Here is a 112,907-nt window from a genome sequence, read left to right as displayed (position 1 = left end):
TTCACTCAGTCACTTATGAACAAGCTTTAAACAAAGCTCTAGCATGGTTGTCGGAAAATGATTTCCGGGCAGAAATTCCAAAGTTAGCAAAATTCGGAAAAAGAATAGGTGAACCTATAGGAATGCAAACGTCCGACAGAAAAACCGGCTATCGTGTTGAACATGACACAAAAAGTGGCGCACATATCAACGTGTGGACCCATAAAAAAATGGTCCGCATTTTACATTTGAAGGAAGCGAAAAAATGGTCATTCAGCTAACTAAAAGGTTCGCAAAAAAATGAGCTACCTTGACGACGAGATAAATGAATATTTTAAAAAAAACAATATAAAAATCATTACCCTATCAAAAATCAAGCATGACCTAATGGTAGAAAAAATGAGTCAGAGCATTCCATTCTCCGTGACTAACATAGCATGGAGCTTATTAAAAAATAGTACTTATCTGGGTGTAGCAACATCAAAAACATCAATGGATGCACTTGTAGAAGAAATCAAACTCACCACAGAATCTGACGTCATTATCATAGGTGACGCCACTGATGATGCCTATTCAATAGGCATCAAACATCTCTCCCAAGCACTTGAGGTATTTTCGACTATTCCGCAACATACATACATAACTCAAGAAAGTTTGGATTGGATAGCAGGCATATCCTTTGAAGGTTACATATATTTTTCCAAGCTCTAACCTTCCAAATAAACCTTCTTATAAACAGGCATATCCCGGTGACATTCAGGTAGATGATAGGGTCGACGAACTTGGCCTTTGACGATTATATATTTACGCCTGTGAGCTACCGCAAAAATACAAGAACATACCGACAAAGCGTACCTGGCGCATGAATTCGGCGAGTATCTGAACCTAGGAAAAGCTAAGAAAATTCCCGATCCCATGTCCAACTTATACTTCGTTCAACCTTTAATAACGACTGCCCATCCTGAAGAGCAACCGGGCCCTCACCCCCACGCCACCACCAACAACCCCACCCCCAACACCAGACACAACGGCGAATAAAAATACGTATCCCACCTCGCAAACCTCGACCCACCGACCTTCTTGAAGAACCCCACCAACTCCGAATCACCAATCGCACGGGCAAACATCAGTACGGCAATCGCGCTGATGCCCCACTGCAACGCCCCGTGGGACACCGCCGAGAAGTACAACCCGGCGCGCAGGCACACCAACAGCGCAATGGCCACCAACCCCATCGCCACCAGGAACGTGCCCAATGCCGAGGGCTTGAATGCAGGTCTGGGTCCGTTGGCGAATTCGCCGGGCAGTTGGGGAATGGCGGCCTGGAAGCCGAGTTTGCCGCCGGCGGCCCAGTACAGGTGGACCATGCTGATGCAGGTAAAAACCCCGACAATCCATCGTGCGACAACAAAGCTCATGGCTGGCTCTCCCTGAAAAGGTGCGAAACAGGATAGTCGCCCTGAGATTTTTTGCAGGCATTTCGTCGGCGGCTGATGGTAAAGTGCCGCCCCATGAAACTTGCCCGTGCCGACCGCTCGCTCATTGCCTGGACGCTCTACTGCTGCGTCCTGTTCAATGTGTTCGCCTGCAGTATCGGGCATGGGCAGATGGTCGGGATGCAGCTCAATGGCATCGGCGGCCAGTTCTGTACGGTGGACCCGCGTACCCAGGCGCCCAAGCCGTCCAATTCGACTGAAGAGAATTTACCGACGCTGTCCAAGGCGTTTGGTTGCCCGCTGTGTTCCACCGGCGGCATGGGCCCGGCGCTGAGTTCCAGCCTGAATGTGGCGGTGTTGCCTCAGCCCCATGCACCACCGCCTGCCATTGTCCTGGCTGCCGACATCCCTGCCCGCTTCACCTGGCCTGCGGCCAATCCGCGCGCGCCGCCTGCCTTCGCCTGATGCCTTCGCTTTCCGATCTGCACTGAGCACCGTTTCCGCAAGGAAGTACGGGCGCCTGTGCGTTGTTTTCAAGCCAAGTTTTTCAGGATTCAACCATGAAACATCTACCCCTGTTGGCAGGCCTGTTCGGCTGCCTGCCTGTCTGCGCCTGGGCCCTTGAGCTGGCCCCGACCACCATCGATGGCGAGCAAGCCGCCGAACCCGGCCTGGCCCTGGATCAATCCAGCGGCGTGGCGTCGCGGTTGGGCTTGAGCGTGCGGGAAACCCCGGCGTCGGTGGCCATCGCCAATCGCAATGACATCGAGCGCCATGGCGCCAAGACCTTCCGCGACGCGGCCAACACCTTGCCCGGCGTCAACGCCAGCGCCCCGCCGGGGTTTGGCGGGTTTGTCTCCTATCGCGGTTTTACCAGCAGCCAGATCACCCAGATGTTCAACGGCATCAATGTCGCCACCGGTCTGGCCCGCCCCGTGGATGCGTGGATCTATGACCGGGTGGAACTGGTGGGCGGCCCCTCCTCGCTGATCAACGGCGCAGGCTCCGTGGGCGGCTCGCTCAACTACGTGACCAAGCTGGCCACCCGCGAGGAACAAGCCGCCGAAGGCCAGCTCACCTACGGCACCTACGACACCGCCGGCATAGCCTTCGGCGTCAACCATGCCCTGACCGAACCCGGCGCCGAGGTGCAGCATTACGCCCGCCTGGATGTGAGCCGCAACACCAACCACAGCTACATCGACCGAGACCAGCGCGACGCGTGGAGCCTGGCGTTTTCGCTGCTCAGCGACCTCACGCCCAACCTGTCCCACACCCTGGCGCTGGAATACCAGGATGAGCATGAAGACAGCCCCTACTGGGGCACGCCGGTGCTCAACCCCAAGGCCGGCGAGTTGAAGATCGACAAACACAACCGCTTCAACAACTACAACGTCGCCGACGGGCGCTACGAACAGCGCACCCTCTGGGCGCGCTCGATCATCGACTACCGCCTCAACGACAGCACCACCCTGAAAAACACCCTTTACCACTTGGACAGCCAACGCGATTACCGCAACCTTGAAACCTATCAGTACAACGCGAACAACACGGCAGTAAACCGGTCGACCGCCTATCAGGTGCGCCATCAGGGCGAACAGAACGGCAACCAGTTCGAGCTGCGCCACGACGATAAACTCTTCGGCCTGTCGACCACCTGGTCCGGCGGCTTCGAGTACAAGGTCAACAGCACCACCAACACTCCGTGGAATGTGCCAGGCAATAGCACGGTAGACCCGAACAACTTCGACCCCGGACATTTCTTTGACCTCCCGCGAACCCGGGAGAGCTTCGGCAAGGACAAGACCAATGCAGTCACCACCAAGGCGTTGTTCGTGGAGAATCGCCTGGGTCTTACCGATAAATTGTCGCTGCTGACCGGGCTGCGTTATGACGCCATCGACCTGAATGTAACCAACCACCGTGCGATTACCGCAACCAACCCACGCCACTTCAAACGTAGCTGGGAGCCGGTGACCGGCCGTGTGGGCCTGACCTACCAGTTCATCCCGACGGCCAATGTGTATGTGCAATACAGCACCGCCGCCGAGCAACCGAATACCACCACGCAAGTGTTTGATGTCTCGACGGGCAAGCAGTGGGAAGTGGGCAGCAAGTTCGACTACCTGGACGGCCGTGGTTCGGCCACCGTTGCCGCGTACAAGATCGAGCGCAAGGACTTTGCCGTCACCGACCCGCAGGATCCCACCAACAGCATTCCGGTCGGTGCACAGTCATCCAAGGGGATCGAATTGGCCAGCTCGCTGCGCATCACGCCAAGGTTGCTGGCGGAAGGCAACTTCGCCTGGGTGGATGCCGAATACGATGACTTCAACGAGAAAATCGCCAGTGGCGCGGTGGTCTCGCGCAAGGGCAACACGCCAACCAACGTGCCCAAGCGCGTGGGGAATCTGTGGCTGACCTATGATTTTGCCGAGGACTGGCAAGGGGGCGTGGACGCCCGATATGTAGCCGAGGTGTATGCGGACAACGCCAACACCCAGACAGTGCCGGCCTACACGCTGTTCGGAACGTTCCTGCGCTATAAGGTGGACTCACACACCTCGGTGACGGGCCGGGTGCGCAACTTGACGAATGAGGTGTATGCCGAGTTTGCCCATGTGTCGCCGGCGTATTACTTGGGCTCACCACGAACCTTTGAGTTGGCGGTACAGACCCGGTTCTGATCCTGGAATGCAACTAAATGTGGGAGGGGGCTTGCTCCCGATAGCGGTGAATCAGTCGACCATGCCGTGACTGATACGCTGCAATCGGGAGCAAGCTCCCTCCCACCCTTGATTTGCATTGAACTGAAAGATCCGTGGTTATTTCAGGCTCGCCTCAACCTTTTGCGCCACATCCTCAGTCAACCAAGCCTTCCACACTTCGGGATGCTCCTTGAGAAACACCTGGGCCACCTCCCGTGGTGCCGTGTGGTTTTCGCTCATGGTCGCTAACGCCTTGTTCAACGGTTCAATCGGAAACTCGACTTTCTCGAAGAACTGCGCAATCTGCGGATGATCTTTCTGGAACGGCGTCGACACCCCGATACTCAACTTCGACGCCAACGACCGGGTAGGCTTCGGATCAGGGTTATCCGCATCCGTGAGAGTCTTCCATGCCTCGGCATCAAACGGCGGCTCTTCCAGCTGGATCAACTTGTAACGCCCCATCAGCGGCGTCGGCGACCAATAATAGAACAGCACCGGCTTGCCACGGCGGATCGACGAGGCGATTTCGGCATCCAGTGCCGCGCCCGAACCACTGCGGAAGTTCACGTAGCTGTCGTCCAGGCCGTAAGCCTTGAGCTTCTGTTTGTTGACCACTTCCGAGGTCCAGCCGATGGGGCTGTTGAGAAAGCGCCCCTTGCCGGGGGACTCCGGGTCCTTGAACACGTCCTTGTAGCGCGCCAGGTCCTTCACGCTCTTGAGGTCCGGCGCCAGGGGCTTGATGCCTTTGGCGGGGTCACCCTTGACCACGTATTCCGGCACCCACCAGCCTTCGGTCGCGCCTTTGACCGTGTCACCCAGGCCCACCACTTTGCCTTCGGCCTCGGCCTTGACCCACACCGGGCTGCGGCCGGCCCACTCTTCGCCAATCACCTGGATGTCGTTCTTTGCCAGGGCGGTTTCCAGGGTGATGGTGGTGCCGGGCAAGGTATCGGTGGGCAGGTCGTAGCCCTTCTCGACAATCACCCGCAACACTTCGGTGATCAGGCTGCCGCTTTCCCAATTCAGGTCGGCAAAATGTACCGGCGCCTCGGCGGCGCTTACCGGCAACGTGGCCACTGACAGCCCCAGGCTCGTCAGCGACGCAGCCAACAGCGTTCTCAATCCTTTCATGCCTTCGCACCTCGCGATATCGCAGCTAGTGGCGGACGGCTTTGCTGCGTATGCGCGAAGCCTCTGAATAGTTAAGTCAACTCAACTGTAGTAGAGGTTCCGGGAGATAACGGGTGTTCGCGGTTTTTACTGATTATTCACTGGCCTTGAAGGTGACCAGTTCACCCTTGCGCCATTTGGCCGCCTTGCCGGTCACGGCCTTCAGGGTTTTGGTCAGGCCTTCCTGCAATTGCTCGTTGGCGGCAAATACCAGCATCACGCTGTGGCCCTCCTTGAACACAATGCCCTGGCCTTCGGCCGAAGACACAAAGGCGTAGTCGCCCAGGCCATAGACCGTCAACTTGATATCGCGGAACTTCAATTCGAACTTGCCGCCCTCACGACTGGGCAATACCGCTGCGCGAAAATGGTCGCCGACCTTGAGCTCAAGGCGGGGCTTGTCATCCACCACCATCGCCGCCTCGGTATCGATTTCGGCGATGTAGATGCCTTCCGGCGTCTGCTCGGTGATGTAGACAAAACGGGATTGGAACTGTTTGACCAACTTTGCGCGCAAATCACCCAGCACGAATAACGCGTGCATATCCAGATTACTGACTGCCAAGGAAACGCCCCCACATGGAAAAGAGCGCTGTCCGCCAGAGCGGGCAGCACAAAAAACGGCCATCACGGCACGATCACACAACTCATTCTTTGAAAAAAACTGAAGAAAATCCCGCTGTCGAGCCGAAAGACCCGTACAGACATGCGCGATGGACCTTGTGCAAGGTCATCAGGCGCCACAGGAGATCACAGGTTCAACGGCCCGAGAATACGGGTCGACCAACTTCAGAGAATAACCCGATTAAAAATGCAGTTTTCCGACATGCCTACACAAATCAACACGCTGTCATGGAACCGGACGCACATCGCTGACGACAATACTAAAACAGCAGCACGGATCAAAACCACTCAAAACGTTGCAATCAAGTCATCCCGCTAGATCGAAAAGGAGCAGGCCATGCAACGAACACCCTACGGCGCTATGTCTTCGCAAACCCGTTCATCCTGTCAGGACGAGGCTCAATACTACCGCTTGAACAGCTTCGGGGGGTACCCGGATTCGATTCTTTACCAAGTCGTACCTGCCGGCCGGAACTTCTTCCACGTGCGCGAAGTGCTCAGTGGCCGCATCAAAGGCTTTCGCAGCGACCATGTCAAGGCCTGTGAACTGGCCAGAAAACTCGAAGACATGTTGCACGCCCACCCCGGAGCAATCGTTTCGTCCGCCCGGTAACTTTACTGCGCCGCCGACCCGCAACAACTGCCATACTGGCTCGTCCACTGAAGTTTGCGCCCACTCGGGCCAGGTTTCTCCAGTGCAGTTATCTCCAAGGGAAGGCTCTACGTGACGGAATTTGATATCGGCGAATTTTTCATCCATGGCGACGCAAGGGAAGTAGACGGTGAGTTTCAAGCAGTGATCGTGATGCGGGCCAAGCCACCGCTGACCACTGTGACCACGCACCAAGTAGAAAAAGACCGCTGGTTCAAAACTGTCGACGCTGCTGCCATTGCTGCAAAGGACGCCGCCAGGGCGTTAAAGACCGCTGTGGATGCCGGAGCCCTGAATTCCTGAACATTCGATAGAACTCCGCTGCGCTCCAACCCTCCCATGCATAACGACCACCCTGCATGGAGAACGAAATGGACGCGCCAATCCCCACCCTTGAAACCCTGTTTGAACAATTGGGCCTGGATTCAACCCCGGAGGCCATCGACGCGTTTATCGTCGCCCATCCGCTGCCCGAAGATGTGAAGCTGATCGATGCGCCGTTCTGGTCCACACAACAGGCCAGCTTTCTCAAGGAAGAACTGCGTGACGACGCCGAATGGGCGATTGCGGTGGATGAGCTGAACCAACGCCTGCATCAACCGCACTAAGCAGCCTTCAATGCAGGCTGTCTGACTGCTCCAGCCGCAACAGCGCCTGCCAGGCAGCCCTGCACTCCTCCGCCTCATCGCGACTGGCGAACGCCGTGCCGCGCTGCTCACCGTTGAGCAATACCACCCAACAGGCCTTCTGACCCGTTGCCCGCAAGGCTTGCGGTACACCACTGCCAATCATCACGGCGACATCGACTTTGTTTTGCATGGAGCTTCTCCGCAGCATTAGTTAGCTGGCTAACAATGTTGGCCATGCTACGGTTTTCCTCACGTTGGAAAAAGCTATCCCCGGAATAGCTCCCTTGCATAAACCGCAATAATCCTAATGCCCCTCTCTCGCGGCCTCGGGCTTGTAACCCAGGCGCAGACCGCCCCAATGACGGCCCTTGACCATGATCGGCACCGACAGATCGTGCATCAGCTCACCGGTGTCGCGGGTGTAGGTTTGCAGCAACACCGCCTGCTGATGGCTGCCGCAGCGGATTCCGGTACGGTCGTCGAACTTTCGCTTGGTACGATTCTGCACGGCGTCCACCTGCGCATCGCCGGTCAGGGCCTGGGAAAATGCCTTGTTGTGCGTCGGCACATAGCCCTGGGGCGTACAGGCAATGGCGAACACCAGCCCTTCGTGACGCGGCAACAGCGCCTCCTGGATCGCCGGCAATACCTGGTCGGTATAGCCGTCGAAGCGGGTGTGGTATTTGCTCGGGCTGGTGTTGGCGATCGGCGTGTAGCTGCGGTCGAACAGGTCATCCAGGCTGATGCGGTTCTGCTGCACATCGGCTTCAAATTGCGCGGCAATCCGGCTGGCGCCTTCGCGAGCCAGGTCATAGATGCGCTGGTGGTAGTCATCCAGCCCGACTTCCGCCAGGCGCTCGCTGATGGTTTCGGCCTGGCCTTCCATTTGTACAGCCGCGTCGGCCAATTGGCGGGTTTGCTGATCGCTGACGGCCAGGTCACTGCGCATCTGCTCCACGGCATGGAACAGGCTGTCGAGTTGGGTGCGGTTGGTGTCGGTGCCCTGGGCGATTTCATTGACCTGGCCTTCTACATCCGCCGCCAGGCTGGCGATATTTTGCAGCTGTTCGCCCGCGTGTTCCACCTGTTCGACACCGGTGTGCAGGTCCGCCGAGAGCTGGCGAATCTGCTCCACCACCTGGGCAGTGCGTTGCTGGATATCCGCCACCATCACACCGACTTCATCGGTGGCCGTGGCGGTACGCCCGGCCAACCCACGCACTTCATCCGCCACCACGGCAAACCCGCGACCATGCTCACCGGCCCGCGCCGCTTCAATCGCCGCGTTCAGCGCCAGCAGGTTGGTCTGGCTGGCGATGGACTGGATCACCAGGGTCACCCGCTGGATTTCCTCACTGCGCTGGCTCAAGGCTTCAATCAACTCACGGCTGGCATTGGCACGCTGGCTGAGCTGGTGCATGCAGCTGATCGACTGGGCCAGCACTTCACGGCCTTCGGTACTGCGCTGATGGGCCTGGCTCGCGGCGCTCAATGCCTCACGGCTGAGCTGGGAGGTGACTTTTTCGGTGCCGATCATCACCTCGGCACTGCTGACGATCTGCTTGGCCGCACTTAATTGCGACTGCAGCCGCGCCGCCAGTTGCTTGACCGAATAGGCCACGCCGGCGGCAGAGAGTGCGTTATGGCTGGTGGTATAGGACAGGTCGCGGGTCAACTCGCCAATGGCATCGGCGGCGTCGGAAGCTGCAACAACCGGCGTGCGATTTTTCAGGCGAGGCAGCCAGATCACCAGCACGGCCAGTGGCAGGCAAAGGTAGAGCGGCAAGTTGGCGAACACGAGGCCCAGCAGTACCAGCACCAGGGCGGTGCTCTGCAACAGCGGCGTGAGCCAGCCGGGCAGCCCGCGTACCACCGGTTGCGGTGACACGGCTGCGCCCATCAGAGATCCGTCTCCAGCCATCTTCGTTACCCCACTGCTTGTCATTATTGTCGCTGCATTAAACGCCACTATCGGGCCATTATCCATGGGCCTTTAGTGGGGTAGCTTGCAGCAGATCAATAGACGGGGCGTAACGGGCCTTGCCCTGGGGAACCGCGTGGCGGCCCCCCAGCTTCACCGCATCAGGCTTGGCGCTGGTGCTTGTCGATCTGCTCGTGGCGCTCTTGCGCTTCGATGCAGTACTTGGTGGTGGGGCTGATCAGCAGGCGCTTGAGGCCGATAGGCTCGCCGCTGTCATCACACCAGCCAAAGGAATCTTCCTTGATGCGCTCCAGAGCACGCTCAAGCTGCGGCAGCATGCGCTGGTCGCGGTCAATGGCGTTGACCAGCCAGGTACGCTCTTCTTCCACGGAAGCGGCGTCGGCCGGGTCGGCCGGGGTGTCCAGGCTTTCAATGGCGATACGGTTCTGTTCAATGCGCTCGTGGTGTTCCACTTTCATGTCTTGCAGCAACTTCTCGAAAAAAGCGTGCTGTTCGGCATTCATGTAGTCATCCGCCGGCATGGCCAGCAACTTTTCCTTTGTCATTGATTTCTCTATAAAAAATACGTGCATTAAGGCGAATAAGGGAGCGTTCCGGAAGGCCTCTGCAGGTCTCGGAAAGGCGCCGTCCATTTCAAGCGCCACCCGGCACTCAATTTACGAGGGGCGGCAGTCTAAGGCCGACTTGAGGGCGCAGCAACTGAAATGACAGGCATTTTTTCCCGGATAACCCCAAAAGGCACCAGGACGGGCTTGGCGAATGGTTATCGGAGTGCGTTTATAGCAAGAAATTCAGTGTTGTGGAGCTATATAGAAGACAAACGGTTAGCACACGTCAGCGATAGACCCCATGTGGGAGCGGGCTTGCTCGCGAATGCCGTCTGCCAGTCAACACATCTTTGACTGATACACCGCTTTCGCGAGCAAGCCCGCTCCCACACTTTGTCCCGTGTTCGACAGGGTATTGAATCAGCGTTTGAGCTTGCGCTTATTGCGATACTGGTCAATCACCACCGCCACCACAATGATCAGGCCCTTGATGATGTCCTGGATATACGCATCCACCCCGACAAAGGTAAACCCGCTGGCCATCACGCCGAGGATCAGTGCGCCGATCACCGTGCCGGTAATGCGCCCTACCCCGCCCGCCAGGCTAGTACCGCCAATGACCGCAGCGGCAATCGCATCCAGTTCATAGGACATGCCCATGCCCGCCTGCCCGGTCGCAGCACGTGCCGAAGCCACTACGCCGGCCAGGCCTGCGAGCAAACCGGCGATGCTGTAGACAATGATCAGGTGCCGCTTGACGTTGATCCCCGAGGTGCGCGCCGCCTGCATGTTGCCACCGATGGCGTAGGTGTACTTGCCGTACTTGGTGTAGCGCAGGGCGATATGGAAGATCACCGCCACCACCAGGAAGATGATCACCGGCATCGCGCCATGGCCGATGGCCGTGTACGAGTCCGAGAGCATGCTCACCGGCTGGCCTTCGGTGTAGTAACGCGCCAGGCCACGGGCCGAAACCATCATGCCCAGGGTGGCAATGAACGGCGGGATGCCGGTGACAGCAATGATGCTGCCGTTGATCGCCCCCGCCAACAGCCCCACGCCCAGCCCCATCGCCACCGGAATCCACACCGGCAAGTCGGTCAGGCTGGGGAACACCGCCCGGGAAAAGTCGGAAGTCTGCGCCAAACTGGCGGCAATCATCGCCGACAGCGCCAGCACCGAGCCTGAAGACAGGTCGATACCCGTGGTGATGATCACCTGGGTCACACCGATCGCCAGCAGGCCGATGATCGACACTTGCAGGATCATCAGCACCAGGCGCTGGGAGTTCATCAGGAAGCTCTGGTCGCGTACGATCCAGCCGAACAATTCAAACACCAGGCCAATGCCGATCAGCACCAGGAAGATGCTCAGCTCGGTGGGCATGCGTCGGCGACTTTTGGTTGGCACCGTCGCAGGTTTGTTATCCGTTATTGCGTTCATAGCCCATCACCTTTTTATTCTGTACGTCAGTGGACTGCGGTCATCCCGGAGGCCAACTGCATGACTTTTTCCTGGGTCGCATCGCTGCGGTCCAGGGTGCCCATCAATTCGCCCTCGTGCATCACCATGACCCGGTCGCTCATGCCCAGCACTTCGGGCAACTCGGAAGAAATCATGATCACCGCCATGCCTTCACTGGCGAGGAACGAGATCAAGCGGTAGATCTCGGCCTTGGCGCCCACGTCGATGCCCCGGGTCGGTTCATCAAGGATCAGCAGGCGCGGGTTGGTCATCAGCCAGCGTGCGAGCAAGGCCTTCTGCTGGTTGCCGCCGGACAAGGTGTCGATGCACTGCTCAAGGGAGGGGGTTTTCACCCGCAGCTTCTTGCACATGTCTTCGCACAGCGCCCGCAGGGCTTTCTGCTGGATAAAGCCGTTGCCGGTGTAGTGCGGCAGTACCGCCATCTCCATGTTTTCCAGCACCGACAGGCACGGGAACAGGCCACTGAGCTTGCGGTCCTCGGTCAACAGGGCGAAGCCTTTCTCGATGGCCATGTGCGGGTCGGTAATGCGCACCGCCTTGCCATCCAGGGTGATCTGGCCACTGCTGCTGGGGGTGATGCCGAAAATGGTTTCGGCCACGTTGGTGCGGCCCGAGCCCATCAATCCGGCGATGCCGAGGATCTCGCCGGCATGCAGGTCGAAGGACACGTCCTTGAACACGCCGTCCAGGCTCAGGTCGCGCACCGACAGCAGCAGATCGCCGATGGGTGTCTCGCGCACCGGAAACAACTGGCTCAGCTCCCGGCCGACCATCATCGAGATCAGGCTGTCGCTGTTCATGCTGTCGGCGCGCTGCAGGCCGATGTACTGGCCGTCGCGGAACACCGCCACTTCATCGGCGATGGCGAACACTTCGTTCATTTTATGCGTGATGTAGACGATGCCTTTGCCCTGGGCCTTGAGGTCGGCAATGATCGAAAACAGGTGGGCCACCTCCTTATCGGTAATGGCCGAGGTCGGCTCATCCATGATCAGGATGTCGGAGTCGTAGGACACGGCCTTGGCAATCTCGACCATCTGCCGCTCGGCGATGCTCAGATTGCCCACATGCTCCTCGGGGTCCAGGTTGATGCGCAGGCGTGCCAGCAATTCTGCCGTGCAGCGGTGCATTTCGCGGTGGTTGACCATGTGCAGGCTGTTGAGCTGCTCGCGGCCGATCCAGATGTTCTCGGCGATGCTCATGTGCGGCATCAGGTTGAGTTCCTGGTGGATCATCGCGATCCCGGCCTTCTGGGCCGCCAAGGGGGTTTCAAACACAATCGGCTTGCCACGCAGGCGAATCACGCCGGCGTCAGGCTGGTAGATGCCGGCGATGATCTTCATCAGCGTCGACTTGCCCGCACCGTTCTCGCCCATCAGCGCCAGCACCGTGCCAGGGCGCACGCGCAACTGCACGTCGGCCAGGGCCACGACGCCGGGAAAGCCTTTGCTGATGTTGACGATTTCCAGCAGGTAGGGTTCATCCAGCGGCAGCGGCTGGATACCGGGAGGCTGCGAGACAGCGGCTTGAGCGAGCATAGGGAGGTACTCCATCGGCAAGGCGGGCACGACCGCCCTGCCGGCTTATTGTTGTTATGTAGGGACTACTTGAAGTCTTTGACGTTGTCCGGGGTGATCAGCTTGAACGGGATCACCACGTTCTGCTCGATGGGCTCGTTCCTGGCCATCTTGCGCGCGGTCTCCACCGACTTGTCCGCCTGGCCCTTGGCATCCTGGAAGGCCGACACGGTCATGTCGCCCTTGGTGATCGCGTTCAAGCCGTCTGGCGTGCCGTCGACACCGGCGATCAACACGCCCTTCTTGCCCGCCGATTTAAGTGCCATGGACGCGCCGATGGCCATCTCATCGTTGTTGGCCAACACCGCGTTGAATTCACGGCCCTGGGTCAGCCAGTCGTTGACCAGGGTCATGCCCTTGTCACGCAGCCAGATCCCGGTCTGTTCCTGCTCGATCTTGATGCCTGGGTATTGGGTCAGGACTTCCTTGACCCCCTTGGTGCGGTTGGTGGTGGAGTTGTTCGCCAGGTCGCCCAGCAGGATCACGATATTGCCCTTGCCGCCGAGTTTTTCTGCGATGTACTGCATCTGCAACTTGCCGGCCTCCACGTCGTCGGAGGTCACCGCCGCCACGCCCGGCGCCAGGGTCGGGCTGTCAGGACGGCGGTTGACGAACACCAGCGGGATTTTCGCCGCGGTGGCGGCCTTGATGATGTTGGCGGTCGAGGCGGTATCCACCGGGTTGACGATGATCGCGTCGACTTTCTGGCTGATAAAGTTCTCGACCTGGCTCAACTGCTTGACCACGTCGGCACGGGCATCTTCGAACTGCAACTGCACGCCGTCACCCTTGGGGTAGGACTTGGCTTGCTTGTCCATGTCTTCGCGCAGGTAGGTGAGGAAGGTGTCATCGAAGGCGGACATACTCACGCCTATCTTGAGATCGGCAGCCGCGGCAACACCGCTGGCGAGCAGCATGGACAAGGCCAGCGCGGTAAAACGGATCGGGGTCTTCATGAACGGTCTGTCTCCACTTTCTTGTTGGTTTTCTGGACGTTGCGTTTATCAGAGCTCGGCAGGCAGCCGGACGACCGGCGCGCCGGGAATGCAGCAGACGAGTGCGCCTTGGTTTTCGACGCACAGCACATTGAGGAAGGAGAAGTAGAACGGCCGGGCGCGGGGCAGGCCGCGTGGCGTAGGGGCAGGGCGTAAAACTCGCAGTACAGCGTTGAAGATTTTCATCTGACGGTACCTGGTTGTTTTTGATCTTGTTTTTGTTGAGTCGTGCGGATCGAGTCCGAACGTACTTTATGCAACCTGGAAAAGACTTTATTGGAAAATAATTTCCATATCAACATGTTTTAGAATTTTATTCTATTTTTGTTGAAACCACCTGCTGGCGCTCGGCGCTCAGGCGTGCGGCGTCCAATATACGAGTGGTTTCCAGCGCATCATAGGCGTCCACCGGCAGCGGTCCCTGCCCTTGCACGGCCAGTTGCAACTGGCGATAGAACTGCGTCCAGCAGCCTTTCTCCGACGGCACTCGCTCGCGTTCCGCGCCTTGCTCGAACCAGCCCCAGCGTCGGTGTTCCTCTGCCCCCCAATGCTCGCCTTCGGTTTTCGGCGACTTGCCGGCCATCAACGCTTCTTCCTGACCGTCCAGGCCGTCGACGGTGTAGCAACCGGCGGTGCCGCTGACTCTGAAACGCGGGGCCTGGCAGTTCTGCAAGGCATTGCCCCACAAGTGCGAGATGACGCCGCTGGCATGGGTCAGGGAGACAAAAAAGCCGTGGTCCACCGTGGGGTGTTCGGCGGTGTAGTGCAGTTGGGCGAACACCCGGTCTACCGGGCCGAACAGTTGCAGGGCCTGATCGACCAGGTGGCTGCCCAGGTCGCGCAACCAGCCGCCACCGCTGGCGTTGCCTACGGCTTGCGGGCTATAGCGTTCCACGCGGGATTCGAAACGGGTGATTCTGCCCAGGGCGCCGGCGTCGATCAGTTTGCGCAGGGTCAGGTAGTCCGAGTCCCAGCGCCGGTTCTGGTAGACGCTGAGCAGCGAGCCCTGGCGTTCGGCGGCTGTAATCAATGCCTGGGCCTGTTCGGCGTTGGCGGCGAAGGGTTTGTCGCTGACCACGGCTACGCCGTGCTCGATGGCCTCAAGCACCAGCGCCGGGCGACCTTTCAAAGTGGTGGAGATGACCAAGGCATCGACGCCGGCTTCGACGATCTGGCCGATGGAGTCGAAGGCCTTGAGGCCTGGGTGGTCGGTTGCCAGTTGTTGGCGGCGTTCCGTAGACCGGGTGACCACGCCGACAAATGTGGCACCGGCCAATGTTGCAATCAGCGGCGCATGAAAGAAGCGCCCTCCGTGGCCGTAGCCGACTAGTCCGATTCGCATACCTACACTCCTTGCTTGAAGTGAAAACCCGATTCAACTGTGGGAGGGGGCTTGCCCCCGATTACAGTGTGTCAGTCAATAAATATCTATCTGATCCACCGCCATCGGGGGCAAGCCCCCTCCCACATTTTTGACAGTATTTCTTCAGTGATTCAGCCGTAGAAACGCGGGCGATCCGGCAAGCTCACCTTCACAATCTGCTCACTGCCCTGCGCTTCAATACACGCATCCGCTGCCACCGCCGCGGCAAAGCCATCCCACGCCGACGGCCCACCGACCTGCCCGGCGCGCACACTGTCGATGAACGCCTGCAACTCCACGTCATACGCGCCGATAAACCGATCCTTCCAGTCCATCAGGATCGCGTTGGACAGCTTCGCGCCACTGCGCATCTGCACCTGGGAAGGCTCCGGCAACTTGGCGATGCCGGTCTCCCCCACCACTTCGCACTGGATGTCGTAGCCGTACTGGCAGTTCACAAACACTTCCACATCGATGCGCGTGCCCTTGGCGGTTTCCAGCAGCACGATCTGCGGGTCACGCAGGTGGGCCAGGGCCTTGCTGGATTTGCGCGGGAACACCACCTGCACCGACACGTAGTCATCGTTGAGCAGCCAACGCAACACATCCAGCTCGTGGATCAGGGTGTCGGTGATCGCCATGTCGGTCTTGTAGTTCTCGCCCACCGTGGGGTTGCGGTGCGCGCAATGCAGCATCAGCGGTTCGCCGATCTGGCCGCTGTCGATCACGGCCTTGAGGGCGCGATAGCCTTCGTCGTATGGGCGCATGAAGCCGACCTGCACCAGGCGCTTGCCGTAGGCCACTTCGGCGTCAACGATCTTGCGGCAGCCCTCGGCGGTGACCGCCAGGGGTTTTTCGCAGAACACTGGTTTGCCGGCGGCGATGGCGGCGAGCACGAACGCTTCGTGGCTCGGCCCCCAGGACGTCACCAGCACGGCCTCGACCTGGGGCGAGTTGATCAACGCATGGCCGTCGGCGTACACCTCGGCGTCCAGCTTCAAATCGGCGACGACCTTGGCGGCCTGCTCCAGGTTGATGTCAGTCACCGCCACCACCTGGCTGTTGAGCAAAGTCTGGCTGCAACGACGGATATGGTCCCGGCCGATAGCGCCTGTACCGATGACACCTAGCTTCAAAGACATACAAACACTCCTCTTGTTATTAGTACTGCCGGGCCTTCGCCAGGTGTTCATTGAGTTTTTTCGCGGCGGCATTCGTGCGTTCGCTGGTGGACACTTGCGCCACACCCACCCGCCACCACGACAGGTAGCCGTGGACCATGGTCTTGGGCAGCACCTTGATATCGATCAGCGTCGACACCGTTTGCGTGCGCGCATCGGCCAGCGCCGCTTCGAGTTGCTCCACCGTGCTGACTTTGTAGGTCTTGCAGCCATAGGCGGCCGCGCTCATGGCGAAGTCTACCGGCACCAGGCCGCCGTCAAGCTTGCCGCTCTCGGGGTTGCGGTAGCGGAATTCAGTGCCGAAGCTGTCCATGCCATTGCCGATCTGCAGGTTGTTGATGCAGCCGAACGCCATGTTGTCGAGCAGCACCACGTTGATCTTGCGCCGCTCCTGGATCGAGGTGGCCAGCTCCGAGTGCAGCATCATGTAGGAGCCATCGCCGACCAGGGCGTACACCTCTTTAGTCGGCTCGGCGAGTTTCACGCCGAGCGCCGCGTTGATCTCGTAGCCCATGCACGAGTAGCCGTATTCGACGTGGTAGGTGTTGACGCCCTTGCTGCGCCACGCGCGTTGCAGGTCGCCGGGCAGGCTGCCGGCGGCGGCGACGATGATCGCGTCGTCGGCCAGGGTCTGGTTGAGCACGCCCAGTACGCGGCTCTGAGTCAGGCACGAGCCGGTCAGCTCGATGAATTCACGCAGCACGCCACGGTCAAGACGGTCGTCGACCTCGGGCACAAACCCGTCGCCGTCGTATTCCACCTGGTGCACACGCTCCACTTCGGCGTCCAACTGCGCCTTGGCCTCGACGACCTGCCCGCCCCAGCCAGAGCGGTAATCGCCGAGGGCATCGGCCAATGCTTCAAGGGCGACCTGCGCGTCGGCCAGCACTTGCACGCCGTCGAGCTTCAAGGCATCGCAGGGGCTGATGTTGAGGTTGAGGAACTTCACCTCCGGGTGCTTGAACAGCGATTTTGACGAGGTGGTGAAATCGGTGTAACGCGTGCCCACACCAATGATCAGGTCGGCCTCGGGCGCCAGCAGGTTGGCCGCCAGGCAGCCGGTTTCGCCAATACCGCCCACGTTCAGCGGATGGCTGGAGACCACGGCGCTCTTGCCCGCCTGGGTTTCGGCGAAAGGAATATCAAAGCGCTCGGCAAAGGCTTGCAGCGCGGCATTCGCGCCGGAGTACTTCACCCCGCCACCGCAGATGATCAGCGGCTTGCGCTTGCCCCGGAAGGCGGCCAGTGCATCGCCGACCATCGCGCTGGTCGCCGGGCGCCGTTCGATACGGTGCACACGTTTTTGCAGGAAGTAATCCGGATAATCCCAGGCCTCGGCCTGCACATCCTGGGGCAATGCCAGGGTCACCGCGCCGGTTTCGGCCGGGTCGGTAAGCACGCGCATGGCGTGGATCGCAGCAGTCATCAACTGCTCGGGGCGGTTGATGCGGTCCCAGTATTTGCTGACCGAGCGGAAGGCATCGTTGGTGCTGATGCTCAAGTCGTGGAACTGCTCGATCTGTTGCAGCACCGGGTCAGGCTGGCGGCTGGCGTACACATCGCCGGGCAGCAGCAACAACGGGATACGGTTGGCCGTGGCGGTCGCGGCGGCGGTGAGCATGTTGGCCGCCCCTGGACCTACAGAGGCGGTGCACGCGTAGATCTTGCGGCGCAGGTGCTGCTTGGCGAAACCAATTGCCGCATGGGCCATGCCCTGCTCGTTGCGGCCTTGGTGCACCATCAGGTCGCCGCTGTCCTGCTCCAGGGCCTGGCCCAGGCCCAGCACGTTGCCGTGACCGAAGATAGTGAACACCCCGGCGACGAACTTGCTCTGCACGCCATCGACTTCGATGTATTGGTTGTCCAGGAACTTCACCAGGGCCTGGGCCATGGTCAGTCGGGTTGTGGTCATGTCGCGCCCCTTATCGTTTCTGCAGGTGGGCGATGCTTGCGCCCAAGGCCTGCTGGATATCCGCCAGCCCGTGCACGCTCTCGGCAAACGGCTCGAACGACAGGTAGCCGCTGTAGCCGGTGCTGAGCAAGGTGTCGATCTGCGCCGCGTTACCGAGGATGTCGCCCTCGCCCACCAGCACACGGTGGCCGTCGCGAATCGAACTCAGCGGCGCCTCGGTATCTTCGACGCCGGAGATATGCACCAGGCCGGTCAACTCCGGGAAGAACTCATGTTCGCTGGCCAGGTGATGATGGAAGGTGTCGTGCACCAGGCGGAACACATCCAGGCCGCCGATGGACTTGATCGAGTCCACCGCCACACGCTTGCGCCGCAGCGCACACTCTTCAAAGCCCAGGGGTTCGATAAACCCGAGGATGCCGTACTCACGCAGGATCGGCGCCAGCTCACTCAAGGCCGTGCGCAAACCGGCCGCACGCTGGGCCTCGTTGCGTGTGTCGCCCGGCTCGTTGAGCGGGCACATCACCAGGCCCTGGGCGCCGCACTCGCGGGCGTAGATCGCCATCTTGATCGCCTGGGCACGGCGCTCGTCGTTCCACACATCAAAGGGGTACAGCGCGTTGATCGACAACACCGTGATGCCCTGCACCGCGCACAACTCGCGCACGCGGCTGGCCGGGGTGCCGAACTCGATCTGCTTGTCCGCCAGGTCATTGCGCAGCTCGATGGCATCGCACTTGAGTGCCGCGGCCAACTGGATGAAGTCCGGCAGGGACAGGTTAGGCGCGACCATGCGGTTAAGGGCGAAACGTAGAGGCGACTTCATTGTTGTTGTTCTCCGTCCAGAACCGCTGATTAGAGGTCCAGCAGCCAGCTGTGCTGCGGGTCGTTATGGAAATGCCAGGCACGCTTGGGGCCGGCCATCACGTTCAGGTAATAGGACTCGTAGCCATACGGCACACTGACCGGGTGATAGCCCTTGGGCACGACAACCAGGTCGCTGTTTTCCACGGCCATGGCCTGGTCGATGCTGCGGTCGTCGGTGTAGACGCGTTGGAACACAAAGCCTTGGGGCGGGTTGATCTGGTGGTAGTAGGTCTCTTCGAGGAAGCTCTGGTGCGGCAAATCATCGGTGTCGTGTTTGTGCGGCGGGTAGCTCGACGAATGCCCGGACGGCGTGCGCACCTCCACCACCAGCAGCGAATGGGCCGGCTCGCTGTCGGGCAGGATGTCGCACACATAGCGGGTGTTGGCACCTTTGCCGCGCACGCTACGCTTGCAGGCTTGCGGGCGGATCAGGCGCGGTTCGTAGCCTTCGGCGCCGGGCGCGGCGCAGACCGCAATCTGCACATCGCTCAAGGCGGTGACCTGGGCGTTGGTGCCCGGCGGCAGGTAAGCGGCGAACGGTGATTTGTCTTCAAACACCGACTGGCGATCGCCCAGATTCTGCCAGTTGAAGCCTTCACCTTCGATGTTCACGCGGCCACTGAGTAACACCAGGCACAGCTCCTGGTCACCGGCGCTGACCGGCAGGGTTTCGCCCAGGCTCAGGCGGTAGGCGGCGAACCCCACGTACTCCAGGCGCCCGGCCTCCAGGGCGACCATGGTCTGGCCGCGTTTGCTGCTTTTGACCAACAGGCTCATTGTCCGGTCCTCTCATTCAGAAGCGCACGCAAGGTGTCATAGCCTTTTTTCGCATAGATATAGCTGGGCGCCACGGCCGGGTCCTGCTCGGCTTCCACCACCAGCCAACCTTCATAGTGGGTGGCCAGCAGCACATCGAGCAGTTCAGCGAAGTCGATATCGCCATCGCCGGGCACGGTGAAGGTGCCGTTGACGATGCAGTCGGGAAAACTCCACATCTGGTTGCGCGCCAGTTGCACCACCGGTTTGCGCACGTCCTTGAAATGCACGTGGCAGACACGGTCGATGTGCTTGCGCAGTACCTCGATGGGCTCGCCGCCGCCCATGTAGCAATGGCCCGAATCGAACAGCAGGCCGACTTCGGGGCCGGTGCGGCGCATCAACTGGTCGATGTCTTGCGGGGATTCGACATAGGCGCCCATGTGGTGGTGATACGCCAGGCGCACGCCCTGGGACAGGGTGAAGCGCGCCAGTTCGGTGAGTTTGTCGGCGTAGTCCTGCCAGGCCTGTTCGCTGTGGAAACGTGGGCGTTCAATCAAGCGGATACGCGAGCCCTGGATCGAGTCGGCCACCTCGCCGTACACCAGTACGGTGGCGCCGTTCTGTTTGAGCAACTCGACATGGCCGGCGATGGCCGCGATTTCTTCCGCCACCGAGCGTCGGGCCAGGCGGCTGGAGTACCAGCCGGAGACCAGCGCCAGGTCATACGGGCGCAACACGTCGCCGACGCCCTTGGCGTCCTTGGGGAATTTGCCGTTGAGCTCGAAGCCTTCGTAGCCGATTTCCTTGCCTTCGCTGAGGGCGGTGCTCAGGGGCGTTTCACCGCCCAGGGCCGGCAGGTCGTCGTTGCTCCAGGAGATCGGGTTGATGCCAATTCGGATTGCGGGCATGGCTGCACCTTTATTATTTTCAGGTATCACTGAGATCTGCTTTTTGCTGTATGTGGGAGGGGGCTTGCCCCGATAGCTGAATGTCAGACACCACTGCTGTCACTGAACAACCGCAATCGGGGGCAAGCCCCCTCCCACATTGGATTGCATTTCAAATCAAGAACTGGGCTTAGCCTCGGGAACTGCGCCAGGCGTTGATCAACTGTTCGAAGGTGGCCTGCACCTGCTGGATCAGGGTTTCATCGTCGATCTCCCCCGCCATCCACGCCCGGCTCGGCTCCTGGAAGATCGTGCGGCCCACCGCAAAACCCCGGCACGTAGTGCTCAGGCGGGCCTGCTGGAAGCCATCGGCGAGGCATTCGGCCGAGGCGTTCAGGCCCAGCAGCACCACGCCTCGGCAGTACGGGTCGCGCTCCTGGATCAGGGCGTCGAGCTTCTGCCAGTCCTCGGCCGACTGCGCTTCGATCTTCCACCACGCCGGGTAGATGCCCAGGTTGTACAGGCGCTTGAGGCTGCGATAGAGCACGTCCGGGTAGGTGGACGGGTGGTCCTTGGGCGGGATGACTTCCAGCAGCAGTTCATGCCCGCTGACAATCGACGCCTCGTACACCGCTTTCAGTTGCGCTTCCTGTTCCAGGCGCAGCAGCGGTTCGTCGTCCGGGTGGAATTGCACCAGGCACTTGATGATCTGTTCCTGGGGCCAGGCGATCAGGTTGCTGCCCACCGAACGGCCATGCTCGAACGCCAGCGGCCGCGAGTTCTGCACTTCCACCGGGCGCGCGATCCACCAGCCACGACCGCTGGCGGCGTTGAGTGCGTCCTGGCCGAAGCGCTGGTCGGCGAGCAGGCCGACATCGGCCTCTACGCCTTGTTCGGCGAGCTTTTGCTCGACGCGTTCGATGGCCTGGATAAACAGTTGCTTGGCCTCGCTGATGCGCGCCAGGTCCTGGCCGCCCTTCTGCGCCAGGTCCACCAGTTGCCAGCGATGGTCGAAGGCAAACACGAACAGCTGCTTCCAGCGTTTGCGCGGTACCGTCACGCGGTGCAGGCGTTGCAGGGTCACGTCCTGGTCCGGACGGGTAATCGGCACCGGGCTGTTGAACAGGTATTCCAGCTCCGCCGGCGTCGGCATCGCCGGTGCGCAGGCGTGGCGCGAAACCACCAGGCCACCGCAGGCATTGGCCAATTGGCTGCAACGCTCGTCGCTGGCATCGTTGAGCCAGCCGCTGAGGAAGCCCGACATGAACGCATCGCCGGCCCCCAGCACGTTAAGCACTTCCACGCGCACGCCGGGGTAGATGGCGCCGTCTTCCAAGCGTGCGGGGATGGCGCCGTGGATGACCGTGCAGCCTTGCGGACCAAGTTTGACCACCAGGGTCGCCGGGGTCAGTTCACGCACCTTGCGCAAGGCGGCGAGCAAATCTTCACTGCCGCCCGCGATGAGGAATTCTTCTTCGGTGCCGACGATCAGGTCGAAGCGCGGCAGGATCTTCTGCACGTGCTGGCTGACATTCTGGTCGGCAACAAAACGGGTTTCGCCGTCGGCCTTGCCCGCCAGGCCCCACAGCACCGGGCGGTAGTCGATATCCAGCACACGCTTGACGTTGTGTCTGGCCGCGTAATCCAGCGCCTGGATGCTGGCCTTGTACACGCCGTCGGTGGAGAAATGCGTGCCGGTGATCAGCAGGGCTTTACTGGATGCGATAAAGGCTTCGTTGACGTCTTCGGCACGCAGGGCCATGTCGGCGCAGTTTTCGCGGTAGAACACCAGGGGGAAGGTTTCACGGTCCTTGAGGCCGAGCAACACCAGGGCGGTGAGGCGTTCCGGGTCGACCTTGATGCCGCTGACATCGCAGCCTTCGCGGGCCAGGGACTCCACCAGGAAGCGGCCCATGTGGTCGTCGCCGACCCGGCTCAACATCGCCGACTTGAGCCCGAGCCTGGCGGTGCCGAAGGCGATGTTGGCGGAGGACCCGCCGAGGTACTTGGCGAAGCTGGACACGTCCTCAAGCCGCGCACCGACTTGCTGTGCATAGAGGTCGACGCCCAGGCGCCCGAGGCAAATCAGATCCAATTGACGCCCACTGGCAAAACGAGTCTGGCCCATGCTGGCTCCTGTTATTTTTATCAGCCTGCGTTGTGCCGCCGTGGGGGCGGCAAACGCTCTTGGTGGGAGCAGACTAGAACGTCCGGCGGCGTCAATCAATATTTATTCCAGATATTTTTTCATTGGAATATTTTTTCCATTAAGCTCGCACAGGAGCGCTCCCACCACAGTGCATCGTTTCAGCAGGCCACGCCGGCCGTGATGCCGGGGTATTTTTTTGCGCCTACCCTGTAGACTTGCGCCACCCATCAGCGCAACAGACGAAAACGCCAGAAGGATTGCCCATGTCCCGCACCGATCCCGAGACCACCCTGGAAGACTCTATCGCCAGCCCTCCGATCAATGCCGAGCGCCTGTTGCAGCTGATCACCGACGAATACGAGAGCCTGCCGCGCCAGCTCAAGCGCATCGCCAGCTACATGAGCCAGCAGAGCGACCGGATCATGGTCGACCGCATCAGCGACATCGCCCGTGAATGCGAAGTGCACCCGTCGGCCATCGTGCGTTTCTCGCAGCGTTTCGGGTTCAGTGGGTTCAGCGAGATGCAGGCGCTGTTCCGCGAGGCCTACACCCACAAGACCACGCCGGTGCAGAACTACCAGCAACGCATCCGCAGCATGATCGCCAACAAGTCGCAGAAAGCCAGCGGCGGCGACCTGGCGCGCGAATGCGTCAACGCGACCTTGTCCGGCATCGAGCGTCTGGGGCTGGAGCTGGACGATGCCGCGTTCGACAAAGCCGTGGACCTGGTGGTAAATGCCGACAATATCTACGTAGTCGGCGTGCGCCGCTCTTTTGCGGTGGCCGATTACCTGGTCTACAACCTGCAGCACACCAACAAGCGCATCCACCTGATCTCGGGCCTGGGCGGCAGCTATCGCGAGCAGATGCGCAGCGTGCGCGCCAATGACCTGGTGATCGCCATCAGTTTCACGCCCTACGGCAAAGAGACCCAGCACTGCCTGCGCATCGCCCAGCACCACCAGGCCAAGACGCTGATCATCACCGACAGCAACCTGTCGCCCCTGGCCAAGCGGGCTAACGCGGTGCTGTTGGTGAATGAAGGCTCGTCGTTCGCCTTCCGCTCGTTGAGTGCCACCTTGTGCCTGTGCCAGGCGTTGTTTATTGCGGTGGCGTACCGGTTGGAGTTGAAGGTGGATGAGATTCACGAGCAGGTCGGGTTCGACGACTGAACCTGCCGGCGTTGGAGATCCCTTGTGGGAGGGAGCTTGCTCCCGATAGCGGTGTGTCAGTCACTGGATTTGTGCCTGATCCTGCGCCATCGGGGCAAGCCCCCTCCCACATGTTTATCGGCGGCGCATCAGGTAGTAGGCTGCGGGAATGACGAACAGCGATAGCAACGGCGCCGTCAGCATCCCGCCAATCATCGGTGCAGCAATCCGGCTCATCACCTCACTGCCGGTGCCGCTGCCCAGCAAAATCGGCAGTAACCCGGCAATGATCACCGCCACCGTCATCGCCTTGGGCCGTACCCGCAGCACCGCACCTTCGGTGATGGCCGCCAGTAGATTGCCATCCTTGCGCTCGGCCCAGGCGTTCTTCAGGTACAGCAGCATGATCACGCCGAACTCCGCCGACACCCCCGCCAGCGCAATAAAACCCACGCCCGTGGCGACCGACAGGTTGAAGCCCAACCAGTAGAGCAGCCACACGCCGCCGGTCAACGCGAACGGCAAGGTCGCGAGGATCAGCAGCGCCTCCCCCACCCGGCGAAAGGTCAGGTACAGCAGCACAAAAATGATCAGCAAGGTGGCCGGCACCACCAGCTTCAGACGTTGATTGGCGCGTTCGAGGAACTCGAACTGCCCCGAATAACTGAGGCTCATCCCCGGTTGCAGCTGCACCTGCTGGTTGATCGCCGCACGCAGGTCCTTGACCACCGAAGCCAGGTCACGATCACGCACGTCGATGTAGACCCAACCGGAAGGCCGCGCGTTTTCACTCTTGAGCATCGGCGGGCCATCGTTGACCTTGATCCTGGCCACCGTGCCCAGGGTGATCTGGCTGCCCTGCGGCGTGTACACCGGCAGGTTGCGCAGCGCTTCCACCGAGTCGCGCCATTCCTTCGGGTAACGCAGGCTGATGGGGAAACGCGCCAGGCCTTCCACGGTTTCGCCAATGGTTTCACCACCCACCGCGCCCGACACGATGGACTGCACGTCGCTGATGTTCAGCCCGTATTGCGCAGCGGCGGCACGGTCGATGTCGACGTCGATGTAGCGCCCGCCGGTCAAGCGCTCGGCCAACGCCGAACTTACGCCCGGCACAGTCTTGGCGACCTTCTCCACAGCCTGGGTCACCGCATCGATCTGCATCAGGCTGGTGCCCGCGACCTTCACGCCAATCGGGCTCTTGACCCCGGTGGCCAACATGTCGATACGGTTGCGGATCGGTGGGATCCAGATATTGGTCAGGCCCGGCACCTGCACCACGCGGTCCAGCTCCTTGACCAGTCTGTCCGGGGTCATGCCGGGACGCCATTGGTCCCTGGGCTTGAACTCGATGGTGGTCTCGAACATCTCCAGCGGCGCCGGGTCGGTGGCGGTTTCGGCGCGGCCGGCCTTGCCGAACACGTGGGCGACTTCGGGCAGCGTCTTGATCAGCCGGTCGGTGCGTTGCAGCAGTTCACCCGCTGTCTGTGTCGACAAACCCGGCAGCGCCGAAGGCATGTACAACAAGTCGCCCTCATCCAGCGGCGGCAGAAATTCACCGCCCAGTTTCGAGATCGGCCACAGCGCGCTCGCCACCATCAACAGCGCCACCAGCAAGGTCATCCGTGGCCAACGCAGCACCGCCTCCAGCGCCGGCTGGTAGAGCTTGATCAGGCCGCGATTGAGCGGGTTGCGTTGCTCGTCGGGTATGCGCCCGCGAATCCAGTAGCCCATCAGCACCGGGATCAAGGTCACCGACAACCCGGCGGCGGCCGCCATGGCGTAGGTCTTGGTGTAGGCCAGCGGCCCGAACAGACGGCCTTCCTGGGCCTGCAAGGTGAACACCGGAATAAACGACAGCGTAATGATCAGCAGGCAGAAAAACAGCGCCGGGCCGACCTCGACCGCCGCGTCCGTCATCACCTTCCAATGCGCATCGCCCTTTAGTTCCCGGCCCGGGTTGGCGTGGTGCCACGCTTCAATTTTCTTGTGGGCATTTTCGATCATCACCACCGCCGCATCGACCATTGCGCCAATGGCAATCGCGATACCGCCCAGGGACATGATATTGGCGTTGATGCCCTGGAAACGCATGACGATAAACGCGATCAATACGCCCACCGGCAACGAGATGATCGCCACCAGGGACGAGCGCAGGTGCCACAGGAAAACCCCGCACACCAGCGCCACCACCAGGAACTCTTCCAACAGTTTATGGCTGAGGTTGTCCACGGCGCGGTCGATCAGCTTGCTGCGGTCGTAGGTGGTGACGATTTCCACACCCGGCGGCAGGCTGCCTTTCAACTGTTCCAGCTTGGTCTTGACCGCGGCGATGGCTTCCCGCGCATTCTTGCCGCTGCGCAGGATCACCACGCCGCCGACCGCTTCGCCCTCGCCGTCCAGCTCACTGATGCCCCGGCGCAGGTCCGGTCCCAGCTGGATGTTCGCCACATCGCCGAGGGTGACCGGCACATGGTTGGCGTCGAGGCGCAGCGGGATGGCGCGGAAGTCGACCAGGCTTTTCAGATACCCGGAGGCACGCACCACGTACTCGGACTCGCCCAGGTTCAGCACCGAGCCACCGGCCTCCTGGTTGGCGTTGTCGATCGCGTCTTTCACTTGCGCCTGGGTAATGCCGCGACTGGCCAGGGCCAGCGGGTCGAGCTGAACCTGGTATTGCTTGACCTGGCCGCCGATGGTAGCGACCTCCGCCACGTTCGGCAGGGTCTTGAGTTCGAACTTGAGGAACCAGTCCTGCAACGCACGCAATTGCGCCAGGTCGTGCTGGCCGGTGCGGTCCACCAACGCGTACTGGTAGATCCAGCCCACGCCGGTGGCGTCCGGGCCCAATGACGGTTTAGCCGATGCCGGCAGCCGCGCCTGCAACTGGCTGAGGTATTCCAGCACCCGCGAGCGGGCCCAGTACAGGTCGGTGCCTTCGTCGAACAACACGTACACGTAGCTGTCGCCGAAGAACGAAAAACCGCGCACGGTCTTGGCCCCCGGCACCGAGAGCATGGTGGTGGTCATGGGGTACGTGACCTGGTTCTCGACGATCTGCGGCGCCTGGCCCGGGTACGGCGTGCGGATGATCACCTGTACATCCGAGAGGTCCGGCAAGGCGTCGACCGGCGTGTTCTGCACCGACCACACCCCCCACGCGGTGATGAACAAGGTGGCGAGCAGCACCAGGAAACGGTTGGCCACCGACCAGCGAATCAACAGAGCGATCATGGCTGGGCTCCCGGCTGCAGGTTCATCGCCGCTTCAGCAGCGGTGGCGGTGATGCCCTTGAGACTGGCCTCGGAGTCGAGCAGGAACTGCCCGGACGCGACCACCTGCTGGCCTTCCTGCAGGCCGCTGAGGATCACCGTGTGGTCCTGGTTTTCCACCCCGGCTTCGACCTCGACCGGACGATAGTGCCCACCCTCCTCGGCCAGCATCACCAGCACCCGTTTGCCGGTGCGGATCAACGCTTCGCTGGGCACCTGCAACAGCGCTTGCCCGCTGGTCTGCGCCAGGCTGACCTGGGCGGTCATGCCCGGGCGCAGGGCGCCGTCGGGGTTGGGCAGCTCGACCCGCACTTGCACGGTACGGCTGTCCATGGCGGTGGCCGGCAAGATCGCGCTGACCGTGCCGTCGAGCATCCTGCCCGGCAAGCCGACGAAGCGGCTCTGCACCCTTTGCCCCACTTTCAACGTTGCCCCCTGGGCTTCGGGTACCGCGACCTGCAACCACACCGGGTCCAGGCCGTTGAACCGCGCCAGGGTCTGCCCCGGCGCCACGGTCATGCCTTCGCGCACGTCGAGGGTTTGCAGCGCGCCGCTGATCGGGCTGGTCACCGTCAAGACCGACTGCACCTGGCCGCTGCGCTCCATCTGCGCAATCAACCCCGCCGGCATCCCGCTCAGGCGCAGGCGTTGGCGGGCAGCGTCGATCAAGCCGCGCTCGCCGCTGCGCCGCAGGGCGAGGAACTCTTCCTGGGCGGCCGCCCACTCGGGTATCAGCAGGTCCACCAACGGCGCACCGGCCTTGAGCACATCCCCCGGCGCCCGTGCGTAGACCCGCTCGACAAACCCCGCCGCCCGCGCCTGCACCACCGCCACATCGCGCTCGTTGAAGCCCAGGATGCCCGACAGATTCAGGCTGGACGTCAGCACGCCACGGCTCACACTCGCCAGGCGCACACCGACGTTCTGCGCCAGACCCGGGTCAATCTGCACCGCTGGCGTGGCTGCCGCCCCCGCACCGTCGGCGTAGCGCGGCACCAGTTGCATGTCCATGAACGGCGACTTGCCAGGCTTATCGAACTTTTGTTGCGGGAACATCGGGTCGTACCAGTACAGCGCCTGCTTGTCGGCGTTGACGGGCATTGCGGGTGCGCCGGGCTGCCACTGCGCCAACCCGTAGCCCGCGCCCAGGCCCAACAGCAATACAGCGGCCACGATTCGATTATTCATTGACGGGTTCCCCATAGGCGAAATACAGCTGCGCACCGACCAGGGCGCGTTGCTCGATGGCATCGATCTGTTTGAAACGGGCTTCGACCAGTTCACGGCGCGCGTTGACCAGCGTCATCAAGTCGCCTTTGCCGGCGCGATAGCCGGCCAGGCTCAAGCTGACTTTTTCCTCGGCCAGCGGCACCAGGCTGTCCTGGCTGCGCTGCACCGCGCGGTCCAGGCGTTGGTAGTCGGCCAAGTCGTCATCGAGCATCTGGATATGCTCACGGGTCGCGGCTGCGCGCTCGGCGTCGAGCTGGTCCAGCTCGGCCTGTTTGGCGGCAATGCCGGGGTTCTGTCGACGGCCGGGGAAGATCGGCAGGTCAAAGGTGAACTGCACGTTGACCATGTCACCGAACTCACGGCTGCGGTGCCCGTAGTCGACCTCCCAACTCCAGTCAGAGGTCTTTTGCGCCTTGGCTTCCTGCAACCGCGCCTGCGCTTCACGGGTACGTGGCACGTAGGCTTGCAGTGCCGGGTGCTGGTGCAGGTTGTGGTTCAGGCTATGGGGGTCGAAGGTCCAGTTGGGCAGTTGCCCGCTGGGGGCTTCGTTGGCGGCCGCGCCGATCCAGCGCTTGAGCGCGGCGCGGGCCTGGACGCGTTGCTGGGTCAGCTCATCGTCGCGCCCGGCCAGCTCGGCGGCTTCCTGCTTGGGGATGACGGCGTCGGCGGCCTGGCCACGGCCGCCGGCCAACTGCGCACGCACGGTGTCCTGCAGCAGGCGGTTCTGTTGGTAGAAGTCCTTGAACAAGGCTTGCTTGCGCGCGACCGCATACGCACGAATCCACGCCTGGGCCGTGGCCTGGCGCACGTTCAGGCGCTCGATGCGCCCTTCGGCGGCCGCTCGTTCGACGGTTGCATCGGCCAGCTCGACCCGGGCCTTGCGCTTGTCGCGGCTGGGCACTTGTTGCTGGATGCCGATCATCTGTTGCGTCATCTCGTCGCCATACAACGTGCCGCGATTGGGCCCGCCGATAGGAAAGTTCTGCAGGCCGACCACCAGCTTCGGGTCGGGCAACTCACCCGCCGGGATCGCCGCCTGGGTGGCGGCCTGCAACTTGGCCGACTCGGCCAGCAGCGACGGTGCATTGTTTTGCGCCAGGCGCAGGGCGTCATCCAGGGTCAGCGCACTCGCCAACGCCGGCCACGCCAGCACGCCCACCACCAGGGCGCGCATGTAGGAGGCATTCATGTTGAAAATTCCTGTTCCGTTGCGCTGTGCGCCGCGTCAGGCGGCTCACAGCAAAACCATCCCGGTCAGGGGATGCGTCTTGAGGTGCAACAGAGATCAGGAACGGGGTGGGCGCCAGACGCCGGACGGCGTGCGATCGGGGATAAAATCGGAAGCGGTGCCGACGAGCAGCGGATGGGCCGGGGTCAAGGGGGCCTTGAGCAGCGGCAGGGAGAATTGCAGCACGCCACCGGTCTTGCATTCCTGACCGGGTTTACAGGCCTTGCCATGATCCGCGCCGTCCTGGCAGCAGTCAGGCGACATGTCGGTCATCATCGGCATGTCCGACATCTTCATCGGGCAGGGCTCGGTACTCGACGGCACACCCGCCATCCCGGTCAGGGGAAGCGTGAGGCTCAACAGCAGGACCAGGACTAAACGAAGAAGGCGGCTCATGGGGCGCGAGTCTAGCCAAGCGCGGGTTAAGCCGCTATTAACCATTGCGTGAGAAGTCGGCCGTGATAGCGGATCTGTGCCAGGGTCTGCGCGGTGTAGCCGATGATCACCACCGGCGGCAAGCTCACGCAGTGGCAGAACTTGCCCAGCGGCTGCAGGATCAGCCCGGATTCGGCGGCGCGAGCACAGAAGCCCCCTTCCTCCCTACCCGCAGGCAACCACAATACAAAATGCAGGCCGGCCTGCTAGCCGCTGACCGCACAGTGCCCGCCCAGACATTCGAGCAATGCATCGCGGCGGGCCTGATACGCCTGGCGCGACGCACGCAAGTTCCGCACGAAGGCGCCACTGCGCAGGAACTCCGCCAACCCCACCTGATCGGTGGCGCCCACCGAATGCCCGGTGAGTTGCAGGGTGCGCAACAGTGCACGGCGCAACACCTTGGGCACCACCATGAAGCCCACGCGCAAACCGGGAAAAAGGTTCTTGTTGAAGCTGCCGCAGTAGATCACCCGGTCGCCGGAGTCCAGGGACTTGAGGGCTGCCAGCGGCGCCGTGTTGTAGTTGTATTCGCTGTCGTAATCGTCCTCGCCCCCCCAGGCATCGGCACGGGCCGCCCAGTCCAGCAACGCCAGGCGCCGCGAGACTGACAGCGTCACGCCCATGGCCGCACCGGTGCTGGGCAGCCTGCTGCTGCCGTTCATCAACTGGCGGGGTTTGTTCGTACTGCTCGGGGTGATCGGCGCGCTGCTGTGCCTGGTGGTGTATCGCCGCCTGCCGGAAACCCGCCCGCCGGAAGTTGCCGCCGCACCACCAAGCGGCCTGCTGCGCATCTATGGTCAGTTACTGCGGCACTGTTACTTCCTGCGTTATTCCCTCGCGATCGGCTGTGTGTACAGCACGTACTTTCCATTTATCGGTGAATCATCGGCGTTGCTGCAACGGGGCTTTCATCTGACTGCCACCGATTATGCCCTGGTGCTCGCCGCCACGATCAGCGGCTACATGATCGGCGCGAACCTGTTTCGACGGCTGGTAACACGCTTCGAGCCGGACAGCTTGATCAGTGCCGGGATAGTCGTGAACGTGCTGGGCAGTGGCGCGCTTGCGCTGGCGACGGCCACGCTACCAGGGGAATGGCTGGCGATTGTGCTGCCGATGGTGGTGATCATGGTGTCGGTGGGGATGGTAATTCCGGCGTGCCAGTTGTCAGCGCTACTGCCCTATGGCGCGATGGCGGCGACGGCGTCGGGGCTGTTCTTTTTTACTCAGATGTTCCTGACGGCGCTGAGCAGTTGGGCAACCGGATGGTTGTCGGATGGCACATCCAAGCCATTGGTGATCATGACCGCCCTGGCCAGTGGACTCCTGGTCGTGGTTGGCGGGTACTGTGCACACCCGCCAGAACTGTGTGTGAGCCCATCAGACCCACCATTTGAACCTACTGCTTGATATCGAACACAACATTGACACGGAAAGGCACCTCCTGATTCTTCTGCACCATGCAGTCAAGACTACCTACGGCATGACCGCTGTTAGGAAGAGAGCTGAAACTCAACGACCCACTAATGGCACGCGCGGTCCCAAAGGTGTCCCACTTCGCGAAAAGGGCCGTGGCTTCTCGGTTGCTTCCTAAACTGTAGTTCAGGGCTGTCTGGTCTACATCCAGCAAGATGGCAACATAGTTCTGAATTCCGAACTCGCCGTACTGCCTGCCAATGATTTCAAAGTAGTTCTTGATGATGCCACCGCCATCGACTGTTCTGAGGCTGACAACTGCCGCATCAAAGTTCGAGTTTGGCAAAGGACCTCCCACTATGTCGCCTCTCATATAGCCTGTCCCCTTGACCGGGAGCGGCCGTACCGCTACTGGCTGGGTAATAAAGTCCGTCAGCTCGATCTGGCCCTGGCTGACGCTGACTTGATGGCTGCCGTTTTCTCCCGAGAAGTTGAACGTTCCCGTCAACTTGTCGTTCGAGTCCAGTGAAACAGTGAGCGTGCCACTGACAGCCGTGTACGGCGTGACACCACCACGCTCACGAGCCCAATAAATGCCCAGAGCAGTAACGCCAAGCACGAAGGCGTGCGGCCCACTGCCCGGACTGAGGTCCGGTATACGAAAATTGAAACCGTTGAAATCATTGACCGTGGAGCCCAATCTTTGCGTTGCGGCAATGTGTATATATCCGCCTGATCGGTACATCAGCATTTCACCGGGATCGCCAATAAACGGTTGGTTCGGTGGAATGACTTGGGGGTTGACGACAGTTGCCGTCAATGTGCCGGTTGTCTGGTTCATGACCGTGCTCCTCACTGAGTGTGGACCTGGACCAAACTAGGCACTTTCAGAGTCGGGCGATACTGTCAAACATGACAGGTATAAGCCTTGTGCCCGCAAGACAACAAAAAGCCGCACCTGTAAAAACAGGCGCGGCCTTGAAGATCCTTAGCGAGGATCAGTGCATGAAGATCGCAATCAGGATGATCACCGGGATAGGCACACCGAGGAACCAGAGCAGTAATGAGCGCATGTTGTTCTCCTTGAATTGATTAACGAACGAAGTGTTCGGTTTCGACATACACCACCGCATCGCGGCGGCGACCGCCGAAGGTGGCGGCGAGGCTGGCGAAGAACGCACCGATCAACAGCGCGACAAAGGTCCACAGCGAGGTATACGCAGCCACTTTGGCGGCGGTTTCCGCGGCTTGCTTGGCTTTGAGCTTGGCGTCTTCCACCGCTTTGCGGGCATCGCCGTAGACTTTGTCGATGCGCGCTTCGGCATCCGCCTGGCTGAGGTTGGTGCGCTGGCTGATCAACTGGGCCAGGTAGGCACGGTCTTCAGGCGCAAGCTGGCCGTCGTTGCTCAGGGTGCGGGTGAAGATGCGCGCCACCACGCCATGGGCGGCGTCATCACTGACGGCGACCGGGCGATCGTCACGGAACAGGCTGTCGACGTAATAATCGAAGTCGCCGCTGTTGGCGCCCTTGGCGGCACTGCCGGCGGCTTGGGTAATACCGCTGGCCGCGCCGGCTGCAACGCTGGCACCGGCTTTCACACCGCCGCTGACCACACTGCTGACGGAACCGACCACCAATACGGCAGTCACCAGTGTGGCAACAGCCCAAGCCAGGAAGCCATGGGCGGTGTCGCGGAAGTACACCTCATCACCGTGCATATTGGCCCACTTCACACGCAACCGACCGGCGATGTAGCCACCCAGGCCGGATGCAACGATCTGGGTAAAGGCCAGCCAGACAATCGTGGAAATGCCCAGCCCCTTGGCACTGATACCGCTGTCGGCCCACGGCGACACCGCCGAAAAGCCCAGGCCGAAGCCCAGCAGCACCAGGATCAGCGACAGCGCAGCCGCGGCGGCCGCCCCGGCAAAAATCGCTCCCCAGGAAACCCCGGAGAGCGCGCTCGACTCTTGCAGCGTGGATGAGGATGTGATCATTGTTGTTTTGCTCCAAGGCAGAAAAATAGTGTTACAAGTCTCAAAAGGGACAGTGCAGGCACCATGCCAGCCGAAGCAGAAAATAATATTCTTATATTTCAACGACTTAAGAAAATTGAACTAACCTGATCCATGCAACTTGCAAGAAATGACCTGTTGAGGCGGGCGTTATGCATTCCCCGGCCCGGCGATGAAATCGGTGTCAGTTTTGCCAACATGAAGTTTTATTTAGGAAGCATTCAGCCGTTTCTTGGCAAAATGCCCCCACTTCTGTAGGAGCCGGCTCGCCGGCGATTGCGGTCTTCCAGTGTGAAAGGTAATCCCATGACCCGAATTTTGACCATCGAGGATGACGCCGTAACGGCCCGCGAGATTGTCGCCGAGCTGAGTAGCCATGGACTGGATGTAGATTGGGTAGACAACGGCCGCGAAGGCCTGGTCCGCGCCGTGAGCGGCGATTACGACCTGATCACCCTCGACCGCATGCTGCCGGAACTCGATGGCCTGGCCATCGTGACGACCCTGCGCACCATCGGCGTCTCCACGCCGATCCTGATGATCAGCGCCCTCTCCGATGTCGACGAACGTGTGCGCGGCCTGCGTGCCGGCGGTGATGACTACCTCACCAAACCGTTCGCCTCGGATGAAATGGCCGCCCGCGTAGAGGTGTTGCTGCGACGCAAAAGTACAGTCAAGGAATTCGAAACCGCCCTGCGCGTGGCCGACCTGGAGCTGAACCTGATCAGCCGCGAAGCCAGCCGCGCCGATCAACCCCTGAGCCTGCTGCCCACCGAGTACAAATTGCTGGAGTTCCTGATGCGCAACACCGGGCAGATCCTGTCGCGGATGATGATCTTCGAAGAAGTCTGGGGCTACCACTTCGACCCCGGCACCAACCTGATCGACGTGCACATCGGCCGTCTGCGCAAAAAGATCGACCCACCGGGCCTCACGCCGCTGATCCGCACGGTAAGGGGTTCCGGTTATGTCATTGCTGAACCCCTCTAAAGGCTGGCGCTCCTCCAGCAGCCGCCTGCTGGCGCTGTACAGCTCGCTGTTCGTGGCCTGGAGCTGCATCCTGATGGGGGTGCTGTATTACGAGGTGTCCGGTTACCTGGGCGACCTGTCGCGCCACTCCCTGATGCAGCGCCAGCACCTGTTCCAACGCTTCGACGGCGAGGAACTGGTGGAGGCCCTGACCACCAGCATGACCTTCGACATGAAGGGCGTGGATGCCTACGGCCTGTTCGATGAACAATTCCGCCCCTTGAGCGGGCCGATTCGTGCGGTGCCGCCGGACCTGCCCCTGGACGGCAAGATCCACGCCCTGGCCAATTGTGTCGAGTCCGACGACCCCAAATTGCCCAAAGACAGCTGCGACGCCGTAGCCACCCACACCGAAGACGGCCGTTGGCTGGTGCTGGTGCGGGCCAACGGCTCGCTGTTCGGCGTGACCCGGATCATCTGGCATGCCCTGCTCTGGGCGCTGTCGCTGACGATTATTCCCGGCGCGGCCGGTTGGCATTTATTGCGCCGCCGCCCATTGCGGCGCATCCGTGGGATCCAGGCCAGCGCCGAAGCCATCGTCGCCGGCGACCTCACCCACCGCCTGCCGCTGTCCAACCGGCGCGACGAACTGGACATGCTCGCAGCCATCGTCAACGCCATGCTCGACCGCATCGAGAAGCTGATGAACGAGGTCAAGGGTGTTTGCGACAACATCGCCCACGACCTGCGCACCCCGCTGACCCGCCTGCGTGCGCAGCTGTATCGCATCAAGCAGGAGGCAGAGGCCGAGTCCGACTACGCGGTGAAACTCGACGACGCGATTGCCGAAACCGACACCCTGATGGCGCGCTTTCGCGGGCTGTTGCGTATCTCCGAGCTGGAAGACCATCAGCGCCGTTCCGGCTTCCTGATCATGGACCCGTTGCCGCTACTGCGCGAGTTGCACGACTTCTACCTGCCCCTGGCTGAAGAAGGTGAATTGCAACTGAAGCTCGAAACCCCGGAGTCCCTGCCATGGATCACCGGCGACCGTGCCCTGTTGTTCGAAGCCCTGGCGAACCTGCTGAGCAATTCGATCAAGTTCTCCCCGCCCGGCGGCACGGTGATTCTGCGCGGGGTCAATGATGCCGGCAGCACGCGCATTGAAGTGCACGACTCCGGGCCGGGTATACCGGCAGCGGAGCGGGATGCGGTGTTCCAGCGCTTCTATCGCGTGGATGAGAGCGACCAGCAAGGTGGGTTCGGGTTGGGCCTGTCGATTGTGGCGGCGATCATCAACTTGCATGGCTTCAAGCTGGACGTGGGGACGAGTGAGCAAGGCGGTGCCAGATTAGTTCTGGAGTGCCGCCAGCAACTGATGCCCGAGGCCTGAGACCACCGGCGTCCAAATGTGGGAGGGGGCTTGCCCCCGATTGCAGTGTGTCAGTCACCCTACATATTGACTGAACCACCGCCATCGGGGGCAAGCCCCCTCCCACATTGGACTGGATCAGGCCGGGAAGTTGGCGCGCAGGGCATCAAGACCACCGCTGTAGACTCCGGCAAACAGCTCCTCCACCGCCGCATCCGTAGTCCCTGCCACTGGTGTGAACACACCGGACCAGGTCACTTTCGCCGACGCTTCGCCCAACGCCTCGACCTGCAACGTCGCCAGGTACGCACTCACCGGAAACGGCGACTGCTCGATGGTGTAGCTGTAGGTACGCCCGACGTGATCAAAGCGCTGCAAACGCTCGACGATCACTGCGCCGTCCGCCGTTTGCAGGTGACGCACGCGGCCGCCATCGCCCGCCTCGCTTTTGACAATCAACGGCAACCAGTCCGGCAGGCTGTTGAAGCCGCCGATCAATAGCCAGACCTGATCGGCCGACACCGGGATTTCAATCACAGAAGACGCTGTTGCCACGATAAATACTCCAGAAAATGAAAAACAATTCAGATCGCCATGCTGTCGACCACACCACCGTCGACCCGCAATGCAGCCCCTGTAGTCGCGGAAGAAAGCGGTGAAGCAATGTACGCCACCAGGTTGGCGACTTCATCCACATTCGCCGCCCGCTGGATGATCGATGTCGGCCGCGCATTGCGCACAAACACATCCGCCTCATCCCGTGCGCTGCGCCCGGATTTTTGTGTGGCGTCCTTGAGCATCTGCTCAAGGCCGTCGGTAAAGGTCGGGCCGGGCAGCACGGCGTTCACCGTCACTCCCGTGCCCGCCAGGCGCTTGGCCAGGCCATGGGACACCGCCAGATTGGCGCTTTTGGTCACACCGTAATTGATCATGTCCGCCGGGGTGGCCACGCCGGATTCCGACGACACGAAGATCACCCGTCCCCAGCCCTGCCCGACCATGCCCGGCACATAATGCCGCGCCAGGCGTACACCGGAGATCACATTGACCTCATAGAAACGCGTCCATTCGCTGTCCGGGGCATCGAAAAAATCCACATCGTTGAAGATACCCAGGTTGTTGACCAGGATGTCGGCACGCGGTTCGGCGGCGAAGAGTTTCTCTGCGCCCTCTGCGGTGCCAAGGTCAGCCACCAGCCCACGCAGGTCTGCGCCTGGAACAGCCTGACGGATGCTCGCCAGTGCATCGTCGACCTTGCCGGCTTCACGCCCGATCACCACCACAGTGGCGCCGGAGGCTGCAAGCGCCTGGCTGATGCCCAGGCCTATGCCGGCGGTGCTGCCGCTGACAATCGCTACTTTGCCGCTTACATCGATTTTCATGGTGAGAACTCCTGAAGTTAAAGCGGCAGGGAGGCAAGGTCCGACATCAGTCGGGCATCGCGCAGGGCCTGCCAGAAGGCTGCCGGAATCTGTTCAGACAACGCCGCAACGTCTTCGGCAATCCGCACCGGACGACTGGCACCGGGAATCACCAAAGGTGCAAAGGATCGCTGTGGCCGTTGAGCTGATTCTAGACTGCGTAGATCTTCAGGAAGGTGCTGACCAAGCCCACAGTCTGATCACCCCATCAGTTCCTTCAACCGAAACCACATCATCCCCAACGCCAACAACGGTGACCGTAACGCCTTCCCCCCCGGGAAGGTCATATGCGGCACCTGGCTGAAAATATCCAGGCCGGCACTGTGACCGGCGTGAATCCCCTCGGCCAGCAACCTTGCGCACCAGTGCGTCACGTTCAGCCCATGCCCGGAATAGCCCTGGGCATAAAACACATTAGGGTACTGCTTCAAGCGCCCCACCTGCGGAAAGCGGTTGGCGGTAATACCTATCTTGCCGCCCCACTGAAACTCAATGGCGGCATGGGCCAGTTGCGGGAACACCTTGAGCATTTTCGGCTGCATGTAAGCGGCGATGTCCAGCGGATCGCGGCCGGAGTAATGACAGGCGCCGCCGAATAGCAGGCGGCGGTCAGCGGACAATCGGTAGTAATCCAGGCCGACTTTCTGGTCGCACAGCGCAAGGTTCTGCGGGATCAACTGGTTGGCCACATCTTCCGACAACGGCTCGCTGGCGATGATGTAGCTGCCCGCCGGGAGCACCTTGCCGCTCAGGCGCGGTTCCAGTTCCTCCAGATGGGCATTGCAGGCCAGCACCAGGTGGTCGGCGCGTACCGTACCGCCTGAGCAGCGCACTTGCACCGTGTCGCCGTGAATGAGTTCAAGCACCTCAGTATGCTCGAAGATCCGCACTCCGAGAGACTCGGCCAACTGCGCTTCACCCAGCACCAGATTCAACGGGTGAAGGTGCCCGGAACCCATGTCCACCAGGCCGCCGGCATACACCGACGAGCCCACCACTTGCTGCATATCCTGCGGACCCACCAGGCGGGTTTGGTGGGCATACCCCAGCGCTGCCAGGTGCGCCTGCTCGCCCTTGAACGCGGCGAACTGCGCCGGCGTGTTAGCCAACTCGCAAAAGCCCCAGCGCAAGTCGCAGTCAATCCCATGCTCGCGGATACGCTCGCCCACCAACGCCACAGAGTCGATACCCGCGCGCTCCAGGTAACGCACGCCCTCCTCGCCCACGTATTTGGCAAATCCCGACACGTCATGGCCGATACCGCGAATCAACTGCCCGCCGTTGCGACCGCTGGCGCCCCAGCCGATGCGCCGGGCCTCCAGCAGGATCACCGAGAGCCCGCGCTGGGCCAGTTCGATGGCGGTATTCACGCCAGTGAACCCGCCGCCGATCACGCACACATCGGCGGTCAGGTCGGTGCCCAATGCGGGGCGCTCCGTCAGGGCGTTGGCCGTGGCCCGGTAGTAGGACCGGGCGTGGTCAGTCGACTGCATCATTTGTTGGTCTTCACTTTGCTCCAGGCGCGGGTCATCAGGCGCATGGTCGCCGGGGTCGGCGTGGTGGAAATATAGAGTTTGTCGAGCACCGCCTGCGGCGGGTACACCTCGGGGTTGTTCACCAGTTCAGGGGCCATGAACGCCTTGGCCGCCGGGTTGGCATTGGCATAGCCCACCGAGGCGCTGACCTTGGCGATCACCTCAGGATCTAGCAGGTAATTGATAAACGCATGAGCTTCCTTGGGGTTGCTCGCATCGGCGGGAATCGCCAGCAGGTCGAACCACAGGTTGGAACCTTCCTTGGGAATCGAATAGGCGATGTTCACGCCGTTCTTGGCCTCCCTGGCGCGGTTGGCAGCCTGGAACACGTCGCCGGAATACCCGAACGCCACGCAGATATCACCGTTGGCCAGGTCCGAGATGTACTTGGACGAATGGAAGTAGGTGATGTACGGCCGCAGCGTCAGCAGCTTGGCCTCGGCCTGCTTGTAGTCCTCCGGGTTCTCGCTGCGCGGGTCCTTGCCCATGTAGTTGAGGATCGCCGGGAACAGCTCGTCCGCCGAATCGAGGAAGGCCACGCCGCACTGGTTGAGCTTCTTGATGTTCTCCGGTTCGAACAGCACCGCCCATGAGTCGATATGGTCGATGCCCAGCACCTGCTTGACCTTGTCGACGTTGTAACCGATGCCATTGGTGCCCCACAGGTACGGCACCGAGTGCGCGTTACCCGGGTCGTTTTTCTCCAGCAGCGCGAGCAGCTTGGGGTCGAGGTTCTTGAAGTTGGGCAATTGTGCGCGGTCGAGCTTGAGGAACGCACCGGCCTTCACTTGCCGCGCCAGGAAGTGGTTGGACGGCACCACCACGTCATAGCCGGTGCGCCCGGCGAGCAATTTGCCTTCCAGCGTTTCATTGGAGTCGAACACGTCGTAGATCGGCTTGATCCCCGTCTTGGCCTGGAAGTCGGCCAGGGTGGTCTCGCCGATGTAGTCGGTCCAGTTATAAATACTGACTGTCGGCGCCGCCTGGCCGGTAGCGCTGAACGCGGCCACCAGGGCCAGTGGGAGAAGCTGTTTTACAAGACGCATATCGACACCCCTTTATTGGTTTTTTAGACGCTCAACAGCAGGAACTCACGCTCCCAGGAACTGATCACCCGCTTGAAGTTCTCGTGCTCGGCGCGTTTGACCGCGACGTAGCCGCGCACGAATTTATCGCCCAGGTACTGCTTGACCGTGTCGCAGTCCTCCATGCGTGCCAACGCATCTTCGAGGGTGAACGGCAGGCGCAGGTTGCGCCGCTCGTAGGCACGGCCTTCCACCGGTGCACTGGGTTCGATCTGCTCGACCATGCCCAGGTAGCCACACAGCAGACTAGCCGCAATCGCCAGGTACGGATTGGCATCGGCGCCGGGCAGGCGGTTCTCCACGCGCATGGCGTCGGGGCTCGAGGTGGGCACGCGCAGGCCGACGGTGCGGTTTTCTTCGCCCCACTCGACGTTGACCGGCGCCGAGGTGTCCGGCAGGAAGCGGCGAAACGAGTTCACGTTGGGCGCGAACATCGGCAGCAGCTTGGGGATGTACTTCTGCAGGCCGCCGATATGGTGCAGGAACAACTGGCTCTTGTTGCCCTCTGCATCGACGAACACCGGTTTGCCGGTAGCGATCTCCACCACGCTCTGGTGCAGGTGCATGGCGCTGCCCGGCTCGTCGGCCACCGGCTTGGCCATGAAGGTCGCGGCCACGTTGTGCTTGAGCGCGGCCTCGCGCAGGGTGCGCTTGAACACGGTGATCTGGTCGGCCAGGTCGAGGGCGTCGCCATGGCGGAAGTTGATTTCCATCTGCGCCGGGCCGTCTTCGTGGATCAGCGTATCAAGGTCCAGACCCTGGGCTTCGCACCAGTCGTAGACGTCCTCGAACAGCGGGTCGAATTCGTTGGCGGCGTCGATGGAGAACGACTGCCGCCCGGTCTCGGCGCGGCCGGAGCGGCCCACCGGGGTTTTCAGCGGCAAGTCCGGGTCTTCGCAGCGCTGGGTCAGGTAGAACTCCATTTCCGGCGCGACAATCGGCTGCCAGCCCTTGTCGGTGTAGAGCTGCAGGACTTTCTTCAGCACATTGCGTGGCGACAGCTCGATGGGGTTGCCCAGTTTGTCGAAGGTGTCGTGGATCACGATTGCGGTGGGCTCGATGGCCCACGGCACCACATAAGTGGCGTGTGAGACCGGGCGACAGACCATGTCGATGTCGGCGGGGTCGAGCAGGTCGTAGTAGATCTCGTCGTCGACAAAGTCCCCGGTTACCGTTTGCAGCAGCACACTTTCCGGCAGGCGCATGCCTCGCTCATGCAGGAACTTGTTAGTGGGCGCAATCTTGCCGCGGGCGATGCCAGTCAAATCACTGATCACGCATTCGACTTCGGTAATCTTGTGTTCTTTCAGCCAGGCGGACAGCTGATCGAAGGGGGCGTTCATAAGGACCTCGGCATGGGTTGGGTGCATGCACCGGCTTGTACTCCTGGCGCATTGAGGTCTATCTTGAGGCCGCCGCACCCCGGCATCTATCCACTTTGCACGCACCACAACGCACCAATAGAGTGCGCCCAGGCTCCCCATGACACAGGCAACCGCTTTGCGCGTACAGGCCTTCACCACCGGTGATGTGGCCGCTCAATGCAGTGCGACACCCGGCTGGGTGCAGCAGTACCAGCAGATGTCCCCGGGGCATTTCGCCGGGCACATCCGTTACCTCGACCTGCAAGGCGTGGAGGTGTACGAAGAGTGCATGAACACCCGCGTCGAGCAGCACTTCAACGCGCCCGCCGGCTCCCTGGCGTTCTGTTTCGACGGCAGCGACAACGCGCTGTACCTGCTCAATGGCGAAAGCCGTAACACCTGGATCACCCCGGAAAACTACCTTGAAGTGGCGGTGGTGTTCGGCCCGCAGTTTGTGCAGCGCCATGGGTTGGAGGTGGCGAAGCTGGAAGGTTTGTTCATGGCGCCGCTGACCGGCCAGCAGAACGCGTTGTTCGCCCGCTGGCTGAGTGGCACGCTGACACGCCTGTCCACGGTCAGCGACCCCGCCGCGCTCATCCAGCAATTGCTCGACGATTGCCTGTTCATCCTCGACAACGCCTGCGTGTGCCTGGACCGCAGTTCCTTGCAGCGCCGCAACGAAGAACGCCGGCTGATGGCACGCATCGGCGAATGGGCGGCGGACGCGCCGGACGAGACCGTCAACCTGCTGGAACTGGCGCAGATCGCCGGGGTGCCGTTGCGCCAATTGCAGCAAGGGTTCAAGACCTACACCGGGATGAGCCCGGCGCAGTGGTTGCGCTTGCGCAGATTGAATGGGGCGCGGCGGGAGCTGCTGAGTTCAGCCGGGAGCACCGTGGCCGAGGTGGCGATGAACTGGTCGTTCTGGCACTTGGGGCGGTTTTCCAACAGTTATCGTGCGTTGTTCAAAGAACTGCCGAGCGAGACCCTGAAGCGTTCCGTTTGAAATCCAATCCAAATGGTGGGAGGGGGCTTGCCCCCGATTGCAGTGTTTCAGTCGCCACAAAGATTGACTGAACCACCGCTATCGGGGGCAAGCCCCCTCCCACAGTTGATTGCATTTCAAGGTTGGGATTTGAGGAAGGCGGCCATCAGTTGGTTGACCCGCTCCGCCGCCTCCAACTGCACCATATGCCCCTGCCCCGGCAATATTTCCATTTGGGCGTCCAACCCCTCGGCATGCCGGGCCGGGATGATTGCATCATCACTGCCCCAGATCACCAGGCTCGGCTGTCGGCCCACGCCATGACGTAAGTCCAGCGTCTGCCGTCCGCCCTCGAACAACGCGGTATTGAGCTGCTGCAGCGCCTTGTCCACCCCTTCCAGGCGCTTGAACTTGAGCATGTCCTCCAGCATCTGCCGCGTCACCAGCGCCGGGTCGCTGAACAGTTGGGTCAATTGCGGCTTGAGCGCATTGCGGTTGTTGGCTTCGGTAAACCCTTGCAAGTAATCACCGTTGATATCCGGGCCGAGACCGGCGCTGGCGATCAGGGTCAATGAGGCAACACGCGCGGGCGCCTGGTCAGCCACGGTCAGTGCGACCAGTCCGCCCATGGAATGCCCGGCCAGGTGCACGCGGTCGAACTTGAGGTGATCGAGCAAGGCCAGCACCGCAAGGCTCAGTTCCTCGGCATCGCCGCTGCGCAGTTGCTTGCCCGACTCGCCATGCCCCGGCAGGTCCAGGGCGATCACCCGGCGCTCGACGGCCAATGCCGGTTGGTTGAACAGCCAGTTGTTCAGGTCGCCACCGAATCCGTGAATCAGCACCAACGGCGTCCCCCCCTCGCCCAGCTCGAGATAGCGCAACAGTCGCCCGTCTATCTCGACCTTCTGCGCACTCGGTCCCGACACTTCGGTTTCGGCACTGCTGGAGACAAAACCGGCATTGAAGCTTTCGATCACCGCGTCAATATCAGCGTCCGTGGCCTCGCCTTCGACGACAATCCCCAACAACGCGCCCACCGGTAAGGTCTCATCGCTCAGCGCCAGGACGCGGCGCAGCACGCCACTGAACGGCGCCTCTACACTGCTGGAGAGTTTGTCGGTCTCCACGTCCAGCACTTCCTCGCCCTTCTCCACCCGGTCGCCGGGTTGCTTGAGCCAGACATCGATGCGGCCCTCGGTCATCGACAGCCCCCACTTGGGCATGGTCAAGGTATGGATCATGCGGCGTTCCTCTTGTCGGCGATTCGCAGCACCGCGGCTTCGATCTTTGCGGCGTTGGGGATATACAGGTCTTCCAGCGCATCGGAGAACGGCACCGGCGTGTGCGGCGCGGTGACCATTTCGATTGGCGCGCGCAGGAAAGAAAAACCCTGCTGGGCGACCAGTGCACTGATATCGGTGGCAATCGAGCAGCGCGGGTTGGACTCGTCGATCACCACCAGGCGTCCGGTCTTTTCCACGCTTTCGAGGATGCTGTCTGCATCCAACGGACTGGTGGTGCGCAGGTCCAGCACTTCGCAATCGATGCCTTGTCGCGCCAGGCTGGTCGCGGCCTCCAGGGCGATGTGCAGCATGCGTCCGTACGTCACCAAGGTCACGTCCTTGCCTTCGCGGACAAAATTGGCTTCACCAAAGGGCACGGTGTACAGCTCTTCGGGCACCTCGCCTTGCAGGCTGTAGAGCATCTTGTGTTCGAGGAAGATCACCGGGTCGTTGTCGCGGATCGCCTGGATCAACATGCCCTTGGCGTCGTAGGGCGTGGCCGGGCACACCACCTTGAGGCCGGGAATGTGGGTCCACATCGAGGTGAGCATCTGCGAATGCTGGGCGGCCGCCCGCAGCCCGGCGCCGTACATGGCGCGCACCACCAGCGGCGTGGTGGTCTTGCCGCCGAACATGTAGCGGAACTTGGCGGCCTGGTTGAGCAACTGGTCGAGGCAGCAACCGATGAAGTCGACGAACATCAATTCGCACACTGGGCGCATGCCACGGGTGGCGGCGCCGACGGCCATGCCCACGTAGCCGACTTCGGACAGCGGCGCATCGAGCACGCGGTCGGGAAATTCCGGATACAGGCCCTTGGTCACGCCGAGCACCCCGCCCCAGGCGTCCTGTTCGCCAGGGGAACCGGTGCCGCCGGACACGTCCTGGCCGATGATGAACACGCTCTGGTCGCGGCGCATTTCCTGGGCCAGGGCTTCGTTGATTGCCTGCTGGTAGCTGATTTTGCGAGCCATATAGTTCTCTCCACGAATGTTGTTGTTATGAGTGGTAGGCGACGTAGACATCGCTGAGCAGGTCGGCGGCCTGGGGCTTGGGGTCGGACTTGGCGCGGCGCACGGCGTCGTCAATAAGCTGTGCGACCTCGCCATCGATGCGCTCGAATTGCGCCGCGTCCAGCCAGCCTTCGGCGCTGCAACGCTGGCGAAACAGCGTCAGGCAGTCAGCGTTTTCCCGCAGGTTTTTCACTTCATCGGGGCCACGATAGGTTTGCGCATCGCCTTCGAAATGGCCGTAGAAGCGGCTCAATTTCACTTCGACCAAGGTTGGCCCGTCGCCCGTGCGCGCACGCTCCACGGCAACACCAAGCGCGGCGTGCACGGCGAAGAAATCATTGCCATCGACGATCACCCCCGGCATGCCAAACCCCGCGGCACGCTCGGCGATGTCCTTGCACGCCACCGACCAACCGGAGCCGGTGGCCTCGGCATAGCCGTTGTTTTCCGCGACGAACAGGCACGGCAATTTCATGATCGAGGCCAGGTTCATCGCCTCGAACACCGCGCCCTCGTTGGAGCCGCCATCGCCAAAGAACGCCACGGCCACGCCCTGGCTGCCCTTGAGTCTGGCCGCCAGCGCCGCACCGGCGGCCAACGGCGCACCCGCGCCGACAATGCCGTTGGCGCCGAGCATGCCCTTCTCCTGGTCGGCAATGTGCATGGAGCCGCCTTTACCGCCACACACACCGGTTTTCTTGCCGTAGATCTCGGCCATCATGCCGAACACATCCACGCCCTTGGCGATGCAATGGCCGTGGCCACGGTGGTTGGAGGCAATGCAGTCTTCATCGTTGAGGTGGGCCATGACTCCGGCGGCGCTGGCTTCCTGACCGGCGTAGAGATGCACGAAACCGGGGATCTCGCCAGTGGCGAATTCCACGTGCAGGCGTTCTTCGAAATCACGGATGGTGCGCATCACGGTATAGGCATGCAGCAGTTGATCGGTGGACAGGTGAGTGGACATCTTGTTGTTCTCCAGGTTGTCTCGACACACAAAAGGCTGATCGTGGTCAGCTACAGGGCCTTCAGCACAGCCTGTGCCAAGGCCGTAAAAAACCTGGCATAACCTTGATCCAGAGCGGTTGTCGCAAGCAGGCCGGGGTCGCAGAATGAGACGCGGCATTGCAACTCGAAGGCGGCGTCTCAGCCGGTTTGAGACGCTGCGTCTCATGCCGGGCAGTTGGTCAGGCCGCGCTTGTCCCACCCGACGCATGCGCGCTTAATGGCGGGCATAACAACAAAGACCGAGAACCGGAGGCCTTATGCTCGCCGCGAACTCCAGGGAGCACGTCGACTGCGTCAGTCGCGTGGTCCGCAATGCCGACCGCCTGCCCCAGGCGCCGGTGCCGTCGCTGATCTTCGATTCGTGGCGGCGCTCCATGGAGCAACACCACCTAGACCCCGGCTCCCTGCAGGGGCCACGCATCCTCAGCGAACCCTTGCTCAAGGAATGCCGCGAACGCGCCGAACTGTTCATGCGCATTGCCGGCGAAGCCGTCGGGCAACTGCATCACCGTGTGCGCCAGGCCGACTACTGCGTGATGCTCACCGATGCCCAGGGCCAGACCATCGACCACCGCGTGGACGCCGCGATCCGCAGCGACTGCCGCAAGGCCGGCCTGTACCTCGGCACCTGCTGGTCGGAAGCCGAAGAAGGCACCTGCGGCGTGGCCACCGTGCTCACCAGTCAATCGGCGGTGACGGTGCACAAGCGCGACCACTTCCGTGCAGCCTTCATCGGCCTGACCTGCTCCGCCGCGCCGATCTTCGATCCCCAGGGCAACCTGCTGGGAGTAATGGACGCCTCGGCGCTCAAATCGCCGGATGACCGCCGCAGCCAGCACCTGATTCGCCAGTTGGTGGCGCAGAGTGCCGAGGCCATCGAGAACGCCTTCTTCATGCACAGCGCCCGCCAGCACTGGGTGTTACAAGCCCATAGCACGCCGGGTTATGTGGACAGCCAGCCTGACCTGCTGCTGGCCTGGGACCAGGACGGCCGCCTGCAGGCCTTGAACAGCAAGGCGCGCCAGGCCTTGCGCCGGCGCTTTGGCCAGGTGCCGGCGCACATTGGCGAGGTGTTCGACCTGAACGCCTTGCGCACCGTCACCGACCAGTCCACCCAGCAACTGCATTGGCTGGGAGAACCGGGTGCGCTGCACGTGCGGGTCAACGCGCCCCGACGCAAACAGGCGCGTGCGCCGCTGGTGCCTTTGGTGGATGCCCGTGTCGAAGAACACCTGCGCCTGGCCGTGCGGGTCAAGGACCGCAACCTGCCGGTACTGGTGCAAGGCGAAACCGGCGCCGGCAAGGAAGTCTTCGCCCGCCAACTGCACGAGCGCAGCGCCCGGCGCGGTGGGCCGTTCGTGGCGGTGAACTGCGCGGCGATTCCGGAAAACCTGATCGAGAGCGAGCTGTTCGGCTATGTGGCCGGCGCCTTTACCGGCGCCGCCAGCAAAGGCATGCCGGGGTTGCTGGTGCAGGCCGATGGCGGCACCGTGTTCCTCGATGAAATCGGCGACATGCCCCTGGCCTTGCAGACGCGCCTGCTGCGGGTGATGGCCGAAGGTGAAGTGGCACCGTTGGGCGCGGCGAAAACCCGCACCGTCGATATCCAGGTGATCTGCGCCAGTCACCGCGATTTATCGGTGTTGGTCAGTGAGGGACGCTTTCGCGAGGACCTGTACTTTCGCCTCGGCTGCGCGCGCTTCTGCCTGCCGCCGTTGCGCGAACGCACTGACAAACTGGCGCTGATCAACCGCTTGCTGGAACAGGAAGCGCGCAACAGCGGCATCACGGTGGGAATCGGCCAGGCTGCGCTGGAGTTGCTGTTGGGGTACGCGTGGCCGGGCAATGTGCGGCAACTGCGGCATGTGCTGGCGTATGCCTGTGCGGTGTGTGAGGGCGGGACGGTGCAGGTGGCGGATTTGCCGGTGGAAGTGCGTGGGGAACGGGTTGAAGCATTGACGGAAGATCGCGCGAGCCCTGAGCGCCAGGTGGTGCTGGATGCGCTGATTCGGCATCGCTGGAAGCCGATACCGACTGCGCAGGCGCTGGGGATCTCAAGGGCGACCCTGTACCGCCGCGTCAACCAACTGGGCATCGACATGCCGAACAAAACCCGCTGATACAACGGGGTCAACACTGTGGGAGGGGGCTTGCCCCCGATGGCGGTGGACCCGCTAATACTTCCAGTGGCTGACACACTGCTATCGGGGGCAAGCCCCCTCCCACATTGGACTGGGTACATCTGAGATGTCAGCGGTAGACAAGGCCACCATCGATCAGCGGCGATTGCCCGGTCATGTAGTCCGCATCCGGCCCGGCCAGGTACGCGACCAGCCCCGCCACATCCTCCGGCGTCTGCGCCCGGCCCAAGGCGATGCCATCCACGTACTTCTTATAGGTCGCACCGACTTCGGCGCCGGTGATCTCGGCCATGCGCTTGTCGATCTCGACCCACATATCGGTGCCCACCACGCCCGGACAGTAGGCGTTGACGGTAATCCCGGCGCTCGCCAACTCCTTGGCCGCCGCCTGGGTCAAGGCACGCACGGCAAACTTGGTGGCCGAGTACACCCCCAGCAGCGCAAAACCTTCATGGCCGGCGATGGAGCAGGCGTTGATGATCTTGCCCTTCTGCTTGAGCGCCTTGAATTTCTTGCCGGCGGCCTGGATGCCCCACAACACGCCCTGCACGTTGATGCCCAGGGTGCGCTCGACCTGCTCCGGGCTGACGTCCAACAGCGAATCGATCTGCGCCACACCGGCATTGTTGACGATGATGTGGAAGCCACCCAGGGTCAGGTGCGCATGCTCCACCGCCGCCACCACCTGTTCGCGCTTGGACACGTCAGCGACGAACACCGAGGCCTTGCGGCCCAGCGCGACGACTTCGGCGGCCACGGCTTCAAGCTTGGCGCCATTGATGTCCACCAGGGCGATATCGGCACCGTCCTGTGCCAGGCGCAGGGCGATGGCCCGGCCAATGCCCTGCCCGGCGCCGGTCACCAGCGCGACTTTTCCAGCAATACTCATGGCGTTCTCCTGCAATTGGATGAGGGAAGCCTTGTCTATCGCAGGTGCGCTGCGGGCTGTCGAGGTGCACATGGATTGGCATGCGGCCTGAGACGGGATGTCTCAAGGTGCGAATCATTCTTGTAAAAGTGCGCACTTATGCCTAGCTTATGCGCCCCCCCGCCCGCGCTTTAAGGCCCTGCCCCCATGGTTTTGCGTTTTCGTCCCGTCGTCACCTCACGTTTCGCCCTCGGTCTGCTGCTCAGCGGCGGCATCGGTCACAGCCTGGCGGCAGACCTTGAACTGCCGGCAGTGAAGGTCCAGGGCCAGGATGAATCCGGCTACCGCAGCGAAACCGCTTCGGTGGGCGGCTTCGATGAGGCACCGCTGCTCGACACCCCGGCCTCGATCACCGTGATCAACGCCGCACTGATCAAGGACCAGCAAGCGCGCCTGCTCAGTGAAGTGCTGCGCAACGATGCCTCGGTGGGCGACAGCTATGCGCCCATCGGCTACTACGAAAACTTCGTGGTGCGCGGCTTTTCGCTGAATGCGGCGAGCAGCTACAAGATCAACGGGCGCACCATCACCGGCGAGCAGAACGTCGCGCTGGAGAACAAGCAGCAGGTCGAAGTGCTCAAGGGCCTGGCCGGCCTGCAAAGCGGGATTTCCGAGCCCAGCGGCGTGATCAACTACGTGACCAAGCGCCCGGAAGATGTGCGCTCGGTGACCGTCTCCAGCGACGATCGTGGCAGCGGTTACGTCGCCACCGACGTCGGCGGCTGGTTCGGCAGCGAGCAACAATTCGGCCTGCGCGCCAACGTGGCCCACGAAGACCTCAACGCCTACGTGGAACACGCCAACGGCCAGCGCGATTTTGTGTCCCTGGCCTTCGACTGGAACATCAGCCCCGACGCCGTGTTGCAACTGGATGCCGAATACCAGAACAAGCAGCAACGCTCGGTGCCGGGCTACCAGTTGCTGGGCGGCACCGAGGTGCCACACGGTGCCTCGCCGAAGAAACTGCTGGGGCATCAGAGCGGGTCCAGACAGGTGGGCATTGATTCGCTGAACCTCAACGGCAAGTTTGAATACCGTTTCAGCGACCAGTGGAAAGGCAGTGTGAGTGCGGCGCGCAGCAAGGTGGTGATCGACGATTACAGCTCGTTTGCCTGGGGCTGCTATGGCTCGACTAGTTGCACCTCGAGCGTTCCGAACTACTTCAGCCCCGAGGGCAACTACGACGTCTACGACTACCGCAGCCCTGACGACACCCGCCGTGATGATGAAATTCAGGCGGCCATGACCGGACTGTTCGACACCGCCGGCCTGGGCCATGAACTGACCTTTGGCACCAGTGCGTTCCGCCGGGTGATCGACAAGCGCAAATCCGTCAATGAATACATCGGCACCACCAACATCGACGTGGACGCCCCTACGTTTACCCCGACTGACAAGCCGTTGAACGACAGCCACCGCAACCTCGACAGTCGCCAGTACGGCCTGTTCGTCACCGACCGCATCCGCCTCAACGAGCAATGGCAAACCATCCTCGGTGGCCGCGAAGTGCGCCTGGACGAAAAAGCCTTCGACAGCGTCACCGGCAACCAGGCCCGGCATACCCAGCAGTATGTGTTCCTGCCGCAGGCCTCATTGATCTACAAACCTGTCGAGAACATCTCGCTCTATACCAGCTACAGCAAAGGCCTGTCCCTGGGCGGCACCGCGCCGTGGTTCGCCAACAACGCCGACGAAACCCTCGCCCCTACCACCTCACGCCAAATCGAAGCCGGGGTGAAATACGACTGGCGCCGCATCAGCTTCGCCGCCGCCGTGTTCCAGACCCGCCAGGCCTACCAGTACGCCAAGCCGGATGGCACAGGCAAATTCGACTACGTGCAACAGGGCGAGCAAAAGAACACCGGGCTGGAATTGTCGGCCAACGGCTGGGCCACCGAACGCCTGCAGATCGCAACCAGCGTGGCGGCGATTCGTGCGCGGGTGACCGGCAGCGGCACGCCGGACTACGAAGGCCACCAGGCGATCAACGTGCCCAAGCTACGCGCCAGTGTGTATGCCGATTATGCGTTGCCGTGGGTGAACGGCCTGGCGGTACTGGGCGGTGTGCAATACAGCGCCAAGAAGTACGCCAATCGCAGCGGCAATGTGCAAGTGGGGGACTACGCGGTGGTGAATGTGGGCAGCCGCTACACCACCCGAGTGGACGGCTATGAAACGGTGTTCCGCCTGAGCGTCGACAACCTGTTCGACAAGCGCTACTGGCGCGACGCGGGCGAGTACATGGGCGATGACTACCTGTTCCAGGGCGCGCCATTGACGGCGCGCCTGAGTGCCTCGGTCAACTTCTGAGGCTTACTTCGGCATCTTGCGGAAACCCACGGCCAGGCGGTTCCAGCTGTTGATGGTGGCGATGGCCACGCTCAGGTCGACCTGTTCCTGGGGGCTGAACTCGGCGGCCAGTGCGTTGAAGTCTTCATCCGGTGCGTGGGTATGGCTGATCAGGGTCAGGCTTTCGGCCCAGGCCAGCGCCGCTCGTTCACGCGGGGTGAAGAATGGCGTTTCGCGCCAGGCCGACAAGGTGTACAGGCGGCGTTCGGTTTCGCCACCTTTACGGGCGTCGGCGGTGTGCATGTCGAGGCAGAAGGCACAGCCGTTGATCTGCGAGACGCGCAGGCGTATCAGTTCCAGCAACGGTAGTTCGATGGAGAGTTTGCCGACGGCGGCTTCCAGGGCGAGCATGGCTTTCATGGCGTCTGGGGAGGCGGTGTAGAAATCGGTACGGGGTTGCATGGTGATGTTCCAGGGCGGTGGGGATTGATGGCTAGGTTAGTCATCGGGCCTTGGGGGAGGAATAGCCAATTTGGGGTAAGAATGGGTGACCAATTTTTGTGAGTACATATCCGTTATTTAGGTAACGGCCGCTTATGGTTCCGCCCTTACGGCGGCTCACTTTGGAAAAGCCGGAATGCCGGCCCAGCCCAAAGTAAGCAAAGGGCTCTTGCCCCAACACTCGGCACCTCGCTTAGGCTCGGTGTGCCCGTAATCCGACAGGGATTTGGGGGGCCGCCTAAGATCAAAATCAAAAGCAGATCAAGAGCCAGAGCCAGAGCCAGAGCCAGAGCCAGAGCCAGAGCCAGAGCCAGAGCAAACCACCCTTCAACTGATACATGAAGATCAAACTGTGGGAGGGGGCTTGCCCCCGATGGCGGAGTGTCAGCCAACTCATCAGTGACTGACCCACTGCCATCGGGGGCAAGCCCCCTCCCACACTTTGACCGAGTACCGGCCATTCAATCCGGTCGGCTCTAACAGGCCGTTGAAAAATTCAGTCCTATCTCCCCCAACCCGCCAAGCTTGAGATTTTTCAGCCTCTCAAGCCTGGCGTCGACCTTTATCCCGCCTCAATCAGCGGGTGTTTTGCCAATTCCAGCGCAAATATTTGCCTGTGGACGATTTCTGGGCGTACCTCGCCTAAACATGCGACCCACGCCACCAGCCCGACAAGCTCCCCAAACGGATCAAGTTGTACACCGAAAAGCCCAGCAGCAACTGGGCGCTGAGCTTTTCGCGGCCGATCAGCTTGGTCTTGCGCAGACCACCCACGGTCTTTAGCCAGCCAAATCCTTCCTCGATTCTTTTTCGTATTTTCATGCTGATGCCGTAACCCGGATGACGGGTCGTACGGCCATCGATTGCGCTCTTGATGGCCTTCCTCGAGACATGCGGCGTCACCTTCAAATCACGCACCATTTGGACAAAAAATTTCTGGTCGTAGCTTTTGTCCGCGCCCACGGTGCTGCCAGGTTTGGCCGTGCGTTCAAGCATCTTCAAGGCTGCACCCACTTCGGCGTGTCCATTGAACTCGGTGCATTCCACATCCACGATCAACCCGTTACGGTTTTCCATCAGAGTGTGGGCCATATGGGCCAGGCGACTGCCATCGGCCGGACTCTTGCGGGCCAGCCGCGCTTGGGGATCGGTAGTCGATTGGTGAGTCTTGTTGCCGCGTTTCTCACCCTTGAAATCGAGATAGTTGTTGCGAGGGCCGTCCTCTGGAGGCTCATCGCCCGGCTTCTCGCCATCGTCTTTTTTGACGAAGGACTTATGCGAAGCCCAGGCATCGATCAGTGTGCCATCCACACTGAAATGCTCATCGCTGGCGTACTGCGACCATTGGGCCAGCGACTTGATGCGCTGGAAGAACAGGCGCGCAATATCCTGGTTAAACAGGCGGTCACGGTTTTGACTGAAGGTCGAGTGATCCCACACCCGTTCGTCCATCGACAGGCCGACGAACCAGCGAAAAAGCAGATTAAAATCGATCTGCTCGACCAATTGCCGCTCGGAACGCACGGTGTAGATCACCTGCAGCAATGAAGCCCGCAGTAGCCGCTCTGGTGGAATCGAGGCGCGTCCCAGCGAGGAATACAAAACCTCGAAATCAGAGTCCATCGACACCAGGATCGCATCAACCAGCTCGCGCAGCGGGCGTAGCGGGTGATCCTTGGGGATACGCTGCTCCAGCGTCGTGTAGCTGAACAGGTCGTTTTGCTTGAGATCGGGTCCACGCATCGGCTCGGTCTTCCGCTGACATTGAGGAACATGACTGGGAGTTTGCCAGAATCTAATTCAGTCCGGCCTTTTTCAACGGCCTGCTAAGGCCGCCGCGCTCCTGCTTTTGATCTGGGGCGCCCCGTCAAACACGCTGGCCGAACGCAGGCTTGAATCCGTGGGTAACCCGGCAGGACGCCGGGTTAGCCGCCCCGCGCCATGGATGGCGCGTGGCGGCGGCCCACGGATTGAAGCCGGAGTGAGGGCATGCCGAGCCTAGGCGAGGCACCGAGTGTTGGGGCGAAGCGTTTTTGGTTACTTTTTGCGCTCTTCAAAAAGTGACCCGCTGTAAGAGCGGAACCATAAGTAGCCGTTACCGAAGCAACGGATATGTACTCAGTCAAACCAGTCAAACCACCCGAGCCATATGCTCCCCAATCCTCCCCCTCAACCACCGCTCCGCTGGATCATTGTCATGCACCCCACTCCACACCATCGACAACTCCGCCGCATCAATCGCAAACGGCGGGTCCTGCGCCCGTAGCGACGTGCCCTCCGTCAACGCACACGCCGCATAATCCGGCACCGTCGCAATAATCTGCGTACCGGCAAGCAACGCCCGCAACCCACTGAACTGCGGCACCGCCAACACCACCCGGCGCGTACGACCAATGCGCGCCAGGTCCAGGTCGATGTTGCCGCTCAAGTCCCCCGAAAACGACACCATCGCATGGGGCCGTTCGCAGTAGTCGTCGAGGGTCAACGGTTCAACACCGTCATCCCCACGCAAGACCTTGCACGGAATATCCCGCAGCTTCTTGCGCTTGGCATTCGCCGGTAACTCCGTGGTGTAGCTCACCCCCACCGAAATCTCGCCGCTGGCCAGCAGCGATGACATCAAGAGGTAATTGGCCCGACGCACCACCACGACAATACCCGGCGCCTCTTCGCGCAATTGACTGAGCAGCGGCGGAAACAGACCGAATTCGGCATCGTCGGAGAGGCCAATGCGGAACACCGCACAACTGGTGGAAGGGTCGAAATCCTTGGCACGGCTGACCGCGCCGGAAATGGTGTCCATGGCCGGTTGCAACTCCTTGAGTATCGCCACGGCGCGTGGCGTGGGCTCCATGCCCCGCCCGTTGCGCAGCAGCAACGGGTCGTCGAACAGATCGCGCAAACGCCCCAATGCCGCACTCACCGCCGGTTGGCCCATGAAGAGTTTTTCGGCGACCCGGGTCAGGTTCTTCTCGAACATCAACGCCTCGAAAATCACCAACAGGTTCATGTCGACGCGGCGCAGGTCGTTGCGGTTCATGGTGATATCCAAACGGTTGGAAAGCTTACAGATAAACACGCAAAACACTGACCGGATTGCACGCCTGTGCTGTCTTTTCCGGGTCGGCACCTGGCGAAATTAACAACGATTAACTCGTCAGCCGGACGGTCCGGCAACAAGATTGGCCACGTCTACACTGCATCCATCCACCGGGAACGCTCCCATCGACTGCGGATATTTGTCATGGCCCGACTCGATCAATACCCCCCTCGCTTGTCCGCCACCGGTGGCCTGTGCCCACGGCGCGAACGCATCGCCAAACAGATGATCCTGGCCAACCTCGGCGAAAGCCTGGCCATTGCCGACCTCGCCCAGGCCTGTGCACTATCACGCAGCCATTTTTCCCGTGCGTTCAAGTGCACCACCGGGATATCGCCGCAGGAATGGATCCGCCAACAGCGCATCCAGCGGGCCAAGGAACTGATCGCCCAGTCATCCTTGAGCCTGACGCAAATCAGCCTGGAATGCGGCTTCTGCGACCAGGCGCATTTCTGTCATATGTTCACCCGTAGCGAAGGCGTCAACCCGATGACCTGGCGAAATCACCACTCTCGCTCTAAACCGCAAGTGATCGCGGCCTAGTGGTCCTGGCCTGCCTGGCCTATGCTGGCCCCTCACCCCGTTCCGAGCATGGCCCCCCCATGAACGACCTCAGCGACCAGGCCGTGCACTTCGGCCCCTACCGTATCCACCCGCGCCAGCGCCTGGTGCTGGAGGCAGGTCGCCCATTGCGCCTGGGGCGGCGTGCGGTGGATATCCTGCTGATCCTGCTGGAACAGGCCGGCAATGTGGTGAGCAAGCAGGAGCTGATCGCCCGCGTCTGGCCCAGGAGTGTGGTGGAAGACGGCAACCTGCGGGTGCATATGGCGGCGTTGCGCAAGGCATTGGGCGATGGCCAGGCCGGGCAGCGCTATATCGTGACCGTGGCCCAGCGTGGCTACAGTTTTGTTGCGCCACTGAGCATCGAGCCGATGACCCTGCCAACCGAAGGTGCCGCCCAACGCCCGTGCCACAATTTGCCGCTGCGCCGAACCCGCATGCTCGGCCGCCAGGCCCTGATCGACAGCCTGGTGCAGCAACTGCCCGAGCAACGCTTTATCACCCTGACCGGCGCCGGCGGCATCGGCAAGACCACAGTGGCCCTGCGGGTCGCGGAATTGCTGATCGGGCACTACCGCGACGGCATCCGCTTGCTGGACCTGGCGCCGCTGAGTGCGCCATCGATGATCCTGCCCAACCTCGCCGCCCTGCTCGACCTCACCCACGCCGAGCACGAACCCTTGCCCACGTTTGCGCGGCGCTTGCAGGAGCACCAGTTGCTGCTGGTGATCGACAATTGCGAGCACGTGCTCGACGACATTGCCCTGATCAGCGAAACCCTGCTGCGCCACGCGCCCCGCTTGCACATCCTGGCCACCAGCCGCGAGGCCTTGCGCGCCGAGGGCGAATACGTGCAGCGGCTGGAGCCCCTGGCCTGCCCACCCGCCACCGGCAACCGTGCCCAGGCGCTGGGCTACCCGGCCCTGCAATTGTTGATCGAGCGGGCCATGTTCCATCAGGACAGCTTTGAACTGAGCGAAGCCGAGCTGCCATTGGCGATTGATATCTGCCAGCGCCTGGACGGTATTCCCCTGGCCATCGAACTCGTGGCGGCGCAGATCGAGCGCTTCGGCCTGCCCGGACTGCTGGTGCAGATGGAAGACAACTTCCGCCTGCTCACCCGAGGCCGCCGCAGCGCCCTGCCCCGCCATCAGACCCTCCGCGCGACCCTGGACTGGAGCTTTGCGCTGCTGACCGCCTGCGAACAGATCTGCCTGCGTCGCCTGGCGGTATTTCGCGGCGGGTTCAGCCTGGCCAGCGCAGCGGCGGTGATTGCCGGGGAACAGATTGCACCGCACGAGGTGCTGCATTCGATCACGCAGCTGGTCGCCAAGTCCTTGCTCAATGTGGAAGCCGGTGATGACGAGATGGTCTACCGTCTGCTGGACATCACGCGTACCTATGCCCTGGAAAAACTCAGCGTCGCCCAGGAACTCGACGCTACCCGCCAGCGCCACGCCGAGCGCTGCCTGGCACTGATGAACCAGGCCCAGGACGATTGGGAGCTGATCGCCACCCAGACCTGGATCGACCGTTATGCGCCGCTGCGCGAAGACATCCGCGCCGCCCTCGACTGGTGCCTGGGCGACCAGGGTGCGCACCTGCTGGGCATTCGCCTGACGGTGAGTGCCATGCCGTTGTGGCAGGAGTTGTCGCTGCTGCGCGAACACGGCTTGTACGTGGGCAAGGCCCTGGCACGACTCGGGCAATCGAATGCCCCGAGCCAGCGCTTGAACATGGCCTTGCAACTGGCGCTGGGCAGTTATTCCTATCACACCCAGGGCGGCACGCCGCAGACCATTGAAGCGTTCAGTTGCGCGCGGCGCCTGGCGCAAGCCAGCAAGGACCTGGCCGGCCAGCTGCGTGCGGTGTCGGGGCACATGGCGGTGAACCTGTGCTGCGGCAACTACCGGGAGGCCTTGGCGCAGAGCCTGCACTTCGACCAGCTCGGCCCGTTGCTGGCCCTCAGTGCCCAGCGCCTGCGGGTGTTGGCGCAGCACTTCGCCGGTCACCAGGCCCTCGCGCAGCACAATGCCGAACAAGTGATCCAGCGCATGGCCCAGAGCGGCCACCTCAACCGGTTTACCCATGGCTTTGGCGTGCAGTACGACCAGAGCGTCGCCTCCTTGACCATCCTTGCGCGCATCCTGTGGCTGCGCGGTTATCCGGAGCGCGCATGGCGTACCGCGAGCCAGGCACTGGCGCTGGCCTTGCAGATCAACCATGGCACGTCGATCTGCTACACCCTGGCCCTGGCCGGGGTGGTCATCGCTCGCTATAACGGCGACAACGGCATGGCCCACGAGTACCAAGACCAGCTGCTGCAACAGGCGCAAAAACACTCGGTGCAGTTGTTTCACACCTGGGCGCGTTGTTATGAGGGCACGCTGCCCATCGCGGATGTGCAGGGGCTGGGCCTGGTCGAGGATATCCTGGTGACCTTCAATGCAATCGAGGTCAGTGACGCGGCCTTCGAGCGCGCCAGCAGTGGCGCAGCCGGCTGGTGCACCCCGGAAATCCTGCGGGTGCGCGCCGAAAGCCTGGCCGATAGCCGTGCCGCAGAAGCCCTGCTGCTGGAAGCCCTGGGCCTGGCGCACCAGCAAGGCGCACTGGCCTGGGAATTACGCTGTGCAACTTCATTGGCAAGTCTGTGGCAGACGCAAGGCCGCGTACAGGCGGCGCGCGACTTGCTGAGTTCGATCTACGCGCGCTTCACCGAAGGCTTTGCCACTCAGGACCTAGTCCGCGTACGCAGCCTGCTCGACGAGTTGCAGGACAAACGGCCGGCCTGAAAACGGCCCCAGGTAATGCCCGTAACCCTGCTGCAAACGCGCCACCTGCAACGGGTCGCGCAGTTGCGCCAGGGCGTAGCTGCGCACACAATTGAGCAGACGGTAACGGGGGTCTCCCGGCCCGGGTTCAACGGTCAGCAACGACGTGCCAACCAGGCGCCCAAGCAGGTAGCACAGGTCGGCGTGTTCCAACTCGGTACCGGCGACCAGTTCACTCAACGTGGGCAAGGTCACGGCCATTTTGAACAACCCCAATTGCAGGAATAGCCAGCGCTCCGGCAGGCTCAGGCGCTGGTAGGTCCAGTCCAGGGCTGCCGTCAGGGACTGGTGGTGTTCCACCGCGGTGCGCCGGCCTCGGGTCAGCACCTGCAAGCCTGCGCGCAACTGCTGCTGCAAACCGCGCACGCCCAGGGCATCGACTTGAGCGGCGGCCAATTCCAGGGCCAGCGGGATACCGTCCAGTCGCCGACAGATATCCCGCAGCGGCGCCAGGTCATGCAGGCGCAGCGCGAATCCTTGCTGGCTGGCACGTACCCGCGCCACAAATAACTGCACCGCCGGGTAAGCCATCGCCTGTTCGACACTGCCCTGGGCAGCCGGCGCCGGGATCGCCAGCCTGGGCACGCGCTGTACCCATTCACCGGGGACTTGCAGGCGTTCACGGCTGGTCACCAGTACGCTGACCTGAGGCGCGGTGTCGTGCAACACACGCACCAGGTGCCGGCAGGCGCCGAGCAACAGGTCAGCGCCGTCGAGCACCAGCAACAGTTGGCGCGAGGCCAATTGACGGCACAGCTCGCTGGCGTGGGTGCAGGGCTCCAGGTGCAGCACGGCGGCCAAGTCGCGCAGCATGGTAATCGGCGCCTCGACGGTAGCCAGGTCAACCCACCACACGCCGTCCCGGTAGCGCGGCAACACGCGCTCGGCCAACGCCAGGGCCAGGGTACTCTTGCCGACACCGGCGCATCCTGTAAGCGTCATCAGGTGTTGCCCGGACAGACGCCGAACCAGCACGCCCAACACCTCGTCACGGCCAATCACCGCACTGAGCCGCGCTGCCAGGTTGTGCTGCGGCAGCGTGGCCGGCAGCGCCCCCTGCACCGGGGCCGCGAAACAGTAACCACGCAGCGGGTCATTCAGAATGAACTGCTGCCCATCGAGCACGCGACGCAGTGCAGCGATATGCACCCTCAGGTTGTTTTCTTCCACCACACTGTTCGGCCAGACCCGCTCGATCAGGCTGGCTTTACTGATGAACTGCCCAGGCGCTTCGAGCAGCGCCGTGAGGATATCCAGCGCACGCCCACCCACAGGCACCGGCCAACCCGACTTGCTGACCAGCCGCTGCTGCCGGTGAAACACATAGGCGCCGAAGCGTACCGTGCCATCAGCGTCAATCGCCTGAGGATTGTTCATGTGTGCAATAGCGCTGAAACACCCGGCCTTGGGCGTTCGCGCATCCTTTTCCGTGGGCTTGACGCTATCTTGCCAGTTGGCGATGACAGGACAATGCTGGCACAGGGAGCGATACGGACATTCGGGTGCGCGAGACGGACATTCTGTCGTTAACTGAACTGTTGTCGGTATTGGGTCGGGTTGAGGCCCAGTTTTTCACTGAACAGAAAGCGCATATGCCGCACGCTGCCGAAGCCTGCGTGAAAAGCCACGGTCTTGAGCGGCAGGTCGGTGGTTTCCAGCAACTGCCGGGCGCGGTCGATGCGCGCGCCTTGCAGGAAGACCATGGGCGTCATCTGCACCTCCTTGGCGAACAGCCGCGCAAAATGGCGCGCGCTCATGCCAGCCAAATCGGCCATGGACTCGATGGTGAACGGTTGGTCCAGATGCGCCAGCACATGGTTCTGCACCCGGGTAATCGTGGTTTCCTGCGGTGCCACCGCCGCTGTCATCGGGCTGAACTGGGCCTGGCCGCCCTGGCGCTTCATCACCACCAGCAACACTTTGGCCACGTCCACGGCGACTTGCTTGCCATGGTCCTGCGCCACCACCGACAACGCCAAGTCGATGCCGGCGGTGACGCCACCCGAGGTGATCAAGCGTCCGTCCTGCAGGTAGATGCGATCCGTTTCGACCCTCGCCTTGGGGAACGCCTTGATCAGTCGCTCGGTGTAATGCCAGTGCGTGGTCACGCGGTGACCGTCCAGCAGCCCGGCATGCCCCAGCACGAAGGCACCGGTGCAGATCGAGCCGAAGCGCCGCGCACGCGGAGCTGCGGCCCTCAGCCACGGCAATAGCGCCGGGTGACATTCGTTATAGGCACCGGGGCCACCGGGCACCAGCAGCAGGTCGTAGGCATCCTGGGCCTGTTCCAGCAGCAGGTCCGTCTGTACCGTGACGCCATTGGAGGCGCGCAACGGACCGGGCTCCGTGCCGAGGGTGAGGATCTGGTAATGCGCTGCCGCCGGCAGGTAGCGGTTGGCAATGGAAAACACCTCGAGCGGCCCGGCCATATCGAGCAGCAGGAAGTCCGGGAACAGCGCCATGGCCACGGTTTTCATAGCAGGTAAGGTCCATCGGGAAGGAATACGGGGGGCATTATGACACGCTCGAAACTGTCAACCTGAACGAGACAGTTATTCAGTTTTCATCTTCTTAATGAATATTCCGGTAACCATTAACCTTCTTCTCAACGCAAGAGCCCTGCATGCCGCAGCCCGCTCTGACTTGAGGACAAGACCATGCTGACCCTTCGCAAAGCTTCCGAACGCGGTGCCGCCAATCACGGTTGGTTGAAGTCGTTCCACACTTTCTCGTTCGCCAACTACTGGAACCCGCAGGAACAGGGGTTTTCCGATCTGCTGGTGATCAACGATGACCGTGTCGCCGCCGGCAAAGGTTTCGGCCAGCACCCGCACCGCGACATGGAGATCTTCTCTTATGTGCTCGAAGGCGCCCTGGAACACAAGGACACCCTGGGCACCGGCTCGGTGATCCGCCCCGGCGATGTGCAACTGATGAGCGCCGGCAGCGGCGTGGCCCACAGCGAGTTCAACCACAGCCAGACCCGTGGCGTGCACTTCCTGCAAATCTGGATCGTGCCTGCCGTGGCCGGTGCCGAACCGCGCTACCAGCAGGAACACTTCAGCGAGGCCCAGAAACGTGGGCGCCTGCAGTTGATCATCTCGCCGGACGGTGCCGATGGCTCCCTCAGCGTGCGCCAGGACGCACGGGTGTATGCCGGGCTGTTCAACGGCGACGAGAGCGCAACCCTGGACCTGCCGCCCGATCGCCATGTGTACCTCCATGTGGCCCGGGGCAGCGTTGAAATCAACGGCCAGCGCTTGCAGGAAGGCGACGGCGCCCGGGTGCGGGATGAGCGGCAGATCCGCCTGAGCCAGGGCGAGGACGCCGAGGTGCTGGTGTTCGACCTGCGCCCGCAGGAGCTGCCGCAGATGCCATGACTGGCCCTGCGATGGCTCGCCCCCACGAGCCATCGCTGGCGTCGATAGTCACCATCAGCCCAATGAAGTTCTCTTAAAAAATGCAACGCGTAACATCAAACCCATACCCGGCAACACTTAAATCAAAACACTCGGAGCACACTCTCATGAAACGCCAAATCTTGCTTAGCCTCGCTTTCTCGGTACTCGCCGCCAATGCTTTTGCCCACCCGGTTGTGGCTGAAGGCGGTTCGGATCGCCTGATCGAAAGCCGCGTCGCCGAGGGTGGTGCTGACCGCCTGCAAGGCAACCGTCTTGCCGAAGGGGGTTCGGACCGCCTGCTGGAACGCCGTGTCGCTGAAGGTGGTGCTGACCGTCTGCAAGGTAACCGCGTTGCCGAAGGTGGCGCCGACCGTTTGCAGGAACGTGGCCTGGCCGAAGGCGGTGCCGACCGTCTGCAGGAACGTGGCCTCGCTGAAGGCGGTGCTGACCGCTTGCAGGAACGTGGCCTGGCCGAAGGTGGTGCTGATCGCCTGCAAGGCAACAACGCGTAATCCCGTGCTGTTTGCGGGAACCCCAAACCGGCCTGATCAGCCGGTTTTTTTTCGCCTGTGATTCATGCAGGTCACGGTCGATCCACAGCAACGTCTTGACGATCTGTTGCCGCGCCGCTGAATCAAACCGGACGGACCAGGAACTTCTTGCGATACGCCGCCGGCAACAGGCCTACCCGTTGCTGGAACAGGCGGCGGAATGAATTGCTGTCTTCGTAGCCCACCGCGTAGGTGATGCTTTCCAGGGTCATGCGAGTCGACTCCAGCATTTGCTTGGCCCGTTCCAGACGCAGGGTCTGCAGGTAGGCAATGGGCGTGAAGCCGGTAGCCTCCTTGAAGCGCCGCTTGAAATTGCGCACGCCAAAACCGAATTGCCGGGCCACCTCGTCAATCACCACGGGTTCGGCAAAGTGTTGTTCCAGCCAGTACTGCACCCGCAGGATCTCAGCGTCGCCATGGCTTTTGGGCAGCGACCACATGGCATACACCGATTGTTCGCTGCGTACGTTATCGATCAGCAGGTATCGGCCACAGGTATGAGCCAGTTCCGGCGAGCCGAAACGACGGATCAGGTGCAGCATCAAGTCCATCGCTGCAGTCGCCCCGCCGCTGGTGATTACACGGTTCTCTTCGCAGAGCAGCTGCGCGTCCTCCAGGCTCACGTCGGGGTAGCGTCGCCGGAACAACTCGGCAAACGCCCAGTGGGTCGTGGCGCGCAGCCCCTGGAGCACGCCGGATTCAGCCAATAGAAAAGCTGCGGTGCACATCGAAGCCAATACCGCACCACGTGCGTGCTGTTCGCGCAGCCAGGGCGCGTAGGCAGGAAAAGTCGGCAGGGCTTCCTTCAGCGTAAACAGAAAGCCCGGGATCAACACCAGGTCAGTCTGCACGATCTGCGCCAGCGCGTGATCAACCTGCAGGCGTTGACCACCCCAGGCCTCCACGGCGTGACCGTCCAGGGAAGCCACTGCGACTTCGAAAGGCGGAGAGTCGGCAAACAGGTTGGCGGCGCTGAGCATCTCCAGGGCCGTGGTGGCGCTGGCGGCAGAGCAGCGATCAGCCAGAAGCAAGGTGATGTGCATGATAAAAACCTGATTGCGTTTTTCGCATGTAATAAGTCATTTGTGCATCTACCTTAGCGGATTACACGCCCCTACAGTGCTGCCTTTGATCAACTGTCAGGTGCTTTGGATGAATCTGTGGTTTCGCTTGCTCTTCATGCTGTCCCGCCGCCCCTGGCGCAAACCTGTGCATGGCCTGGACACCACGGTGGTGCGCATGCGCGTGTGGCCGCTGGACCTGGACATCAACCGGCACGTCACCAATGGCCGGTACTTTTCCCTGGCGGACGTTGCCCGGATGGATTTCGTATTGCGCACCGGGGCCTTTCGCGTGGCATTGCGCAACAAGGCGCTGCCGATCGTCGGCGATACCTGGGGCAAATTCCGTCGCGAGTTGAAGCTGTTCGAAGAGTTTGAGGTGCACACACGCATGCTCGGCTGGGACCACAAGTGGAGCCTGATGGAGCACCGCTTCGTGAGCAACGGCCGGGTGGTCGGCGTGGTGGTGATGCGCGGGCTGTTCCGTTCAGCCAAGGGCACGCTGCCCCCGGGCGACTTTGTGAAGGAACTGGGCCTGGATGAGACCTCGCCACCGGTGCCGCAATGGCTCAGCGACTGGGCGAAAAGCTGCGATGACATGAGCGGGCAATTGCGGGGGGAGGAGCAGATTTGAATGCAGGCGCGTGGCGCGCGCCTCTGCCTTCCCTCCTTAGCGATGCAAGGGTTTCCCCGATTCAGCAAAAAAACCGTTTGGGCTAAAATACTTATCGCACATTAAGAGTTTGCACTAGCATATGTGTACGCCCGTGCAAAACCCCTCGCAATAACCGCGCACTACCCCATTCCTTTTTGAAAACAAAGTGGCGAATGTTAAAATTTGTCACGTTTTACCGTATTCAATTCGATTAGTATCTAAACGCTAGCAGCGATTGAACTGACGGCCTTGCATGCCGGAAAAGGGAGTAGGTGATGCATTTTTCCAACGTCCTCGCTATTGCACGGACTCCATCTAAATCGGAGGATTTTCGGGAGCTTATAGTTCGCACTGTAGCGGATGATTTGAAAGTCGATACACGTTACTACGAACAACTCGTTGACACCCAGGAAAGCCACGCAAGCTACCGCGCTATCATCATAGAAATCGACACCCCCGCGGCGAGTAATCAAACCCTGGACATAATAAGAAAAACCCGAAACAGCCACCCCAACTGCACCATATTTGTCGTCGTCACATTCGCCTCCAGTTTGAGCAAGACCAAATACTATCTGGCCGGCGCGGATTACTGCATCAAAGTGGCAGAGGCGTCCCCTGAAAAAAAGTTAAGCCTGTTCGATGCTTTTCTCAGTGAAGGTGAACGACTGAATCGTTGTGGCCTGGTGCTCGATCAGGATCGCATGTGCCTTTATGGTAACGGCAAGAAACTTGAAATATCCTTCGTCGAAATGAAAGTTCTGGAGGCGCTTATACAGTGCCGACTGCTCAGTCACAATGAAATTGCCGAAGTCATGGGCCTTAATACCAAATACTACGACTCGCGCGCCCTGGAAAAGTCCATCAGCCGACTGCGCAGTAAAATCAAGGCGCACTACGGTGACAACATTATTCAGAATATCCGGGGTTATGGGTACAAACTAAGCCGGGGAGTTATATGTGCCAGCCATTTTCAAACCGCCAAGGAACGACCTCATCGTGAATAGCGAAAAGGTAGCCCCTGCCGATGCTGTGGACTTCAGGCTTGCCAGGCAAGCCATCGTTGATCGCAGCCATGCACTTTGGGGCAGCGAAGTCAGTGTCGGCTCACTGCAGGATCACCAAGTACCCGACAGCGCCTACCACAAGGCGCTGCAACGTATCAGCGCAGCACACAAAGCCTCCAACTCCGTTGTCAGCCGCAAGTTCCTGCGGATCGATCAAGCTGCCTTGATGAACGAAGATCTCCACAAGAGCATTGTTCAGACCGCCCAGTCACTGGAAAAACGCAGACAGCCCTTTACGCTCAGTATTACCAATCCTCTGGATGCCCTGCCCGGCCCTGTCGAGCGCCGCGCGATGGTGCGTCAGTTGTATAAGTTAAAAGACCAGTGCGCTGTCACCCTGGCTTACAACAATTACAGACTCGATACAAAGCCGGCAGACCTGCTGATCGACCTCAAGCTTTACGACTACGTGAAAATGCCTTTTCCGGACTCCGCCCTGCGGCTGAGCCTGAATACGCGTTCCGGTCTGTTCGATCGGCTGTACGACCGCATGCTAGAGCTGATCAGTGCAGCCCGGGTGCGCTTCATCGCCGACACCGTGGAATTTGCCGACAGCGCCATGCTGGCTAAAAACCTGCCGTTCGAATACTTTCAGGGCGGTTACTACTCCCCTGCCGACTGCTTATAAAAACCGCACTTTCATACTAACGGTGGACACTATGAGCTCCCTCAAGAAACACGCCTTCACCCCCACTCTTGCGGCCATCGCGCTGCGAGACTTTACGCCCAATGCCGAATTGTTTAATTACGATTTGAATACATTCGCGCCAATAGAAACAGACCCTAAAATCCGTGAAAACAACCCTCGACACTGCAACTCCGACGACAACCGCCGCCTGACAACCTATGTCATTACCCACACACTTGGCTTACCCTCGCACTCTTTTAACGCTGTGCGACAAGAATCCAGACTACCCATGCCAACGGATCACGACAGCACGCCCAATAGCCCCACTCGGTCTGCGGAGATAAGTCCTGAGAGAACTCAACTTTACCCACAGGATTTCTGGCTACTGACACAACATGACCGCACCCTGGTCAAAGGCGGTTTACGTATTTCGCTGACAAGCATTGAATCGGCGTTGATTAAAAAGATGCTGCACCATGAAGAGCGTGTTGTCAGCAAAGAGGAGCTGATCCGTAATATCGGACGCGAACCTGATCTATATCGCGGGTTGGAAATGTGCCTGAGCCGGCTGCAAGAAAAGTTCAAGCGTGCCAACGATGGCGAACGCTTGTTTCGTGCGGTGAGAAACCGTGGTTATTGCCTTACACAAAAAATCAAGAAACCTCTGGAACTCACCCAGTCACGCCGTTAAAACAAAAAAAACAAGATCGGATACTTTGATATTCACCCTGCCTATTAATACACACTTTTACCTGCCCATTTATAACACACTCACACTAAGACGCCGCTGACCTTGTTATAAGTCGTCAGCCAATGCCTCCTGCCGTTCATTACTATCCGTGGGTACGCGACTGCGCGTGCCTATCTTTTAGTGCGGGAATTCCACACCACCTGCGTGGTCACCACCGGGAGCAGAACTATGCTGAATAACACTAGAATGCATCGCAACCTGACCCCCAAGGGGTTGACGTTCTGGGGTCAGTGGATGCTTGCCTCGGGTTTGGTCGTTGCACTGTTATTTATGTTGGTCGTGTTCAGGACCGGCCAACTTGAGTACAACTACCGTGTGCTCGCGGCGTTTACCATACTGGCTTCATTACCGGCGTACAGTCTGTGTGATGTCTACAGCAAGAAAGATGACTATGGCGTGGGCTTGGGACGGCTGTTCATGGGCTGGTTACTCACCGCTTTAATAGTGTTCGCGGTGGGTATCGCCTGCAATGCCACCTCATTGTTTCCACTGGACATCTTGTTGCTCTGGGCGGCGGTTAGTTACCCTCTGCTGGCCCTGTGTTATATCCCGCTGCACAGCCTGTCCCGGTATTACCATCGCCAACTTCACCAACGGCATAAATCACTGATAGTGGGCACCGGCAAGCTTGCCGTCGACCTGGCGAACACCCTGTCTCGCCAAAAGCGCTCACCGTTGGTGGGGCTCGTCGGCAGCCATGCCGAGGCCGCGCCGGATGCACAGGCGCAGATCCTTGGCGAGCTGCCGCAATTGCCGCAACTGATCCGCCAGCATGGCATTCGCCGCCTGTACATCACCCACTCGTTGCAGGACGCCACCCACATCGAGGCGTTGTACCTCAACCTGCTGGAGATCAGCGTGGATGTGATCTGGGTGCCCGACCTCAACAACATGCTGCTGCTCAACCATTGCGTCGCCGAAGTGGATGGGCTGCCAGCGATCTTCCTCAATGAAAGCCCGCTGACCAGCCACCCCACCGCCGCCCTGAGCAAAGCGTTGCTGGACAAGAGCATCGCGCTGCTGGCCATCCTGGTGCTGAGCCCGGTGCTCCTGGCGTTTGCCCTGCTGATCAAGCTCACCTCCCCCGGCCCGGTGATCTTCAAGCAGGACCGCCACGGCTGGAATGGCCAGGTGATCAAGGTGTGGAAGTTCCGCTCGATGCGCGTGCATGACGACCACGAGGTACGCCAGGCCAGCCGCAACGATTCGCGCATCACCCCGGTCGGCCGGTTTATCCGCCGCACCTCTATCGATGAATTGCCGCAATTGTTCAACGTGCTGCAAGGCCATATGGCCCTGGTCGGTCCACGCCCCCACGCCATCGCACACAACGACTATTACTCGGGCAAGATTCACGCGTACATGGCACGCCATCGCATCAAGCCCGGCATCACCGGGCTGGCGCAGATCAATGGATGCCGGGGTGAGACCGAGACACTGGAGAAGATGCAAAAACGCGTTGACATCGACCTGCGCTACATCAACACCTGGTCGTTGTGGCTGGATATCAAGATCCTGCTGAAGACACCGTTTACGCTGCTGTCCAAGGACATCTACTAACCCCCAATCCTGTAGGAGCGAGCTTGCTCGCGAAGAACTCATAGGCGCCGCGTCTATCCAGCTATCACGCGTTATCGTTGAGTTTCTTCGCGAGCAAGCTCGCTCCTACAGGCCTTACTCAGTGATCTTGTCGATATTCTTGTAAAACAATGCACTGTCGCGCCCATCGGTCATCGAATGCAGCGAATACGCGCGATTCAGGCGCGCGCCGCCATCGCGGGTCAGCGGTGCCCACACCAGGTTGGCGCGGCGCATCGTCGACAGGCTCATCAATTCATCAAACGGAATGGACAGGTAGAGGCCCTTGTCGAAGCTGCCTTCGCCAAACTCTTGCTTGGACACGTTGGTGCGAGTGATCCACGCACCAATCCGCACGCCATTGTTGAACTCCCGCGAAAGATCCAGCGTTGCACCCCAGTCCCGAGCCAGGTAGCGGCCGACACTCAAGGCCCCCTGCAGGTTGAATGGCAGGTCGGTATACCCGGTGATATGCCCGGTCACCGTGCGATAGTCGCGCAGGCTGAAATCCTGCTCGAAACCGCGCTGACGCACATAGTTCACATCGGCCCCCACCGCCCAGCCCTGGCCCATCGGCCGGTACAGCACTTCACTGCCCACACCGGCATACATCGATTCCAGCAAACCACCGTAGACCATGCCGTACAGGTCCTGGTCCAGGCGCTGCGCATGGTTTAGCTGAAAGGTCGGCAGGGTCACGTCGGCACTGGTCATGTACTTGCGCAGGTCGGTGCGTACCCGCGGCAAGCCCGTGGGCGCGTCGTAGGTGAACCCATCGTAGTTGTTCAGCAGGTTGACGCTGAGCAAACCACTCCACCAGGAGTTGCGGGTGAAGCGGTACTCGGCATCGAGGTCGGCGGAAACCTGGTAGAGCAGACCATCCGGCCCACCGACGTTCTGCTTGTAGCCCAGGCCCAGCCCATAGCTGAGGGGCTTGGGCGTTTGGGTGTAGAGCACGGTCTGCGTACGCTCGCTGGCACGATTGACCTCGACCTGGCGGTGCAGGTCCTGCAGGGCTTCGCGCTGGTTGACCACCTCGCGAAAGGTCTTGCGCGGCACGCTGGTTTCCTCGATCGGCATGGCATAGCGTTCGCTGACCAGGGTGAACCAGTCGATCTGGTCATTTACGCTGTTGTCCAGGATACGACTGGCGCGCCCCACCGCCTTGGCGCTGTAGAAATAGCGCTGCTGTTCGCCATACACCAGCAACTCCGGACCACGCTGGGTAATGCGTTGCACATTGTAGCCGGCGTTGTCGTGCAGGCGCTGCGACACGGCGGCCCAATCCACCTGGTCCGGCGGCGTGGTCGGTGCCTTCGCCGGCAATGGAGGAGCCGGTGGGTCATAGGTCTTGGCGGGTGCCTTGCGGCTGACAAAATTGGTGTGCAGGGTAATGCCGAACATCGCGGTATTGCCCCGCTCCCATGCGGCGCTTACGTCGACCGCATCGGCGAGCTTGTAGACCAGGCCCAGGTTGACCGGTGAAGCCTGGCGAAAGCTGTTGCTGCGTGGTTCATTTTTGTAGTCGTTGCCTTCCACTTCAAGCTTGAGGCTCAACGGCGCCCAGGGCGTCTGGTAGGCAATACCGCCAAACAGCGCGGGCCGGCCACGGAAATAGCCGTTGGAAAAACTGCCGGATCCTTCAGCGCTGGGACGCTCGTTGAATCGATCATCCAGCACGCCTAGCGGGTTGCCGAAGTCACCACGGCTGCCCAGGTAACCCCAGGCGATACCAGCGCTGAAATCCACATCGCCATACCGCTTGTTGGCCACCAGGTATTCACTGGAAAACAACCCGGTGCCACCCAGGTCCATGAACCCCAGCGCCACTTCCGGCAGCCAGTGGGTTTCCTGGTTCAAGCGCACCTTGGCGTCGACGGCCTTGTCCTTGTAACTCTGGCCGCCGCTGAATGACTCAGCGCCATAGGGCCGGTTGGTGATCGCGGTGTAGCGGAACGTGCCTTCCAGCCAGTCCAGTGGTTGCGCAGAAAAACTGTAGCGGCTGTAGGGCTCGGTGCGGTTGGCGTTCACGCTGAGTTCGCCGGCGGGCGCCATGCGGGCGGTAGGCGTCTGCAGCAGCCCCACGCCGCCGAAATCGCTTTGGGTGTAACGGGGATCACCATGCACGACGCCACAAGGCACCAGCAGCACGGCCGCAATACATAATTTCAAGGCGTGACCTCGGCCAGGGGTTGGGTGGCGAGAAACTCGGCCAGTTGCTGATTCAGGTCAGGGGTGGGCGCGCTCAGGTCGTCACTGCGGATCGGCACCAGCAGCGTGGCGCCGGGCGCTGGGGGGGCGCCCTCTTCGCGGTTCCAGGGCGCAATACCCAGGCGCGAGACCTTCCCGTCAGGCTGGATCACCCACAAATAATCAGCATCCGCCTCCACCAGTGGCGGGCATGCAGTGAGGTAATCGCGGGCTGCCCGCAGCGGCTCGAACGCCAGGCTGCACGCCGCAGCGACAGCCCCCACCACCCGCACCTGCGTGGGCCGTGGCGGGTACACCAGGCGATCGCCATCGCTGAGCGGCAGGTTCGGCGCAAAGCCGACTTCCACCGCCACCGGGTCCAGCACCGCCACCTGGCGGCCAGTGACCGGCAAGGCCTGCACCTGCTGATACAAGCGTTCGGCAACACGGGCCCGGCCTTCGCGTGCGTCAGCCCGCGCGGCCTGGTGCAGGGTTTGCAAATCAAACAGCACACCGGCCTTGAGCCGCGCCTGGCGTTCCAGCAAGGGTTGATGCAACCAGGCTGCTCCCAGCCAATAACCCTGGGCATCCGGTTGCGACGGAATGATCGCGTCGAGCAAACGTGCATCGGGTGGCAGCGCAATAGGCCCTGGGGTGCGTACCTGGCCGCTCACGGTCACGGCGGCCTGGCTCGTACTGACGCAACTCCAGGACAGCAGCAGCGCCGTGAGTATTCGACCGATCATCGGGCGTCCTTGCGAGTGGGTTGCAGCTGGGTGATGGTCAGGGTCAGGTCGGGCGTGAGGTGCTGTTCGCTCTGCACGATAAAGCCGTCGACGGGGTCGACCCAGTAGCGGTTGCGCGCCTGAAAACCGCTGGCCTCGACGTCTTCGTCCACCCGCAACAAGGCGTAGGGCGTGCCGAGGATCTCGACCGTTTCGATGCCCTTGCGGGTCATACGGCTGGTGAGCGTGATGCCCATGCGATAGCCGTCCACCCCATCGATCTGCCGCGTGCTGCGGTAGCCATCCGGCACACGGTGCAAGCCTTGCTGGAACGGCGACTGGCCCTGCCAGTGCGTGCCATTGAGGTCCACGCCCAGGCCGACCGTGCGCACCACCAGGCCGTTACGCACCAACAGCACCTGCTTGCCGGAAGCCACCCAGAACTGCAGGTCGCCACGCTGGCGAATCAGCGCCATCACCCCTTCGCTGGACACCGTGGTGACCTTGATCTGGGCAAACGGCACTGCGTCCACCTGGGCCTGGGTCAGCTCCAGCGGCGCCGGCCCAGCCACGGCCGCCTTGAAGGTATCGAGGGAGGCGGTCATCAGCGGATTGCAGCCCGCCAACAGCCACGCCAACCCCATGTAAGCAGCGAATTTATGAGTGTTCACGCAGGTTCCACCCTATCGGCTGCTGGCTTCGCTCAGGTTGTTCTGGGTGGACGCGCCGATGCCGACGATCGTGGCGGAAGGGATCAACTGGCTGATGAAGCGGTTCCAGCGCGTGATATTCGCCGGGCCGACAAACACCACATCCTGGGGCTGCACATCAAAGCGCGTGGCCAGGGCCATGGCCGAAGGGGACGCAGCTTCCAGCTGGAAAACTTTGGCCGGCTCGTTGGCGATGTTCTGCGCGCCGCGAATCACATAGATCGCGTCCGCGTTGGAGGTGTTCTGATTGACCCCACCCACCGAACCGAGCACGTCGGAGAGGTTCATGCTGCGGGTCTTGAAGGTCAGGGCGCGGGGCTGCATGACTTCGCCCATCACATAGATGCGCTTGCGGTCGTTGTAGGCCAGGTACAGCTGGTCGCCGTCCTTGAGGTAGATGTCGTTCAAGCGCGACTGCGCCAGGTTGAGCGTGTCGAGGTCCAGGGTGTAGCGCTTGCCGCCCCGGCTGAGCGTGAGGTTGGACAGGTCGGCATTGAGCGGGTCGATCCCGGCGGCGCCCATGGCTTCCATCACGTTCAACGGGATGGTGGTGATCGGCACCGGCCCGGCCTTGGCCACCGCGCCGGTGATCACCACGCGCTGGCTGGCGAAGCGCAGTACGCTGACGTCCACCTGGGGGCTGTCGATGTATTGGCGCAGCTTGTCGGTGATCTCACTGCGCAGCGCTTCAATGGATCGACCCTTGGCAACCAACTCACCCACGTAGGGGTAGAACAGGTTGCCCTCGGGGCTGACCAAGCGGCCGTTGGCGTCGATCTGTTGTTGCGGGCCGGACGGTGCCGTGAGTTCAGGGTGATCCCACACGGTGATATACAACGCGTCATTGGCGCCGATCAAATACGGGCCCGGCTTATAACTCAATAGTTCCGCGGGAATGGAATAAGGCACTTGGCTGGCCGCGTCCATGGCAAGTAACTTTGGTGTGATCGGAATCAAATCCACCCGGCTGTTTTGCGCGCCGCCACTTTCAGTCAACGCCGCCGTGTCCATGTATTGGCCCGGTGCGAACATGCAGCCCTGTAACAATGCAGCGGCCACGGCCGCCACAGAAAAAATACGCATCATAGTGCTCGGACACTCGCGATAAACGACAAGAAAAAAAGACTACTCGGGTGGGGAATCCAAGCAGTCTGAAAAGCGGAAGGTGGTGGATCAGTTGCCGGTGCCGGTGGTTCCGGTCGTACCGGTGGTCCCGGTGGTGGTGCCGCCGTTGGAACTGCCGCCGCTGTTGGACGCAGCCGCCACGCCGGCAACAATGGCGCTGGCGACCAGCAGAGTTTCCCCGACTGTCACCGAACCCGCGACCTTGGTACTGAGCCCCAACGGCAACTCGTCGGCCAACACCGTCGTACTCATGACACTGAGCACAATAACCGCCAGTGCTTTTCTCATAACAGACTCCTTATCGTCAGTGAGTAGCCGGGCCGATAGTGCCATCCAACTAAACAGCGCACCAGACGGGTAACTTCCAGGTGCATTAGTTGAAAATAACGTTTTACCGGCAAAGTGCCCGGCCCTCACTGCATTGCCGATGTTTGAAGTTATTCGGAACGTTATTAATTGTCGGAAACTTCAGGCCCTGCCGTACTTGTCTTCAAACCGGACAATGTCGTCTTCGCCCAGATAAGACCCCGACTGCACTTCGATCAACTCCAAAGGAATCACCCCAGGATTCTCCAGCGCATGCACCTGGCCGATGGGGATATAGGTCGACTGGTTTTCCGCGACCAGGTAGGTCTGCTCGCCATTGGTGACCCGGGCCGTGCCGCTGACCACGATCCAGTGTTCGGCGCGGTGGTGATGCATCTGCACCGACAATTTGGCTCCCGGCTTCACGGTGATGCGCTTGACCTGATACCGCGCGCCACTGTCCACCGAGTCATACATGCCCCACGGCCGATACACCTCGCGGTGGTTGAGGTGCTCATGCCGCCCGGCCTGCTTGAGCTGATCGACGATCCCCTTGACCTGCTGCACCTGGTCCTTATGGGCCACCAGCACGGCGTCCTTGGTCTCGACGATGATCAAGTCGTGCACCCCGACGGTGGCGACCAGGCGGCTGTCGGCGTGCACATAGCTATCGCGGGTATCGAGCAGCAACCCATCACCGCGCAGCACATTGCCGCCGGTGTCTTTTGCACTGGCCTCCCACAGGGCCGACCACGAGCCGATATCGCTCCAGCCGGCGTGCAACGGCACCATCACCGCGTCATCGGTTTTTTCCATCACAGCGTAGTCGATGGAGTCGTCCGGACATGTGGCGAAGGTTGCCGCATGCACGCGGGTGAACGGCAGGTCCTGGCTACCGCCCTCCAGCGCCACGCGGCAGGCTTCGAGCATGGCCGGCTGGAAGCGTTCGAGTTCTGCCAGGTAGCGGCTGGCGCGGAACATGAACATGCCGCTGTTCCAGGCGTAATCACCGCTCGCCACATACTGCGCGGCCGTGGCAGCGTCCGGCTTCTCGACAAAGCGCCTTACCCGGTACCCGCCCTCGCCCACCGCCGCACCCTGCTCGATGTAGCCGTAGCCGGTATGCGCGCAGGTCGGGGTGATGCCGAAGGTCACCAGCTTGCCAGCCCTGGCCAGGGGCAACGCCACTTCGAGGCTGGCATGGAACGCGGGCACATCTTCGATCAAATGGTCGGCGGCCAGCACCAGCAGGATCGGGTCCAGGCCCTCGGCAACCGCCTTGCACGCCGCCAGCGCGATGGCCGGCGCGGTGTTGCGCCCCACCGGCTCCAGCAGGATGCTCGCCTGCTCCATGCCGAGCTGGCGCAACTGCTCGGCCACCAGGAAACGATGCTGCTCGTTACAGATCAACTGCGGCAAGGCGACGTTGGCGCCCTCCAGGCGCTGGATGGTCTGCTGCAGCATCGACAGGTGCGCATCGGTCAGGCGCAGGAACTGCTTGGGGTTCAGTTGCCGCGACAGCGGCCACAGGCGCGACCCCGAACCGCCTGCCATGATCACGGGTAACAACATAAATGCATCCTCGAGGCAGAGCGTCAGAAATAGGCGCGGCTGTTTTCATGCACGCGCGGGCTGAAGCGCAGTTCATCCTGTGGCCACCAACGGTACTGCTGATGCTGCTCGGTGGGCAGCAAGAGAGTCTGCCCATCGTCCAGGTCCAGGCAATAGCCGAGCACCACATAGTGGGTGTCCGGCCCGCTGCCGGCGTTGGCGAACACGCTGTCATCGTAGAAGTGCTCGTACACGCCCAGCAGACGTGCATTGGCGCGTTCAAACGTGCGTCCCAGCTCCTCGCCGGTGATGCGCCGGAACGCGCTGTCGAGGCTTTCGTTCTTGCGGATACGCCCACCGGGCACGAACCAGAAACCAAAGGCTGGCCGGTTGACGCGCAAACCGAGCAAGACTTCGCCACGGCTGTTTCTCACCACCAGGTCAATCGCCACCAACGGCGTCGAAGCCACGACCGTTTGGAAGGTCGGTAAATCAAGCCACATACCCATCAAACCTGTGCCAGAAAACGTTGCAGAATGCGTTCCTTGTCGAGGAACTCCTTGGCGTAATTCAACGCCACCTCATTACGCGTCGGCATTGCCAGTGCCCGCTCGATACCCGTGCTCAGTGCCGTGACCGATTCCGGCTCGATCAACACCGCAATGCCCTGATGTTCCTCGCACAGGCGGCCGAGGGTGGTGTCGGGGTCGGCGGTGATGATTGCGTTGCCGCCCACGGCCAGAATATTGGTGAGCTTGGACGGCAACACCGCATCTGCCACGCCGCGCTTCTGGATCACCAGGTGCACGTCGGCCGAGGCCAGCAGCGCCGGCAAGTCCTCGTAGGCCTGCAACGGCGCGAACAGCACGTTGCGCAGCCCATCACGCTGTACACGTTCGAGCAGACGCGCCTTGCCGGTGCCCTGGCCGACGATCAGGAACACCCACTCCGTGCGCTGGGCATGGGCCTGGGCGGCATCGAGGATCAGCTCCAGGCCTTGCTTCTCGCCGAGGTTGCCGGAGTACAACAACACCTTGGTTCCCGGCGGCACGCCCAGGCGTTGCAGCAACGCGCGGTCGCGCGGCACATCGCGAAAGCGTGCGGTCTCCGACCAGTTCGGAAAGAACATCAACCGCTGGCTGGACACGCCCTTGCCCCGTGCCTTGTGGAGCATGCCGCTGGAAATCGTCGAGACCCGATCAAAGCGCCGCAGCAGCCAGCGCTCCACACCCAACGCCAGGCGCCGCAACAGCGAACCGCCGCCAATGCCCAGGCCGAGCATCGCATCCACTTCATAGTCCTGGACATGCAACACCGACCGCGCGCCAGTGAGCTTAGCCAACAGCAACGCCTGGGGCGCAGAGAACAGCGTGGGCACCACCAGCATCACCAGGTCCGGCTTCCAGCGCAGTTGCCCCAGCACCGCCACACACGAGCTGGCGGAAAAACTTATCAGGTGCAGCAGGCGCGTCATCGCCGTGGGCTGGCGCGGGACGTACAGCGGACAACGGATCACCGTCACGCCGGCATCCAGCTCGGTGCGAAAACGCCACGGCGAATAGCCCTCGCCCACCTGCCACTGCGGGTAATACGGCGGCGCCGTGATCACGCGGACCTGATGACCTTGCGCCGCCAGCCAGCGCGCCTGTTCACCGCTGTACTTGCCGATACCGGTCAGCTCCGGGCTGTAATTGATGCCGTACAAAAGCACTTTCATCACTGGCCCCGAGGCTGTTCGAGCGCCGCGAGATAGGCGTTGTAGGCGTCACGCAAGCCCTCCTCCAGCGGCACGTAGGCTTCCCAGCCAAGGGCGTTGATACGGCTGACATCGAGCAACTTGCGCGGCGCACCGTCGGGTTTGCCGGTGTCGAAACGCAGGCGCCCCTGGAAGCCGGTGACCCGCACTAGCGCCTCGGCCAACTCGGCGATGGTGCAATCCACGCCGGTGCCGACGTTCAGGTGCGAGCGCATCGGCTGGGTCTGTTCGCGGTAGCGCGCCGCATCGAGTTCCATCACATGCACGCTGGCCGCCGCCATGTCGTCCACGTGCAAGAATTCCCGTCGCGGTCGGCCACTGCCCCAGATCACCACCTCGTCATCGCCGCGCTGGGTCGCTTCGTGGAAGCGCCGTAACAAGGCGGCGATCACATGGCTGTTTTGCGGATGGTAGTTATCGCCCGGCCCATACAGGTTGGTCGGCATCACACTGCGGTAATCGCGGCCGTGCTGGCGGTTGTAGCTTTCGCACAGCTTGATCCCGGCGATTTTGGCCACGGCGTAGGGCTCGTTGGTGGGTTCCAGTGCACCGTCCAGCAACACCGCTTCGATCATCGGTTGCGGCGCATGCACCGGGTAGATGCATGACGAGCCGAGGAACAACAGTTGCTGCACGCCATGGCTGTGGGCAGCGTGGATCACATTGGCCTGGATCATCAGGTTCTGGTAGATGAAGTCGGCCGGGTATGTGGCGTTGGCATGAATCCCACCCACCTTGGCGGCCGCCAGGTACACTTGGTCGATACGGTGCCTGGCGAAGTATGCCTGCACGGCCGCCGGGTCGAGCAGGTCCAGTTCATCGCGGCCCGCTGTGAGGATCTGCGTGTAGCCCAACGCCCACAGGCGCCGCACGATGGCCGAACCGACCATGCCGCGATGGCCGGCGACAAAAATCCGCGCATCAAGATCACGTGCCATGTTCAGTTCTCCACCGCAATCGGTGCGTCATGCCCGTGCAGGCGCAACAAGGCGTGGCGCTGGGCGATCTTGAGGTCTTCGCGGACCATCTCCGCACACATCGCCTGCGCACTGATTTCAGGCACCCAACCGAGCACACGCTTGGCCTTGGACGGGTCGCCCAGCAGCGTCTCCACCTCGGCCGGGCGGAAGTAACGCGGGTCCACCCGTACAATCACGTCGCCCACCAGAATGCCCGGCGCCAGGTCGCCGTCGATGTGCTCGACCACCGCCACCTCCTCCACGCCTTCACCCACAAAGCGCAGGCGTAGCCCGAGCTCCGCCGCCGACCAGCGAATGAAGTCACGCACCGAATACTGCACACCCGTGGCGATCACGAAATCTTGCGGGCTGTCCTGCTGCAACATCATCCACTGCATGCGCACATAGTCCTTGGCATGCCCCCAGTCGCGCAGGGCATCCATGTTGCCCATGTACAGGCACGGCTCCAGGCCCAGCGCAATGTTGGTCAGGGCGCGGGTGATCTTGCGCGTCACGAAGGTTTCCCCACGGCGCGGCGACTCGTGGTTGAACAGGATGCCGTTGCAGGCATACAGGCCGTAGGCTTCGCGGAAGTTCACGGTGATCCAGTAGGCGTACAACTTGGCTACTGCATAGGGCGAGCGCGGGTAGAACGGTGTGGTTTCCTTCTGCGGGGTTTCCTGCACCAAGCCATACAACTCGGAGGTCGAGGCCTGGTAGAAACGGGTCTTCTTTTCCAGGCCCAACAGGCGGATCGCTTCAAGGATGCGCAAGGCGCCCAGGGCGTCCACATCGGCGGTGTATTCCGGTGAATCGAAGCTCACCGCCACATGGGATTGCGCGCCGAGGTTGTAGATTTCGTCGGGATGGATCTGCTGGATGATGCGCGTCAGGTTCGACGAGTCCGCCAGGTCGCCGTAGTGCAGGATCAGGTTTTTATGCAGGGCCTGCGGGTCCTGGTAAATATGATCGATGCGCTGGGTATTGAACGACGACGAACGTCGCTTGAGGCCGTGCACCGTATAGCCTTTTCCCAGCAGCAGTTCCGCCAGGTACGAGCCATCCTGGCCGGTAATACCGGTGATAAGCGCAACTTTGTTCATGTCTGTCTCCCGATTGATAGGCGAGCGAAGGCCGACACCCAAACTTGGGTGTTTGTTAAAAACGGTCAGTTACTTCTGTTTGGGCAGGTTCAAGTTATGGCCGGTCAACTTCGAGAGTTCCCGGACAATGGCTTCCTTATCGTTTAAATGGGCAATTGCGGTTTCCAGCTCCAGCACCTTGGCGCCCACCAGGAAGCGGTACCAATAGCCCTGGAGCAGGTGATAGACCAGGCCGCTGCGGCCATCGAGAAACCCCAGCTGGATGATGTAGCGCCACAAGAAATAGGCGGTGGAACTCAGGGTGAACGGCACGCGGTTATAAAGGCGGTTCTTGATCAGGCGCTTGGCCTTGGCCTGGAACGAACTCTGCCCCGTGTGCAGTTCATCGCGGATCGCAAACAACCCCAGCCGCGTGTTGAGCACTTCAATCGCTTCGCGGGTGGCGTACTGGTTGTGCTTGTGGGTGAAGAAGGTCAAGTCATGCAAGTTATGGTCGGCGAACCCACCTTCCAGGGTGATGGTGCGACCCTCGGCCACCGAGATGTGCTCGTCCATCCAGCGGTCTTCCATGCGCCCGAACCCGGTGCGCCACAGCCGCAGCATCCGCAACGGGTAACGCCCGCCATGCCGCACCCAGCGCCCCATGAAAATGTGCTTGCGCTTGAAGTTGATGCCGGTGATATCGCTGGCCAACGTCGGCAAGCGTGCGTTGATCTCGGCAGCGAGGTCGGCCTCGATGATCTCGTCGGCATCCAGGCGCAGCGTCCAGTTGCCGGTGATCGGCAGGTTGTCCAGCGCCCACTGGAACTGCTTGGCCTGGTTGACGAACGGGTGCTGCACCACCCACGCACCGTGGGCACGGGCGATGTCGCAGGTGCCGTCGGTGGAGAATGAGTCCACCACCAGCACTTCGTCGCTGAAAGCCCGCACCGAGTCGATGGCCCGGGCGATGTGCAGGCTTTCGTTGTAGGTGAGGATGATCACGGTGATGGTTTCGCGCTTCATGGCGTGGGCTCCTGCACATGCTGGGTACGCAGGCCGATCTGGCGGGACGGATGCCCGGCATGCACGGTCCACGGCTGCGCGATGTTCTTGATCACCAGGGTACGAGCACCCACCACCACGCCGTCAGCCACACTGACGCCTGGGGTGATGAACGCCTCGGCACACACCCACACGTGCTCCCCCAGCACAATGGGTTTTGCATACAGCTGGAAGTTCTTGCTGTTGTAGTCGTGGGAGCCGCCGCACAAATGCGCGCCCTGGGAAACCACGCTGTAGCGCCCGATGCGGATCAACGCCATGCTGTACAACGTGGTGCCATCGGCAATGCCGACATGGTCACCCAGCTCCAGGTTCCAGGGCGCCCAGACCTTGGCCCGTGGATACACGTGCACCCCTTTGCCCAACCGCGCACCGAACAACCGCAGCAGAAAGGCCCTCCACGCATGGAACGGGCGCGGGCTGGTGCGAAACAGCACCACGTACACCATGTTCCAGAGCTGGCGGCGCAGCCGATGGCCCAATGAGAACGAGGCCGAACGGTGCGGGTCATTGCCTTGAAGAATCACGGGAAGCACTCCCGCACAATCTCCAGCAGGCGCTGCGCACCGCGACGGATATGAAAGCGTTCGGCAAAGCACGCCCTGGCCCGCTCGGACATTTGCGCGTAAGCGGGCGCATCCAGCTGCAACCAGCGTTGCAAATTGTGCAGGGCGCCGTCGGCGGTGTCGTCACTGACAAAGCCCACGCGATCCTTGTCGATTTCACGCCAGATATTGACCTTGTTGCTGATCAGCACGGGCTTGCCGCACGCCAGCGCTTCCGCCACCACCACGCCGAAGTTTTCCTGGTGCGAAGGCAGGCAAAACACTTCGGCGGCGTAGAACGCGCCCCACTTTGCAGCCCCCTGCAACATGCCGGGCCAGCTGATGCGATGGGCGATGCGCGACTTTTCGGCCTGATCCTGCAATGCTTGTACCCAACCGCCTTGATCGGGGCCGGCCATGACCAGGTGCAGCCGCTCGTCTTGCCCGGCGACCTGGGCAAATGCCTGCAGCAGGTGGTCACAGCCCTTTTTCTTATGGATGCGACTCAGGAACAGCACCACCCGCTTGCCCTTGAGTTCCGGGTGATCGGTGATGAAGTCCTGTGCCAGGCGCGCCCCATCGGCCGGTGGGCTGGCAGTGCCATACGCCGTGATCGTTTCATGGGCGCGATACAGCCAGAACGACTCTCGCGCACGGATTTGCTCTTCTTCACTGGTAAACACCACGCGCCGCGCATCCCTCAGCACCCGGTATTCGCCCCAGGGCCAGTACAACCACTTCTTCAGATGCTTGAGCGGGTATTCGTGCTTGAACCAGGGATCCAGCATGCCGTGGGTATACACGATGTAAGGTCGTCCCAACTTATTCAGCACCTGGCGGGCGACAAACCCGTGGTACTGCCACAAGCCGTTGATGATGAAAAAATCATAGTGCCGGGCGTGCTGCTCCAGCCATTGGCGGATGTTGCCGTTCAAGCCGTAGCCGAATCGGCTTGGCCCCATGAAATGCACGGTGCCGGGATAGTCCACCGCGAACTCGGCATCCAGCGTCAGGACATCCACGCGATGCCCCTCCTGGGCGAGCACCGTGTCGATTTCCCGGGCCGCGTTGATCGGGCCGCCTTTTTCCGGTCTGACCGAAGAGATGATTCTTAGTAACTTCACGTGCTGTCGTCCGCTGATGCGTTGAGTAGGTTCAGGTTTTCTTGCAGGCCGCGAGAATCAGGCAGGCATACAGCACGCCAAACGCCAGGAATGTGCCCTGCATGGTCATGACCCCGTTGAACAGGATCGGCGCCAGGAAACCGCACAGCAGCAACGGCACCCCGGTGCCTTGCCTGACCAGCGCCGTGTAGGACTTGAGCAGTAACCAGAGCAGCACGAAGACCCTGAACAGGATGAACATCAGCCCGGCGGGCAGGCCCATTTCCAGCACGATGCGTGACCATTCATCTTCGGCCAGTAAAAAACCTGCGCCCTGCTCCCGCCCTGCGCGCAGGATCGTCGAGGCGGCGTTGGTGCCCGAACCTATCCCGTGGCCCCACAACGGCGCGTCATCGACCACACGCGTGAACGCATACAGGCTGGAGAACGCGCGAGTGACCGGCGAGCCTTCACTGGCCACGGCGCTGCGGTTGCGCTCCACCAGCACCTGGTAGCTGTCGGTGGACATGAAGATCAGCAGGCTGACAAACAACGCGGCCGCCAGGAAAAACAACGACAACAGGTTGCGTTGCGATTTCTTGATCAAGGCGACCATCAACGCCGCCAGCAGCACAATCGCAGCGTACGCATAGATCGCCCTGGACCCCGTGAGAAAACACATCACCGCCACCGCAGCCGCCGACACGCCAAACAGCCCGTAGCGCCGGGCGAACACGGCACGGAACAAGGCCTTGTCAAACACCGCCGCGACCAGGAATGCAAAGCAGGCCGACACGTACACCACATGCCCGGCCGTGAACGTGAAGGTGCCGTAGGGCCGCACGACACCGTCGGCAATCATGAAAATGAAGTCATCATCACCAATGCCTTTGTTCACATACGCCTGGGGTCCGGACGAATACTGCAGCACCACCAGCACGCTGATCGGGATCGCCGCGAACAGCGTGATACGGGCGAACCGATAGACATCCGTCAACCTGAGCGTCTTGCCAGCGACAAATATCAACGGGAAATACAGCAGGTAGTTGCGCACGCCGTAGCCGTAGATGACGAAGCCTTCAGGGCTGCTCAACAGAAACGCGGCCACCAGCAGGAAGAACACCATGACCAGCACGACAAAGTAGGCCGACACCAGGTTTTTCGAGAAAAAACCGAACCGGTAGGCGCACCAGTAGATGTAAAGGACGATCGGGTCCTTGATGAAATAGATGACCGAACTAAGGCTCGGCATCACCCACTTGCGCAAGACCCCTTCGAACAGGATGAACAGGTAGATAAGCACGAAGGCGCTGACCACCCGCGTGCGGTAGCGCTCATGCAGGCTGACCCTGTCAGGAATGGCCAAGGATTGCATCCATCACCTCCCTGGCGTAGCTGTCCCAGGTGGTTCCACCGGCAGACAACACAGCGTTGTGCTGCAACGCCCCGAGCTTGTCCTTGTCTTCGGCCAGCTCAACCAGACGGCTGGCGATCGCTTCGGCAGAACGGATCGGCACCACATAACCGTTGAAACCCTCGACGACCAGGTCGGCCGCACCGCAGTTCTGCGACACGATCACCGCTGTGCCCGTGGACAAGGCTTCACCTACCACCAGGCCAAACGCCTCGGCGACCGACGGCAGCACCAGTACATCGGCCTCCAGCAAGTGGCGGATAACGTCATCGTGGGACGCGGAACTGAACCACTGGTACTTTTTCAGCTCGGCATTGAGCACGGGGTTGCGACCGTTGGCGTAGTCGCCACCGATCACCGTGACGTCCAGGGCAACGCTGCTTGCCGCAAGATTCAACGCTTCGAAAAAGTACGAAATGCCCTTTTGCTGGGTCAGCGCGCCGACATAAATCACTTTCAGTCGTGCACCTGGCCGGGCGCTTGCTTCATGACGCACCATCGGCGCCGGCGCGCCATAGGGCGTGATCGCAACCTTGCCTGGCGCAACGCCGTGCTCACCCAGGGTGCGCTTGGCAAAGGTACTCGCCACTATGATCCGGTCTGCCAAGGCCAGCTCGGCCGTCTGTTTGCGCATGGTGTCATCGCTGATATCGGGAATGCTGGCACGCCAGGCAGGGTTGGCCTCGCGCTCATGCTCAAGCATCCTGCAGGCGTAGGCGATGGAGCCGAAGGCCGCCTCATAATTGAGGGTGATGTCGCCGATGTCGCGGGCGGCGCTGAACAAGCCCAGGCACTTGCCGTCATAGCCGTACACCTGGCTGGGTTTGCGCGGGGTGTTGTAGAGGAAAGCGGCGCTGGCCTGGTCAATGTGGTTGTAGACGTTTTCCGGGCAGAAGATGCCGGTGTTGCGGCGTGTCAGGCGATACCACTTCAGTTTGTCGCAGATCACACGCGGCACGTCATAACGCGGGTAACTATGCAGCAACGCGCCATCGACCTGATCGAACGTACGCCGCAGGCACTCCTTGCCCACCACCGGCAGACGGCAGAGGAACGACCCCTTATGCAGTGCCAGCGAGGTATGGAACGAGTGCAGCAACTGCCGTTGATTCAACGCGCGCAGCAACGCGCGGACATTCTGATTACCAACGGGATGAGCGACCAGAATCATCTTATTTACCCATCCAGGCTTCGACGACGGCACTTGAGCGGACCGGGCTGTAGGTAAACGCATGCGCCCCACGCGACCTGATGACCCGTGCCGGATTACCCGCTACCACGCTGTACGGCGCCACATTGCGCCCGACCACACTGCCGGCACCGACGACGGCACCTTCACCGATCGTCACGCCCGGCAGGATGATCGCGTCGGTGGCGACCCAGGCGTAGTCGCCGATCACCACCGGGGCGACTTTCAGGCGCCAGGCAGGATCATCCAGGCCATGGGTACCCGTGAGAATACGCACGCCTTCATTGATCGCCACATGGGCACCCACACGGACGGCGGCGTGCAATTGGATAAAGGTGCGCTTGCCGATAAAGCTGCCGGTGCCCACGCTGAAACACGCGACGGAGCCTTCGAATTCCACGGCATTGATCATCACCAGCGGAGCCAGGCTGGCCCCCTGTCGGCGCAACGTGCGCTGGCGGCGATCGGCCTTGAGCAAGCGGCCCAGCAACAGCACGCGCTTGGCCAGGTACTTGAGCCCCTCAGGCGTCAGCAGGCTGACTTTCAATCGATGGCGGATCAGGTGATTAATCAGCACGGGCCATCCTCAGTTCAAGACGATGGAAACCGCGCCTGGCAAAGCAGAACAGGACGACTTCGGTGGCCACCAACACATAGCAGACACCGAGCAGGCCATAGTCCGGTGCCAGGTAGAACACCGCCAGACTGCTGGCGACCGATACCAGCATGAACACCACGGCAAACGACGAATAGGATGCGGTGGCCATCAGCGCCACCCAATACACCTGCCAGGCCACGTGGGTCAGCGCACCGATGATCAGCACCAGCATGATGCGGGAGGAATAATCGTCTTTGCGGCCCGACCACACATCAAAGATCGTCCCGCCGAATATCACCACCAGCGCGCCCAGCACACAGGCGATGGGCAGCGAGAACCGCAAGGCATAGCGGATCATTTTGCGGACCAGTTGGTTGTCACCGATGGAGAACGCATAGGAAATCTCCGGCCACAGGGATTGGTTCACCACGGTCGAGAACTGCACCAACACCCTGGAAATCGTGCGGTACAAACCGAATATCGCCGCGTGCGCCGGAGACAGCAGCACCGACAACAGAATGATCAGCCCCTGCACGTTCAACGCCAGGCCAATCGGAAAGGCCAGCGAAGCCAGTGACGGTTTGATCAACGTCACAAATGCCCGCCTGCCGATCGCAGAAACGTTGAAACACAAGGCGATCCCCAACCGGTTGGCGATCAGGTTCTTGCTGACGATGCCCGTCGCGCGCACGGCCAACAGCACCAGGCTGGTGGCGACCAGGCTGTGGCTCAGGTAAGCGCACAGCAACGCAGCCGACCATTCCAGCATGCGGATGACGTTCATGATGAATGCCGACAACGGCAAGGCCTTATTGGCCCGGTAGCGGATCGAAATCATGTTGGTAAACAGGCAAAGCAGCGAGTAGCCGGTCAACGCCGAGAGAATCAGCACCCCGTCGCCGCTCTTGATCGACTGGAGGTTGAGCACGCTGAACAGGTCAAACAACGCCAGGGCGCCCAGGGTCAGCAACAGCACACTGAGTCCCGCCAGGGATAGAAACGCAAAGCTGGTGCTGTACACCGCACTCGCGACCTGCAACCGTCCGCGCTCGTGCCAGATCACGACCTTGCTCGATGCCGCCGTGGTCACACCCAGGTCAGACAGCGCCAGGTAGGTCGGAATCGCAGACAGCACCACCCATTCGCTGTAGGCGCCAAAGCCCCAACTGGCAATCAGCACCGGCACACTCACCACCTGGATCAGCAGGTTTACCACCTGGCCAAACGAATTGGCGCCAATGCCGCTGACGATTCTTTTAAGCACACTCATGGGAAGACCTATACCGGGTTGAGAGGTCGCCCAACGGATACGTAGTGAATGCCTTTCTTCTGCACACTGACGGGGTCGAACAGGTTGCGTCCGTCAAAGATCAGCGGTTGCTTGAGCTGCTGTTTGATCACCGTGAAGTCCGGTGCCTTGAAGACCTGCCACTCCGTGACGATCAGCAAGGCATCGGCGCCTTTCAGGCAGGCTTCCTTGGTACCGCACAGGCGCAGGTCTTCGCGGTCGCCATAGAGACGCTGGGTTTCTTCCATCGATTCCGGATCAAAGGCCTGCACGTTTGCCCCGGCACGCCACAAGGCCTCCATCAACACGCGGCTAGGGGCTTCGCGCATGTCATCGGTATTGGGTTTGAAACTGAGCCCCCAGAGCGCGAAAGTCTTGCCCGCCAGTTGCGCGTTGAAGTGCGTGGACAGTTTGTTGAACAGGCTGTTTTTCTGTTCGGCATTGCGTCGCTCCACGGCCTTGAGCAGCGTGGCATCGAAGTCGAGGGTCTCGGCGGTCTGGATCAAGGCCTGGACATCCTTGGGGAAACACGACCCGCCATACCCCACGCCTGCGTACAGAAAGTGATAGCCGATACGCGGGTCGGACCCGATGCCCTGACGCACCATCTCGATGTCGGCCCCCAGTCTCTCGGCCAGGTTGGCCATCTCGTTCATGAAGCTGATCTTGGTGGCGAGCAGGCAATTGGCAGCGTATTTGGTCAACTCGGCGCTGCGCACATCCATCACGATGATTTTTTCGTGGTTGCGGTTGAACGGCGCGTAGAGCTCGCGCATCACCGCCTCCGCATGCCGGCTGGCGGTGCCGATGACAATGCGGTCCGGCCGGATGCAGTCAGTCACCGCACAGCCTTCCTTGAGAAACTCCGGGTTGGACACCACGTCGAAGGCCAGGTCGGTGCGCTCACGCAGCGCGAGCATGGCAGCCACCCGTGCACTGACCTTGTCGGCGGTGCCCACGGGAACAGTGGATTTGTCGATGATGGTCAGCGGGGCCAGCATGTGCTGCCCAATGGTCTCGGCCACCGCCAGCACGTACTTCAAGTCGGCCGAGCCGTCTTCATCAGGCGGTGTCCCCACCGCGATAAACTGCACTTCGCCATGCTTGACTGCAGCCACGGCGTCGGTGGTGAAATTCAAGCGGCCGGCCCCATGGTTTTCCCTGACAAGCGCCTCCAGGCCCGGCTCGTAGATCGGGATATGCCCCTGTTTGAGACGCTCAACCCGCTGCGCATCAATATCGACACACAGCACATCGTGGCCGACTTCGGCAAGGACGGCGCCCTGGACCAGCCCTACATAACCAATGCCAAAAACTGTGACTTTCATAGCGTTTCTCGTTGAACCTGCGGCCAGTGGTAGACGTGCTGCGCGTTGGACTTCAAATGCCTGGCGTCCAGGATCAAACGCTGTCTGACGTGTACTCGTAGTGGTAATAGCTGTAGGCGCCGTATCCGTATTTGGCGGATGAGCGCTTCTCGATACCGTTGAAAATCGCGCCTTTGAGTTCAATGCCATTCTGTTGATAGCGACGCATCGTCAGCTCCACCTCGCGCACAGAGTTCAATTCGAAACGGGCCACGATCAGATTGGTGCCGGACTGGCGCCCGACGATGGTTGCATCGGTGACCGCCAGGAATGGCGGTGTATCCAGAATCACCAGGTCGTACAGCGCGCTGACCTGTTCCAGGAATTCGCTGAAGTTGGCGTGCATCAGCAGTTCCGATGGGTTCGGCGGGATCCGTCCACGGCTGAGGACGTGAAGGTTCTCGACCTCCGTGGTATGGATCGCTGTGCTGAGCTCGCAGCGTTTGGCGAGCAGGTCGGACAGACCGTTTTCTGCCGCAACGCCAAAGACTTTGTGCAAGTAACCCTTGCGCATGTCCACGTCCACCAACAACACACGCTGCCCCGAATGCGCGACCACAGCGGCCAGGTTCGCCGAGACGAATGTCTTGCCCACCTGCGGGCTCGGCCCGGAGATCATCAAGCGGTTGTTGCCCGCTTCCAACATGGCGAAATGCAGACTCGTGCGCAGGCTGCGCAGCCCTTCAATGGCCAGGTCCGTTGGGTTGCTGAGGGCCAGCAACTGTGTGGAGCCCACCTTGTTGCTGCGAAAGAGCTTCTGGTCCATGTCCTTCTGGATGGCACTGAACGGGATGGCCGCATACACCGGCAAGCCGAGTTTTTCCAACTCGTTGGGGTTGGACACGCCCCGATTGAGCGCCTTGCGAAACAGCACCAGCGCGACTGCAACAAAGGCACCAAGCAGCGTGGCGATCACTACAATCAACGCTTTCTGCGGCCTGACCGGGTTCCTCAGGTCGACATCGGCGGTATCGATCAGGCGCACGTTACCGACCGTGCCGGCGCGCATCACATCCAACTCCTGATACTTGTTGAGCAGTTGCGTGTAGATCTCGGTGCTGACTTTCAGGTCGCGGGTCAGGCTCAGCAACTCTTGCTGGGTGGTCGGCAGGCTTTCGACCTTCTTGGCTAGCTCGCTCTGGCGGGCCGTGAGTTCTGCCAGTTGCGTCAGGAGCGCGCGGTACACCGGGTGCTGGGGGGTGAACTTTCGCTCGATCTCTGCCTGCTGCATCTTGAGCTCGGAAATGCTCGCATCCAACGCCACGATCTGGTCAAGAATGGCCTTGGCCTCAAGGCTGATGTCGATGGTTTTGTTGCGGATCTGAAACTGGTTCAGCGCCGTCTCAGCCTGCTCGACATCCTTGCGCACCTGGGGCAATTGGTCTTTGAGGAACGCCAGGCTCTGGGCCGCCTCGGCGGAGGTGCGCTCAATGTTCTGGCGCACATAGATACGGGCGACCTCATTGAGTACCTGAATGGCCGCCTCGGGCCGCGTGCTTTCCAGCGCCAGGCCAATGATCCCCGACTCCTTGCCGCGCTCCGCCACATCCAGCAGCTTCTGATAGCGCAGAATGCTGGTGAGGCGTGGCCAACGCACAACGCTGAATTGCGCGCCAGGGTTGGCATCCAGCGTTTCGACCTGCAGTTGGAGGCCACTGCGTTCATAGAAGCGACCCACCTGCCCCGTCAGCAAAACGTTTTCGTCCTGGTCCGACAGGGTAAAGGTGCTGCCACTACCGGCAGTCAAGGTCAGTTCCTGGCCCAGCAAGTCGGCCGGAAGGCGCAACCGCGAAAACTTCAGGGCCTCGCCACCCCAACCGTAACTGTCGAGGCCGAGCCAGGGGGTCGCCACCTCATGGGCTTGCGCTGGCTTGAAGCGACGCGCCATGAAATCACCGATCAAGGGGAAGCGCTTGGGCTTCACTTCGAGGTCCAGGTTCAGGTTGTCGACGGCAGTGCCAACGGTGATCCGTGAGCGGATCAACTCGACCTCCGTGACCGTGGGCGACTCCTTGCCGAGCAGACTGCCGACATCGGAAAAGCCGAGCATGTCGCCTTTTTTCGGTTCGACCTGAATCAGTGCGGTGGCTTGATAGACCGGAGGCGTCAACACGGCATAGGCCACACCCAGCGCCATAAAGACGATACTGATGCCACCGATCAACCACTTGTGATCGAGCAACGTGCCCAACAACATCATGAAATCCAGATCAGTTTCTTCGCCGTTATGCGACGCTGTTGCGGGTGTTGATTGCATAAGTCAGTTCTTTTTTCCAACCAATAGTCAAGGAATGGCACAGGGTGCAAGACGCCCGGCTCCATGCACGTTAAACGGCTTCACTCAATACCCATACGCTTGCTCGTAGCCGACAACACACGCTTTCACACGATTAAAGCAAAACTTATCAAGTGTGTTACATGACAACTTCAACCCACTTGACCGACCAACTTTTTCGCCCACGCCTGAACCGCTTGTTCTATCAACGCATAGGCATGAACAAAGGCTGGTTTGCCTTGACGATAAGGGTCCATGATCTCGCGGTTGTATTGCCATTTACCCAGCAGGAAAACTTTGCCCCGTGCTTCCGGGGCGAGGCTGAGTACCCCGTCGATATGCCGTTGCTCCATCACGAGTACAAGATCCGCGTCACTCACCGCAGCGCTTGTCAGTTGACGTGCCCTGTGTGAAACCGGTGCATGCCCATGCTCTTCCAGCACCCGCAAAGCCGTGGGCTCCAGCGGGCTGTCACGCAATGCGACCAACCCCGCAGAACTCACTTCTATCGCGGAGTGCGCCAGCGCATTGCGCAGTAATTGTTCTGCCGTGGGGCTGCGACAAATATTGCCGACACACACAATCAAAATCCTATTAAACAAGGCAACCTCCCACGCGCCGACTGTATTAACCCGGTAGTAAAAGGGATGACCTTACTTCAAGCAGCGAGGCGATTATGGTCACAACCTCGGCACTTCGACCACCTGCCGAGGCAGACTAAAAATAACAACACTCGGCATAACCGACTAAAAATAACATTCCAGTACTTTTGCTCTCCCACAGAATAAAGTGCCGCCTGAGCGCAACAACGAAGAGACGGCCATGAACATGTCAAAGTTATTGGTAGAGCGTATTGGCCTATTTCCTTCTTCGGGAAATATTCATGTCGAAGTGAATAACTCGACCCGCGTTGTCGAGCGCATGCAGGTGTTATACCGCGACAATTCCCTGGACAGCGATGAATCCTGTTCCGGACTGTCGATGGTGTTCGCCGATTGGCGCTTCAAGTTGCAGGTGAGTGATGCGCTGTCGGTGTGCCTGTGCGTGGAAAGTCGCGGTGACAGCCAGTTCATGCGGGTCAAGACCGCCGAGTTGCTGGCGAACATCTACGGCACCGAGGAGCGGCCATGAGCCTGTTGGATGATGTGATACGCAGCTATGCGCTGAGAAAACTCACCGGGATGTTCGAAGGTTTCGCCGAGCCGCCAGTGGGTACCCAATACCGGCGCAATACCCAGGCCATCGGCCGTTGGCTGGAGCAGCTGCACGGCAGCTCACCGCAGCAGATCACCCATACGCTGCTCAAGCAGATGAGCGAGGCGCGGCGGCGCGGCGATATGCGGCGTTTCAATGCGCAGACGGTGTTGCTGGAACTGATGGTGGACAGCCACCGGGCGCTGGACCTGGTGACTTACTCGGCCTTTGTGTGTGCCGCATCCAGCCGCCAGGAAGGCTCTTGATGGGCCTGGTCGGCACCTGACAAGGTGATGGCAACCCGGTTGAGCAGCAACTCAGCGTTGAACTTGGGCACCAGTGTGCAGGCCAGCAACACCACCAGCCCACCGCCGATGAAGGAGGGGGACACCCTGACGTCGGTGGTCTCAATGCGCCAGAGAAAGACAATCGCCGCGACAGCGCCCACGGTGACACCGGCCAGTGCTTCATTGAGTGGATGTATGTACGGCGCGACACAGTAAGCAGCAAACCAGGCACTGGCGAGCAACCCCGCACCTGCCGCCGGCCAGCGCACTGCCGGATTGAACTGGCGGGCCACCAGGCTCAGCGCCACGGTAAGCATCAGGCAGGTATTCATGGCATGGCCGCTGATAACGGCAATATCCAAGTGCTGAAATGACAGGCCCCAGCCCTTGAACAGCAACTTGCTGAGCGCGACCACTGAATAAGCGACACCGAGCGTTATGATCCAGGCCCTCAGTGCCCGAGGGTTGGAATACCGCAACCACACGGCGATGATGATCGCGGCCGGAATCATGACGGTAATGCCGCCATATTGCGCAAGTTCTGCCCGCATAGTTCCCCAATCCGGCAAGCCCATTTCGACGCCCATCAGACCTCAGAGCCGGGGGAAATACAACGTTATCTAAAGTCAGCCTTGGCACATGAAAAGCCAGAGGGTGATTCGCCCAAACACTCTGAAGATGCAATTTACTGATACATAACCAATTTAATAATTCCACATTTTAATAATTAGGTTAGAAACAATCGGCATTTTACAGACCTTGTTCCTGCCCCTACTTTGGACGCGAATAACCGACCCCCTGCCCGGTGGAGGTGGTAATCACACCCAAGACAAGGACAGACCATGAGCATCGAATTCATCGGCTACATCGGCGGCCATCACGCTTCCGAGATCCATCCGCGCAGCGGCCCTACCCTGCAACCCGACTATGTCGAGCGCGTGGCCCGCGTCCACGAAGAGGCCGGTTTCGACCGTGCCCTGGTGGCCTTCCACTCCAACAGCCCGGACAGCACGCTGATCGCCTCCCACGCCGCCAGCGTGACCACCAAACTGCAATTTCTCATCGCCCATCGCCCCGGTTTCGCCCAGCCCACCTTGGCCGCGCGCCAATTCACCACCCTTGATGTGTTCAACGGTGGGCGTACTGCGGTGCACATCATCACCGGCGGCGACGACCGCGAACTGCGCGCCGATGGCAGCCATATCGGCAAGGACGAACGCTACGCCCGCACCGACGAATACCTGAGCGTGGTACGCCAGGAATGGACCAGCGAACAGCCCTTCGACTTCAAGGGCACCTACTATCAGGTCGAAGGTGCGCACTCCACGGTGAAGTCGCCACAGCAGCCGCATATCCCGCTGTATTTCGGCGGCTCGTCCAAAGCGGCGATTGAAGTGGCGGGCAAGCATGCCGACGTGTATGCGCTGTGGGGCGAAACCTACGAGCAGGTGCGCGAGATCGTCACCCAGGTACGCGCCGAAGCAGCCAGGCATGGGCGTACGATCCGTTTCAGCTTGTCGTTGCGGCCGATCCTCGCCGAGACCGAAGAGCTGGCGTGGGCACGGGCCGAGCGCATCCTGCAGCAGGCGACCGAGCTGGCCGAGAAAAACGGCTTTGTGCGGCGTGAACCGCCCAACGAAGGCTCGCGCCGCCTGCTCGCCGCGGCGGCGCAAGGCTCACGCCTGGATAAGCGCTTGTGGACCGGGATCGCCGGGTTACTCGGTGCACAGGGCAATTCCACCTCGCTGGTGGGCACCGCTGAACAGGTCGCGGAGGCCTTGGTGGATTATTACGACCTGGGGATTACCACGTTCCTGATTCGTGGGTTTGATCCGCTGAATGATGCGATTGACTACGGCAAGCGCCTGATCCCCCTCACCCGCCAATTGATCGCAGAACGCGAACAGGCACAACAAGTAGCCTGAGTACAACGCAAAACCCAATGTGGGGGAGGCTTACCCCGATAGCGGTGGATCAGTCATATATGTGGTGACTGACACCCTGCTATCGGGGGCAAGCCCCCTCCCACATTAAGCTCAGTTTTTGTAGTCGGTATCGCTGCGCTCCAATTGCCGGATCAGCGCATTCCAATGCCGCGCCACGCCTGGGCCTTCGCCGCTGGCGTGCGCCTTGGCCTGTTGCTCGACTTTCTCCACCACTTCCTGCGGCGGGAAGATCAACTCCGCATTCCCCGCTGCCTGGGCGGCGATCTGGATATTGCAGGCCCGCTCGAGTTGCTGCAGTTGCTGAAACGCATGCTCCACGCTGACGCCCGCGGTCAACAACCCATGATTGCGCAGGATCATCACACTTTTGTCGCCCAGGTCGGCGACTAAGCGCTCGCGCTCGTCAAGGTCGAGGGCAATCCCTTCATAACCGTGATAGGCCACGCGCCCGGAAAAACCGATGGAGTGTTGGGAGATCGGCAGCAAGCCGTCTTTCTGCGCCGACACCGCGATGCCGTCGCGGGTATGGGTATGCAACACCGCTTGCAGGTCGTGACGCGCGCCGTGGATGGCGCTGTGGATCACATAGCCGGCGTAGTTGATGCCCAGGCCCGTCGGGTCATCCACGATAGTGCCGTCGAGGTCGACCTTGACCAGGTTGGACGCGCTGATTTCATCGAACAGCAAGCCGAAGGCGTTGATCAGGAAATGCTCCTCCGGCCCCGGCACACGGGCGGAGAAGTGGGTATAGATATGGTCGGTCCATTTGTACAAGGCCGCCAGGCGATAGGCGGCGGCCAGCTTGACGCGCACTTCCCATTCTTCTGGCGTGACGCGTTGGCGGACAGTGTTGCTGGAAACGCTGGAAATCGAGGTGACGCTGCTCATGGCAAAACTTCCTGGATGGCCTTAAAGACTTCCAGGCAAGCCTAGGGGATGCAAAAAAATAATAAAAAGCACATTTTATTCTAAGCTAATTATTATTTTTTTTCATAACCATTCAAGCAACAACACAGAGCAAATGTGGGAGCGGGCTTGCTCGCGAAAGCGGTGGATCAGTTAGAACAGCTTTGACTGACACACTGCATTCGCGAGCAAGCCCGCTTGTGTCTTGAGCCAGGATTAAACTGAGGTTGAGAGCGGTGAGTGGCAAGCTGAATGCCCGAAGTGCATAAAGCACGTGTGGGAGCCCATGCTGCCACTCACCTCTCCACTCTGGTCATTGAGCCCGAACAGTTGAACGAGCCCACCTCGAACAGTTACAAGCGTGGGCCAAGCCAGAGCGCTCTCACCTTGAGTGTAAGAGGGTTTGGCCATGTTTTCCTATCCAGCAGGTATTGATGTTTCCAGCGACAGCCTAGAAATCCTGGTTGATCAACTAGATGTGGCGATGAGTTGTCCCAATTGCGAAAGTGATTTTCCCAGACTGATTGGATGGCTCGCTCTGCATCGTGTAGGCCGTGTGTTGCTTGAGGCTACTGGCGGTTACGAGCGCAAAGTCATGAAAGCGCTTCAAGCTGCCGGCCTTGAAGTCATACGGATTAACCCTTGCCGAGCCAAAAGTTTCGCCAAAGCGATGGGACAACAAGCCAAGACCGACCCGATAGACGCACGCCTTCTTGCGCAGTTTGCAGCGGTCATCAAATCACCCGATAGTCGCGTTACAAGCGCCGAGCAGGATGATCTGCGCGCGCTGGTTCAACAGCGGGAGCACTTTGTTCAGCAGAGAGATGACGATAAACGGCGGCTTAAAACGGCTTCCTCTGAAGTGATCAAACCTGCATTACAGAGTCATATCGACTATTTGCAAGGGGTGTTGAAGCAGTTGGAAAACCTGATTCGCCAAAGCGCTGAACGTCTGGATAGTAAAAAGGTATCTCTTCTGTGCTCGGTCAAAGGCATAGGACTCGTTACGGCGGCCAGTTTGATGTCCTATCTTCCCGAACTCGGCGAGATAGGTAGGCATCAGATTGCTGCGTTAAGCGGTACCGCGCCCTACAACGACGATAGCGGCAAGCACAAAGGTAAGCGCCACATCAGCGGCGGCAGGTTCGCTGCCAGGCGCTCACTGTACATGGCCTGTTGGTCAGTGATCCGGTTTCAGCCTGAGTTTGCCGTGCGATATAAAGCGCTGCGCGAGAAAGGCAAGTGCCCCAAAGTGGCACTCATCGCTTGTATGCGTGTTTTGTTAGTACGCCTAAACGCGATGATCCGTGATGGAACTGAATGGAGAGAGCAGCCCGCCTAAACCCGCGTGGTAGCTATTTCAAAAATTACACGGCGTACAGCTGTGGGAGCATTACCGTCTCTGCAAATATGGCTTGATGAAAGCCATCAAGACAGTTGCTCCCACATATAAAGCTGCTTTCACTAAGGTTAAGCGGCGTCTCTGATCTTGTGCAATGAAGCCGCAACCAGCTTGCCAAACGCATCCACCGGCCCCTGCAGGTTGCCGAGGAAGTGCGGGTAGATCAGCCACAGGTCCATCACCGGCTTGAAGTCCTTGAGCGGCATCACCGCCAGCTGCTCGCGGTGCGCGCTGCGTTCCAGCAGCGGGCGCGGCACCAGCCCCAGGCCCAGGCCGTCCGCCACCAGGCCCAATTGCAGCTCGGTGCCGAAGGTTTCCAGGTTGACCCGCAGCGCCAGGCCCTGATCGGACAAGGTTCGCTGCAAGCCCGCACGGAAGCCGCAGCCATCCGGGTTGAGGATCCAGCCGTTCTGGTACACATCCGCCAGCTTGCACGGTTTCTTCGGCAACTGCGCCTTGGCGCACACCACCACCAGTTCCACCTTGCCGATGGACTCGCCGACGATGTTGTCCGGGAAGATCTTGCCCGCCGGGAACAGCGCCGCCGCCGCATCCAGCTCACCGCGTTCGATTTTGCCCACCAGTTGGCTGCCCCACCCCGTAGCGACCTGGGCGCGCAGGTCAGGGTATTCGGTGCGCAGGTGCTTGAGCGCATCCAGCAACACCACATCGCCGATGGTCTGCGGCACCCCCAGGCGCAACAGGCCAGTGGGTGGTGCATCGGTGGCCACCAGTTCGCGCAAGGCGTCCATCTCGCGCAGGATCAAGCGGCACTGCTCGTAGACGCGGGTGCCGATCAGCGTGGGCTTGAGGGGTTTGGTGTTGCGGTCGAACAACTCCACCCCCAACGCCTGCTCGAAGTTCTGCACGCGACGGGTAATGGCCGGCTGGGTCAGTTGCAACGACTCGGCGGCGTGGCTGATGGACTGGCAACGAATCACTTCGACAAAGGCATCGATATCGTCAATTTTCATTTGGGCCGCACATAGAGAACCGTCATTAAGATGTGTGCGAAGCATAGTTGCAGGAAAGCTGCCTGAATAGCCCGCGCTGTGATCGATAACGTCTAACGCTATTCAGACCAGTTCTAAATTACCTTCAGCTATAAGCTAATCATTAAAAAATAGCATATTAACTATTAACATTATGCTTAGATAAACCCATCACCACCGACCGCACGATGGAACTGTCATGACCCAGGCCCGACACCCCGAGAGACTCAGAGCCTTCATAGGCGCCCTGGCGGAATTGATCGACGGCAACCCACGCGAAGGCGACCTGCTACACCGTGGCGGCAAGCTGCTGGCGCAACTGGTCAGCCATGACGACTGGCTTCCCGACGAATTCGCCCAACCCGATCACGAACGCTACCAGCAGTTCCTGCTGCATGCCGACTCACGCCAGCGTTTCAGCATCGTCAGCTTTGTGTGGGGGCCGGGGCAAAGCACACCCATCCATGACCACCGGGTGTGGGGCCTGATTGGCATGCTGCGCGGCTCAGAGTTTTCCCAAGGGTTTGAACGCGCCCCTGACGGCCGCCTGGTGGCCGAAGGCAAGCCGATCCAGCTGGTGCCGGGCCAGGTTGAAGCGGTGTCGCCCAGGGTCGGTGACATCCATCAGGTGAGCAACGCCCACAGCGACCAGGTGTCCATCAGCATCCATGTGTACGGCGCCAATATCGGTGCGGTGCGCCGCGCGGTGTACCAGCCCGATGGCAGCGAGAAACTGTTTATCTCCGGTTATTCCAACGCCTTCCTCCCGAATATCTGGGATTTGTCCAAAGAAAAGAGCCCTGCCCTATGACCACCCTCTCCACCCGCAGCTTTGCGCGGATTCGCCAGGCCCTGTTGGACCATGCAGAAGTCGCGCTGATCGACGTGCGCGAAGAAGCGCCGTTCGCCGAATCCCATCCGCTGTTTGCCGCGAACATCCCGCTGTCCAAGCTTGAGCTGGAGGTGTATGCGCGCATTCCTCGGCGCGATACCCAGGTCACCGTCTACGACAACGGTGAAGGCCTGGCTTCCCGAGCCGCCGAACGCCTGGTTGCCTTGGGCTACACCCAGGTCAGCCTGCTTGAAGGCGGCCTGGACGGTTGGCGCAAGGCCGGTGGCGAGCTGTTTATCGACGTCAACGTACCGAGCAAGGCGTTCGGCGAACTGGTGGAGAGTGAGCGGCACACACCGTCCCTGGCCGCTGAAGAGCTGCAGGCACTGCTCGACAGCCAGGCCGATGTGGTGGTGCTCGATGCCCGGCGTTTCGACGAATACCAGACCATGAGCATTCCCACCGGCATCAGCGTGCCGGGAGCCGAACTGGTGTTGCGCGCCCGCGAACTGGCGCCGGACCCGGCCACCCGCATCATCGTCAACTGCGCCGGACGTACCCGCAGCATTATCGGCACCCAATCGCTGATCAATGCTGGCGTGGCCAACCCGGTGTCGGCCCTGCGCAACGGCACCATCGGCTGGACCCTGGCCGGGCAGAAACTTGCCCATGGCCAATCGCGGCGTTTTGCGCCGACCTCCGAGGAGCACCGCCAGGTCGCTGCCGTGGATGCGCGGCGTGTCGCCGACAAGGCCCGCGTTGGCCGTGCCACCCTGAGCGACCTGCGCACCTGGCAGCAGGACACTACACGCACCACTTACCTGTTCGATGTACGCACCCCGGAAGAATTCGAAGCCGGTCACCTGCCGGGCGCGCGCTCCACGCCGGGCGGGCAACTGGTGCAGGAAACCGACCACTTCGCCAGCGTGCGCGGTGCCCGGCTGGTGCTGGCGGATGACGATGGCGTGCGCGCAAACATGTCCGCGTCCTGGCTGGCCCAGTTGGGCTGGGAAGTGCACGTGCTGGATGACCTGCAAGCGGCGCACTTCAGCGAGCACGGCGCCTGGGTCGCGCCGGTGCCGACGCCGCCCCAGGCCGAGCTGATCAGCGCCCATACCCTCGCCGACTGGCTGGACCATGGCGACACGGTGGTGCTGGATTTCACTGCCAGCGCCAACTACGTGAAGCGCCATATTCCCGGAGCCTGGTGGGTACTGCGTGCGCAACTCGCCGAGGCCCTGGCCAAGGTGTCCGCCACCCAGCGTTACGTGCTGACCTGCGGCAGCAGCCAACTGGCGCGCCTGGCGGTGGCTGAAGTCGAAACCCTCACCGGCAAGCAGGTGTTCCTGCTGCAGGACGGCACTGCCGGCTGGATCAACGCGCAACTGCCATTGGAAGAAGGTGAAACCCACCTGGCCTCGCCACGTATCGATCGCTACCGCCGCCCGTACGAGGGCACCGACAACCCCAGGGAAGCCATGCAGGCCTATCTGGACTGGGAATTCGGCCTGGTCGCCCAGTTGGCGCGCGACGGTACCCACGGTTTCTATGTGATCTGACCCGCCCACCGCGCAGCCTCGAGCGTGCAAGGTCACCCCGGCGACCAATGAGCACGCGATCCCTTGTGGCCGGGGCTGCCCCCCTCTCACACCTTTCCAAGTCCATCGGGAGATACTAGTGTAGGAAGCGAAACAGGATGATTGGCATGGAGCATTGATCAATGAACAGGTCAGAACAGGCAAAGCCCGCCGCCGCACACCTGCACTGCGCGGACACCCCAGCGCTCTTCAGCATCCAGAACAATGATCTCGGTATCAAACTACCTCTGCACCTGAAACAGATGGGTGCTTCCGAACATTGCGGTCACCGCTCGGGTTGGCGCCATGTCATGGATCATCTTCGCCAATGCCAACGACCTGCCGGCATGCTGCTGGATGACTTTGTCGAGCGCACCTTCCAACACCCAGGCTCCACGCAGGAGTGGCACGAACCCTGGATCGGAATTTTTCATCACCCACGCCACGTGCCCCACTGGTACGACCCCAGCGCCGTGCCATCGGTGATCTTTCAAAAAGCCACCTTTCGCAACAGCCTTAAGCACCTGGCCGGCGCTGTGACGTTGAGTACCACCCTCGGCGATTGGCTGGCAAAGGAGCTGGTCGTTCCAGTGAAGGTACTCAAGCACCCCACTGAAATTCCCGACCAACAGTTTTCCATCGACCAATGGGAACAGCAGGCGACCAAGACCATCGTGCAAGTGGGCTGGTATTGCCGCAACAGCCGGGCGATTTATCAGCTGCGCGTACCGGATGACTACAAAAAGGTGCATCTACTGCAAGATCGCCCCTGGGTACACAACGCCCTGCAACGAATCGACAACCTGTCACCGACCCGACACCGCCCGCTGATCGGTGATGTCCAGGTGATCGAGCCGCTCGACAATCCGTCCTACGATAGCTTGCTCGCCCACAACCTGGTGTTCTGTGAATACCTGGATGTTTCCGCCAGCAACACCGTCATTGAAGCCATCGCGCGCAATACTCCTATCGTGGTCAACCGACATCCCGCTCTCGAAGAATACCTCGGCATCGACTATCCGCTCTTCTACGAGCACCTCGATGAAGTGGCCGCCCTTCTCACACAACCGGGATTGATTCGCAGCGCCTACCATTACCTCGGTGCGCTGGATAAAAGCTGGTTATCTGCCGAGACCTTCACCCGGCAGCTGATGACTTTCGTTAACCAGATCGGCACTGGAACGACAAAATGAGGGCCGCTTATGGCTACCGGGTCGAATCCGTTTTCTGTCCTGGGTGAGCGCGTACCCGCCGACGTTGTCCAGGCGCTGCGCCAAGAGATCGTCGAGCACTATTCCCTTGGCGCAACGCCTGCCCAACGACGGGAAGTCGCCTACACCACAGCCTGTCGCGAGCTGGTGGACATCAGCAGTCAAGCTTGGCGGCGCGGCTTGCACGACACAACCCCACTCAATCGATTACAGCATCTGGTACAGGAACGACTACGACCGGTGCTTCCCCATCTCGATGAACAGCGCTCGTTTGGCCGCCCGCAAATCGCCGTGCGCGAACCCGCAGGGCTGGCTACCTCACCTCATCTGGACGGACTTGAACAGGGCGCGTTGACGCAACACCCAGACCTGCCGACCGCGATCATAGGGGTCTACCTGGACGATGTGCTGATCCCGGACGACGCAGCACTGACTATCTGGCCCAGACAGGCGGACCAGGTCGCTCAGCTCCTGGCAAGCGGTACTGAGGGCTGCGCATTGTCAGCACACCTTGTCGCCATTAGCGATGCCTGCCTCGTGGGCGATCCGCATGCTCAAAATGTGCTTGGGCCATGCGGGTACATCTTTCTCCTCCCCGGGACCGTTCCCCACTGCAGCCTCAAGCGCATCACCGCAGGCCTGCGAATTGCCGTTTATTTTCGAGTGTATGCCACCCGAAAATCCGAACATAAAATGCATGCTAGAAATAATAAACAATAAACGTCATCAGCTTTTTCAATAATTACGATATAACCAAAAAGAACTTCACATCAGTTTTTTATAGGAATAGTGTTAACTCACTCACCGACCCCTTCTCCAGGCGGAGGTAATCGAACCCTGACTTGATCTGCCTGGAGCCTGCATCCCATGGTCATTACCCTCCCTTTCAAACGCCTGCTCCTGGGCACCGCCCTCGCCCTTGGCCTGATCGGCAGCGCCGCTGCCGCCGACCTGCAACCGCTGCGGGTGGCCAACCAGAAATCGACGATCAAGGCGCTGCTGGAAGCCTCCGGCGAAACCCGGAATGTGCCTTACACGATCCAGTGGTCGGAATTCCCATCGGCCTCGCCTCTCGGCGAAGCACTCAACGCCGGTGCCGTGGACATCGGCGCCCTCGGTGACGCGCCTTATGTATTCGCCCTGGGCGCCGGCGCGTCGCTCAAAGTGGTCAGCATCATCCACTCCGAAGGGCGCACCACCACCGCCCTGGTCGTGCCCAAGGACTCACCGATCAAGACCGTTGCCGACCTCAAGGGCAAGAAGATCGTCACCGGGCGCGGTTCCATCGGCCATTACCTGGCGATCAAGGCCCTGGCCACCGCCGGCCTGACCACCCAGGATGTGCAGTTCATTTTCCTGCTGCCCAGCGAATCGCGCCTGGTGTTGGATAACGGCACCGCCGACGCCTGGGCCACCTGGGACCCGTACACCACCGTAGTCACCTCGCAAAGCCAGGCCCGCGTGCTGATCAGCGGCAACCAACTGTTGAGCAACCACCTGTACCTCGCCGCCACCAGCCAGGCCATCGCTGACAAGCGCCCGCAGCTCGACGACTTTGTCGCACGCGTCGACCGCGCGTATGCCTGGGCCAACACCCACCCCGATGAATACGCTGCCGCCCAGGCCAGGATCACCGGCCTGCCGCTGGACGTGCATGTGACGGTGGCCAAGGACACCCGCCTGAACCCGGTTGCTATCGACGACTCAGTGATCAGCGGCCTGCAAGAGACCGCCGACACCTATCAACAGGAAGGCCTGCTACTCAAGCACATCGACGTGTCGCAGGGCTTCGACAAGAGCTTCAACGCCAAGCGTGTCCCCTTCAACCAAGCCTCACGCTAAAAGGAGCAGCACATGAGCAAGCCACGTCATTTGAAACTGGGAGCCATGGTCCATGGCGTCGGTCACGGCTGGGGCGAATGGCGCCACCCGAGCGCCCAACCGAATGCCAGCACCAGCTTCGGCTTCTACAAACAACAGACTGAATTGGCCGAAGCCGCCAAGTTCGACTTCGTGTTCATCGCCGACAGCCTGCATATCCACGCCAAATCCAGCCCGCACTACCTCAACCGTTTCGAGCCGTTGACCATCCTGTCGGCACTCGCCGCGATCACCACCCATATCGGCCTCGTCGCCACGGTGACCGTCAGCTACACCGAGCCCTACCAGGTGGCGCGCCAGTTCGCGTCCCTGGACCATATCAGCGGCGGTCGTGCCGGCTGGAACGTGGTCACCTCATGGCTCAGCGGCACCGCCGACAACTTCAGCAAGGCCGAGCACCCGCCCCACGCCGTGCGTTACCGCATCGCTAAGGAACACGTAAGCACCGTGCAGGGCCTGTGGGATTCGTGGGAAGACGACGCCTTTACCTACAACAAACAGTCCGGCGAATTTTTCGCCCCGGGCAAGCTGCATGCACTCAACCACAAGGGCGACTTCTTCTCGGTCAAAGGCCCGCTGAACATCGCGCGTTCGCGCCAGGGCCAACCGGTGATTTTCCAGGCCGGCACCTCGGAGGACGGGCGCAACTTCGCGGCGCAGAACTCGGATGCGATCTTTGTGCACGTGGACAGCATCGAGGAGGGCCTGGCGTATACCCAAGACCTGAAACGCCGCGCCAAAGGCTTTGGCCGCGACCCGCAAAACCTGTCGATCCTGCCGGGCATCCGCCCGATTGTCGGCCGCGATGAAGCTGAAGTGGAAAGCCGCTACCAGCAGGCCGTGGAGCTGGTCACCGTGGAAGACGCCATCGTCGCCCTCGGTCGCCCGTTCAATGACCACGATTTCAGCCAATACCCGCTGGACGCGCCGTTCCCGGAACTGGGGGACCTGGGGTCCAACAGCCAGAAAGGCGGCTCCGACCGCATCAAGCAACTGGCCAGGGACGAAGGCCTGACCCTGCGCGAAGTGGCCCTGCGTTTCTCGCGGCCCAAACGTGATTTTGTCGGCACCCCGGAACAGGTCGCCGATGCGATCCAGACCTGGTTCGAGCGCGGCGCCAGTGACGGTTTCATCATCAACTCGGTGCTGCCGGATGGCTTGCAGTACTTTACCGAGCTGGTGGTGCCGGTGTTGCAACAGCGCGGCCTGTTCCGCAGCGAATACAGCGGCCAGACCCTGCGCGATAACCTGGGCCTGGAGGTGCCGGTGAACCGCTACAGCGTCGCCGCCGAGGTTGAAGAGCAGCAAGAGGCGTTGGCATGAGCCCATCCTTGCAGCCCTCCTTGCGCTCCGTGGAAGTCGCCCAGTTCGACGCCCTGCTTGAACGTGTCACCACCGAGCTGGCCAGCACCGCGCAGGTCTACGACGGGAGCGGCGCTTTCCCTCACGCCAACTTCAAGTTGCTGCACGAACACGGCCTGCTCGCCCTCACCGTGCCCAAGGCACTGGGCGGCGGCGGCGCCAACCTTTCCCAGGCACGCAAGGCCATCAGTGCGATCGCCAAGGGCGAGCCGTCCACCGCGCTGATCCTGGTGATGCAGTACCTGCAACACACCCGTCTGCAAGACAGCAAGACCTGGCCCGCACACCTGCGCAGGCAAGTCGCCGAAGACGCGGTGCGCAACGGCGCGTTGATCAACGCCCTGCGCGTCGAACCCGACCTCGGCACCCCGGCCCGTGGCGGGCTGCCGGCAACCACCGCCGTGCGCACCGCCGAGGGCTGGCGCATCAGCGGGCGCAAGATCTACTCCACCGGCAGCCACGGCCTGAGCTGGTTCAGCGTGTGGGGCCGCAGTGACGACGCCGACCCGCTGGTGGGCGCCTGGCTGGTGCCCAAGGACAGCCCCGGCGTGAGCATCATCGACACCTGGGACCACCTGGGCATGCGCGCCACCTGTAGCCATGAAGTGGTGCTCGACAACGTGCTGGTGCCGCTGGACCACGCCGTCAGCGTCAGCCCGTGGAGTGCGCCGGCGCCAGAGTTGGACCCCGAGGGCTTCCTGTGGATGTCAGTGTTGTTGTCCTCGGTGTACGACGCCGTGGCCCAGGCCGCCCGGGACTGGCTGGTGAACTGGCTGGAGGAGCGCCAACCGTCCAACCTCGGTGCGGCGCTGTCGACCCTGCCACGCTTCCAGGAAACCGTTGGCCATATCGACACCCTGCTGTTTGCCAATCGCAGCCTGCTCGACGCTGCTGCCGAGGGCCACACCCCGGCCGTCAACGCCGCGCAATTGAAGTACCTGGTAACGAACAACGCGATCCGCGCCGTGGAGCTGGCCATCGAAGCCTCGGGCAACCCGGGCCTGTCGCGCCATAGCCCGCTGCAACGGCACTACCGCGACGTGTTGTGCAGCCGAGTGCATACCCCACAGAACGACGCGGTATTACAAGGTGTCGGCAAGGCCGCCTTCGCCCAACGCCACAAGGAGCGCACATGAGCCAGGTGATTATCGCCAGCCAGTTGGACGAGGATTACAACGACGTGCTCCGCCAGCGCATGGCGTCGATCCATCCCGAAGCCCAGGTGATCGGGGTGCCCGTCGGGGTGCCCAGCGACCTGCCACCCCAGGCGAATATCCTGCTGCTGCGCCCGATCAACGTGCGCGGCTACACCGCCCCGGACACCCCGCCACCCGGTTGGCCCTACGGCGTGCAATGGGTGCACCTGGTGTCGTCGGGCATCGACTTCTACCCGCAGTGGCTGTTCAACGGCCCTCCGGTGACCACCTCGCGCGGCAGCGCGGCCGACAACCTGGCCGAGTTTGCCTTGGCGGCGATCTTTGCCGCGTCCAAGCATCTGCCGGCTATATGGGTCAAGGATGCGCAGTGGAACTTCACCGCGCTACGCCCGCTCAAGGGCACCACGCTGGGCATCCTCGGGTTTGGAGCGATTGGCGAGCGCCTGGCGCACAAGGCCCTGGCCCTGGGGATCAAGGTGGTCGCGCTACGCCAAAGCCCGGTGCCGTTCAGCGCGGACGTGGAAGCCGCGAAAGACATCCACGACCTGTTCGCCCGCGCCGATCACCTGGTGGTGGCGGCGCCGCTGACCGAGGCCACGCGGCATATCATCAACCGCGACGTCCTCGGCAGCGCCAAGCCGGGGTTGCACCTGATCAACATCGCACGGGGTGGGTTGCTGGATCAGGAGGCGTTGCTGGAAGCACTGGACAATGGACAGGTTGGCTTGGCGTCGCTGGATGTGACCGAGCCGGAGCCGTTGCCGGATGGGCATGCGTTGTACACCCATCCGCGGGTTAGGCTGTCGCCGCATACCTCGGCGATTTCGACCAATAGCCGCAACGAGATTGCCGATACTTTTTTGGCGAACCTGGAGCTCTACGTGGCGGATCAAGCGCTGAATAACTTAGCTTACGTCTAACGCAAATCAAAAGGTGGGAGCGGGCTTGCTCGCGAATGCGGTGGTTCAGTCAAAGGGGTATCGACTGACACTCTGCATTCGCGAGCAAGCCCGCTCCCACATGTGATCTGTGTTGATCGGGAGAAATCATTTGATGCGGTAGTGGAACGTATTGCGCACTGCTGGCACGGGCACGGGTTTTCCATCAACAATCCGTGGCTGGTAACGGAAGGTATTCGCCGCCGCCAGTGAAGGTCGCATGAACAGCGGGTGGCAGCCGTCCAGCACCCTGGGGTTTTCCACGCGGCCCTGGGTGTTGACGGTGTACTCCACCGAACAATCGCCTTCGATGTGCTTGTCCAGGGCGCGGTCGGGGTAGTCCGGCGCCTCCTTGCTCAAGGGCTGGTACTGGCGGCTGTCGAAAGCCGGTGCCGCAGCGGGTGTCGCGGCTCGCGCTGTTTCAGCGGCCTGGCGCTGCTGGTCAGCACGCTGTTGTGCCTGCTCACGGTTGCGCTGTTCAGTGGCCTGCCGTTGCTGTTGTTGCTCTAGCTGCTTTTCCTCGACGCGCTTGCGCGCCAGGGTGGCCTGTTCGAGTTTGCGCGCCTGGATCTGCGGATCGACCGTGGGCTTCACCGGTACGGGAACCGCGACCGGCTCCGGGGGCGTGACAGCCACCGGTTCAGGTGCGGGAGCCGGCACAGGTGCAGCCGGCAGCATCACCAACTGGGTATGCATCACCCTGGGGGCTTGCACCGACGGTTTTTCCGTCGACCAGCCAAGCATCAACGCGGCCAGCACGCCCACATGCAGCGCCACCGCCAGGCTGGCGGCCAAACTGTTTCGCCAGAACCCGGAAGGCCCCCGGGAAGGCATCGTCAGCAGCGGACTGTGCATGATCATCGCCGTCATTGCGGGGCCTCGGTCACCAGCCCCAGGTTGCTCACCCCGCCCTTCTGCAACACCGCCATGGCCGCGACCACACGGCCGTAACCTGCGTTATCGTCGGCGCGGATGTACACCTGGGTGTCGCTGCGCGCCGCCACCACCTGCATGACCTTGGCGCCCATTTCGTCGAGGGTCACGGCGCTGTCGGTCTGGTGTTGAGTGTCGAGTTCACCGCCGAGGTTCCAGTAGTAGCCGCCATCGGCCTTCACCGACAGCGTGAGGATCTGCTGGCGGGTGTCGGTGGCCAGCGCCTCGGCGGCGACCTTGGGCAGCTCGATCTTCACGCCCTGGGTGAGCATCGGCGCGGTAACCATGAAGATCACCAGCAGCACCAGCATCACGTCGATATAGGGCACCACGTTCATCTCGGCCTTGGGCCCATGCTTGCGTTGCGGCCTTGTTAGCATCAGATTGCTCCTGTTCAGGCGGCCACGGCCAGGTGGCTCGACGTGCCGCGCAGCGTGCGGTGCAGGCGTACTTGCAGTTCGTTGCCGAAGGCGTAGTAACGGGTAAGCAAGGTCTGGCCGCGTGCCGCAAAGCGGTTGTAGGCGATCACCGCCGGGATGGCCGCGAACAGGCCGATGGCCGTGGCGATCAGCGCTTCGGCGATGCCCGGTGCGACCGTCGACAGCGTGGCCTGTTGCACCTGGGACAGGCCGATGAACGAATTCATGATGCCCCATACGGTGCCGAACAGGCCGATGTAGGGGCTGACCGAACCCACGGTCGCGAGGAATTGCAGGCCCTTTTCCAGCTCGATTTCCTGCTCGGTAATCGCCACCTGCAAGGCGCGTTCGACACCTTCCAGCACCGCTGGATCATGGCTGAGCAGGTGCTGGTACTCCTGGACTCCGGCGATAAAGATCGGCGCAATGCCGCCCTCGCCTGCCTGCACGGTGTCGCGGTACAGGGGTTGCAAGTCGGGCGCGGCCCGAAAGCGTTGCACAAAGCCATTCAACTGGCGCTCCAGGCGCCGCAGCACACTGCCGCGCTGGATGATCAGGTACCAGCTGAGCAAGGAGGCCAGCAGCAAGGTGATCATCACCGCCTTGACCAACAGGCTGGCGTCGCTGATCAAGCCCCAGATCGTCATATGTTCCATCGTCGCGTGCATGGTGAAGCTCCTATTCGATAAAAAAGTGATGACCGGGTGATGACGGCTCAGGGCAATTTCAGCGCGCGAGTCACCTCGGCCCACGGCACGAACTTGAAGTTCTGGGTCTGCTCGGGCATGCGCTTGCGCCCGTCCTGCACCACCAGCATGCCTTGGCTCCACGGCCCGCCGAGGTTGAGAGCGGTGACTTCCAGGCCATCGGTTTCCGAAGCCCCGTCGATCCCGGCCGCCGCATTCAGGCCGACGCGGAAGGCACCGTGGCTGGCGAACGGCGGCTCGGCATCCAGCACCAGGTAGCTGTCATTGCCCTGGCTGGAGATCACCAGGTAGTCGCGCTTGTCGCTCTGGTACAACGCCAGGCCCTCGACATCCGCATGGAGCTGCGGGCCGACCTTGATCACGCTGGTAAGCGTGGCCGGCTGGTCGGCGCGGGCATCCACTGCCCACACGCCGACGTCTTCTTCACCGATAAACAGGCGCTGGCGCTGGTCGTCGGCCACACAACCCTCGGGCTGGCTGTCGACCTTGAACTGGCGCACCAGCTCGCCCTGCACCCGACCATCCGGCGCGCTGAGGCGGTATTGCAGGACGGTGCCGTCCTTGCCGTTGGCGATCGCGTAGAGCTCGCCACTGGCGGGCTGGAACAGGCAGATGCCGTAGATCTCCTTGAGCGGCGTCGGCACTTCACCGGCTTCGCGCAGTTCGCCGCTCTGGCGGTCAATGCTGAACAGGCTAAGGCTGTTGTGATCGCGATTGCTCGCCACGGCCAGGTCGACAGTCTGCGCGCCGAGCTTGAAGTGGGGGCGTACGTCGACATTGTTGAGACGGCCCACCGCCAGCTCCTGCAACAGCTTGCCGTCAAGGTCATAGGCCAGCAGGCCCTGCTTTTTGTTGGTGCCAAGCACGCGGCTTTTTTCCGGTTGCGCGGGGTGAATCCAGATCGCCGGGTCATCCGCCGCATCGCCCTGGCGACCGACCGGATCGGTCTGGCGCACCGCAGCGACTTCCGGCAGCAGCGGCTCAGCCGTCACAGGTTTGGCTTTCCAGCTGAGCGTGCCCTGGTAAAGCTTGCCATTGTCGTCATCGCGCACCAGCAGTTGCTGGCCGTTGACGCTGAGTTGTTCCGGTTCCTTGAGGCCTGGCAGCGTCAGGCCCGGTTGCTCGACCCAGCCCTTGCCGACGTGCTGGAACAGGTGCACCTGGGCCGTCTTCGGATCGAGTGCGACCATCCCGCCCGGCACCAGCGCCATGGCGCCCGCTTCACGCTTGGGGTTGTCGAACAACGCCACCGGCGTGCGCTTGACCTCGGCTTCCGGGTGCGCCGGGTAGGCCCACCAGCCGACGTTTGCTTCATTCACCACCAGCTGTTGGGTGGTGTCATCCACCTGGCAGAACTGCGCCGACGGCGGCAACGGCAGACCGCGTACACGCTGGGGATCGCTGAGCAACGTCGAGCCGTTGCCCACCAGCCACTGCTCACCCTTGCCCTCTTCACCCACCAGGAACACAAACAGGTTGGCGGCGCCGTCGCGGAACAGGCACAGGCCGTTGACCGGGTAGTCACGGGTGGGCAGGTACAGCGGTTTGCCAAAGCTTTTGGCGGACGCGTCAAGGTTGATCAGCACGGCTTGCTGGCGGTCGTTGTCGAGGCTGGCGACCAGTACCTGGGTGCCGGCAGCGCGGGTGTCGAGGCTGCTGAAGTTGCCGTTGAAGCGGGCGAGTTCGGTGCCTTTGGCGTCGAGCAGTTGCAGGCCGTTGCGGGTACTGGCGGTGAGGCGTTCGGTGCTGCTCAGCACGGCCATGGCCTCGGCATTGAGGCTGGGAGCCCAAGGGGTCAGGACCAGGTCCGTGGCCATTGCCGGTGCACAGAGGGTCAAGGCCATTAGCAGGTACAGCTTGGAAATCTTCATGTACGGGTCAATCCGTCAAAAACAATGGAGATCCAATGTGGGAGGGGGCTTGCCCCCGATAGCAGTGTGTCAGTCAACACAGATGCCAGCTGGGCCACAGCCATCGGGGGCAAGCCCCCTCCCACATTGGAATCGAGATGTGGGTTAGAAATGGGTGAAGGTCAGGCCCAGCTTGTAGGTCGGGCCGTACTCTTCGTACTGGCCGTTGTAGCTGCGGTGGCCGGTGTAGACGAAGTACGACTCATCGGTGAGGTTCTGCGCCTCGAAGCTGACTTGCAGGTTCTTGGTCAGCGAGTAGCGTGCGCTGAAGTCGACAAAGGTCTGGGCGTCGACGTGCAGGTCGTGGGCTTTGTCATTGATCGAGGCCAGCTCGTAGAGGTAGGCCGATTTGTAGTTGGCCGACAGGCGCAGGCTGAGCGTGTCGTCTTCCCAGCCAAGCATCAGGTTGCCGACGGTGTCGGACTGGTTGGGCAGGCTGATGTTGCGCTTGCGGTTCGTGCCGCTGGCACTGTCGAAACCTTCGATGTCGGCGCTGGAGCGGCTGAACGTGCTGTTGGCACCGATCAGCAGGCCATTCCACGGTGCGGGCAGCCAGTCGAATTTCTGTGAGTAGGCCAGTTCCAGGCCGTAGAGCTTGGCGCTGTCGCCGTTGGCGTAGGTGTGGGCCTCGGCGAAGTTGGTCCAGGCGCCGGTGCCGGCCAGGTCGGTGTTGTAGACGAAATTCTTGATGTCCTTGTAGAACACGAACGCCGAGACGGTGCCGGCGCGGCCCATGAAGTGTTCGATGCCCAGGTCCAGGTTGCTCGACTCCAGGGGCTTGAGGTCCGGGTTGCCGAAGGTGGCTTCGTCATCGTCGATCACGAAGCCCGGCGCCAACTGGCCAAAGGTCGGGCGCACCACGGACTTGGTCCAGGCCGCGCGCACCTGGGTGTTCTTGTCGATCTGGTAGCGCGCATGCAGGCCCGGCAGCCAATGGTGATAGCGACGCTGGGTGTCGGTCGGGGTGAACACGCCATCGGTGGCGCCGGTGCCCTTGGCTTCGAACTCGGTGCCTTCGTAACGCAGCCCGGCGATAAAGCGCCAGTCGTCGATATCGACGGTGTTCATCAGGTAGCCGGCGTTGATGTCTTCGCGAATGGTGAAGTCGTTGACCCGCGATTCAGTCTCGTCATAGAAGTCCGCCGGGTTGAGGCTGCCGATCAGCTGCTTGATCGCGCTGGGGCTGATGCCGGGGCCGTAATTGCCCAGGCGGTAGTCGACGTTGCCCTTCTGGAACTGGCTGAGGTTGAGCTGATCGGCAGTAAAACCAAGGGTGTCGAAATCTTTGTAGACCCAGGCTTCCAGGTCGTTGTCCTTGTTGCGGCGGCTGACCTTGCCGCCGAATTTGACCTGGGACGCATAGCCGCTCAGGTCGTAGTCGCGGGCCAGGTCCAGGCGCAGGTTTTTCTCGGTGTCCTTAGTGTTCTGTTTTTCCCAGTCGACTTTGTCGAGGCTGAAGTTGCGCGCGTCGTAGAAGCCGCTGCCGATGATCGGGCGGGGCTTGTCCTTGTCATAGAAGCCGCTGTTGGCAAAGTCGCCGCCGTCGAAGGTGGCGCCGGCGATGTGCGCCGGGCTGTCTTCGCTGGATTGGCTGTAGCCGGCCTGGCCGCTCAGGGTCCACAGACCGAGCATGCGTTCGCCGCCAAATACGTAGGACTGGATTTCCTGGGTCTCTTCGCGGTTCTTCAGCTTGCGCTTGCCCTCGGCATCGCCCAGTTGGCCAGGGGCCTGCGGGTCGGCGAATTCGAGGCTCGTGGAGTTGCGGGTTTCGGTGTCTTTGTAGCGGCTGTAGAGGGTGCGCAGGTAGTAGCTGCTGAGGTCATCGGGCTTGTAGTCGAAGTTCAGGCCGCCACCGGCACGTTCGCGGCTGATGTCGTAGTCGCGCTGCTCGAACTCGTTGAGTCGGGCGCCGTCGGTGAAGTCCCAGGCGCCGCCGGTCTCGACGTTGTCCGAGCCGAAGTCGCGCTTCTGCCAGCTCAGTGCGGCGGCCACACCAAAATTGTCGATGCCGTCGCCAAGACTGAAACGGTTACTGGCCGCACCGGAGAATTTCGGGCTGGTCTGGTGGGTTTTCTTGTCGTAACTGGCCTCGCTGCTGCCGGTGTAGAACAGGCCCTTGTGGTCGAAGGCCGACAGGCTCTGCACATCCACCGTGCCGCCGAGGGAGTTGGCGTCCATGTCCGGGGTGAGGGTCTTGATCACCGACAGCGACTGCACCAGCTCCGCGGGCAGCACGTCGAGGGCCACCGCGCGGCGCGCGCTTTCCGGAGCGGGCACCAGGGTGCCGTTGATGGTCACGCTGTTGAGGTCCGGGCCCAGGCCACGCACGCTGACGAAGCGCCCTTCGCCCTGGTCGCGCTCCACGCTGATGCCCGGCAGGCGCTGCGCCGCTTCGGCAACGTTTTCATCCGGCAACTGGGCCACCCCGTCGGCATGTACCACGCTCTTGATGCTGTCGGAATTGCGTTGTTCCTTGAGCGCCTGGTCGATGGCCGCCGCCTGGCCGACCACTTCGACGTGCTCGGTGTTGGCCCCTTCGGCCGCGTTGAGCCGCTCGCTGGCAATCGCCAGGGCCAAGGCAGTAAGCGTGAAGCTGACGAGCCCGGTGCGCTTGTACATGCAATCCTCCCCAAGAGTCCGTTGGCGCCAGGCAAGAGGCCCGGCAACTGGGAGGGCACGCTAGGGGTGGGGGATGACGGTTCTGTGACAGGGTATGGCGGGAAGGCCCGTAAACCGGGGGTTTTGCCGGGTTCTCTGCTTGGAATGAGCTGATATGACCCATGGAGATCAACTGTGGGAGGGGGCTTGCCCCCGATAGCAGTGGATCAGCCCCCTGATTTTTCAATGACCCACCGCTATCGGGGGCAAGCCCCCTCCCACATTCCTTGACCTTTGTTGTCGGTGAGATGAGCTGATTCGACCCTCCCCCACCGTCACGCAACCGTCACATGCATCTGCTGTGCTGGCGCCCATCGCTTATTTGCCCAAGGACTCGCGGCCATGTTTTCCGTGCTCAAACCCCACCGCTGGAAACTCTCCCTGCTGCTGATCGCGGCCAACCTCGGGCTGATCCTGCACCTGGCCTGCGGCGAGTTGAAAAGCGTCAGCGAATGGGTGTGGCTGGATATTTTCGGCGAAGGCGGTTCCGCCCTGCTCGCCCTGGTCTGGCTGGGGCTGGTGCTGAAAAGCCGACCCGCCGGGCGCGTGACCAACTACCTGGCGCTGGGGCTGTCATGCATTTTCTTCTCGTGGTGGATCGACAGCCTCGACGAATTCATCCGCCTGCCCGACAGCATCACCTGGGACCACTGGCTGGAGTCCGGGCCGATGCCGGTGGGCATGATCCTGCTGACCATTGGTATCTACCACTGGCACCGCGAACAACTGGCGATCAGCGCACAGATGGAGAAACGCGAGCGACTGTTCCGCGAGCATCGGCTGTTCGACAAACTCACGCCCCTGGCCGGCGCCGACTACCTCAAGCGCCAGTTGGCAGAGAGCCTGCAAGACAGCCAGACCCAGCAGCAACCGCTGTCCCTGCTGGTCCTGGACCTGGACAACTTCGCCGCCATCAACCAGGCCTACGGGCATGCCGAGGGCGATGCGGTGTTGCAGGCCCTCAGCCATTTGCTGTTGCTCAACCTGCGCCGCCAGGACCTGCTGTGCCGCCTGGCCGGCGACCGTTTTGTGGTGCTGCTGCCCAACACCGGTGAGCGCCAGGCCAAGGAACTGGCGCTGGAGTTGCAGCAGGCGGTGCGCGGCCTCGCGCACAAGACCCGGCTGCACGGTGAGCGCCTGCAACTGGCAGCGACCACTGCGGTGGTCATGGCCCTGGACGAGCCGTCCCAGGACTTGCTCAAGCGCCTCAACCTGGCCCTGGCCAGGGCCAAGCAACCCCTGGCGAAAAGCGCCTGAGATGGCCGTGAAAACCAACGGGTACGAAGCCGACAGCCGCTTCATACCGGGGCACTACCAACCCGCCACGCTGATCGACCTGGCCTTGTCCCGGGACATCGACAGCCATCGCCTGCTGCGCGGCACCGGGCTGTTTCACGAGGACATCCTGGCCGGCACGGCGCGCTTGAGCCCGCAGCAGTTTTTCGGCTTGATCGGCAACAGTCGCAAACTGCTCGACGCCGACGACAGCAGTTTTCTGTTCGGCCAGCGGCTATTGCCCGGTTATTACGGCGCGGCCAGCCATGCCTTGGGGCATGCGCAGAACCTGCACCAGGCCCTGGAGATCCTGATCCAACAACAGGTGCTGCTCAGCCCGCTGGTCACGCTGCAACTGGAGTTGGATGCGCATCACGCCT

At 61.4% G+C, this 112,907-nt stretch carries 105 protein-coding genes and 1 pseudogene (1 of these 106 only partly in view); 36 read left to right on the top strand and 70 right to left on the bottom strand.

All coding sequences use genetic code 11. From position 1 onward, the window contains the following. Positions 1 to 279: 279 nt before the first annotated feature. Complete coding sequence (locus ACZ445_RS12615; protein WP_464705261.1) at positions 280 to 690, top strand: hypothetical protein; 411 nt, start codon at positions 280 to 282, stop codon at positions 688 to 690. Positions 691 to 959: 269 nt separating this feature from the next. Here ACZ445_RS12615 and ACZ445_RS12610 read toward each other — a convergent pair whose 3' ends face one another. Then, positions 960 to 1,397, bottom strand: a complete 438-nt coding sequence (locus tag ACZ445_RS12610) for a DUF3995 domain-containing protein (protein ID WP_058425721.1) — start codon at positions 1,395 to 1,397, stop codon at positions 960 to 962. 93 nt (positions 1,398 to 1,490) lie between these two features. Here ACZ445_RS12610 and ACZ445_RS12605 point away from each other — a divergent pair, with 93 nt between their 5' ends. Further along, positions 1,491 to 1,880 carry a DUF2946 domain-containing protein gene (locus ACZ445_RS12605; RefSeq protein ID WP_464705260.1) on the top strand — a complete coding sequence of 130 codons (390 nt, stop codon included), beginning with the start codon at positions 1,491 to 1,493 and terminating at the stop codon, positions 1,878 to 1,880. Positions 1,881 to 1,975: 95 nt separating this feature from the next. Continuing rightward, a complete protein-coding gene (locus ACZ445_RS12600; protein WP_058425723.1) occupies positions 1,976 to 4,102 on the top strand; it encodes a TonB-dependent receptor in 2,127 nt (708 codons plus the stop codon). Between the two features lie 138 nt (positions 4,103 to 4,240). On the opposite strand, the gene ACZ445_RS12595 is transcribed toward ACZ445_RS12600, so the two are convergent. Both ACZ445_RS12595 and ACZ445_RS12590 read right to left on the bottom strand, forming a co-directional pair. Further along, the gene (locus tag ACZ445_RS12595) at positions 4,241 to 5,257 is read right to left on the bottom strand and encodes an ABC transporter substrate-binding protein (RefSeq protein WP_058425724.1); all 1,017 of its coding nucleotides are present in this window, start codon (positions 5,255 to 5,257) and stop codon (positions 4,241 to 4,243) included. Positions 5,258 to 5,390: 133 nt separating this feature from the next. Next, positions 5,391 to 5,840 carry a hypothetical protein gene (locus tag ACZ445_RS12590; protein WP_050554011.1) on the bottom strand — a complete coding sequence of 150 codons (450 nt, stop codon included), beginning with the start codon at positions 5,838 to 5,840 and terminating at the stop codon, positions 5,391 to 5,393. A gap of 417 nt (positions 5,841 to 6,257) precedes the next feature. Here ACZ445_RS12590 and ACZ445_RS12585 point away from each other — a divergent pair, with 417 nt between their 5' ends. The 3 genes from ACZ445_RS12585 (at position 6,258) to ACZ445_RS12575 (ending at position 7,180) form a co-directional block, all read left to right on the top strand. Further along, positions 6,258 to 6,533, top strand: a complete 276-nt coding sequence (locus ACZ445_RS12585; protein ID WP_464708398.1) for a hypothetical protein — start codon at positions 6,258 to 6,260, stop codon at positions 6,531 to 6,533. A gap of 111 nt (positions 6,534 to 6,644) precedes the next feature. Next, complete coding sequence (locus ACZ445_RS12580; protein ID WP_058425726.1) at positions 6,645 to 6,875, top strand: hypothetical protein; 231 nt, start codon at positions 6,645 to 6,647, stop codon at positions 6,873 to 6,875. 68 nt (positions 6,876 to 6,943) lie between these two features. Then, positions 6,944 to 7,180, top strand: coding sequence for a DUF2789 domain-containing protein (locus ACZ445_RS12575; RefSeq protein ID WP_058425727.1), 237 nt, complete (start codon positions 6,944 to 6,946; stop codon positions 7,178 to 7,180). A gap of 7 nt (positions 7,181 to 7,187) precedes the next feature. Here the strand turns inward: ACZ445_RS12575 and ACZ445_RS12570 are convergent, their stop codons facing one another. The 14 genes from ACZ445_RS12570 to ACZ445_RS12505 form a co-directional block, all read right to left on the bottom strand. Further along, positions 7,188 to 7,391, bottom strand: a complete 204-nt coding sequence (locus ACZ445_RS12570) for a hypothetical protein (protein WP_058425728.1) — start codon at positions 7,389 to 7,391, stop codon at positions 7,188 to 7,190. 114 nt (positions 7,392 to 7,505) lie between these two features. Continuing rightward, positions 7,506 to 8,738 carry a methyl-accepting chemotaxis protein gene (locus ACZ445_RS12565; RefSeq protein ID WP_425274691.1) on the bottom strand — a complete coding sequence of 411 codons (1,233 nt, stop codon included), beginning with the start codon at positions 8,736 to 8,738 and terminating at the stop codon, positions 7,506 to 7,508. Between the two features lie 545 nt (positions 8,739 to 9,283). Further along, positions 9,284 to 9,688 carry a TraR/DksA family transcriptional regulator gene (locus ACZ445_RS12560; protein WP_003191666.1) on the bottom strand — a complete coding sequence of 135 codons (405 nt, stop codon included), beginning with the start codon at positions 9,686 to 9,688 and terminating at the stop codon, positions 9,284 to 9,286. Positions 9,689 to 10,111: 423 nt separating this feature from the next. After that, a complete protein-coding gene (locus tag ACZ445_RS12555; RefSeq protein ID WP_016975559.1) occupies positions 10,112 to 11,134 on the bottom strand; it encodes an ABC transporter permease in 1,023 nt (340 codons plus the stop codon). Between the two features lie 26 nt (positions 11,135 to 11,160). Then, positions 11,161 to 12,714 carry a sugar ABC transporter ATP-binding protein gene (locus tag ACZ445_RS12550; protein WP_464705256.1) on the bottom strand — a complete coding sequence of 518 codons (1,554 nt, stop codon included), beginning with the start codon at positions 12,712 to 12,714 and terminating at the stop codon, positions 11,161 to 11,163. A gap of 65 nt (positions 12,715 to 12,779) precedes the next feature. Further along, positions 12,780 to 13,709: a sugar ABC transporter substrate-binding protein gene (locus tag ACZ445_RS12545; protein ID WP_058425731.1), complete on the bottom strand. Its 930-nt coding sequence runs from the start codon at positions 13,707 to 13,709 to the stop codon at positions 12,780 to 12,782. A gap of 48 nt (positions 13,710 to 13,757) precedes the next feature. Beyond that, on the bottom strand, positions 13,758 to 13,934 hold the full coding sequence (locus ACZ445_RS12540) for a hypothetical protein (protein ID WP_179029726.1): 177 nt from the start codon (positions 13,932 to 13,934) through the stop codon (positions 13,758 to 13,760). A gap of 127 nt (positions 13,935 to 14,061) precedes the next feature. Continuing rightward, positions 14,062 to 15,090 (bottom strand): Gfo/Idh/MocA family protein, encoded by a 1,029-nt coding sequence (locus ACZ445_RS12535; RefSeq protein ID WP_179029725.1) that lies wholly within the window; start codon positions 15,088 to 15,090, stop codon positions 14,062 to 14,064. Between the two features lie 152 nt (positions 15,091 to 15,242). Then, on the bottom strand, positions 15,243 to 16,253 hold the full coding sequence (iolG, locus tag ACZ445_RS12530; RefSeq protein ID WP_058425733.1) for a bifunctional inositol 2-dehydrogenase/D-chiro-inositol 1-dehydrogenase: 1,011 nt from the start codon (positions 16,251 to 16,253) through the stop codon (positions 15,243 to 15,245). 19 nt (positions 16,254 to 16,272) lie between these two features. Beyond that, positions 16,273 to 18,204 (bottom strand): 3D-(3,5/4)-trihydroxycyclohexane-1,2-dione acylhydrolase (decyclizing), encoded by a 1,932-nt coding sequence (gene iolD / locus ACZ445_RS12525; RefSeq protein ID WP_464708397.1) that lies wholly within the window; start codon positions 18,202 to 18,204, stop codon positions 16,273 to 16,275. Between the two features lie 10 nt (positions 18,205 to 18,214). Then, positions 18,215 to 19,030, bottom strand: coding sequence for a TIM barrel protein (locus tag ACZ445_RS12520; protein ID WP_179029723.1), 816 nt, complete (start codon positions 19,028 to 19,030; stop codon positions 18,215 to 18,217). Positions 19,031 to 19,059: 29 nt separating this feature from the next. Continuing rightward, complete coding sequence (gene iolB, locus ACZ445_RS12515) at positions 19,060 to 19,848, bottom strand: 5-deoxy-glucuronate isomerase (protein WP_179029722.1); 789 nt, start codon at positions 19,846 to 19,848, stop codon at positions 19,060 to 19,062. Beyond that, complete coding sequence (iolE, locus tag ACZ445_RS12510; protein ID WP_464708396.1) at positions 19,845 to 20,738, bottom strand: myo-inosose-2 dehydratase; 894 nt, start codon at positions 20,736 to 20,738, stop codon at positions 19,845 to 19,847. Before iolE ends, iolB begins: the two co-directional genes overlap by 4 nt. Positions 20,739 to 20,907: 169 nt before the next feature. After that, positions 20,908 to 22,845, bottom strand: coding sequence for a bifunctional 5-dehydro-2-deoxygluconokinase/5-dehydro-2-deoxyphosphogluconate aldolase (locus ACZ445_RS12505; RefSeq protein ID WP_310864121.1), 1,938 nt, complete (start codon positions 22,843 to 22,845; stop codon positions 20,908 to 20,910). Positions 22,846 to 23,129: 284 nt separating this feature from the next. Here ACZ445_RS12505 and ACZ445_RS12500 point away from each other — a divergent pair, with 284 nt between their 5' ends. After that, entirely contained in the window at positions 23,130 to 24,038 is a 909-nt protein-coding gene (locus tag ACZ445_RS12500; protein ID WP_058425739.1) for a MurR/RpiR family transcriptional regulator, read from the top strand. Between the two features lie 114 nt (positions 24,039 to 24,152). On the opposite strand, the gene ACZ445_RS12495 is transcribed toward ACZ445_RS12500, so the two are convergent. From ACZ445_RS12495 to ACZ445_RS12470, 6 genes are all read right to left on the bottom strand, one after another. After that, on the bottom strand, positions 24,153 to 27,251 hold the full coding sequence (locus tag ACZ445_RS12495; protein ID WP_464708394.1) for an efflux RND transporter permease subunit: 3,099 nt from the start codon (positions 27,249 to 27,251) through the stop codon (positions 24,153 to 24,155). Next, the gene (locus ACZ445_RS12490) at positions 27,248 to 28,477 is read right to left on the bottom strand and encodes an efflux RND transporter periplasmic adaptor subunit (protein ID WP_464708393.1); all 1,230 of its coding nucleotides are present in this window, start codon (positions 28,475 to 28,477) and stop codon (positions 27,248 to 27,250) included. The genes ACZ445_RS12495 and ACZ445_RS12490 overlap by 4 nt, the downstream gene beginning before the upstream one ends. Beyond that, positions 28,470 to 29,708, bottom strand: coding sequence for a TolC family protein (locus ACZ445_RS12485; protein WP_464708392.1), 1,239 nt, complete (start codon positions 29,706 to 29,708; stop codon positions 28,470 to 28,472). The genes ACZ445_RS12490 and ACZ445_RS12485 overlap by 8 nt, the downstream gene beginning before the upstream one ends. Positions 29,709 to 29,804: 96 nt before the next feature. Continuing rightward, complete coding sequence (locus ACZ445_RS12480) at positions 29,805 to 30,143, bottom strand: hypothetical protein (RefSeq protein WP_058425743.1); 339 nt, start codon at positions 30,141 to 30,143, stop codon at positions 29,805 to 29,807. 26 nt (positions 30,144 to 30,169) lie between these two features. Continuing rightward, positions 30,170 to 30,367: a hypothetical protein gene (locus ACZ445_RS12475; protein WP_235594966.1), complete on the bottom strand. Its 198-nt coding sequence runs from the start codon at positions 30,365 to 30,367 to the stop codon at positions 30,170 to 30,172. 21 nt (positions 30,368 to 30,388) lie between these two features. After that, positions 30,389 to 30,808, bottom strand: coding sequence for an aminotransferase class I/II-fold pyridoxal phosphate-dependent enzyme (locus tag ACZ445_RS12470; protein WP_464708390.1), 420 nt, complete (start codon positions 30,806 to 30,808; stop codon positions 30,389 to 30,391). On the opposite strand from ACZ445_RS12470, the gene ACZ445_RS12465 reads away from it, so the two are divergent. Continuing rightward, positions 30,807 to 31,595 carry an MFS transporter gene (locus ACZ445_RS12465; RefSeq protein ID WP_464708389.1) on the top strand — a complete coding sequence of 263 codons (789 nt, stop codon included), beginning with the start codon at positions 30,807 to 30,809 and terminating at the stop codon, positions 31,593 to 31,595. The two genes, ACZ445_RS12470 and ACZ445_RS12465, sit on opposite strands and share 2 nt — an antisense overlap. Here the strand turns inward: ACZ445_RS12465 and ACZ445_RS12460 are convergent. From ACZ445_RS12460 to ACZ445_RS12450, 3 genes are all read right to left on the bottom strand, one after another. Beyond that, positions 31,585 to 32,442: a hypothetical protein gene (locus ACZ445_RS12460; protein WP_464708387.1), complete on the bottom strand. Its 858-nt coding sequence runs from the start codon at positions 32,440 to 32,442 to the stop codon at positions 31,585 to 31,587. The two genes, ACZ445_RS12465 and ACZ445_RS12460, sit on opposite strands and share 11 nt — an antisense overlap. A gap of 157 nt (positions 32,443 to 32,599) precedes the next feature. Continuing rightward, entirely contained in the window at positions 32,600 to 32,722 is a 123-nt protein-coding gene (locus ACZ445_RS12455; RefSeq protein WP_259641577.1) for a hypothetical protein, read from the bottom strand. Beyond that, on the bottom strand, positions 32,694 to 33,599 hold the full coding sequence (locus ACZ445_RS12450; RefSeq protein ID WP_058425745.1) for a hypothetical protein: 906 nt from the start codon (positions 33,597 to 33,599) through the stop codon (positions 32,694 to 32,696). The genes ACZ445_RS12455 and ACZ445_RS12450 overlap by 29 nt, the downstream gene beginning before the upstream one ends. Before the next feature lie 324 nt (positions 33,600 to 33,923). On the opposite strand from ACZ445_RS12450, the gene ACZ445_RS12445 reads away from it, so the two are divergent. Continuing rightward, positions 33,924 to 34,607, top strand: coding sequence for a response regulator transcription factor (locus tag ACZ445_RS12445; RefSeq protein WP_010564812.1), 684 nt, complete (start codon positions 33,924 to 33,926; stop codon positions 34,605 to 34,607). Next, positions 34,585 to 35,979, top strand: a complete 1,395-nt coding sequence (locus tag ACZ445_RS12440; RefSeq protein WP_058425746.1) for a sensor histidine kinase — start codon at positions 34,585 to 34,587, stop codon at positions 35,977 to 35,979. Before ACZ445_RS12445 ends, ACZ445_RS12440 begins: the two co-directional genes overlap by 23 nt. 117 nt (positions 35,980 to 36,096) lie before the next feature. On the opposite strand, the gene ACZ445_RS12435 is transcribed toward ACZ445_RS12440, so the two are convergent. The 6 genes and pseudogenes from ACZ445_RS12435 to ACZ445_RS12410 form a co-directional block, all read right to left on the bottom strand. Next, the gene (locus tag ACZ445_RS12435) at positions 36,097 to 36,513 is read right to left on the bottom strand and encodes an SRPBCC family protein (RefSeq protein ID WP_058425747.1); all 417 of its coding nucleotides are present in this window, start codon (positions 36,511 to 36,513) and stop codon (positions 36,097 to 36,099) included. 29 nt (positions 36,514 to 36,542) lie between these two features. After that, the gene (locus ACZ445_RS12430) at positions 36,543 to 37,340 is read right to left on the bottom strand and encodes an SDR family NAD(P)-dependent oxidoreductase (RefSeq protein WP_179029713.1); all 798 of its coding nucleotides are present in this window, start codon (positions 37,338 to 37,340) and stop codon (positions 36,543 to 36,545) included. Between the two features lie 17 nt (positions 37,341 to 37,357). After that, positions 37,358 to 37,492, bottom strand: a pseudogene (locus ACZ445_RS12425) (aldo/keto reductase); the annotation flags it as partial. 87 nt (positions 37,493 to 37,579) lie between these two features. Further along, complete coding sequence (locus ACZ445_RS12420; protein WP_058425749.1) at positions 37,580 to 38,875, bottom strand: NAD(P)/FAD-dependent oxidoreductase; 1,296 nt, start codon at positions 38,873 to 38,875, stop codon at positions 37,580 to 37,582. After that, the gene (locus ACZ445_RS12415) at positions 38,872 to 39,960 is read right to left on the bottom strand and encodes a polyamine ABC transporter substrate-binding protein (protein ID WP_058425750.1); all 1,089 of its coding nucleotides are present in this window, start codon (positions 39,958 to 39,960) and stop codon (positions 38,872 to 38,874) included. The genes ACZ445_RS12420 and ACZ445_RS12415 overlap by 4 nt, the downstream gene beginning before the upstream one ends. A gap of 23 nt (positions 39,961 to 39,983) precedes the next feature. Next, complete coding sequence (locus ACZ445_RS12410; RefSeq protein ID WP_058425759.1) at positions 39,984 to 41,342, bottom strand: glutamine synthetase family protein; 1,359 nt, start codon at positions 41,340 to 41,342, stop codon at positions 39,984 to 39,986. Between the two features lie 139 nt (positions 41,343 to 41,481). Here ACZ445_RS12410 and ACZ445_RS12405 point away from each other — a divergent pair, with 139 nt between their 5' ends. Next, the gene (locus tag ACZ445_RS12405; protein ID WP_310864126.1) at positions 41,482 to 42,369 is read left to right on the top strand and encodes a helix-turn-helix domain-containing protein; all 888 of its coding nucleotides are present in this window, start codon (positions 41,482 to 41,484) and stop codon (positions 42,367 to 42,369) included. Between the two features lie 116 nt (positions 42,370 to 42,485). On the opposite strand, the gene ACZ445_RS12400 is transcribed toward ACZ445_RS12405, so the two are convergent. Genes ACZ445_RS12400 through ACZ445_RS12390 form a run of 3 tightly spaced genes read right to left on the bottom strand, consistent with a single transcriptional unit; the run spans position 42,486 to position 45,611 of the window. Continuing rightward, entirely contained in the window at positions 42,486 to 43,589 is a 1,104-nt protein-coding gene (locus ACZ445_RS12400) for an acetoin dehydrogenase dihydrolipoyllysine-residue acetyltransferase subunit (protein ID WP_464705249.1), read from the bottom strand. Further along, positions 43,586 to 44,605, bottom strand: a complete 1,020-nt coding sequence (locus ACZ445_RS12395; RefSeq protein ID WP_464705248.1) for an alpha-ketoacid dehydrogenase subunit beta — start codon at positions 44,603 to 44,605, stop codon at positions 43,586 to 43,588. The genes ACZ445_RS12400 and ACZ445_RS12395 overlap by 4 nt, the downstream gene beginning before the upstream one ends. Positions 44,606 to 44,630: 25 nt before the next feature. After that, entirely contained in the window at positions 44,631 to 45,611 is a 981-nt protein-coding gene (locus ACZ445_RS12390) for a thiamine pyrophosphate-dependent dehydrogenase E1 component subunit alpha (RefSeq protein WP_058425754.1), read from the bottom strand. Between the two features lie 298 nt (positions 45,612 to 45,909). On the opposite strand from ACZ445_RS12390, the gene ACZ445_RS12385 reads away from it, so the two are divergent. After that, positions 45,910 to 47,772, top strand: a complete 1,863-nt coding sequence (locus ACZ445_RS12385) for a sigma-54-dependent Fis family transcriptional regulator (RefSeq protein WP_058425755.1) — start codon at positions 45,910 to 45,912, stop codon at positions 47,770 to 47,772. A gap of 130 nt (positions 47,773 to 47,902) precedes the next feature. On the opposite strand, the gene ACZ445_RS12380 is transcribed toward ACZ445_RS12385, so the two are convergent. Beyond that, positions 47,903 to 48,682: an acetoin reductase gene (locus tag ACZ445_RS12380; protein WP_058425756.1), complete on the bottom strand. Its 780-nt coding sequence runs from the start codon at positions 48,680 to 48,682 to the stop codon at positions 47,903 to 47,905. A 186-nt stretch (positions 48,683 to 48,868) separates the two neighbouring features. Between ACZ445_RS12380 and ACZ445_RS12375 the strand changes: the two genes are divergently transcribed. Beyond that, positions 48,869 to 51,031, top strand: coding sequence for a TonB-dependent siderophore receptor (locus tag ACZ445_RS12375; RefSeq protein ID WP_464708386.1), 2,163 nt, complete (start codon positions 48,869 to 48,871; stop codon positions 51,029 to 51,031). A 3-nt stretch (positions 51,032 to 51,034) separates the two neighbouring features. Here the strand turns inward: ACZ445_RS12375 and ACZ445_RS12370 are convergent, their stop codons facing one another. The 3 genes from ACZ445_RS12370 to ACZ445_RS12360 all read right to left on the bottom strand — a co-directional run bounded on the left by ACZ445_RS12370 (position 51,035) and on the right by ACZ445_RS12360 (position 54,551). Then, positions 51,035 to 51,472 carry a carboxymuconolactone decarboxylase family protein gene (locus tag ACZ445_RS12370; RefSeq protein ID WP_464708385.1) on the bottom strand — a complete coding sequence of 146 codons (438 nt, stop codon included), beginning with the start codon at positions 51,470 to 51,472 and terminating at the stop codon, positions 51,035 to 51,037. Between the two features lie 681 nt (positions 51,473 to 52,153). After that, the gene (locus ACZ445_RS12365) at positions 52,154 to 53,254 is read right to left on the bottom strand and encodes an IS5 family transposase (RefSeq protein ID WP_464707263.1); all 1,101 of its coding nucleotides are present in this window, start codon (positions 53,252 to 53,254) and stop codon (positions 52,154 to 52,156) included. Positions 53,255 to 53,642: 388 nt separating this feature from the next. After that, the gene (locus ACZ445_RS12360) at positions 53,643 to 54,551 is read right to left on the bottom strand and encodes a LysR family transcriptional regulator (protein ID WP_058425506.1); all 909 of its coding nucleotides are present in this window, start codon (positions 54,549 to 54,551) and stop codon (positions 53,643 to 53,645) included. A 204-nt stretch (positions 54,552 to 54,755) separates the two neighbouring features. Between ACZ445_RS12360 and ACZ445_RS12355 the strand changes: the two genes are divergently transcribed. Beyond that, positions 54,756 to 55,154, top strand: coding sequence for a helix-turn-helix domain-containing protein (locus ACZ445_RS12355; RefSeq protein WP_058425507.1), 399 nt, complete (start codon positions 54,756 to 54,758; stop codon positions 55,152 to 55,154). A 59-nt stretch (positions 55,155 to 55,213) separates the two neighbouring features. After that, positions 55,214 to 57,964, top strand: a complete 2,751-nt coding sequence (locus ACZ445_RS12350) for an ATP-binding protein (RefSeq protein WP_058425508.1) — start codon at positions 55,214 to 55,216, stop codon at positions 57,962 to 57,964. Here ACZ445_RS12350 and ACZ445_RS12345 read toward each other — a convergent pair. Both ACZ445_RS12345 and ACZ445_RS12340 read right to left on the bottom strand, forming a co-directional pair. Next, a complete protein-coding gene (locus tag ACZ445_RS12345; protein WP_464708384.1) occupies positions 57,911 to 59,380 on the bottom strand; it encodes a winged helix-turn-helix domain-containing protein in 1,470 nt (489 codons plus the stop codon). The genes ACZ445_RS12350 and ACZ445_RS12345 overlap by 54 nt on opposite strands. Before the next feature lie 149 nt (positions 59,381 to 59,529). Further along, complete coding sequence (locus tag ACZ445_RS12340; protein WP_058425510.1) at positions 59,530 to 60,480, bottom strand: GlxA family transcriptional regulator; 951 nt, start codon at positions 60,478 to 60,480, stop codon at positions 59,530 to 59,532. Positions 60,481 to 60,660: 180 nt separating this feature from the next. Here ACZ445_RS12340 and ACZ445_RS12335 point away from each other — a divergent pair, with 180 nt between their 5' ends. After that, positions 60,661 to 61,383 (top strand): pirin family protein, encoded by a 723-nt coding sequence (locus ACZ445_RS12335; protein ID WP_058425511.1) that lies wholly within the window; start codon positions 60,661 to 60,663, stop codon positions 61,381 to 61,383. 146 nt (positions 61,384 to 61,529) lie between these two features. After that, a complete protein-coding gene (locus ACZ445_RS12330) occupies positions 61,530 to 61,916 on the top strand; it encodes a hypothetical protein (protein ID WP_179040807.1) in 387 nt (128 codons plus the stop codon). A 122-nt stretch (positions 61,917 to 62,038) separates the two neighbouring features. Here ACZ445_RS12330 and ACZ445_RS12325 read toward each other — a convergent pair whose 3' ends face one another. After that, entirely contained in the window at positions 62,039 to 62,998 is a 960-nt protein-coding gene (locus ACZ445_RS12325; protein ID WP_179028404.1) for a GlxA family transcriptional regulator, read from the bottom strand. 109 nt (positions 62,999 to 63,107) lie between these two features. Between ACZ445_RS12325 and ACZ445_RS12320 the strand changes: the two genes are divergently transcribed. The 5 genes from ACZ445_RS12320 to ACZ445_RS12300 all read left to right on the top strand — a co-directional run bounded on the left by ACZ445_RS12320 (position 63,108) and on the right by ACZ445_RS12300 (position 67,674). After that, positions 63,108 to 63,650 carry a thioesterase family protein gene (locus tag ACZ445_RS12320; protein WP_179028403.1) on the top strand — a complete coding sequence of 181 codons (543 nt, stop codon included), beginning with the start codon at positions 63,108 to 63,110 and terminating at the stop codon, positions 63,648 to 63,650. Between the two features lie 296 nt (positions 63,651 to 63,946). Next, positions 63,947 to 64,675: a winged helix-turn-helix domain-containing protein gene (locus ACZ445_RS12315; protein WP_058425515.1), complete on the top strand. Its 729-nt coding sequence runs from the start codon at positions 63,947 to 63,949 to the stop codon at positions 64,673 to 64,675. Further along, entirely contained in the window at positions 64,668 to 65,363 is a 696-nt protein-coding gene (locus ACZ445_RS12310) for a YuxH family protein (RefSeq protein WP_058425516.1), read from the top strand. The genes ACZ445_RS12315 and ACZ445_RS12310 overlap by 8 nt, the downstream gene beginning before the upstream one ends. Before the next feature lie 31 nt (positions 65,364 to 65,394). Then, positions 65,395 to 66,054: a winged helix-turn-helix domain-containing protein gene (locus ACZ445_RS12305; protein WP_058425517.1), complete on the top strand. Its 660-nt coding sequence runs from the start codon at positions 65,395 to 65,397 to the stop codon at positions 66,052 to 66,054. Positions 66,055 to 66,282: 228 nt separating this feature from the next. After that, positions 66,283 to 67,674 (top strand): undecaprenyl-phosphate glucose phosphotransferase, encoded by a 1,392-nt coding sequence (locus ACZ445_RS12300; protein ID WP_464708382.1) that lies wholly within the window; start codon positions 66,283 to 66,285, stop codon positions 67,672 to 67,674. Positions 67,675 to 67,788: 114 nt separating this feature from the next. Here the strand turns inward: ACZ445_RS12300 and ACZ445_RS12295 are convergent, their stop codons facing one another. The 20 genes from ACZ445_RS12295 to ACZ445_RS12200 form a co-directional block, all read right to left on the bottom strand. Beyond that, a complete protein-coding gene (locus ACZ445_RS12295; RefSeq protein WP_464708381.1) occupies positions 67,789 to 69,864 on the bottom strand; it encodes a YjbH domain-containing protein in 2,076 nt (691 codons plus the stop codon). Next, positions 69,861 to 70,628: a capsule biosynthesis GfcC family protein gene (locus ACZ445_RS12290; protein ID WP_464708380.1), complete on the bottom strand. Its 768-nt coding sequence runs from the start codon at positions 70,626 to 70,628 to the stop codon at positions 69,861 to 69,863. The genes ACZ445_RS12295 and ACZ445_RS12290 overlap by 4 nt, the downstream gene beginning before the upstream one ends. Continuing rightward, positions 70,625 to 71,278, bottom strand: a complete 654-nt coding sequence (locus ACZ445_RS12285) for a YjbF family lipoprotein (RefSeq protein ID WP_464708379.1) — start codon at positions 71,276 to 71,278, stop codon at positions 70,625 to 70,627. The genes ACZ445_RS12290 and ACZ445_RS12285 overlap by 4 nt, the downstream gene beginning before the upstream one ends. Before the next feature lie 12 nt (positions 71,279 to 71,290). Then, a complete protein-coding gene (locus ACZ445_RS12280; RefSeq protein ID WP_058425522.1) occupies positions 71,291 to 72,403 on the bottom strand; it encodes a polysaccharide biosynthesis/export family protein in 1,113 nt (370 codons plus the stop codon). An 87-nt stretch (positions 72,404 to 72,490) separates the two neighbouring features. Beyond that, on the bottom strand, positions 72,491 to 72,730 hold the full coding sequence (locus ACZ445_RS12275; protein ID WP_058425523.1) for a hypothetical protein: 240 nt from the start codon (positions 72,728 to 72,730) through the stop codon (positions 72,491 to 72,493). Between the two features lie 180 nt (positions 72,731 to 72,910). After that, positions 72,911 to 74,320 (bottom strand): mannose-1-phosphate guanylyltransferase/mannose-6-phosphate isomerase, encoded by a 1,410-nt coding sequence (locus ACZ445_RS12270; RefSeq protein WP_058425524.1) that lies wholly within the window; start codon positions 74,318 to 74,320, stop codon positions 72,911 to 72,913. Positions 74,321 to 74,343: 23 nt separating this feature from the next. Further along, positions 74,344 to 74,802 carry a GDP-mannose mannosyl hydrolase gene (locus tag ACZ445_RS12265; protein WP_058425561.1) on the bottom strand — a complete coding sequence of 153 codons (459 nt, stop codon included), beginning with the start codon at positions 74,800 to 74,802 and terminating at the stop codon, positions 74,344 to 74,346. 5 nt (positions 74,803 to 74,807) lie between these two features. Beyond that, positions 74,808 to 76,016, bottom strand: a complete 1,209-nt coding sequence (locus ACZ445_RS12260) for a WcaI family glycosyltransferase (protein ID WP_464708377.1) — start codon at positions 76,014 to 76,016, stop codon at positions 74,808 to 74,810. Next, the gene (fcl, locus tag ACZ445_RS12255; protein WP_058425526.1) at positions 76,016 to 76,993 is read right to left on the bottom strand and encodes a GDP-L-fucose synthase; all 978 of its coding nucleotides are present in this window, start codon (positions 76,991 to 76,993) and stop codon (positions 76,016 to 76,018) included. Before fcl ends, ACZ445_RS12260 begins: the two co-directional genes overlap by 1 nt. 2 nt (positions 76,994 to 76,995) lie before the next feature. Then, positions 76,996 to 78,117 carry a GDP-mannose 4,6-dehydratase gene (gmd, locus tag ACZ445_RS12250; RefSeq protein ID WP_464708376.1) on the bottom strand — a complete coding sequence of 374 codons (1,122 nt, stop codon included), beginning with the start codon at positions 78,115 to 78,117 and terminating at the stop codon, positions 76,996 to 76,998. A 69-nt stretch (positions 78,118 to 78,186) separates the two neighbouring features. Then, entirely contained in the window at positions 78,187 to 79,122 is a 936-nt protein-coding gene (locus ACZ445_RS12245; protein WP_058425528.1) for a glycosyltransferase family 2 protein, read from the bottom strand. Next, on the bottom strand, positions 79,119 to 79,688 hold the full coding sequence (locus ACZ445_RS12240; protein WP_058425529.1) for an LbetaH domain-containing protein: 570 nt from the start codon (positions 79,686 to 79,688) through the stop codon (positions 79,119 to 79,121). The genes ACZ445_RS12245 and ACZ445_RS12240 overlap by 4 nt, the downstream gene beginning before the upstream one ends. Next, positions 79,685 to 80,830 carry a glycosyltransferase gene (locus tag ACZ445_RS12235; RefSeq protein WP_058425530.1) on the bottom strand — a complete coding sequence of 382 codons (1,146 nt, stop codon included), beginning with the start codon at positions 80,828 to 80,830 and terminating at the stop codon, positions 79,685 to 79,687. Before ACZ445_RS12235 ends, ACZ445_RS12240 begins: the two co-directional genes overlap by 4 nt. Positions 80,831 to 80,861: 31 nt before the next feature. Then, on the bottom strand, positions 80,862 to 82,184 hold the full coding sequence (locus tag ACZ445_RS12230) for an O-antigen ligase family protein (RefSeq protein ID WP_058425531.1): 1,323 nt from the start codon (positions 82,182 to 82,184) through the stop codon (positions 80,862 to 80,864). Further along, positions 82,162 to 83,394: a glycosyltransferase family 4 protein gene (locus tag ACZ445_RS12225; RefSeq protein ID WP_058425532.1), complete on the bottom strand. Its 1,233-nt coding sequence runs from the start codon at positions 83,392 to 83,394 to the stop codon at positions 82,162 to 82,164. The genes ACZ445_RS12230 and ACZ445_RS12225 overlap by 23 nt, the downstream gene beginning before the upstream one ends. 1 nt (position 83,395) lies before the next feature. Continuing rightward, positions 83,396 to 83,989 carry an acyltransferase gene (locus tag ACZ445_RS12220; RefSeq protein WP_352152404.1) on the bottom strand — a complete coding sequence of 198 codons (594 nt, stop codon included), beginning with the start codon at positions 83,987 to 83,989 and terminating at the stop codon, positions 83,396 to 83,398. Further along, positions 83,979 to 85,280 (bottom strand): lipopolysaccharide biosynthesis protein, encoded by a 1,302-nt coding sequence (locus ACZ445_RS12215; protein ID WP_464708374.1) that lies wholly within the window; start codon positions 85,278 to 85,280, stop codon positions 83,979 to 83,981. Before ACZ445_RS12215 ends, ACZ445_RS12220 begins: the two co-directional genes overlap by 11 nt. An 8-nt stretch (positions 85,281 to 85,288) precedes the next feature. After that, positions 85,289 to 86,626, bottom strand: coding sequence for a UDP-glucose dehydrogenase family protein (locus ACZ445_RS12210; protein ID WP_464708373.1), 1,338 nt, complete (start codon positions 86,624 to 86,626; stop codon positions 85,289 to 85,291). A 73-nt stretch (positions 86,627 to 86,699) separates the two neighbouring features. Then, on the bottom strand, positions 86,700 to 88,922 hold the full coding sequence (locus ACZ445_RS12205; protein WP_179028395.1) for a polysaccharide biosynthesis tyrosine autokinase: 2,223 nt from the start codon (positions 88,920 to 88,922) through the stop codon (positions 86,700 to 86,702). 170 nt (positions 88,923 to 89,092) lie between these two features. Further along, on the bottom strand, positions 89,093 to 89,542 hold the full coding sequence (locus tag ACZ445_RS12200) for a low molecular weight protein-tyrosine-phosphatase (RefSeq protein WP_058425536.1): 450 nt from the start codon (positions 89,540 to 89,542) through the stop codon (positions 89,093 to 89,095). 220 nt (positions 89,543 to 89,762) lie between these two features. On the opposite strand from ACZ445_RS12200, the gene ACZ445_RS12195 reads away from it, so the two are divergent. Next, positions 89,763 to 90,071 (top strand): phosphomannomutase, encoded by a 309-nt coding sequence (locus tag ACZ445_RS12195; RefSeq protein ID WP_235594959.1) that lies wholly within the window; start codon positions 89,763 to 89,765, stop codon positions 90,069 to 90,071. After that, positions 90,068 to 90,400 carry a hypothetical protein gene (locus tag ACZ445_RS12190; RefSeq protein WP_058425538.1) on the top strand — a complete coding sequence of 111 codons (333 nt, stop codon included), beginning with the start codon at positions 90,068 to 90,070 and terminating at the stop codon, positions 90,398 to 90,400. The genes ACZ445_RS12195 and ACZ445_RS12190 overlap by 4 nt, the downstream gene beginning before the upstream one ends. On the opposite strand, the gene ACZ445_RS12185 is transcribed toward ACZ445_RS12190, so the two are convergent. Next, positions 90,352 to 91,008: a hypothetical protein gene (locus ACZ445_RS12185; protein WP_235594960.1), complete on the bottom strand. Its 657-nt coding sequence runs from the start codon at positions 91,006 to 91,008 to the stop codon at positions 90,352 to 90,354. The two genes, ACZ445_RS12190 and ACZ445_RS12185, sit on opposite strands and share 49 nt — an antisense overlap. Before the next feature lie 255 nt (positions 91,009 to 91,263). Between ACZ445_RS12185 and ACZ445_RS12180 the strand changes: the two genes are divergently transcribed. Continuing rightward, positions 91,264 to 92,346 carry an LLM class flavin-dependent oxidoreductase gene (locus ACZ445_RS12180; protein WP_179028394.1) on the top strand — a complete coding sequence of 361 codons (1,083 nt, stop codon included), beginning with the start codon at positions 91,264 to 91,266 and terminating at the stop codon, positions 92,344 to 92,346. A gap of 111 nt (positions 92,347 to 92,457) precedes the next feature. On the opposite strand, the gene ACZ445_RS12175 is transcribed toward ACZ445_RS12180, so the two are convergent. After that, the gene (locus tag ACZ445_RS12175) at positions 92,458 to 93,255 is read right to left on the bottom strand and encodes a class II aldolase/adducin family protein (RefSeq protein WP_179030486.1); all 798 of its coding nucleotides are present in this window, start codon (positions 93,253 to 93,255) and stop codon (positions 92,458 to 92,460) included. A gap of 427 nt (positions 93,256 to 93,682) precedes the next feature. Between ACZ445_RS12175 and ACZ445_RS12170 the strand changes: the two genes are divergently transcribed. Next, positions 93,683 to 94,615, top strand: a complete 933-nt coding sequence (locus tag ACZ445_RS12170) for an IS110 family transposase (protein WP_464705228.1) — start codon at positions 93,683 to 93,685, stop codon at positions 94,613 to 94,615. Between the two features lie 128 nt (positions 94,616 to 94,743). Here the strand turns inward: ACZ445_RS12170 and ACZ445_RS12165 are convergent, their stop codons facing one another. Beyond that, positions 94,744 to 95,649, bottom strand: a complete 906-nt coding sequence (locus ACZ445_RS12165; RefSeq protein WP_058425542.1) for a LysR family transcriptional regulator — start codon at positions 95,647 to 95,649, stop codon at positions 94,744 to 94,746. 217 nt (positions 95,650 to 95,866) lie between these two features. On the opposite strand from ACZ445_RS12165, the gene ACZ445_RS12160 reads away from it, so the two are divergent. From ACZ445_RS12160 to ACZ445_RS12125, 8 genes are all read left to right on the top strand, one after another. Further along, positions 95,867 to 96,478 (top strand): cysteine dioxygenase family protein, encoded by a 612-nt coding sequence (locus ACZ445_RS12160; protein WP_058425543.1) that lies wholly within the window; start codon positions 95,867 to 95,869, stop codon positions 96,476 to 96,478. Further along, a complete protein-coding gene (locus tag ACZ445_RS12155) occupies positions 96,475 to 98,058 on the top strand; it encodes a rhodanese-related sulfurtransferase (protein ID WP_464708371.1) in 1,584 nt (527 codons plus the stop codon). Before ACZ445_RS12160 ends, ACZ445_RS12155 begins: the two co-directional genes overlap by 4 nt. Before the next feature lie 161 nt (positions 98,059 to 98,219). Then, entirely contained in the window at positions 98,220 to 99,269 is a 1,050-nt protein-coding gene (locus tag ACZ445_RS12150) for a hypothetical protein (protein WP_464708370.1), read from the top strand. Between the two features lie 9 nt (positions 99,270 to 99,278). After that, entirely contained in the window at positions 99,279 to 100,007 is a 729-nt protein-coding gene (locus ACZ445_RS12145; RefSeq protein ID WP_179029833.1) for a hypothetical protein, read from the top strand. Positions 100,008 to 100,154: 147 nt separating this feature from the next. Then, positions 100,155 to 101,129 carry an ABC transporter substrate-binding protein gene (locus ACZ445_RS12140; RefSeq protein WP_464708368.1) on the top strand — a complete coding sequence of 325 codons (975 nt, stop codon included), beginning with the start codon at positions 100,155 to 100,157 and terminating at the stop codon, positions 101,127 to 101,129. 12 nt (positions 101,130 to 101,141) lie between these two features. Further along, positions 101,142 to 102,491, top strand: a complete 1,350-nt coding sequence (locus ACZ445_RS12135; RefSeq protein WP_179029834.1) for an LLM class flavin-dependent oxidoreductase — start codon at positions 101,142 to 101,144, stop codon at positions 102,489 to 102,491. After that, positions 102,488 to 103,666, top strand: a complete 1,179-nt coding sequence (locus ACZ445_RS12130; protein ID WP_179040818.1) for an acyl-CoA dehydrogenase family protein — start codon at positions 102,488 to 102,490, stop codon at positions 103,664 to 103,666. Before ACZ445_RS12135 ends, ACZ445_RS12130 begins: the two co-directional genes overlap by 4 nt. Continuing rightward, positions 103,663 to 104,607: a D-isomer specific 2-hydroxyacid dehydrogenase family protein gene (locus ACZ445_RS12125; RefSeq protein ID WP_058425549.1), complete on the top strand. Its 945-nt coding sequence runs from the start codon at positions 103,663 to 103,665 to the stop codon at positions 104,605 to 104,607. Before ACZ445_RS12130 ends, ACZ445_RS12125 begins: the two co-directional genes overlap by 4 nt. 126 nt (positions 104,608 to 104,733) lie before the next feature. Here the strand turns inward: ACZ445_RS12125 and ACZ445_RS12120 are convergent, their stop codons facing one another. The 5 genes from ACZ445_RS12120 to ACZ445_RS12100 all read right to left on the bottom strand — a co-directional run bounded on the left by ACZ445_RS12120 (position 104,734) and on the right by ACZ445_RS12100 (position 111,213). After that, entirely contained in the window at positions 104,734 to 105,495 is a 762-nt protein-coding gene (locus ACZ445_RS12120; RefSeq protein ID WP_464708367.1) for an energy transducer TonB, read from the bottom strand. Continuing rightward, positions 105,492 to 105,938, bottom strand: coding sequence for a protein TolR (tolR, locus tag ACZ445_RS12115; RefSeq protein WP_048731426.1), 447 nt, complete (start codon positions 105,936 to 105,938; stop codon positions 105,492 to 105,494). Before tolR ends, ACZ445_RS12120 begins: the two co-directional genes overlap by 4 nt. Positions 105,939 to 105,952: 14 nt before the next feature. Then, the gene (tolQ, locus tag ACZ445_RS12110; RefSeq protein ID WP_058425552.1) at positions 105,953 to 106,645 is read right to left on the bottom strand and encodes a protein TolQ; all 693 of its coding nucleotides are present in this window, start codon (positions 106,643 to 106,645) and stop codon (positions 105,953 to 105,955) included. A gap of 47 nt (positions 106,646 to 106,692) precedes the next feature. Then, positions 106,693 to 108,555: a phytase gene (locus ACZ445_RS12105; protein WP_464708366.1), complete on the bottom strand. Its 1,863-nt coding sequence runs from the start codon at positions 108,553 to 108,555 to the stop codon at positions 106,693 to 106,695. Between the two features lie 144 nt (positions 108,556 to 108,699). After that, on the bottom strand, positions 108,700 to 111,213 hold the full coding sequence (locus ACZ445_RS12100) for a TonB-dependent receptor (protein ID WP_464708365.1): 2,514 nt from the start codon (positions 111,211 to 111,213) through the stop codon (positions 108,700 to 108,702). 381 nt (positions 111,214 to 111,594) lie between these two features. On the opposite strand from ACZ445_RS12100, the gene ACZ445_RS12095 reads away from it, so the two are divergent. Further along, positions 111,595 to 112,509, top strand: a complete 915-nt coding sequence (locus tag ACZ445_RS12095; protein ID WP_058425555.1) for a GGDEF domain-containing protein — start codon at positions 111,595 to 111,597, stop codon at positions 112,507 to 112,509. Between the two features lies 1 nt (position 112,510). Further along, on the top strand, positions 112,511 to 112,907 hold the beginning of the coding sequence (locus ACZ445_RS12090; RefSeq protein WP_310863937.1) for an AraC family transcriptional regulator. It continues 641 nt past the right edge of the window; 397 of the gene's 1,038 nt are visible here — the first part of the coding sequence; its start codon is at positions 112,511 to 112,513; its stop codon lies off the right edge, out of view.

Source organism: Pseudomonas allii, assembly GCF_055380095.1.
Note: the sequence above shows the minus strand (reverse complement) of the source record. Positions and strands in the feature narration are given on the sequence as shown.

What these genes read in the sequence shown, in the direction of transcription:
- iolG (WP_058425733.1), bottom strand. Translation starts at nt 16,253, where the DNA reads ATGTCTTTGAAGCTAGGTGTCATCGGTACAGGCGCTATCGGCCGGGAC.
- ACZ445_RS12590 (WP_050554011.1), bottom strand. Translation starts at nt 5,840, where the DNA reads ATGCACGCGTTATTCGTGCTGGGTGATTTGCGCGCAAAGTTGGTCAAA.
- ACZ445_RS12375 (WP_464708386.1), top strand. Translation starts at nt 48,869, where the DNA reads ATGGTTTTGCGTTTTCGTCCCGTCGTCACCTCACGTTTCGCCCTCGGT.
- ACZ445_RS12105 (WP_464708366.1), bottom strand. Translation starts at nt 108,555, where the DNA reads ATGAAGATTTCCAAGCTGTACCTGCTAATGGCCTTGACCCTCTGTGCA.
- ACZ445_RS12445 (WP_010564812.1), top strand. Translation starts at nt 33,924, where the DNA reads ATGACCCGAATTTTGACCATCGAGGATGACGCCGTAACGGCCCGCGAG.
- ACZ445_RS12335 (WP_058425511.1), top strand. Translation starts at nt 60,661, where the DNA reads ATGCTGACCCTTCGCAAAGCTTCCGAACGCGGTGCCGCCAATCACGGT.
- ACZ445_RS12205 (WP_179028395.1), bottom strand. Translation starts at nt 88,922, where the DNA reads ATGCAATCAACACCCGCAACAGCGTCGCATAACGGCGAAGAAACTGAT.
- ACZ445_RS12430 (WP_179029713.1), bottom strand. Translation starts at nt 37,340, where the DNA reads ATGAAAATCGATGTAAGCGGCAAAGTAGCGATTGTCAGCGGCAGCACC.
- ACZ445_RS12585 (WP_464708398.1), top strand. Translation starts at nt 6,258, where the DNA reads ATGCAACGAACACCCTACGGCGCTATGTCTTCGCAAACCCGTTCATCC.
- ACZ445_RS12230 (WP_058425531.1), bottom strand. Translation starts at nt 82,184, where the DNA reads ATGCAATCCTTGGCCATTCCTGACAGGGTCAGCCTGCATGAGCGCTAC.
- gmd (WP_464708376.1), bottom strand. Translation starts at nt 78,117, where the DNA reads ATGAACAAAGTTGCGCTTATCACCGGTATTACCGGCCAGGATGGCTCG.
- ACZ445_RS12195 (WP_235594959.1), top strand. Translation starts at nt 89,763, where the DNA reads ATGAACATGTCAAAGTTATTGGTAGAGCGTATTGGCCTATTTCCTTCT.
- ACZ445_RS12290 (WP_464708380.1), bottom strand. Translation starts at nt 70,628, where the DNA reads ATGATCGGTCGAATACTCACGGCGCTGCTGCTGTCCTGGAGTTGCGTC.
- ACZ445_RS12315 (WP_058425515.1), top strand. Translation starts at nt 63,947, where the DNA reads ATGCATTTTTCCAACGTCCTCGCTATTGCACGGACTCCATCTAAATCG.
- tolR (WP_048731426.1), bottom strand. Translation starts at nt 105,938, where the DNA reads ATGCTAACAAGGCCGCAACGCAAGCATGGGCCCAAGGCCGAGATGAAC.
- ACZ445_RS12440 (WP_058425746.1), top strand. Translation starts at nt 34,585, where the DNA reads ATGTCATTGCTGAACCCCTCTAAAGGCTGGCGCTCCTCCAGCAGCCGC.
- ACZ445_RS12600 (WP_058425723.1), top strand. Translation starts at nt 1,976, where the DNA reads ATGAAACATCTACCCCTGTTGGCAGGCCTGTTCGGCTGCCTGCCTGTC.
- ACZ445_RS12150 (WP_464708370.1), top strand. Translation starts at nt 98,220, where the DNA reads ATGAACAGGTCAGAACAGGCAAAGCCCGCCGCCGCACACCTGCACTGC.
- ACZ445_RS12185 (WP_235594960.1), bottom strand. Translation starts at nt 91,008, where the DNA reads ATGGGCGTCGAAATGGGCTTGCCGGATTGGGGAACTATGCGGGCAGAA.
- iolB (WP_179029722.1), bottom strand. Translation starts at nt 19,848, where the DNA reads ATGAGCCTGTTGGTCAAAAGCAGCAAACGCGGCCAGACCATGGTCGCC.
- ACZ445_RS12170 (WP_464705228.1), top strand. Translation starts at nt 93,683, where the DNA reads ATGTTTTCCTATCCAGCAGGTATTGATGTTTCCAGCGACAGCCTAGAA.
- ACZ445_RS12495 (WP_464708394.1), bottom strand. Translation starts at nt 27,251, where the DNA reads ATGATCGCTCTGTTGATTCGCTGGTCGGTGGCCAACCGTTTCCTGGTG.
- ACZ445_RS12410 (WP_058425759.1), bottom strand. Translation starts at nt 41,342, where the DNA reads ATGAACGCCCCCTTCGATCAGCTGTCCGCCTGGCTGAAAGAACACAAG.
- ACZ445_RS12460 (WP_464708387.1), bottom strand. Translation starts at nt 32,442, where the DNA reads ATGAACCAGACAACCGGCACATTGACGGCAACTGTCGTCAACCCCCAA.
- ACZ445_RS12470 (WP_464708390.1), bottom strand. Translation starts at nt 30,808, where the DNA reads ATGGGCGTGACGCTGTCAGTCTCGCGGCGCCTGGCGTTGCTGGACTGG.
- ACZ445_RS12260 (WP_464708377.1), bottom strand. Translation starts at nt 76,016, where the DNA reads ATGAAAGTGCTTTTGTACGGCATCAATTACAGCCCGGAGCTGACCGGT.
- ACZ445_RS12615 (WP_464705261.1), top strand. Translation starts at nt 280, where the DNA reads ATGAGCTACCTTGACGACGAGATAAATGAATATTTTAAAAAAAACAAT.
- ACZ445_RS12405 (WP_310864126.1), top strand. Translation starts at nt 41,482, where the DNA reads ATGACACAGGCAACCGCTTTGCGCGTACAGGCCTTCACCACCGGTGAT.
- fcl (WP_058425526.1), bottom strand. Translation starts at nt 76,993, where the DNA reads ATGGCACGTGATCTTGATGCGCGGATTTTTGTCGCCGGCCATCGCGGC.
- ACZ445_RS12535 (WP_179029725.1), bottom strand. Translation starts at nt 15,090, where the DNA reads ATGCGAATCGGACTAGTCGGCTACGGCCACGGAGGGCGCTTCTTTCAT.
- ACZ445_RS12500 (WP_058425739.1), top strand. Translation starts at nt 23,130, where the DNA reads ATGTCCCGCACCGATCCCGAGACCACCCTGGAAGACTCTATCGCCAGC.
- ACZ445_RS12225 (WP_058425532.1), bottom strand. Translation starts at nt 83,394, where the DNA reads ATGATTCTGGTCGCTCATCCCGTTGGTAATCAGAATGTCCGCGCGTTG.
- ACZ445_RS12505 (WP_310864121.1), bottom strand. Translation starts at nt 22,845, where the DNA reads ATGGGCCAGACTCGTTTTGCCAGTGGGCGTCAATTGGATCTGATTTGC.
- ACZ445_RS12465 (WP_464708389.1), top strand. Translation starts at nt 30,807, where the DNA reads ATGGCCGCACCGGTGCTGGGCAGCCTGCTGCTGCCGTTCATCAACTGG.
- ACZ445_RS12570 (WP_058425728.1), bottom strand. Translation starts at nt 7,391, where the DNA reads ATGCAAAACAAAGTCGATGTCGCCGTGATGATTGGCAGTGGTGTACCG.
- ACZ445_RS12360 (WP_058425506.1), bottom strand. Translation starts at nt 54,551, where the DNA reads ATGAACCGCAACGACCTGCGCCGCGTCGACATGAACCTGTTGGTGATT.
- ACZ445_RS12595 (WP_058425724.1), bottom strand. Translation starts at nt 5,257, where the DNA reads ATGAAAGGATTGAGAACGCTGTTGGCTGCGTCGCTGACGAGCCTGGGG.
- ACZ445_RS12450 (WP_058425745.1), bottom strand. Translation starts at nt 33,599, where the DNA reads ATGATCACATCCTCATCCACGCTGCAAGAGTCGAGCGCGCTCTCCGGG.
- ACZ445_RS12210 (WP_464708373.1), bottom strand. Translation starts at nt 86,626, where the DNA reads ATGAAAGTCACAGTTTTTGGCATTGGTTATGTAGGGCTGGTCCAGGGC.
- ACZ445_RS12175 (WP_179030486.1), bottom strand. Translation starts at nt 93,255, where the DNA reads ATGAGCAGCGTCACCTCGATTTCCAGCGTTTCCAGCAACACTGTCCGC.
- ACZ445_RS12545 (WP_058425731.1), bottom strand. Translation starts at nt 13,709, where the DNA reads ATGAAGACCCCGATCCGTTTTACCGCGCTGGCCTTGTCCATGCTGCTC.
- ACZ445_RS12215 (WP_464708374.1), bottom strand. Translation starts at nt 85,280, where the DNA reads ATGAGTGTGCTTAAAAGAATCGTCAGCGGCATTGGCGCCAATTCGTTT.
- ACZ445_RS12555 (WP_016975559.1), bottom strand. Translation starts at nt 11,134, where the DNA reads ATGAACGCAATAACGGATAACAAACCTGCGACGGTGCCAACCAAAAGT.
- ACZ445_RS12550 (WP_464705256.1), bottom strand. Translation starts at nt 12,714, where the DNA reads ATGCTCGCTCAAGCCGCTGTCTCGCAGCCTCCCGGTATCCAGCCGCTG.
- ACZ445_RS12330 (WP_179040807.1), top strand. Translation starts at nt 61,530, where the DNA reads ATGAAACGCCAAATCTTGCTTAGCCTCGCTTTCTCGGTACTCGCCGCC.
- ACZ445_RS12320 (WP_179028403.1), top strand. Translation starts at nt 63,108, where the DNA reads ATGAATCTGTGGTTTCGCTTGCTCTTCATGCTGTCCCGCCGCCCCTGG.
- ACZ445_RS12565 (WP_425274691.1), bottom strand. Translation starts at nt 8,738, where the DNA reads ATGATCGGCACCGAAAAAGTCACCTCCCAGCTCAGCCGTGAGGCATTG.
- ACZ445_RS12130 (WP_179040818.1), top strand. Translation starts at nt 102,488, where the DNA reads ATGAGCCCATCCTTGCAGCCCTCCTTGCGCTCCGTGGAAGTCGCCCAG.
- ACZ445_RS12155 (WP_464708371.1), top strand. Translation starts at nt 96,475, where the DNA reads ATGACCACCCTCTCCACCCGCAGCTTTGCGCGGATTCGCCAGGCCCTG.
- ACZ445_RS12345 (WP_464708384.1), bottom strand. Translation starts at nt 59,380, where the DNA reads ATGAACAATCCTCAGGCGATTGACGCTGATGGCACGGTACGCTTCGGC.
- ACZ445_RS12145 (WP_179029833.1), top strand. Translation starts at nt 99,279, where the DNA reads ATGGCTACCGGGTCGAATCCGTTTTCTGTCCTGGGTGAGCGCGTACCC.
- ACZ445_RS12340 (WP_058425510.1), bottom strand. Translation starts at nt 60,480, where the DNA reads ATGAAAACCGTGGCCATGGCGCTGTTCCCGGACTTCCTGCTGCTCGAT.
- ACZ445_RS12520 (WP_179029723.1), bottom strand. Translation starts at nt 19,030, where the DNA reads ATGAAGTCGCCTCTACGTTTCGCCCTTAACCGCATGGTCGCGCCTAAC.
- ACZ445_RS12370 (WP_464708385.1), bottom strand. Translation starts at nt 51,472, where the DNA reads ATGCAACCCCGTACCGATTTCTACACCGCCTCCCCAGACGCCATGAAA.
- ACZ445_RS12280 (WP_058425522.1), bottom strand. Translation starts at nt 72,403, where the DNA reads ATGATGCGTATTTTTTCTGTGGCGGCCGTGGCCGCTGCATTGTTACAG.
- ACZ445_RS12165 (WP_058425542.1), bottom strand. Translation starts at nt 95,649, where the DNA reads ATGAAAATTGACGATATCGATGCCTTTGTCGAAGTGATTCGTTGCCAG.
- ACZ445_RS12395 (WP_464705248.1), bottom strand. Translation starts at nt 44,605, where the DNA reads ATGGCTCGCAAAATCAGCTACCAGCAGGCAATCAACGAAGCCCTGGCC.
- ACZ445_RS12305 (WP_058425517.1), top strand. Translation starts at nt 65,395, where the DNA reads ATGAGCTCCCTCAAGAAACACGCCTTCACCCCCACTCTTGCGGCCATC.
- ACZ445_RS12245 (WP_058425528.1), bottom strand. Translation starts at nt 79,122, where the DNA reads ATGAAGCGCGAAACCATCACCGTGATCATCCTCACCTACAACGAAAGC.
- ACZ445_RS12120 (WP_464708367.1), bottom strand. Translation starts at nt 105,495, where the DNA reads ATGACGGCGATGATCATGCACAGTCCGCTGCTGACGATGCCTTCCCGG.
- ACZ445_RS12275 (WP_058425523.1), bottom strand. Translation starts at nt 72,730, where the DNA reads ATGAGAAAAGCACTGGCGGTTATTGTGCTCAGTGTCATGAGTACGACG.
- ACZ445_RS12265 (WP_058425561.1), bottom strand. Translation starts at nt 74,802, where the DNA reads ATGTGGCTTGATTTACCGACCTTCCAAACGGTCGTGGCTTCGACGCCG.
- ACZ445_RS12355 (WP_058425507.1), top strand. Translation starts at nt 54,756, where the DNA reads ATGGCCCGACTCGATCAATACCCCCCTCGCTTGTCCGCCACCGGTGGC.
- ACZ445_RS12125 (WP_058425549.1), top strand. Translation starts at nt 103,663, where the DNA reads ATGAGCCAGGTGATTATCGCCAGCCAGTTGGACGAGGATTACAACGAC.
- ACZ445_RS12420 (WP_058425749.1), bottom strand. Translation starts at nt 38,875, where the DNA reads ATGATGCAGTCGACTGACCACGCCCGGTCCTACTACCGGGCCACGGCC.
- ACZ445_RS12540 (WP_179029726.1), bottom strand. Translation starts at nt 13,934, where the DNA reads ATGAAAATCTTCAACGCTGTACTGCGAGTTTTACGCCCTGCCCCTACG.
- ACZ445_RS12270 (WP_058425524.1), bottom strand. Translation starts at nt 74,320, where the DNA reads ATGTTGTTACCCGTGATCATGGCAGGCGGTTCGGGGTCGCGCCTGTGG.
- ACZ445_RS12380 (WP_058425756.1), bottom strand. Translation starts at nt 48,682, where the DNA reads ATGAGTATTGCTGGAAAAGTCGCGCTGGTGACCGGCGCCGGGCAGGGC.
- ACZ445_RS12560 (WP_003191666.1), bottom strand. Translation starts at nt 9,688, where the DNA reads ATGACAAAGGAAAAGTTGCTGGCCATGCCGGCGGATGACTACATGAAT.
- ACZ445_RS12100 (WP_464708365.1), bottom strand. Translation starts at nt 111,213, where the DNA reads ATGTACAAGCGCACCGGGCTCGTCAGCTTCACGCTTACTGCCTTGGCC.
- ACZ445_RS12455 (WP_259641577.1), bottom strand. Translation starts at nt 32,722, where the DNA reads ATGTCGAAACCGAACACTTCGTTCGTTAATCAATTCAAGGAGAACAAC.
- ACZ445_RS12415 (WP_058425750.1), bottom strand. Translation starts at nt 39,960, where the DNA reads ATGCGTCTTGTAAAACAGCTTCTCCCACTGGCCCTGGTGGCCGCGTTC.
- ACZ445_RS12300 (WP_464708382.1), top strand. Translation starts at nt 66,283, where the DNA reads ATGCTGAATAACACTAGAATGCATCGCAACCTGACCCCCAAGGGGTTG.
- iolD (WP_464708397.1), bottom strand. Translation starts at nt 18,204, where the DNA reads ATGACCACAACCCGACTGACCATGGCCCAGGCCCTGGTGAAGTTCCTG.
- ACZ445_RS12605 (WP_464705260.1), top strand. Translation starts at nt 1,491, where the DNA reads ATGAAACTTGCCCGTGCCGACCGCTCGCTCATTGCCTGGACGCTCTAC.
- ACZ445_RS12140 (WP_464708368.1), top strand. Translation starts at nt 100,155, where the DNA reads ATGGTCATTACCCTCCCTTTCAAACGCCTGCTCCTGGGCACCGCCCTC.
- tolQ (WP_058425552.1), bottom strand. Translation starts at nt 106,645, where the DNA reads ATGCACGCGACGATGGAACATATGACGATCTGGGGCTTGATCAGCGAC.
- ACZ445_RS12325 (WP_179028404.1), bottom strand. Translation starts at nt 62,998, where the DNA reads ATGCACATCACCTTGCTTCTGGCTGATCGCTGCTCTGCCGCCAGCGCC.
- ACZ445_RS12490 (WP_464708393.1), bottom strand. Translation starts at nt 28,477, where the DNA reads ATGAATAATCGAATCGTGGCCGCTGTATTGCTGTTGGGCCTGGGCGCG.
- ACZ445_RS12180 (WP_179028394.1), top strand. Translation starts at nt 91,264, where the DNA reads ATGAGCATCGAATTCATCGGCTACATCGGCGGCCATCACGCTTCCGAG.
- ACZ445_RS12095 (WP_058425555.1), top strand. Translation starts at nt 111,595, where the DNA reads ATGTTTTCCGTGCTCAAACCCCACCGCTGGAAACTCTCCCTGCTGCTG.
- ACZ445_RS12190 (WP_058425538.1), top strand. Translation starts at nt 90,068, where the DNA reads ATGAGCCTGTTGGATGATGTGATACGCAGCTATGCGCTGAGAAAACTC.
- iolE (WP_464708396.1), bottom strand. Translation starts at nt 20,738, where the DNA reads ATGCCCGCAATCCGAATTGGCATCAACCCGATCTCCTGGAGCAACGAC.
- ACZ445_RS12480 (WP_058425743.1), bottom strand. Translation starts at nt 30,143, where the DNA reads ATGAGCCGCCTTCTTCGTTTAGTCCTGGTCCTGCTGTTGAGCCTCACG.
- ACZ445_RS12385 (WP_058425755.1), top strand. Translation starts at nt 45,910, where the DNA reads ATGCTCGCCGCGAACTCCAGGGAGCACGTCGACTGCGTCAGTCGCGTG.
- ACZ445_RS12390 (WP_058425754.1), bottom strand. Translation starts at nt 45,611, where the DNA reads ATGTCCACTCACCTGTCCACCGATCAACTGCTGCATGCCTATACCGTG.
- ACZ445_RS12365 (WP_464707263.1), bottom strand. Translation starts at nt 53,254, where the DNA reads ATGCGTGGACCCGATCTCAAGCAAAACGACCTGTTCAGCTACACGACG.
- ACZ445_RS12575 (WP_058425727.1), top strand. Translation starts at nt 6,944, where the DNA reads ATGGACGCGCCAATCCCCACCCTTGAAACCCTGTTTGAACAATTGGGC.
- ACZ445_RS12485 (WP_464708392.1), bottom strand. Translation starts at nt 29,708, where the DNA reads ATGAATGCCTCCTACATGCGCGCCCTGGTGGTGGGCGTGCTGGCGTGG.
- ACZ445_RS12350 (WP_058425508.1), top strand. Translation starts at nt 55,214, where the DNA reads ATGAACGACCTCAGCGACCAGGCCGTGCACTTCGGCCCCTACCGTATC.
- ACZ445_RS12400 (WP_464705249.1), bottom strand. Translation starts at nt 43,589, where the DNA reads ATGATCCATACCTTGACCATGCCCAAGTGGGGGCTGTCGATGACCGAG.
- ACZ445_RS12160 (WP_058425543.1), top strand. Translation starts at nt 95,867, where the DNA reads ATGACCCAGGCCCGACACCCCGAGAGACTCAGAGCCTTCATAGGCGCC.
- ACZ445_RS12610 (WP_058425721.1), bottom strand. Translation starts at nt 1,397, where the DNA reads ATGAGCTTTGTTGTCGCACGATGGATTGTCGGGGTTTTTACCTGCATC.
- ACZ445_RS12135 (WP_179029834.1), top strand. Translation starts at nt 101,142, where the DNA reads ATGAGCAAGCCACGTCATTTGAAACTGGGAGCCATGGTCCATGGCGTC.